The sequence below is a fragment of the Pseudomonas sp. OF001 genome, from assembly GCF_904426495.1.
GTDB lineage: Bacteria > Pseudomonadota > Gammaproteobacteria > Pseudomonadales > Pseudomonadaceae > Geopseudomonas.
Map to the genome: position 1 here is coordinate 1 of NZ_CAJGBM010000002.1, position 111,947 is coordinate 111,947.

Here is a 111,947-nt window from a genome sequence, read left to right on the forward strand (position 1 = left end):
TGGCCGACCTTGCGCGATGGCCAGCTGCTGCGCCTGGACTTCGGCATCGCCGCGCTGCACGCCATCCTGATGGCCAGCTTCGTCGCCCTGCCGCTGGCGCTGGTCGAGCAGGACGGGCTGCCGAAGGAGGAGCACTGGTGGGTCTACCTGGTCGGCCTGCTGGTCGGCTTCTTCGCCATGATTCCGTTCATCATCTACGGCGAGCAGCGTCGGCAGTTGCGCCGCGTGCGCGTCGGCGCCGCGGCGGGGATCGGCGCCACGGCGGGCGCTGCGGCGACGCGCGGACGCCGTGGCGCGCGCGGCTTGGTAACGGCCTGCGCTTCGGCTTCGCCGGCCTCGCGGCGGGCCAGCAGGCTGGCCACGCTCTCCTTGACCTTGCCGATGCCCTGGGCCAGGTGCAGGCTCTGCTCGGCATCGGCCTTCAGGCGCACGATGTAGTCGCGGGTTTCACCCTGGCGCTGGCGGAGGGTGTCGAGCAGCTCCTCCAGCTCGGCGATGCTCTCGCGCGCCTTGGCCTGGGCCTTGGCCTTGCCGGCGGCGGCGGCCTCCTCGAGGCGGGCGGAAGCCTTGTGCAGCTTGTCCTGGGCCTTGCTGCGCTGCTTCTCCAGCTTGGCCAGCAGCTTCTCGGCATCCACCAGCGCCTGGCTGCAGGCCTGCTCCAGATGTTCGAGCAGACTGTGGGACAGCTGCTGCAGCAGATGCAGCGGCGTGGTGACTGGCTTGTTCCTGGTCGCCATGAAATGCCTCCCGGCTATGAGTGTCCCCCCATACTAGTCCGGCGGCGACGGGGCTTCCAGAGGCTCCAGTCCTGCCGCGGCTCAGGCCTGGCCGGCCTGGCTGGTGGCCGCACCGCTGTGCACGTTGTGCAGCACCTCGATCAGGCAGTCTTCCAGCTCGAAGCGCTGCTCCAGCAACTGGCCGAGCTTCTCCAGCTCGTGAGCGACGCAGGCGCTGTCGCGGCAGTCGCCGTTGTCGCAGCGGTCGTTGAAGTCGAGCATGACCGCGGTGCTGGCCTCGAGCTGCGGAAACACCTTGGCCGCCAAGACCAGCGCCGGGCCGTCGCCGAAGGCGCGCGCCTCGCCGAGCAACTGCTCGTAGATCTCGAAATGGCCGGCGGACAGGTAGTCCATCAGCTGCGCGCAGAACTCCTCCAGCAGGGGTCCGCTGGTCTGCGGACGGGCATTGAGGGCCTGGAAGGCGCTGACCAGCTGATGCCGCTCCTGCAGCCAGCGGTCCAACAGCAGGTGGACACCACCCCAGCGTTCCTGGGCGTTGCGACAGTTCTCGAGCATGGTTTTCCTCGCTTCCCGCGTCGGTGGAGTTGTTGTGCGCATGGGAAAACGATGCCGCCCGGCATCGCTGCCGGCCCCGCGAGGACTGCCCGGCGACAGCCTCCAGCAGCGACCGGTGGCGGCCAGACTATGCCGGCCCCGCCGCTGGCAGCAAGCCATCACCGGGAAAACTTTGATACAGCCGTTTGAGGCGATTCTCAGTCGCGACGCAGCAGCTGCAGCACGGCCAGCGCGGCGAAGCCGGCGAAGGCCAGCAGGCTCCACTCGGGGATGCTCAGGCCGAGCAGGGTCCAGGTCACCTCGGCGCAGTCGGCGGTGCCGTGCAGCATCAGGCGCACGATGTCCTGGAACGGCAGCGCCTCCATCATGTACTCGAGGCTCGGCAGGCAGGCCGGCAGCTGGTCCGCTGGCAGCCCCTGCAGCCAGACCTGGCGGCCGGCCGAGGCGAGGCCGGCGGCGGCGAACAGCAGAGTCAGGCCGGCATAGACGCGCCGACCGCGACGCTGCGGGCCGTGGATGGCGGCCGCCAGGCAGGCGAGACCGACGCCGATGAACTCGATGCGCTGGACGACGCACAGCGGGCAGGGCTCGAGCCCCTCGGCATGCTCCAGGTAGAGGCCGAAGGCCAGCAGCGCGGCGCAGGCGAGGAAGGCGAGAAGGTTGAGCAGGCGGGGGTTGGCCAGCGGCATGGCGGCTCCGGTGGGAGGAAACGGAAGGCCGCTACGGTAGAGGAAAGCCGGGCGGGCTTTCAAGGCCGCCCGGCAGACGCTGGACACCACCTGTCAAGTGCGAGGCGACGACCGTCACGGCCGCCATGCGCTCAGCGCGCCGGCTGCGGCAGCGCCGGCAGTTCGCCGCCGAACAGGCCGAACCCCTCCTGCAGCAGGCGGTTGCTGCGCTCGACCTCGCCGAGGCGCGCCAGCAGGCGCGCCAGCTCGGCATAGGTCTCGACGCGCCGCTCGAGCTGCAGGCTGTGCTCGAGGTAATCGCGCGCCTTGCCCCACAGCTGGTTGCGCAGGGCCAGGCGGCCGAGGCTGAGCAGCAGGCCGGCGTCGGCCGGGCGGCCCTTCAGCCAGGACTCGGCGCTGGCCAGCTGGCGCGCCGGATCGCGCCCCTGGACCAGCCCGTAGAGGTAGGCCAGGCGCGCGTCGTAGTCGCGCTTGAGCGCGGCGCGCAGCAGCTCCTCGGCCTCCGCGCCACCGCCCAGGCGCTGCAGCAGCTCGGCATGGCAGCCCACCAGCGCCGGCTTCTGCCGCTGCGCCTGGGGCAGCTGCTGCCACGCCTGGCGCAGCGCATCCAGCGGCGCCTCGCCAGCGGCTGCGGCCTGCTCCAGCAGGGCGCGACGGGCGCGCAGTTCGAGGGCCTCCAGCTCGTCGTCCGCCAGCAGCTTCTGCCGGCGCAGCTCGGGCAGCAGCTCGCACAGCGCCGCCCAGTTGCCCAGCCGCGGCTGCAGCTGCGCCAGCAGGCGCAGGACGTGGGGATGCCGCGGGTGCTTGTCGCGGACCGCCTGCAGCACGCTCGCCGCCTCGGCATCCGCCCCGCGCGCCATCAGCAGCTGGGCCTGCACCAGGTCGACGGCCAGCGCCGCCTTCGGCTCGCGCTGGCGGGCCTCCTCGAGCAACTGGTCGGCGCTGGCGTGCTCGCCCAGCTCGCTGGCCGCGCGGGCGGCGGCCAGGTAGGGCACCAGCGGCTGCGAACTGTGCACGGCGACCCGGCGCAGCAAGCGCAGGGCATGCGACCAGCGCCCGGCGGCCAGCTCCAGCAGGCCGCGCTGGGCCGCCTGCTGCATGCGCCGCGTGCGGTTGCGCCCGGACCAGGGGTTGACCAGCCGCCCCGAGGCGCCCAGCAGGCCGAGCAGCAGGCGCACGCCGGCCAGCAGCGCCCAGAGGACCGCTCCGAGGGCGAGGAACACCCACAGGGTGGACTCGTAGCGGAAGCCCTTCCAGGCGATCAGCACGTAGCCGGCCTCCTCGGCGATCAGCAGGCCGAGCAGCGCGGCGGCGAAGATCGCGAGCAGGAACAGCAGGAAGGTGCGGTTCATTGGCTGGCCTCCTGCGCCGGCGCGCTGCCGGGCGCCGCCGGCGGCGCGGACGAGGCCTCGGGGGTCCTGGGCGCCGCGCCGGCAGCTTCCAGCGCGGCGCGCTCGCGCTGGCCGAGGTAGGCCTGTAGGGCGTTGAGCGCCGGCGTCAGGTCGGGCAGCTCGAGAGCCACCGGCTGGTTGGCCAGCTCGCCGAGACGGGTGTAGAAGGCGTGGTTCTCCGCGCTGTCCAGGCCGAAGTAGCGCTGCACCAAGCCGCGCGCCTGCTCCAGCGCGCCGCGGTAGACCTGCGGTTGGGCGTTGAGCGCCGCCCACTGTGCCTGCTCCAGGGCCAGACGCAGGGCCAGGCGCAGCTGCTCGAGGGTCTGCCCGGCGAGCAGCGGCCTGACCTCGTCGCTGGCGGTGAACTCCAGGCGCACGAAGCCGCTGACGTGCTGCCACCACTGCGCCCAGCGGCTGGCGCCGTCGCCCTCGGCGACCTGTGCCGCGGCCGGCAGCGCGCCGTCCCGCGGCTGGAATTCGGGACGCCGGGTGTTGAGGCCGGCGGCCTGCTCGCCGAGGGCGCCGAGCTGCAGGAACAGGCCGGTGCGGTCGACCGCAGGCAGGGTCTGCAGGGACTCCAGCGCACTCACCAGCCGCTCGCGGGCGGCGAAGGCGGCCGGATCGTCGTGATCGCGAAGGATCTCGTTGGCAGCAGCGAGCAGGAAGCGCGCGCTGTTGACGTCCTGCAGCGCCGCCAGGCGCAGGCTGGCCAGGCGCAGCAGGTGCTCGGCCTCGGCCAGGCGCCACTCCTGGCGGCTGGCGCCGAGCACGCGGTCGACCCGCTCGCCGAGCTGCTGCTGGCCGGCCTGCAGTTCGGCGAGCAGGCGGCGGCGCGTCTCCAGTTCGGCCGGCGCGGGCAGCTGCTCGAGCTGCCGGCTGAGCACCTGCTCGCGCTCGGCCAGCTCCTGGCCCTGGCGGTGCGCCTCGGCCATCGCCTCCTGCTGGCGGGCGTCGGCCTCCTGCAGGCCGGCGACCTGGCGCAGGCTCCAGCCGGCCACCAGCAGGGCGCCGGCGCCCAGCAGCAGGGTCAGCACGGGCAGCGCCCGGCCATTGCGTGCGGCTGCCGGCCGCGGCGGCGCAGCGGGCGTCTCGGCGGCGACTTGTTCGGTTTGCGGGGCGGGATCGGTCACGTCGGCATCCTTCTGGTCGTTTCATCCGCCCGGCAGCTCAGGCTGCCCGGCTCAGCATTTCCCGGCGCGCGGCTCGTCGGCCAGGCACGCCAGCAGCGCCGCGGCGCTCGCCCCGCGGCAGTCTCGTACATCCAGGGCACCGGCCGCGCGCGCCAGCGTGGCGACCCGCGGGCTGGGCACGAACAGCGGCAGGCGCGCCAGCGCCGGCCAGTCGGCGCCGGCCAGCACCTGCAGGTTGGCCAGGCCCTCGCCGCTGCTGACCACCAGTCCATTGAGCGCATGTTCGCGCACCGCGCCGGCCAGCGCGCCGGCCGGATGGGCCGGCAGGCGGCGCCGATACAGGCAAAGATAGTCGACGGCTACCCCCTGCTCGCGCAAGCGTTCGCCGAGCCAGTCGCGGCCGCCCTCGCCGCGCAGGATCAGCAGCCGCGGGTCAGGCACGGCGAGCGCCTCGTGCAGCGCCGGCAGAGCCAGCAGCGCCTCGCTGTCGTCGCCCGCCTCCGGCCAGCAGGCGTCCAGGCCGTAGGCGTCAAGCAGCGCGCCGGTGGCGGCGCCGACGGCGAACCAGCGCTGGCGCATCGGCGGCTGCGGCCAGTAGCGGTCGAGCAGCGCCAGGCCCAGGCGGGCGGCCGGCTTGCTGACCGCCAGCACCGCGCAGTAGCGGTCGAGGTCGAGGAACACCGCGCGCTGCTCCGGGGTTTCCGGGAGCGCCTCGATCTCCAGCAGCGGCAGGCAGTGGCCGAACACGCCGTGCCCGGCCAGGGTCTGCGCCAGCGCGGCGCAGTCCTCGGCCGGACGGGTCAGCAGCAGGCGCCAGTCGCTCACGGCTGGCCGGCCTCGCCGTAGACCGCGGCGAGAATGCGGTCGGCGCCCTGGGCCAGCAGCGCCTCGGCCACCTGCACGCCGAGCGCCTCGGCGGCGGCGCGCGGGGCGCGGGCCTCGGCGCGCAGCAGCGCGCCGCCGTCGGGCTGGCCGACCAGGCCGCGCAGCCACAGCTGGTCGCCCTCGAGCAGCGCGTAGCAGGCGATCGGCACCTGGCAGCCGCCGTTGAGGTGCTTGTTCAGCGCGCGCTCGGCGTTGACCCGGTCGGCGGTGTCGACGTGGTGCAGCGGTGCCAGCAGGGCGTGCACCTCGGCATCGGCGCTGCGGCACTCGATGCCCACCGCGCCCTGGCCACCGGCCGGCAGACTGTCCTCGGCGCTGATGAAGGCGCGGATGCGCTGCTCGAAGCCGAGGCGGATCAGCCCGGCGGCGGCGAGGATGATGGCGTCGTACTCGCCGGCGTCGAGCTTGGCCAGGCGGGTGTTCACGTTGCCGCGCAGGAACTGGATCTTCAGGTCCGGACGGCGCGCCAGCAGCTGGGCCTGGCGGCGCAGGCTGGAGGTGCCGACCACGCTGCCGGCGGGCAGCGCATCGAGGCTGGCGAAGGTGTTGGAGACGAAGGCGTCTCGCGGGTCCTCGCGCTCGCAGATGCAGTACAGGCCGAGCCCCTCGGGGAAGTCCATCGGCACGTCCTTCATCGAGTGCACGGCGATGTCCGCCTCGTTGTCCAGCAGGGCGGTCTCCAGCTCCTTGACGAACAGGCCCTTGCCGCCGATCTTCGCCAGCGGCGCATCGAGCAGCTTGTCGCCGCGGCTGACCATCGGCACCAGGCTGACGAGCAGGCCGGGATGGGCCGACTCGAGACGGGCCTTGACGTATTCGGCCTGCCACAGGGCGAGGGCACTCTTGCGGGTGGCGATGCGGATTTCGCGGGGCATGGGCAATTCCGGATGCAGGTGAATTGCCGCGATCATAGCAGGCTCGGCGCGCCGGCTGGATCGGCCGGGCGCAAGGAAGGGGCGACGCCGGCCCGGCCGGCACCGCGCCGGGGATCAGAGCTCGTGCATCAGCTTGCGCACCCCGGCCACATGGCGGCGACTGACGGTCAGCGCCTCGTCGCCGAGGCCGCGCAGGTACAGCTGGAAGTGGCCGAGGGCGGTGCGCTGCAGGCGCTCGATGCGCTCGCGGGCGACCAGGGCGTTGCGGTGGATGCGCACGAAGCGCGGGCCGAACTCCTCCTCCAGCGCCTTGAGCGGCTCGTCGAGCAGCACCTCGCCGTGCTCGTGGCGCAGGGTCACGTACTTGTGGTCGGCGATGAAGTAGATCACCTGCTCCAGCGGGATCAGATCGATGCCCTTGCGGGTGCGCGCGCCGATGTGGCTGCGCGGTGCGCCCTGATCTTCCGCCGGGCGGCCGAGCGCGGCCAGTTGCACGCGGTTGGGCCGCTCGGCCTTCTTCAGCGCCTCCTCCAGCGCCTCCAGGCGCACCGGCTTGACCAGGTAGCCGACCGCGCTGACCTGGAACGCCTCGAGGGCGAACTCGTCGTGGGCGGTGCAGAAGATCACCGCCGGCGGCGCCTCGCGCTCGCACAGCCGGGCCGCCACCTGCAGGCCGTCGAGGCCGGGCATGCGGATGTCGAGCAGGACGATGTCCGGCTTCAGCGAGTCGATCAGAGCCAGCGCTTCCTCGCCGTTGCCGGCGGCAGGTTCGAGGACGCGATAGCCATCCAGTTGCCCGACCAGCCGGGCCAGGCGCTCACGCGCCAGGGGTTCATCGTCGACGATCAGGACATTCATGATGATCTGGCTTCCTGCGTGGGTCTTCCACAAGCATAGCGTAGACAGGTGAAGTGCCGTCCGTCACGGCGCTCGCAGGTAAGACTCGCCTCTGGCCCGAAAAGTGCCGCCAGCCGCGCCTGGATGTTGTTCAGCGCCAGGCGGGTGCCGCCGGATTCCGCCGCCTCCCCCGCCGCCAGCGGGTTGCTGACGCACAGGTGGAACTGGCCAGCGGCGTACTCGGCCAGCACCTCGACCCGGCCGCCGTCGATGCGCGGCTGGATGCCGTGGATGATGGCGTTCTCCAGCAGCGGCTGCAGGGTCAGCTGCGGGACCGGCAGGTCCGCCGGCACGCCGTCGATCCGCCAGTCCAGCTGCAGGCGCGGCCCCAGGCGGTACTGCTCGATCGACAGGTAGCGGCGCGCCAGGGCCAGCTCGTCGCGCCAGGCCACCAGGCTGCCCGGCTTGGCCAGGCTGGCGCGGAACAGGTCGGAGAGGTCGAGCACCGCCTGCTCGGCCTTGTCGGCATCGACGGCGATCAGGCTGGCGATGCTGTTCAGGCTGTTGAACAGGAAGTGCGGGCGGATGCGTGCCTGCAGCGCCTCCAGCCGCGCGCGCAGCTCGGCCTGCTGCTGGCGGCGCCACTGGCTCTGCAGCCAGAAGTAGCGCAGCACCAGCCCGGACATGATCAGCGCGATCAGGCCGTGGCGCAGGTAGAGGCTGACCTGCCCCTCCTGCGGCCGCGGCGCGGCCAGGCCGAAGTGGCCGGCCGCCCAAGTGCAGGCCAGGGTCAGCGCCACCACCAGCGCGCCGCAGAGGATGCCGGCCAGCGCCTGCGGCAGGCGCATCAGCCAGGGGCGCAGCCGGCACAGCGCCGCCGCCGCGAGCAGCACGTTCCACTGCACGAACAGCGAGGTCAGCGCCAGGCGCACCCAGTCGAACGCCGGCTGCAGCGGCTCGGCCAGCACCAGCACCAGCACCAGCAGCTCGGCGAGCAGCACCAGGCTGAGCAGCGCCTCCGGCGCGCACAGCTCGGGGAGGAAGAAATCGTCGGAGGAGGCCGGCGGGCGGGTGCCGGTGGACCAGGTTCTGCGCATGCCGGCAGTGTCGGCGCCGACCGCTCGTCCGGCAAGCCCGGCCCGCCGCCACGGTGACCGCCGTCACCGAATGCCGCTGCCGGGTTTTGCCGGGCGAGCTGCTATCATGCCCGCCACTCCCTTCACCGACGCATGCACAGCACGAGACACCGATGAGCAGCGAAAAAACCAACCAGTCCTGGGGCGGCCGCTTCAGCGAGCCGGTCGACGCCTTCGTCGCCCGCTTCACCGCCTCCGTCGACTTCGACAAGCGCCTGTACCGCCACGACATCATGGGCTCCATCGCCCACGCCACCATGCTCGAGCAGGCCGGTGTGCTGACCGCCGCCGAGCGCGACGCGATCATCGACGGCCTGACGCAGATCCAGGCCGAGATCGAAGCCGGCCAGTTCGACTGGCGCGTCGATCTGGAAGACGTGCACATGAACATCGAGGCGCGCCTGACCGACCGCATCGGCATCACCGGCAAGAAGCTGCACACCGGCCGTAGCCGCAACGACCAGGTGGCCACCGACATCCGCCTGTGGCTGCGCGACGAGATCGACGTCATCCTCGGCGAGATCAGCCGCCTGCAGGAGGGTCTGCTGGCGCAGGCCGAGCAGCACGCCGAGGTGATCATGCCCGGCTTCACCCACCTGCAGACCGCCCAGCCGGTGAGCTTCGGCCACCACCTCTTGGCCTGGTTCGAGATGCTGTCGCGCGACTACGAGCGCCTGGTCGACTGCCGCAAGCGGGTCAACCGCATGCCGCTCGGCTCCGCCGCGCTGGCCGGCACCACCTACCCGATCCAGCGCGAGATCACCTGCCGGCTGCTCGGTTTCGAGGCCATCGGCGGCAACTCGCTGGACGGCGTGTCGGACCGCGACTTCGCCATCGAATTCTGCGCCGCCGCATCCCTGGCGATGATGCACCTGTCGCGCTTCTCCGAAGAGCTGGTGCTGTGGACTTCCGCCCAGTTCAACTTCATCGAGCTGCCCGACCGTTTCTGCACCGGCTCGTCGATCATGCCGCAGAAGAAGAACCCCGACGTCCCCGAGCTGGTACGCGGCAAGAGCGGCCGGGTGTTCGGCGCGCTGACCGGCCTGCTGACCCTGATGAAGGGCCAGCCGCTGGCCTACAACAAGGACAACCAGGAGGACAAGGAGCCGCTGTTCGACGCCGCCGACACCCTGCACGACTCGCTGCGCGCCTTCGCCGACATGGTCCCGGCGATCAGGCCGCGCGTCGAGGTGATGCGCGAGGCGGCGCGCCGCGGCTTCTCCACCGCCACCGATCTGGCCGACTACCTGGTGCGCAAGGGCCTGCCGTTCCGCGACTGCCACGAGATCGTCGGCCACGCGGTGAAGTATGGTGTGCAGACTGGCAAGGACCTGGCCGAGATGAGCCTCGACGAACTGCGCCAGTTCAGCGACCAGATCGACGCCGACGTGTTCGCCGTGCTGACCCTGGAAGGCTCGGTCAACGCCCGCGACCACATCGGCGGCACCGCCCCGGCCCAGGTGCGCGCCGCCGTGGCCCGCGGCCGCGAGCTGCTGGCCGCGCGCTGACCCCCGCGGCAGGCGCTCCGACCAAGGAGCGCTTGCCGTGCCCGGCAGCGGCGGGTTATGAAGGAGGCCAAGGCCGCCCGGAATGCCCGCCATGCCCACCGACCGCCCGCGCTTTCGCGTCAGCGCCGACCGCCAGTCGGCCAGCCGCCGCCTGCGCTACATCGAGACCAGCCGCCCGGATGATGGCAGCTGCACCCTCTGCCGGCTGGACGAAGAGAATCCGCCGCCTCCCGACGAGTCCCCCGCCATGACCGAACACCACGCCGAGGACGATGCCGTCTTCGCCGAAGAAAAGCTGATCGAAGCCATCGAGAACCAGATCGCCGCCGGCGAGCCGGTCGCGGCCCAGGCCACCCTCAACAAGCTGACCCTGGTCGGCTACCCACGCGAGGATGCCGTGCGCCTGATGGCGCTGATCCTCGCCCACGAGATCGAGAACATGCTGGCCGACAACCGCCCGTTCGACGGCGCCGGCTACGAACGCATGCTGCGCGCCCTGCCCGAGCTGCCCGAGGCCCTGCAGGGCGACGCCGAGGAAGACGAATAACGACAAGCGGCAGCATCCAGCTGCCGCGACCGCACCGGAGGCACCATGCACCTGAATCCCGAGCTGATCGCCGAACTGGAACTGCTCACCCTGTTCAACCCGGACAACACCCAGGAGGGCCTCAAGATCCACCAGGACGCCGCGCCGCAGATGATCGCCGCCGGAGCGCGCCTGCACGCCAAGGGCCTGATCTCCCAGGCCGACGGCGGCTACCTGACCAGCCTCGGCCTCGACGCCACCGAGCAGCTGCGCACCGTGCTGACCATCCTGCAGCCGGCCTGATCGCCTCTGCCGTAGGCTGGAAAACGACCGCGGGCCCTTTCCACCAGCCAGCGACACGCGGCCAAGGCGGAAAACCGCTGCGCGGGTTTTCCACCCTACGCATCGCGTAGCCCAGAAAGCCAACAGCCCGCGCCGGTCTCCCGGTCGCGGGCTGTTTGCGTTCTTGCCGTCAGGCCGCCTTCAGCGCACCTCGCCGGCGGCCTCCGGCTGGTAGTCGACGCCGAGCAGGGTCAGCTTGAGGCGCTTGCCGCCGGGCACTTCCCAGTCGATGGTCTGGCCGACCGACAGGCCGAGCAGCGCACAGCCGACCGGCGCCAGCACCGACACCGTGCCCTCGGCGCCCGCCTCGTGCGGGTAGACCAGGGTCAGATGGTATTCCTTGCCGCTGGCTTCCTCGCGGCAGTGGGCGGTGGAGTTCATGGTCACCACGCCCGGCGGCACCGCGTCGAGACCGACCACCTCGGCGCGCTCGAGTTCGCGCTCCAGTGCCTCGGCGGTGGGGCCGTAGTCCTCCAGGCTGTCCAGCAGCTTCTCCAGACGCTGCAGGTCGAGACGGGTGATGGTGATGGGCGGCGACAGGCTCATGATGTCGGCAGGGCTCCTTGACGTGATCGGGAAAAAGCAAAACCCCACCCGAGCAGGCTGTGTGAAAACGTCGCAAACGTCGGCGAAGCAAAGCCGAAAGGGCGACCACGGGGGTCGACCGCTTCCAACGGCGCATCGCCCGACGCGGTGTCTTTACACAACCGGCGCAGGCGGGGTTTGCAGCGACCATACCACAGCAAGGCGAATAGGCAAGCCGGCCGGATCAATGCCCCCGGCCGCAGGAGCGGCGCGGGCGGTGTGCCCGCGCGGAGTACGGGCACGCTCCGGACGGCGCTCAGAGCGCGGAGAAGTCGACGTCCTCGCCGGCCTGCTCGCGGACCAGACGCGCCAGCATGGCCGGCAGCGGCTCGCCGCCGGCGTCGCACACCCAGCGCGCAGCACTCTCGTCGTAATCGAAGTGGAAGCCGCCGGAGCGCGCCGCCAGCCACAGCTGGCGCAGCGGCTCCTGGCGGCTGAAGATCAGCTGGCTGCCGTTGTCGAAGCGCACGGTCAGCACGCCGCCGCTGTTCTCCAGATCGACGTCCAGGTCGCTGGCGTCGAAGGCGTCTTCGACCGCCAGTTGCAGGGCGTCCACCAGGCTGTGGAAGCGGGCTTCGGTGAGGCTCATCGGCTGTTCTCCGCGGAAACTGGGTTGCATACACAAGGCCCCGCGCAGGCCGCGTCCGCCGCGCGTCCCGGCGCATAGGCAAGCCCTCGGGGGGTCGGTATACTCCGGCGCAATCGATGCTTTTACAAGGATTTCCGCCATGAAGCGCCTGCTGCTTCCGCTCCTTGCGCTGATCGTGCTCAGCGCCGGCCTCACCGGCTGCGGCCAGAAAGGTCCGCTGTACCTGCCGGGCGACAAGAACGCCGGTAGCAGCAAAGACCGCTTCGAACTCTAAGATTCCGTGCGTCCGCCTGTGGGCGGACGCCCCCAGGAGGCTGCATGCAATCCTTCGACTACCGCGACGGCCAGCTGTTCGCGGAAGGCGCGGCGCTGTCCGCGATCGCCGAGCGCTTCGGCACCCCCACCTACGTCTATTCGCGCGCCCACATCGAGGCGCAGTACCGCGCCTACGCCGATGCGCTGGCCGGCATGGAGCACCTGGTGTGCTTCGCGGTCAAGGCCAACTCCAACCTCGGCGTGCTCAACGTGCTCGCGCGCCTCGGCGCCGGCTTCGACATCGTCTCGCGCGGCGAACTGGAGCGCGTGCTGGCCGCCGGCGGCGAGCCGGGCAAGATCGTCTTCTCCGGGGTCGGCAAGAGCCGCGACGACATGCGCCGCGCCCTCGAGGTCGGCGTGCACTGCTTCAACGTCGAATCCGACGTCGAGCTGGAGCGCCTGCAGGAAGTCGCTGCCGAACTGGGCGTCAGGGCGCCGGTGTCGCTGCGCGTCAACCCCGACGTCGACGCGCAGACCCATCCGTACATCTCCACCGGCCTCAAGGAGAACAAGTTCGGCATCGCCATCGACGCCGCCGAGGCGGTCTACGTCCGCGCCGCCGAGCTGCCGAACCTCGAGGTGGTCGGCGTCGACTGCCACATCGGCTCGCAGCTGACCCAGCTCGAGCCGTTCCTCGACGCCCTCGAGCGCCTGCTGGCGCTGGTCGACCGCCTGGCCGAGCGCGGCATCACCATCCGGCACCTGGATCTGGGCGGCGGCCTCGGCGTGCGCTACCGCGACGAGGAGCCGCCGCTGGCCGGCGACTACATCAAGGCGGTGCGCGAACGCCTGGCGGGCCGCGAGCTGGCCCTGGTGTTCGAGCCGGGCCGCTCGATCGTCGCCAACGCCGGCGTGCTGCTGACCCGCGTCGAGTACCTCAAGCACACCGAGCACAAGGACTTCGCGGTGATCGACGCGGCGATGAACGACCTGATCCGCCCGGCGCTGTACCAGGCGTGGATGGACATCGTGGCGGTGCAGCCGCGCAGCGGCGAGGCGCGCCGCTACGACCTGGTCGGGCCGATCTGCGAGACCGGCGACTTCCTCGGCAAGGACCGCGAGCTGGTGCTGGCCGAGGGCGACCTGCTGGCGGTGCGCTCGGCCGGCGCCTACGGCTTCGTGATGAGTTCCAACTACAACACCCGCGGCCGCGCCGCCGAGGTGCTGGTGGACGGCGAGCAGGTGCATCTGGTGCGCCGCCGCGAGACCCTCGAGGAACTCTACGCCGGCGAAAGCCTGCTGCCCAACTGATCCGGAGGCCGGCATGCTGCTGCGTTTCACCAAGATGCACGGGCTGGGCAACGACTTCATGGTCCTCGACCTGGTCACCCAGCACGCCCACATCCAGCCCAAGCACGTGCGCCAGTGGGGCGACCGCCACACCGGCGTCGGCTTCGACCAGCTGTTGATCGTCGAGCCGCCGAGCCGCCCGGACGTCGACTTCCGCTACCGCATCTTCAACGCCGACGGCTCCGAGGTGGAGCAGTGCGGCAACGGCGCGCGCTGCTTCGCCCGCTTCGTGCTGGACAAGCGCCTGACCGCCAAGAAGCGCATCCGCGTCGAGACCAAGAACAGCGTGATCGAGCTGAACGTGCGCAGCGACGGGCAGATCACCGTGGACATGGGCGCGCCGCGCCTGGCGCCCGCGGAGATCCCCTTCGTCGCCCCGGAAGCGGCGATCGCCTACGAGGTCGAGGTGGACGGGCGCACGCTGGAACTGGCCGCGGTGTCGATGGGCAACCCCCACGGCGTGCTGCGCGTCGACAACGTCGACACGGCGCCGGTACACCAGCTCGGCCCGCAGCTGGAAACCCACCCGCGCTTCCCGCAGAAGGCCAACATCGGCTTCCTGCAGGTGGTCGACGCCCACCATGCGCGCCTGCGCGTGTGGGAACGCGGCTGCGGCGAGACCCAGGCCTGCGGCACCGGCGCCTGCGCCGCCGCGGTGGCCGGCATCCGCCAGGGCTGGCTGCAGTCGCCGGTGCAGATCAGCCTGCCCGGCGGCAGCCTGTCCATCGAGTGGGCCGGCCCGGGTGCGCCGGTGCTGATGACCGGCCCGGCGCTGCGCGTGTTCGAAGGCCAGGTGCGCCTGTGAGCGAGCTGCCGGAGCTGGACGCCGAACAGGTCGCCGCCTGGCTGGCGGCGCACCCGCAGTTCTTCGTCGGCCGCGACGCGCTGCTCGAGCAGCTGCTGATCCCCCACGAGGCGGGCCATGCGGTGTCGCTGGTCGAGCGCCAGCTGCGCCTGCTGCGCGAGCGCAACCACGAGCTGCGCGCGCGCCTCACCCAGCTGATGGACATCGCTCGCGACAACGACCGCCTGTTCGAGCGCACCCGCCGGCTGATCGTCGCCCTGCTCGACGCCGAGGGCCTCGAGGAGCTGGTCGCCGCGGTGGAGGACGGCCTGCGCCACGACTTCCAGGTGCCCTTCGTCAGCCTGCTGCTGTTCAGCGACAACCCGCCGGCGGTAGGTCGCTGGGTCGGCGAGCGCGAGGCCCAGCAGCGCATCGGCGCCCTGCTCGGCGGCAACAAGACGGTGTGCGGCGTACTGCGCGCCGAGGAGCTGGCCTTCCTGTTCCCTGCCGAGCAGGTCGGCAGCATCGGCTCGGCGGCAGTCGCGGTGCTCAGCCACCAGGGCCTGCACGGCGTACTGGCCCTCGGCAGTCCCGATCCGCAGCACTACAAGAGCTCGCTGGGCACGGTGTTCCTCGGCCACGTGGCCGAGATAGTCGCGCGCCTGCTGCCGCGCCTGGTGCCGCCGCTGCGCGCGGTGCGCTGAACGCCGCCCGGCAATCCCCCACGGGGCATCCGCAGCCCCAAGGAGCCCGCCATGCGTGCCGCCCCGGACGACTTCCACGCCTGTCGCGACCGGGCCGTTCGCGAGCTGTTCTACGCCGGCCTGCGCCTGAGCGAGCTGAGCCGCCTCGACCTGGCCCAGCTCGACCTCGCCGCCGGCCTGCTGCAGCTGCCGGCCGGACACGGGCAGCGCCGCGAGCTGGCGCTCGGCCGCCAGGTGCGCGCCGCGCTGCAGGAGTGGCTGACGCTGCGCCAGGCGGTGGCCGTCGAGCCGGCGCTGTTCGTCGGCCGCCAGGGCCGGCGCCTGACCCCGCGGGCGCTCCAGCAGCGCGTGCGCGCGGCCGGCCTGCGCGAACTGGCCGCCAGCCCGCTGCCCGCCGTCAGCCGCGAAGCCGCAGCGCCGGCGGAGCCGCCCGACGACGCCGGCAGCGAGCGCGCGCAGGCCTACGCCCGCCTCGACTTCCGCTACCTGGCGCGGGCCTACGAGCGGGCCCACCCGCGCGCCCATCGGCGCACGCCGCACGACGACGAGAGCGGCGCCGACTGAGCCCCGGCGGTATGATGCGGAAATCGACTGGAACACCCCGCCGCCGCGGAGACCGCCCTTGAGCCTGCGCCTGATCATCTTCGACCTCGACGACACCCTGTGGGACGCCCCGCCGGTGCTGGAGTCCGCCGAAACCGCGCTGCATCGCTGGCTCGCCGAGCACGCCCCGCGCCTGGGCGACGAGGCCGGCGCGCAGATCCGCGCCAACCGCCAGTGGCTGCTGGCGCAGGAGCCGACCCTGCAGATCCGCATCAGCGAGCTGCGCCAGCGGGCGCTGCAGCGCAGCCTGCGCCAGGCCGGCTACGCCGAGGCCGAAGCCGATGCACTGGCGCAGGGCGCCTTCGCGCACTTCCTCGCCGCCCGCCAGCAGGTCGCCCTGTTCCCCGAGGTGCGTCCGACCCTCGAGCAGCTGGCCGGGCGCTTCGCCCTCGGCGTGCTGACCAACGGCAACGCCGACGTGCAGCGCATCGGCATCGCCGACTACTTCCGCTTCGCCTTCAGCGCCGAGCAACTGGGCGTGAGCAAGCCCGACCCGCGCGCCTTCCACGCCGCGCTCGCCGAAGCCGGCGTGCCGGCCGAGGCGGCGGTACACGTCGGCGACCATCCGCGCGACGACATCGCCGGCGCCCAGGGCGCCGGCCTGCGCGCCATCTGGATCAACCCGCAGGGCAAGGCCTGGGAAGGCGAACGCGCACCGGACGCACAGGTCGCCAGCCTCGCCGAGCTGCCGGCGCTGCTGGCCCGCTGGCAGGCGGGCTGATGGCGGGCGCTGCCCGCGCCCCGCTCGCTGCCCCGCTGCTGCCGGCTCTGGCGCTGCTGACCGGACTGCTCGCCGGCGGCATCCAGCCGGCCGGCCTGCTGGTCGGTACGCTGTTCGTCCTCTGGGTGCTGCAGCCGCCGCGCGCCCTGCCCGCCGGCCTGTGGCTGGGCGCCAGCCTCTTGGCCGGCACCGCGCTGGCCGCCCATGCACTGCCCGGCTTCGCCCCTCTGCAACTGAGCGCGCCGCGCGCGCTCAGCGCCGACGCCGCGCCCTACGCCGTGCGTCTGCACTGGGACAAGCTGCTGCTCGGCGCCACCCTGCTGGCCTGGTGGTGGCGCCAGCCGCACCCGCGTCCGGCGCGGCCGCATGCGGCCTGGCTGTGCGCCCTGGCCACCCTGCTGGCGGTACCGGCGCTGGCCCTGGCCCTCGGCGTGGTGGCCTGGCAGCCGAAGTGGCCGCCGGAGCTGGCGGTCTGGCTGGCGGTGAATCTCGGGGTGACGGCGCTGGCCGAGGAGCTGCTGTTCCGCGCCCTGCTGCAGGGCGCGCTGGTCGCGCGCCTCGGCGCCGCGCGCGGCATCGCCCTGACCGCCCTGCTGTTCGGCCTGGCCCACGCGCCGTTCAGCATCGGCTTCGCCGTGGTCGCCACCGTGGCCGGCCTCGGCTACGGCTGGCTGCTGCAACTGTCCGGCCGGCTGTGGCCGGCGGTGCTGCTGCACGGCGCGGTCAACCTCGCGCACTTCCTGCTGCTCAGCTACCCGCTGCGCAGCCTCTGAAAACGGAAAAGGGCGATCCCGGACACTCCGGGATCGCCCTTGCGCCAGCCAGCGATCGCGTGGATCAGATGGGGCGGCTGCCGTACTTGCTGTCCGGCTTCTTCGGCGGGTCGGCAACCACGTTGGATTCGATTTCCTGCACCTTGCCACCGCGGGCGAGGAACTCCTCCATCGCCCTGGCCAGCGCGTCGCGTTCCTTCTGCTTGGCCTCGATGGAGGGCAGCTCCTCGGGCTCGGCCTCCTTCTTGGTCTTCTTGGCGACCGGGGCTGCCACCTCGTCGTCGCCGTCGCCATCGTCGTCCGGGGCGGCGCCCAGCTCTTCCTCCGCCTCCTCGGCGCCCTCCAGCTCGTCCTGTTCGAGATCTTCTTCGCTCATGATCAACCCCATGCTGCTGTTCAAAGCAGAGTGTATATAGCCCAGCCACGTCGCCCGTGCGCGCCGCCGGTGCAGATTTGCCGGCCCCACCCCCGCCGTCGCCCCGCTGCGGCGGGGCCGGGAGGGCGGGCCGGCCCGTTTGCGCGCATTCTAGCGTGCCGCGAGAAAAAGCAAAGGGCACCCGCAGGTGCCCCTCGTCGCGTCTGCGGCAGCCCCGCGGATCAGCTCTTGCGAGTGAACTCCGGGTAGGCCTCCATGCCGCATTCGGCGATGTCCACGCCGGTGTACTCGTCCTCGGCGTCGACGCGCAGGCCGATCAGCGCCTTGAGGATGCCCCACATCACCAGGCTGGCGGCGAACACCCAGCCGAAGATGCAGACGATGCCGAGCAGCTGGGCGGCGAAGCTGCCCGCGTCGTTGGTCAGCGGCACCGCCAGCAGGCCCCACAGGCCGCCGAGGCCGTGCACGGAGATGGCGCCCACCGGGTCGTCGATCTTCAGCTTGTCGAGGGTCAGCACGCCGACCACTACCAGCACGCCGCCCACGCCGCCGATCAGCACGGCGGCCAGCGCCGACGGGGTCACCGGCTCGGCGGTGATCGCCACCAGGCCGGCCAGGGCGCCGTTGAGGGCCATGGTCAGGTCGAACTTGCCGAACAGCAGGCGCGCGACGATCAGCGCGGCGAGCATGCCGCCGGCCGCGGCCATGTTGGTGTTGACGAAGGCCGAGGCGACCGCGTTGGCGTTCTCGATGCTGCTGATGGCGAGCTGCGAGCCGCCGTTGAAGCCGAACCAGCCGAACCACAGGATCAGCGCGCCCAGGGTCGCCAGCGGCAGGTTGGCGCCGGGGATGGCGTTGACCTGGCCGTTGGCGCCGTACTTGCCGCGCCGCGCGCCGAGCAGCAGGACGCCGGCCAGGGCCGCGGTGGCGCCGCACAGGTGCACCACGCCGGAACCGGCGAAGTCGAGGAAGCCGGCCTGGTTGAGGAAGCCGGTTCCCCACTTCCAGTAGCCCTGGACCGGGTAGATGAAGCCGGTCATCACCACCGCGAAGGCGAGGAAGGCCAACAGCTTCATGCGCTCGGCCACCGCACCGGAGACGATCGACATGGCGGTGGCGACGAACACCACCTGGAAGAAGAAGTCGGCGCGCTTGGCGTAGGCGGGGGCGTCGTCGCCGCCGGCGGCGACCAGGTCGACGGCGTGCTCGTCGCCGATCAGGAAGCCCAGGCTCGGCAGGAAGCCGCCTTCGGGGCTGGAGTACATGATGTGGTAGCCGACCAGCAGGTACATCACGCAGGCCACGGCGTACAGGGTGACGTTCTTGGTGAGGATCTCGGTGGTGTTCTTGGCGCGCACCAGACCGGCCTCGAGCATCGCGAAGCCGGCGGCCATCCACATGACCAGGGCGCCGCAGAGCAGCAGGTAGAAGGTGTCCAGCGCATACTGGAGCGGAATCAGAGCATTGGTATCCATGACAAAAGCCTTTTGCCGGGGGCGCTGGCGCGCCGCTGGGCGGGCGCCCGGTTTCCCGGGCGCCCGCTACGTCCTCAGAGGTTGTAGCCGCGCTCGTTGTGCTCGGACAGGTCGAGACCGACGGTCTCCTGCTCCTCGCTGACGCGCAGACCGACGACCATGTCGACCACCTTGAGGATCACGAAGGTGACGATGGCGGTGTAGACCACGGTGAACAGCACGCCCTTGAGCTGGATCCACAGCTGCAGGCCGATGTTCTCCACCTCGCCGAAGCCGCCCAGGGCCGGTGCCGCGAAGGCGCCGGTGAGGATGGCGCCGACGATGCCGCCGACGCCGTGCACGCCGAAGGCGTCCAGCGAATCGTCGTAGCCGAGCCTGCGCTTGAGGCTGGTGGCGCAGAAGAAGCACACCACGCCGGACACCAGGCCGATCACCAGGGCGCCCGCCGGGCCGGCGGTGCCGGCGGCCGGAGTGATGGCGACCAGGCCGGCGACCACGCCGGAGGCGATGCCCAGCGCGCTGGGTTTGCCGTGGGTGAGCCACTCGGCGAACATCCAGGCCAGCGCGGCGGCGGCGGTGGCGATCTGGGTCACCAGCATGGCCATGCCGGCGGTGTCGTTGGCGGCGATCGCCGAGCCGGCGTTGAAGCCGAACCAGCCGACCCACAGCATGGCGGCGCCCATCAGGGTGTAGCCGAGGTTGTGCGGCGCCATGTGGGTGGTCGGGTAGCCCTTGCGCTTGCCCAGCACGATGCAGGCCACCAGGCCGGCGATACCGGCGTTGATATGCACCACGGTGCCGCCGGCGAAGTCGAGCACGCCCCAGTCCCACATCAGCGCGCCGTCACCGGCCCACACCATGTGCGCGATCGGCGCGTAGACCAGGGTGAACCACACGGTCATGAAGATCAGCATGGCGGAGAACTTCATGCGCTCGGCGAAGGCGCCGACGATCAGCGCCGGGGTGATGATCGCGAAGGTCATCTGGAAGGTGACGAACACGCTTTCCGGGAAGGCGCCGATCAGGGCCTCCTTGGTCAGCTTGCCGAGGAACAGGTTGGAAAGGCCACCGACGAAGGAGCTGAAGTTGGTCACTCCAGCCTCCATGCCGGTGGTGTCGAAGGCCAGGCTGTAGCCGTAGACGAACCAGAGGATGCTCATCAGGCCGGTGATGGCGAAGCACTGCATCATCACCGAAAGAATGTTTCTGGAGCGGACCATGCCGCCATAGAACAGGGCCAGACCGGGAATGGTCATGAACAGGACCAGAGCCGTGGCGGTCAGCATCCAGGCTGTGTCGCCGCTGTTCAGGGTCGCTCCTTCGGCCGCCAGGGCCAGGCCCGGGCTGACGACAGACAATAGGGCTCCTAGCCCTGCGATCTTGCGCAGAGTCATGTGTTACTCCTGGGGCGTTGGGGTTCGGTGGAGTAGTAGGTAGCGCGGTGCGGTTAGATCGCGTCGGTGCCGGTTTCGCCGGTACGGATGCGGATGGCCTGCTCCAGGTTGACCACGAAGATCTTGCCGTCACCGATCTTGCCGGTGTTGGCCGCCTTGGTGATGGCGTCGATGACCGAGTCCAGCTGGTCGTCGGCGACGGCCACCTCGATCTTCACCTTGGGCAGGAAGTCGACGACGTATTCGGCGCCGCGATACAGCTCGGTGTGGCCCTTCTGACGGCCGAAGCCCTTGACCTCGGTGACGGTAATGCCCTGCACGCCGATTTCCGACAGCGACTCGCGCACGTCGTCGAGCTTGAACGGCTTGATGATGGCGGTGACTAGCTTCATGAAAGTTTCTCCCGTAATGGTGGACTTGCCCCAGGAACAACGAACCCATGACAAGTCTAAGCGCAGAGTCCGACGTTTGTAACAGGTGGCAGACGCCGCGCAGGCTGGATTCAACGTCGGCCGGCGGCTGCTGGCGAAGCACTCCCCTGCCTCGCCCTGCCCGACGCTCTTGCACCCGGGCACCGGCTGTACAGGCATAAGCAGAATCCTTGCCAGCTTTTCGCATTTGCTGTTTTTTCAGGGAGTTATCCCGCCACCCGGGCGCGCCAGGGGGACCGCCGCCGTTTTTTGCACCACAACAGTGCGCAACGCCCACAACGAAGGGCAAAAAACGCCCAGCGCGCCACCATTCCCACAGCGGAACGCACCATGAAAGTGCGCAGCCGGCGCGCCGCCACGCACCCCTCTGGAACGTCGCTGCCCTGCGCGCACGTCGCAGGTGCGACGACGCCTTTGCTAGACTGGCCGCTCCCGTTGATGGAAGACCGCCATGCTGCCGCCCAAAGCCGTTCTCGACCTTCTCGCCAGCCAGACCAGCCGCCTGTTCGGCGCCGACTCGCCGCTGCCGCGCCCCGAACTGGAGGCCCAGTTCAAGGCCCTGCTGCAGGGCGCCTTCGCCAGACTCGACCTGGTCGGCCGCGACGAATTCGACGCGCAGATGGCGGTACTGGCCCGCACCCGCGCGCGCCTGGAGGCCCTCGAGGCCCGGGTCGCCGAACTGGAAGCCCGCCTGGAGCCGCCGCAGCCGTAAGCGCCGCCCCGGGACACCCGATCAAGGAGCGATCATGTCCCTCGCCATCGTCCACAGCCGTGCCCAGCTCGGCATCGACGCCCCCGCCGTCAGCGTCGAGGCCCACCTGGCCAACGGCCTGCCCTCGCTGACCCTGGTCGGCCTGCCGGAAACCGCCGTGCGCGAAAGCAAGGACCGCGTGCGCAGCGCGATCCAGAGCTGCGGCTTCGACTACCCCAGCCGGCGCATCACCCTCAACCTGGCCCCCGCCGACCTGCCCAAGGACGGCGGCCGCTTCGACCTGGCCATCGCCCTCGGCATCCTCGCCGCCAGCGGCCAGTTGCCCGCCGCCAGCCTGGAAAACCTCGAGTGCCTCGGCGAGCTGGCCCTCTCCGGCGCCCTGCGCGCCGTGCGCGGCGTGCTGCCGGCGGCGCTGGCCGCCCGCGCCGCCGGGCGCGCCCTGCTGGTGCCGCGCGCCAACGCCGAGGAGGCCGCGCTGGTCTCGGGACTGACCCTGTACGCCGCCGAGCACCTGCTGGAAGTGGCCGCCCACCTGGCCGGGCACAGCCCGCTGGCGCCCTGGACCGCCCGCGGCCTGCCGCCCCCTGCACCGATACGGGGCGACATCGCCGAGGTGCAGGGCCAGCTGGCCGCCAAGCGCGCCCTGCTGGTGGCCGCCGCCGGCCGGCACAATCTCCTGCTGAGCGGAGCGCCCGGCACCGGCAAGACCCTGCTGGCCAGCCGCCTGCCCGGCCTGCTGCCGCCGCTGACCGAGGCCGAGGCGCTGGAGGTGACCGCCATCCACTCGGTGGCCGGCCTGGCGCCGCAGGGCGGCTGGCCGCAGCGGCCGTTCCGCCAGCCGCACCACAGCGCCTCCGGGCCGGCGCTGGTCGGCGGCGGCACGCGCCCCAAGCCCGGCGAGATCAGCCTGGCCCACCATGGCGTGCTGTTCCTCGACGAGCTGCCGGAGTTTCCCCGCCACGTCCTCGACGTGCTGCGCCAGCCGCTGGAGAGCGGCGAGATCGTCATCGCCCGCGCCCAGGACAAGCTGCGCTTTCCCGCACGCTTCCAGCTGGTGGCGGCGATGAACCCCTGCCCGTGCGGCTACCTCGGCGATCCCGAGCAGCGCTGCCGCTGCACCCCGGAGCAGGTGCAGCGCTACCGCGCCCGGCTGTCCGGCCCGTTGCTCGACCGCATCGACCTGCACCTGGCCGTGCGCCGCGAGCCGACCCGCCTGCACGCCAGCGGCGAGGGACCGGACAGCGCCACGCTGGCCCGGCAGGTGGCCGCCGCTCAGGCGCTCCAGTTCGAGCGCCAGGGCTGCGCCAACGCCCACCTCGACCTGCCCGGCCTGCAGGCCCACTGCGCCCTCGCCGAGGCCGACCGCCTGTGGCTGGAGGGCGCCGGCGAGCGCCTGCGCCTGTCGCTGCGCGCCCTGCACCGCGTGCTCAAGGTGGCGCGCACCCTGGCCGACCTGGAAGGCCTCGCCGACATCCGGCGCGCCCAGCTGGCCGAGGCGCTGCAGTACCGGGCGAGCGGCGAGCCCGGCTGAGGCACCCGGCATGCATATGACAAAGCTATCAGGAGAATCTAATCCTTCATAAAAAGCTATCGAGCTGGTAGGGTGGTCGGCTCCGCGGACCGCGCGGGCGCGCCGCGCCCGGGATTGGCGCTCGGCGCCGGCGCGGTCCAGTCTGTTCCGATACCCGCCCCTGGCGGCCATCCGATCACAAGGAGAGCCTGCTCCATGGAAACTTCCCCGCGCCCCGCGCGCACCCTCAACCCCCCGGTGTTCTTCGGCTCCGCCATCCTCATCTTCGCCCTGGTGCTGTTCGCCGTAACCCTGCCGCAGACCGCCCAGGCCCTGTTCGGCCAGGTGCAGAGCTGGATCGTCGGCAACGCCAGCTGGTTCTACGTGCTGGCCGTGGCGCTGATCCTGATCACCGTGGTGTTCCTCGCCGTCAGCCGCTACGGCGACATCAAGCTCGGCCCCGACCACAGCCGCCCCGACTACAGCAACACCACCTGGTTCGCCATGCTGTTCTCCGCCGGCATGGGCATCGGCCTGATGTTCTTCGGCGTCGCCGAGCCGGTGATGCACTTCGTCGCCCCGCCGGTCGGCGAGCCCAACAGCGTGCAGGCCGCCCGCGAGGCGATGAAGCTGACCTTCTTCCACTGGGGCCTGCACGCCTGGGCGATCTACGCCATAGTCGCGCTGATCCTCGCCTTCTTCTGCTACCGCCACGGCCTGCCGCTGACCCTGCGCTCGGCGCTGTATCCGCTGATCGGCGAACGCATCCACGGCCCCATCGGCCACGCGGTGGACATCTTCGCCATCCTCGGCACGGTGTTCGGCGTGGCCACCTCGCTGGGCTACGGCGTGCTGCAGATCAACAGCGGCCTCAACCACCTGTTCGGCCTGCCGGTCGGCACCGCCGTGCAGATCGGCCTGATCGTCGCGGTCACCGCGCTGGCCACTCTGTCGGTGGTCACCGGCCTGGACAAGGGCATCCGCATCCTCTCCGAGCTCAACCTCGGCCTGGCCGTGTTCCTGCTCTTGCTGGTGCTGCTGCTCGGCCCCACCGTCTACCTGCTGCAGACCTTCGTGCAGAACACCGGCAGCTACCTGTCGGAGATCGTCAGCAAGACCTTCAACCTGTACGCCTACGAGCCGACCGACTGGCTGGGCGGCTGGACCCTGCTGTACTGGGGCTGGTGGATGTCCTGGTCGCCGTTCGTCGGCATGTTCATCGCCCGCGTCTCGCGCGGGCGGACCATCCGCCAGTTCGTCTGCGGCGTGCTGTTCGTCCCCGCCGGCTTCACCCTGCTGTGGATGACCGTGTTCGGCAACGGCGCCATCCACATGATCATGCAGCAGGGCCTGACCAGCCTGGCCGCGACGGTCGACCAGGACAGCTCGCTGGCGCTGTTCGCCTTCCTCGAGCAGTTCCCCTTCGCCTCCGTGCTGTCGACGGTGGCGGTGCTGATGGTGGTGGTGTTCTTCGTCACCTCGGCCGACTCCGGCGCGCTGGTGGTCGACATGCTGGCCTCCGGCGGCAACCCGCACACCCCGCTGTGGCAGCGGATCTTCTGGGCCGGCTCGACCGGCGTGGTGGCCATCGCCCTGCTGCTGGCCGACGGCCTCAGCGCCCTGCAGACCGCCACCATCGCCAGCGCGCTGCCGTTCTCGATCATCCTGCTGGCCTCGATGTGGGGTCTGCTCAAGGCCCTGCACCTGGACTCGACCAAGCGCGTGCTGCGCCAGCAGACTCCCAGCCACGGCCGCCACGCGCAGATCCACGGCGGCTGGCAGCGGCGCCTGCGCAACCTGGTGATGTTCCCGCGCCGCGCCCACGTCAACCGCTTCCTCGACGAGGTGGTGCAGCCGGCCTGCCTGGCGGTGGCCGAGGAGCTGCGCAAGCAGGGCCTGACCGGCGAAGTGCAGAGCGGCGACGACCACCGCGTGCGCCTGGAGGTGCGCCACGGCACCGAGGTCGACTTCGTCTACGAGGTGCATCCGCGCGCCTACGTGCAGCCGAGCTTCGTGATGCTCGAGGGCGACGAGGAGCGCAAGTACTTCCGCGCCGAGGTGCACCTGCAGGAGGGCGGCCAGGACTACGACGTGATGGGCTGGTCGCGCGACGAGGTGATCGACGACATCCTCGACCAGTACGAGCGGCACATGCACTTTTTGCACGTGGTGCGCTGAGGGGCGCGCCAGCCCCCCGGTCGCCGCCCCGTTCGGCGCACCGGGGCGGCCTGCTAGAATGCCGCCTTCCCCCCGCAGCCAGACACCCCTGCCCGCATGTCCCGACTCAATCCCCGCCAGCAGGAAGCCGTCCACTACATCAGCGGCCCGCTCCTGGTGCTGGCCGGCGCCGGCTCCGGCAAGACCAGCGTGATCACCCGCAAGATCGCCTACCTGATCCAGCAGTGCGGCATCGCCGCCCGGCACATCGTCGCGGTGACCTTCACCAACAAGGCGGCGCGGGAGATGAAGGAGCGCGTCGGCCACCTGCTGCGCGGCCGCGAGGGCGCCGGCCTGACGGTGTCGACCTTCCACAACCTCGGCCTCAACATCATCCGCAAGGAGCACGCCCACCTGGGCTACAAGCCGGGCTTCTCGATCTTCGACGAGAGCGACGTCAAGGCGCTGCTCGCCGACATCATGCAGAAGGAGTACCAGGGCGACGACGGCGTCGACGAGATCAAGAACCTGATCGGCGCCTGGAAGAACGACCTGATCCTCCCCGAGGAGGCGCTGGCCAAGGCGCGCAACCCGCGCGAGCAGACCGCCGCGATCGTCTACCTGCACTACCAGCGCACCCTCAAGGCCTATAACGCGGTCGACTTCGACGACCTGATCCTGCTGCCGGTCAAGCTGTTCCAGGAGCACCCCGAGGTGCTGCAGAAGTGGCGCAACCGGGTGCGCTACATGCTGGTCGACGAATACCAGGACACCAACGCCAGCCAGTACCTGCTGGTCAAGCTGCTGGTCGCCGAGCGCGCGCAGTTCACCGTGGTCGGCGACGACGACCAGTCGATCTACGCCTGGCGCGGCGCACGGCCGGAGAACCTGATGCAGCTCAAGGAGGACTTCCCCAGCCTCAAGGTGGTGATGCTCGAGCAGAACTACCGCTCGACCAGCCGCATCCTCAAGTGCGCCAACGTGCTGATCGCCAACAACCCGCACGTGTTCGAGAAGCAGCTGTGGAGCGAGATGGGCCACGGCGACGAAATCCGCGTGATCCGCTGCAGGAACGAGGAGGCCGAGTGCGAGCGCATCGCCATGGAGATCCTCACCGAGCACCTGCGCACCCAGCGCCCGTACAGCGACTTCGCCATCCTCTACCGCGGCAACTACCAGGCCAAGCTGATGGAGCTGAAGCTGCAGCACCACCAGATCCCCTACCGGCTGTCCGGCGGCACCAGCTTCTTCGCCCGCCAGGAGGTGAAGGACCTGATGAGCTACTTCCGCCTGTTGGTCAACCCGGACGACGACAACGCCTTCCTGCGCGTCATCAACGTGCCGCGCCGCGAGATCGGCTCGGCCACCTTGGAGAAGCTCGGCAACTACGCCACCGCGCGCAAGATCAGCATGTACGAGGCCAGCGACGAGATCGGCCTGCGCGAGCACCTCGACGCCCGCTACTGCGAGCGCCTGGCGCGCTTCAAGCACTTCCTCGACCGGGTGCGCCGCCAGTGCGCCCAGGACGACCCGATCGCCGCCCTGCGCGGGATGATCGCCGACATCGACTACGAGAACTGGCTGCGCGAGAACAGCTCCACCGACAAGGCCGCCGAGTACCGGATGAGCAACGTCTGGTTCCTCCTCGAGGCGCTGAAGAACACCCTGGAGAAGGACGAGGACGGCGACATGACCATCGAGCAGGCCATCGCCAAGCTGGTGCTGCGCGACATGCTCGAACGCCAGCAGGAGGAGGAGGACGGCGCCGAGGGCGTGCAGATGATGACCCTGCACGCCTCCAAGGGCCTGGAATTCCCCTCGGTGTTCATCATGGGCATGGAGGAGGAGATCCTCCCGCACCGCTCCAGCATCGAGGCCGATACCGTCGAGGAGGAGCGCCGCCTGGCCTACGTCGGCATCACCCGGGCGAAGAAGAACCTCGCCATCACCTTCGCCGCCAAGCGCAAGCAGTACGGCGAGGTGATCGACTGCCTGCCGAGCCGCTTCCTCGACGAACTGCCGCCGGAAGACCTGGTCTGGGAAGGCCAGGAGGATGCGCCGGTGGAGGTCAAGGCCAAGCGCGGCAACAGTGCGCTGGCGGATATACGGGCGCTGCTCAAGCGCTGAGCATCAGGCGGCCGGGTCACCCTCGGCAGCCTCGACATCCGGGGCAGCGAACCAATCCCGCCGGCCGCACCCCGCTCCTGAGCGGGAGCCGGCCCTCGCCGGCCTGCCGCCGGATGCTTTCCGGCCCGGAGCCGCGCCTCATGCTTGCGCCCACTGGCCGCCGCGCGCCACAAGTGGTACGAAGGCATCAGCAACCACTCCGACAAACCACCCGCGAAAAAGGAAGGCCGCATGTTTCAATGGAGCCCGCGCTTCGCCATCGGCGAAGACACCGTCGACCGGGAGCATGAGCAGCTGTTCGTCATGCTCGACAAGATCGCCCGCGACATCGCTTCCGGCAACGAGAACGATCAGGAGCTGGATGCCGCCCTGGACGCCCTCCTCGACTACGCCAACAAGCATTTCGCCGACGAGGAGGAGATCATGCTGCAGCACAAGGTCGATCCCCGGCACATCAAGATGCAGCAGATGGCGCACAAGTCGTTCTTCTACGATCTCGGCAAGATCCGCAGCCGCCCCGTCGACCTCGGCATCTCCCAGCACTTCGACCGGCTGGTCAGCTTCGTGACCTCCTGGCTGGTGTTCCACACCCTGCGCACCGACCAGGAACTCGGCGTCCAGCTGCGCGAGATCAAGGCGGGGCGCAGTCCCGAAGAGGCCTACGCAATCGCCGAGAACACCAACTTCAACGCCAACATCTACCGCCCGGTGGTCGAGGCGCTGGTCCACCTGTGGACCGACGCCACCGAGCGGGTGGCCTATCTGGAACAGGTCCTGGAGAACAACGGCCTCTCGGCCTGAGCGGCGCCCCGCGCGCGCTCCGCTCGGCCGGTGGACCCGGCCGCGCCAGGCAGGCCGCGCCGCGGCTGTGTAACAGGATGTGTTTCACCGCCCCGACGCCTTGCCGGACGGGGGCGTGCATGCCTGCCGACAACCGTGCAGATCCCCAGGACATCGCTACACTTCAGTGCAGGATCGGCCCATTCGAGACAGAACGCCCGATGCCCGCAGCAGCGCCAGCCGCCCGCCCCGGATGGCTGGCCATTTGCAGGCGGGCTGTGTAGGGTGAAAAACGGGTGTCCGCACTGCAGGTTGCAGGCGGACAGGTTTCTTGTGTTGGTCGGGCCGCCACACAGCCGCAGAGCATGAGCAACCATGACCCCGACCCCTTCCCGCAAGGCGCTGCCGGCTGCGCAGCGTATCGCCGACAAGGCCTTCAACGCCCTCGAGCACTTCCTGCACATCGAAGCCGTCAGCGGCATCGTCCTGCTGCTGGCCGCCGCCATCGCCCTGGCCTGGGCCAACTCGCCGGCCGCCGACAGCTACGCGCACCTCTGGCACCTGCCGCTGGGCTTCAGCCTGGGCGACTTCAGCGTTTCCCACTCGCTGCACTTCTGGATCAACGACGCGCTGATGACCGTGTTCTTCCTGGTGGTCGGCATGGAGATCCGCCGCGAGATCCACGACGGCGCCCTCGCCGACCTGCGCCAGGCCGCGCTGCCGCTGGGCGCGGCGCTCGGCGGCGTGGTCGCGCCGGCGCTCATCTACCTGGCCATCGCCGGCGGCGAGGGCCTGCGCCAGGGCTGGGCGGTGCCCACCGCCACCGACATCGCCTTCGCCGTCGGCGTGCTGGCCCTGCTCGGCAAGTCGATCCCCGGCTGCGTGCGCATCTTCCTGCTCGCCCTGGCGATCATCGACGACGTCATCGCCGTGCTGATCATCGCCCTGTTCTACTCGGGCGGTCTCGACCCGAACGGCTTCCTGATCGCCGGCGCCGGCCTGCTGCTGGTGCTCGGCTTCCAGGCCATCGGCATCGGCTCGGCCTGGGCCTACGTGCTGCCCGGCGCCCTGCTGTGGTTCGGCCTGCTGCACACCGGCGCGCACCCGACCCTGGCCGGCGTGGTGCTCGGCCTGCTGACCCCGGTGCTGCCGACGCGTGGCGAGGCTCCGCTGGACTCCGCCAGCCGCGCCCTGGAGGAATTCGCCGAGCGCGCGCGCAACGGCGAGAGCGATGCCCAGCAACTGATGCAGCCGGTCCGGCGGCTGCGCTACGCCCAGCGCGAGCTGCTGCCGCCGGTGGTGCGCGTGCAGCTGGCCCTGCATCCCTGGGTGGCCTACGGCATCATGCCGCTGTTCGCCCTCGCCAACGCCGGGGTGAACCTGGACGGCATCGACCTGAACGGTGGCGGTGCCACGGCGGTGATGCTCGGCGTCGCCCTCGCCCTGGTGGTCGGCAAGCCGCTCGGCATCCTGCTGAGCAGCTGGCTGCTGGTCCGCCTGGGCTGGTGCCGCCTGCCGGCGGGCATGAACTGGTCGTGGCTGGGGCTGATCGGCGTGCTGGCCGGCATCGGCTTCACCATGTCGATCTTCATCGCCACCCTGGCCTTCGCCGACGCCAGCCTGCTCGGCGCCGCCAAGCTGGGCGTGCTGATCGCCTCGGCGCTGGCCGCCTGTCTGGGCCTGACCCTGGGCGGCCTGCTGGTGCGGCGCGCCCGCGCCGCCAGGGCCGGCGCCAGCCGGGGCGACGACAGCTCCGCGCAGGCGCTGTCGAGCTGACCGCCGCTCAGCCGTGGCGGTTGCGGCTGGCCTGGACGATGCGCGCAGCAGGCACGCGCAGCTGCTGCATCAGGTAGGCGGCGAACTCCGGCGCGTAGCCCTGGCGGGCGACCGCCTGGGCCATGCAGTCCAGCCAGGCCTCGGCGAGCGCCTCGCCGATCGGCCACTGGGCGTGGAAGGCGGGGATCACGATCGGACCGTACTTCTCGGCGAACAGCTTCGGCCCGCCCAGCCAGCCGCTGAGAAAGCAGGTCAGCTTGTCGCGCGAGGCCTCCAGGCTCTCCGGATGCAGGCGGCGCAGCTCGGCCGCGGCCGGCGACTCGTCCATGATCCGGTAGAAGTCGTCGACCAGGCGGCGCAGGCCGTCGATGCCGCCGGCGGCCTGGTAGGAGGCGTCGCCGACGCCGTAGGTGGGAGTGCTGCTCATCGGGCGTCCTCGGCTGCGGGGAAAGAGCGCATTCTAGCCTTTCGTCGCTCCTCGCCGGGCAGGGGGCCGCTGCGGTTAGAATGCGCGCCCCTCACCTGCGACCACCATCCGCCATGCACGCCGACGCCATCGCCACCCTGCAGCAGCAGCTCCTGACCGCCCTGGACACCGTGCCCGCCGAGGCGCGCCGCCTGTTCCACGGCCGCGGCCGGCGCTGGCCGGGACTCGAGCACGTCACCGTCGACTGGCTGCAGGGCGTGCTGCTGGTGTCGCTGTTCCGCGAGCCGGAGACAGACGGACTGCAGGCGCTGACCGCGATGCTGCTGGAGCTGGCCGGCAGCGCCGCCTGGCGGCACAGCGGCGCGCACCACCTGCTGCTGCAGCACCGCTACCTGGCCGACAGCCGCATGGACTGGCTGCTCGGCGCGGAACTGGAGGAATGGCTGATCGACGAGGACGGCCTGCGCTACAAGCTCGACCTCGGCCGCAAGCAGAACAACGGCCTGTTCCTCGACATGCGCTACGGCCGGCGCTGGGTGCGCGAGCAGGCCGCCGGCCAGCGCGTGCTCAACCTGTTCGCCTACACCTGCGGCTTCTCTGTTGCGGCCATCGCCGGCGGCGCCGCCCAGGTGGTCAACCTCGACATGGCCAGGGCCGCGCTCAGCCGCGGGCGCGACAACCACCGCCTCAATGGCCACGACCTGGCGCAGGTCGAGTTCCTCGGCCACGAGCTGTTCAAGTCGTGGGGCAAGGTGCGCAGGTACGGACCCTACGACCTGATCATCATCGATCCGCCGTCGTTCCAGAAGGGCAGCTTCGCCCTGACCAGCGACTACCGCAAGATCCTCCGCCGCCTGCCCGAGCTGCTCAGCGAAGGAGGCACGGTGCTGGCCTGCGTCAACGACCCCGGCATCGGCCCCGACTTCCTGATCGAGGGCATGGCCGCCGAGGCGCCGCAGCTGCACTTCGTCGAGCGCCTCGCCAACCCGCCGGAGTTCGCCGACATCCATCCCGACAGCGGCCTCAAGGCGCTGGTGTTCCGCACGGCCTAGGCCGCCGCCAGCGACGAACCCCGTGACGGGCACGGGGTTCGCCGGCGCCGGCGGCGCCGCGGCTAGACGATGAAGTCCGTGGCGGTGAGCACCTGATGGCCGACCAGGGCCACCTGGAAGTCGCTGCCCGGATTGGCGTTCACGTTGCCGTCGATCACCGTGTACTCCTGCCCGCCGATGGTCTCGTAGTGATAGGTCAACTGCCCCGGGCCGGTGAGCGCGGCGCCGGCCGTGGCATTGAACGCGAACGCCTGGTTGCCCCAACTGCCGGTGTTGGCATCGATGGTCGAGAAGTCCAGCTTGTCGACGCCGCTCTGGAAGTCGGTGATGACGTCCCGCGCGGCCGCTCCCACGCCCGACTCGCCGATGGCGTTGAAGTCGAAGCGGTCGACGCCCGCCCCGCCGCTCAGCACGTCGGCGCCGGCCCCGCCGGTCAACGTGTCGTTGCCGCCGCCGCCGCTCAGCCGGTTGCCGGCGGCACTGCCGGTGATGCTGTCGTTGCCGGAGCCGCCGATGAAGCTCTCGATGCTGCTCAGCGTGTCGCTCAGCGCCGTCGTGCTGCCCGTGCCGCCCACCACCACGCCGAACGCGCCGAGGTTCACGCTCAGGTCGGCGGTGGCCGCCGAATAGTCGACGGTATCGACGCCCACGCCGCCCTGGATGTCGTCGCGGGCATTGTCGCCGTGCAGCACGAAGGTGTCGTTGCCGCCATTGCCGAGCAGCTGGTTGGCGCCGACGGCGTCGCCGATCAGGTTGTCGCCGCTGCTGCCGCGCACGTTCTCGATGCCGGACAGCGTGTCGCTGCCGGTCTCGGCACTGAAGGCCGTGCCGGCGCCGAGGTCGACGCTGGCCGCCGCCGTGGTCGCCGACAGGTCGTAGGTGTCGATGCCGGCGCCGCCCAGGTAGGCATCGTCGCCGTCGCCGACGCTCGCCCGCAGCGTGTCGTTGCCCGTGCCGCCGTCCACGGTGTCGTTGCCGGCGCCGCCGGTGAGGGTGTCGTTGCCGCCCAGCCCCAGCAGGATGTCGTTGCCCGCGCTGCCGGACTTGACGTTGCCAGTGTCGGTCCCGGTGATGAAGGCGGTTTCCGCGGAGACGAAGCTGTAGCTGCCGAAGGGATCGGCATAGCTGGAGGTCACCCGCACGCTGGTATTGCTCTGGTTGCTCAACGTGGCCCCCGTGGCGCCGGCGATGTTCACCCAGTTGCCGTTGACCAGCCGCTGCCACTGGTAGCGGACGAAGCCGCTCATGCCGTCCGGATCGGCCAGGGTATTGCTGGCCGTGAGGCTCGCCGACGCGTTGCCGCTGGTGTAGCTGGCGATGTGCAGCGCCCCGCTGGCGGCCTCGTTGACGTTCTGCACGGTCACCGCCAGAGCCTGGGCATCCACGGCGATGCCGTCGCTGACCTGGACGATCAGCTCGTAGACGTTGTTGCCGTCGGCATCCGCCGGCGCCTCGAAGTCGGGCGCGGCCACGAAGCTCAGCACGCCGGTCGCGGCGTCGATGGCGAAGCGCGCCGCATCGGCCCCGCCGCCGATGGAGTAGGTCAGCACGCTGCCGGCATCGGCGTCGGTCGCCGTGACCGTGGTCAGCGCCGTGGCGTTCTCGGCCACGCTCAGCGCCGCCGTCTCGCCGCCGCCGTCCGAGGTGATCTGCGGCGCGCTGTTGAGCAGCTGGGCCTGGCCCACGGTGGCATCGGCGAAGCGGAAGTTCTCCACGCCGACCACCAGGTCCGTGCCGTCGCGGCCGGCCAGCGTGTCGCTGATCCGGAAGGCCGTGATGGTGGCGGGGCCGGACGCGGCGACCACCGTGCGGGTGGCGAGGTCGAAGAAGATCCGCTCCACGCTGTAGTCGGCGCGGTTGCCGGCGAACACCGCGGTGTCGGCCGCGCCGGCCGTGCCGCCGTCGCCCACCGTGACGCTGTCGGCGAGATCGCTGCCCGCCACGCCGTTGCGCCACAGCCGCGCGACCTGGCTGCCACCCAGCTCGAGGTCCTTGAAGGTGGCCGACTTGAGCATCTCGGTGAAGTGCTTGTCGAAGCCGGGGCCGGCGGCGTCGAGCAGGCCGTTGTTCTGGATGAAGCCGTCGGCCCGGTGGCTGGCGCCATCGACGTAGTGATCGTAGCCGCCGGCGTAGGTACCGATCAGGCTGTCCAGGCGGATGCCATCGCCGATCAGCAGGTCGTTGCCGCTGCCGCCGGTCAGCTGGTCGTCGCCGCTGCCGCCGATCAGCCAGTTGCCGTTGGCGTCGCCGAGGATGCGGTCGTTGCCCTGGCTGGCGATCACCCCCTCGATGCCCACCCAGGCCGGGAAGGGCGTGGTGCCGTCGATGGCGGCGATCGGGTTCTGCTGGGTCGAGAAGTCCACGCTGACGCCCTGCGGCGACCAGGCGTGGTCGCTGAAGTCGATCAGGTCGAAGCCGACGCCCTTGCCGTCGTTGCCGCGGTCGCTCTTGCCGTCGCCGCCCAGCACCTCGTCCGGGCCGCCGCCCATGGCCTGGGAGAAGGGTCCGGGACGCAGGATGTCGTCGCCGTCGAGACCGGCCGAGATGTCCTGGTCGTCGCCGCCGATGATCAGGTCGTCGCCGCCGTCGCCCCACAACAGGTCGCCGCCGATGCCGCCGTCGATGATGTCGTTGCCGTCGCCGCCATGGGTGAAGGCGTCGGTGTCGCCCTCGCCGAAGATGAAGTCGTCGCCCGCCTCGCCGGACAGCTTGTCGATGCCCACCCCGCTGTGCAGGATGTCGTTGCCCTCGCCGCCGATCACCTGGTCGACGCCGGCCGCGGCGACCGCGGTCTGTTCGCCGCTCACATAGTCGTCGCCGGCGCCGCCATCGAGCAGGTCGCCGCCGTCGCCGCCGAGGATGCGGTCGTCGCCGTCGCCGCCGTAGATGCGGTCGATGCCGTTGCCGCCGTAGAGGATGTCGTTGCCGCCTTCGCCGTAGACGGTGTCGTCGCCGCCCCAGGCGTAGATCAGGTCGGCGTTGTCGCTGCCGACTATCACCTCGTGCGCCTCGGCGCCGCTGTTGGGCGTGCCGTCGAGGTTGAGGCCGCCGTTGATGGCGGTGGTGCCCGAGGTGGCCGCACTGTCCTCGACGCGCAGGTCGCGGACGTACTGCACGCCGTTGACGCTGACGATGGCGCCGTTGCCGGTGGTGGCGCTGCCCTTGGTGGAATAGATGCCCAGCGTCGGGTTGGCCGCCAGCACGTCACCGTACTTGTGCTCGGTCCTGGCGTTGGCCGCCGCCGTTTCCGACAGGTCGTAGTACTTGTCGGCGTAGGCGAACACGCTGCCGTTGAGGTGCTCGAGGCCGGTGTTGCGCTCGACGATGTCCTTGAACTGCTCGTTGACGATGCCTTCGCCCATCTGCAGCTGGTCGAGGCGGTACAGGTAGTAGAAGCGGTCGCCGTTCATCAGCCGGCTGATCTGGTCGGCGAACACCGTGTCGAAGGTCTCGCCGAGCAGGCCGCCGGTGACGTGCACCTCGGCCAGGCCGCCCAGCCAGGTGTCGATGTGCCGGAAGCCGTCGACGCCGTAGAGCGAAGCGTCGGTGTTCTGCAGGAAGTCCAGCGCCTGCTGGTAGGTGTAGCCCAGGGCGGCGGCGTCGCCCTCGGCGATGCTGCCGTTCTCCAGGCCGATCAGCGCCGCGGCGCGCTCGAGGTTGCCGTCGAACGAGTAGGCGGCGATGAAGTTCACCAGGTTGTCCGGGTGGATCATGTTGGCGCCGAAGTCGGCCCAGCTGGCGTACTCGCTGAGGCCGATGGCCTTGCGGAACTCGTTGAGGGTGGGGATGCCGAGGTCGCGACCGCGGGCGATGTTGATCGCCGCCAGGTCCAGCGGCATGCCCAGCAGGCCCTGGTTGAGCGCCGGGGTGACGAACTCGTCGATCTCGTTGGCCTGCTGGTGGGTCATGCCCAGGGCGATGGCGGCCGCGCCCTTCTGCGCGAACAGCTCGGGGGTGAGGAAGGCGTGCTCCAGGGCGACGCGCATCACCGCGCCGGTGATGTCGCCGTCGGGATCGATCAGGTCGATCGACTCGCGCAGCGTGCTGTGGCCGAAGCGGTAGGCCACCTGGGCGAAGTCCAGGCTGACGTCGCCTTGCTCGCCGCTGTTGTAGCCGACGAACTCGGCGATGTTGGGGGTGATGGTGCGGGCGAACTGGTCCACCGCGGTGTGCTGGTATTCCATCTCGACGGTGATCTTGGCGGCGTGGAACAGCCTGGCCTCGTCCCAGGCGATGGAGCCGTCGGCGTTGAGGTAGTTGCCGCTGGCGTCCTGGCTGGCGGTGGCCACCTGCCATTCGTGGAGCAGGTCGTGGTCGTAGGTGCCGTGCTGGTCGAGCCGCTCCTGGCGCAGGTCCTCGGCCGTGACGGCCGCCTGGATGTTGCGCACCTGGAAGTTGTGCTCCTCGTGCCAGACGTGGTGGACCGCGGTCAGGCCGATGTTCTCGTTCACCCGGCCGTCGCCGGCGATGTAGTGGTCGCCCACCGCGGCCAGCAGCAGGTCGCCGACCGCGGCACGCACTGCCGGGTCGATGGCGATCACCCCGGGACCGGCCTGCATGCTGGTCTTGATGCTGAAGTCGGCGAAGTTCACCCACAGGGCCAGCGCGCTGGCGCCGGTCAGGGTCATGGCCGGCGAGCCCGGACCCATGGCGCCGGTGGGCAGCTTGAGTTCGAGATAGCCGTCGTTGGCCCCGGCGCCGTCGACGTAGGCGAAGTCGTAGCCGGCGCCCAGCGCCTGGGCCGCGGCCTTGAGGGTGGCGATGCCGGCGGCGAAATCGGCGGCCGCGTCCGGGTTCAGCGGGTTCTCGAAATGCGCTTCGTCGAAGCGCGGGTTCATGTCGAGGATCAGCGCCTGGCCGGAATTGCCCGCCTCCGCGCCGGTCGCCACGTGCCCTGCCGCGTCGCGGTTGCGCAGGTTGGCCACGTCCTCCCAGCTCAGGTCGTCGCGGCCGGTGGCGATCAGGTGCGCGCGCAGTTCGTTCAGCGTGGGCAGGGTGGCATGGGTCGTCTCGCCGAAGGCGTTCTGCCAGGCCGCCGAGGTGTTGCCGTCCAGCATGTGGGCACCGGCGTGGTAGCTCGCGCCGTTGTCGGTGGACACCCACTCGCGCAGCAGGTCGGTCACTTGCTGGCTGGAGCCGTAGGTCTGGCTCTGGTCGATGTAGGGCGAGGTGTGGTTGACCCACTGCGGCGTGCCGTCGGCGGTGAAGCCGCTGACGTCGGCACGGGTGATGACGATCTTGCTGGCCGGCTGGCCGGTGGTGGGATCGATGACGCCGTACAGCGGATCGTCCGGCGCCAGGTTGATGGTGATCCGGGTGCCGTCGCCGCCCTTGCCGACGAAGTCGAGGCCGTGGTCGAAGAACTGGCCGAACAGCACGAACCAGCCGTTGACCGGCGCCATGCCGGGGTTCTGCGCGCCGACGAAGAATTCGTTGCTGGCCGAACCGTCCTCGTTGACCGGGCGCTGGGCGTCCTGCTGGCCGAGCGCCTCGAGCAGGCCGTAGTCGGCGACCTGGGTGAAGCCGTTGGCGTCCTTGACCAGGTGGCTGCCGCCGGGCTCGGTCTGGAAGGTCACGCCAGCCGTGGTGGTCAGCTGGCTGATCATGCGCGGCGTGTAGTCGACGACGTTCTGCACCGGCGAGGCCTCGTCGACGTCCGGGGTGGACAGGTCGTCGCCGCGCTTGGTGTAGTCCGCCGCGGCCGGGTTCGGACTGGTGGCGAACTTCAGCGCGTAGAAGGCATTCGGATCGCCGGCATCCAGCGGCCTGACGTACTGGTCGTACACCACCTGGGTGCGCTGCAGGAAAGGCTGGTCGACCGCGCCCCAGGTGGCGTTCACCAGGTACAGGTTGTTGTTCAGACCGGACGGATCGCGCAGGCCCTGGGCGGCGGTCACCGCGGCATAGGACTGGCCGTAGGCGGCGATGTTGGCCGCCGGGCTGCCCAGATCCTGATAGGCAACCCCCTTGGCGTTGTACACGGTGCCGGTTCCGTCCCAGTTGATGACGGCATTGCCAGCGGCATCGTACAGGGGGCGGAAGTTGATCTGGTCCCGCATGAAGTTCAGATCGGAAATATTGAAGCGGAAAGGTTTGAGAACATAACTGGTGGCCATGATGTTTTCCCCTGGCGATTGAATCCCATAACTTCGGATCCGCCTCCGCGAGTCCGGAGTTATTCCTTGCCGGCGAACTTCACCATGTATATCCACGCCGGACTTTCGCTGCGCAAAGAGCGACTTCCCCTCCCGCCCGGACAATCGCGAAATGCGCCCCGAAGTTACCGATTAGTGCCGCATTCTTTTTTGCCCGACAGTCGTGCGCCCCATCTCCCGTATGGTGATAGTCTTCATCCGTCACCTGTCTGTAGAGTCTAGGGGCGTGCGGAAAATGGCGAAGAACGAAAAGGTCCAATCGAATTCGGCGACTTCAGGCCCGGTCGCTGCTCGGACCTTGGTCGGAGGCGCCCGCCATTCCCGCCAGGAAAATCGCGGCAGGCCGGACCTGCCGCACGGCGCCAGCCACGGCATGAGCCGCTCCACCCAGTTCCTCGTCGCCGCCGCGCTGACCCTCGGCCTGACCATGACCTTCGTCGGCAACCTGGTCAGCGCGCGGGTGCAGAGCGCCGCCCTGCAGAGCGCGGCCGAGGCCGGTGCGCTCTACATGGAGGCCTTCCTGGAACCCTACGTGCAGGAGCTGAGCAGCACCGCCACCCTCTCGCCGCAGAGCACCCGGGCGCTCGACCAGCTGACCCGCAGCCCGTCGCTCAGGCGCCACGTCGCCTCGGTGAAGATCTGGCGCACGGACGGCACCGTGGCCTACAGCACGGACAAGTCGATCACCCACCGCAGCTTTCCCATGGACGAGATCGCCGGGGCGCTGGCCGGCCGGGTGGTCACCGCCCTCGAGGATCTCGAGCAGGAGGAGAACGACTTCGAGCGCAGCCTCGCCATCCCCCTCTACGAGATCTACGCCCCGCTGCGCGCCGCCGACAGCGGCAAGGTCGTCGCCGTCGGCGAGTTCTACGAAAGGGCCGACGGGCTCGAGAAGGAAATCGGCCGGGTGCGCCGGCAGGTCTGGCTGGTGGTCGGCACCGCGACCCTGGCCATGCTGGGGCTGATCTACTTCTTCGTCCGCCGCGGCGACCGGATCATCCAGCACCAGCGCATGGCGCTGAACGCGCGCGTGATCGCCCAGGCCCGCCTGCATCGCAAGAACGCCAAGCTGCAGAAGCGGATCACCAATGCCACCCACGAGTTCTGGAAGATCAACGAGCTCACCCTCAGGCGCCTCGGCGCCGACCTGCACGATGGCCCGGCGCAGCTGCTGACCCTGATCCTCATCCGCCTCGACGACCTCGCCGAGCAGCTCGGCGCGGCCCATGGCACCCCCGGCGAGGAGTACGAGACGATCAGGGGCGCCGCCCAGGATGCCCTGCGGGAAATCCGCGACATCTCCCGCGGCCTGGCCCTCCCGGAGGTCAACGACCTGACGCTGCACGAGGAGCTGCAGCTCGCCGCCCAGCGGCACATGCAGCGGACCTCGACGGCGGTCGAGCTGGCGCTGGCGCCGCTGCCCCCGAGCGCGCCCCTGCCCCTGAAGATCTGCATCTACCGCTTCGTCCAGGAATGCCTGAACAACGCCTTCCGCCATGCCGATGGCGCCGGCCAGATGCTGGCCGCCAGCTATGGCAACGGACTGCTGAGCGTGCAGGTATCGGACCGCGGACCGGGGATGCCGGCGCGGGCGCCGGAGGTGGGGGGCGGCGACAATGCCCGCCTGGGCCTGGCCGGCCTGCGCTATCGGGTGGAATCGCTCGGCGGCTTCTTCACCATCGACTCGCAGCCGGGACAGGGCACCACGGTGAAGGCGCAATTCAGACTGTAGCGCGGCGCAGGATGCCGGAACTTCACGATTCCTTGGAGTCGTGCAGCGACGCCCCGAAGATCATCCGCCCCATGCTTTCGCGCTCCCAGTAACGGCGCAGGGCGGCGACCGCCTCGACGCGGTTGCGGGCATTCAACTTCTGCATGACGCAGGTCATGTAGTGTTTCACCGTCTTCTCGCTGATCGCCAGTCGCCAGGCAACTTCCTTGTTGGTCAGCCCGTTGGATACTTCGCGAATGACCTGCTCCTCACGGTGGGTCAGCCTGACGCCTTTCTTGTCGGCTTCCTGCCTGCCGAAGTTCTGCAGCAACTTCTTCTCCAGCGCCGGACTTATGTAGATGGCCCCCATGGCCACGATGCGGATGGCCTGCACCAGATCCGGCCCGCTGATGCCCTTGAGCAGATATCCCTTCGCCCCGGCCTCGAGCGCGCAGCAGGCATCCTCCTCCGACTCGGAGACGGTGAGCATGATGATCTTGACGGCAGGCAGGCGCGAGGCGATCGCGCGCACCGCGGCGAAGGTGTCGCCGGGCATGTTCACGTCCATCAGCAGGACATCCGGAGCGAGGCGCTCGGCGATCGACTGCGCCTCGTCGGCGCTGCCGCCCTGCTCCACCACCTTGAGATCGGCCCGCTTCCTGAGCGTGTTGACGACGCCCTCGCGCAACAGCGGGTGATCGTCCACGACACCAATCCTGATCTGCATGGAAAGATCCTTCTCTAGCCCCCATCCCGACCCTCTCGGCGCCCCGCGCCCGCGGACCGCGCCGCTCGCCGGTCGCAACCGTTCGCCCCGGGCGGGACGGACGCCCGCCGGGTTGCCGGCCTTTTCTGGCAGCGTAGCAGGCCGCCGGCGCGGCGCCGCTACGCTCGTCGGCTCGCACCGCCGCAGGCGCGCTCCGCGTGCGGGCACCCCGGACTTAGGTCCGACGATTTCGCCCCGCCAAACGGCCGTCGCAGGGACCGCCAGCCCCCGCCAAGCCCTTGTTTTCACTGGACCTTCCCGCCGACCGAAGCGCAGGCAGCGGCTCCGCGCCGGCCCGCCGCGCTCGCCGCACGGCGCCTCCCGCCTAAGCTGACCCTGAAAGCCGTGACAGGGCCGTTGCGCCGCGGGACCCGCCCCGGAAGGGCCGGGCCTGCCGCACGGGATCGCCCATGATCCGCTGCCGTGGATGAGCACGATGGACCGCAAACCGAAGCCACGCTCCGAACTCGCCGAGGCCCTGTTCAGCCTGCGCCATACCTTCTACGCGCTGGCCGGCTTCAGCGGGGTCATCAACCTGCTGATGCTCACCCCAGCGGTCTACATGCTGCAGGTCTACGACCGCGCCCTGGTCAGCGCCAACTCCACCACGCTGCTGATGCTGACCCTGCTGATGGTCGGCCTGTACGTGCTGCTGGCCCTGCTCGAGACGCTGCGCAGCCGGGTGATGATCCGCGTCGGCAACCGCCTCGACATGAGCCTCAGCCGCCGGGTCTTCCGCGCCGCCTTCGAGCGCAACCTGAGCCGCGCCGGCGGCAATCCGGCGCAGGCCCTGCAGGATCTCGCCCAGGTGCGCCAGTTCCTCACCGGCAACGGCCTGTTCGCCTTCTTCGATGCGCCCTGGACGCCGATCTACCTGTCCATCGCCTTCCTCGTCCACCCCCTGCTCGGCTTCCTCACCCTGGCCGGCTCGCTGCTGCTGGTGGCGCTGACCTTCCTCACCGAGCTGGCCACCGCCAAGCCGCTGGCCGAGGCCAACCAGGCGAGCCAGGCCTCGGCCAGCTTCGCCAACAACAACCTGCGCAACGCCGAGGCCATCGCCGCGCTGGGCATGCTGCCGGCCATCGGCCGGCGCTGGTTCGCCAGCTACCTGCGCATCCTCGACAAGCAGACGCTCGCCTCGGACCGCGCCGCCTGGATCGGCGGCCTGGGCCGCTTCGTGCGGCTGACCCTGCAGTCGCTGATCCTCGGCGCCGGGGCGCTGCTGGCCATCGACGGGCAGATCACCCCGGGCATGATGATCGCCTGCTCGATCCTCAGCGGCCGGGCGCTGGCGCCGGTCGAGCAGGTCATCGGCGCCTGGCGGCCGCTGCTCGGCGCCCGCCGCGCCTGGGGCCGCCTGCGCCAGCTGCTGGAGGACTTCCCGACCCCGCCGGCGGCGATGCCGCTGCAGCGTCCGCTCGGCCTGCTGAGCGTCGAGAACCTCCACGCCGGCGCACCGGGCTCGACCCAGCCGATCATCCGCGGGGTGAACCTGCGCCTGGCGCCAGGCGAGTCGCTGGGCATCATCGGCCCCTCGGCGGCCGGCAAGTCGACCCTCGCCCGCCTGCTGGTGGGCATCTGGCCGCCCCTCAGCGGCAAGGTCCGCCTCGACGGCGCGGACGTCTTCGCCTGGAACAAGGAGGAACTCGGGCCGTGGCTCGGCTACCTGCCGCAGGACGTCGAGCTGTTCGAGGGCAGCATCGCGGAGAACATCGCCCGCTTCGGCGAGATCGACGGCGAGGCGGTCGTCCTCGCCGCCAGGCGCGCCGGCGTGCACGAGATGATCCTGCGCTTCCCCAGGGGCTACGACACCCTGCTGGACGCCGACGGCCACCCGCTGTCCGGCGGGCAGAAGCAGCGCATCGGCCTGGCGCGCGCCATCTACGGCGAGCCGAGCCTGGTCGTCCTCGACGAGCCGAACGCCAGCCTCGACGACGCCGGCGAGCGGGCGCTGCTCGAGGTCATCGCCATGCTCCGCCAGCGCCGCTGCACGACCGTCATCGTTTCGCACCGCCCCGGCACGCTCAACGCCGTCGACAAGCTCCTGCTGCTGCGCGAGGGCGTTATGCAGCTGTTCGGCCCCCGCGACGAGGTGCTCGCCGCGCTGGCGCCGGCCAGCGCGCACCCCGCCGCCAATACCCTGACCGCGGTCGGGAGGAGGGAATGATGTCCACGCTGGATTTCGGCCAGGGCAGCCCCTGCCCCGCCCCGACCATCGCGGTCGACGACCGCAAGACCGTGCGCCGCGGCCTGGCGCTGGTGCTGGTCGCCTTCGGCGGCTTCCTGCTGTGGGCCTGGCTGGCGCCGCTGGATGCCGGGGTGGTCGCCTCCGCCACCGTGAAGGTGTCGAGCAACCGCAAGAGCATTGAGCACCTGACCGGCGGCAGCGTGGAGGCCATTCTGGTGCGCGAGGGCGACAGCGTCAGCGAGGGCCAGCCGCTGGTCCGCCTCGACGCCACCGAGGCCCGCGCCGAGCAGGGCGTGATCGGCGCCCAGTACCTCGCCGCCCGCACGATGGAGAACCGCCTGGAGGCCGAGCGCGACGACCGCGAGCAGGTCGCCTTCGATGCCGGGCTGTCGGAACGCTTCGGCGACAGCGCGGAGCTGGCCGCGGCGCTCGACCTGCAGAGGCGCCTGTTCGCCACCCGGCGCACCAGCCGCGCCGGCGAGGTCAGCATCCTGCAGGAGTCGCTCGACTCGGCGGAGAACCAGGCCAAGGGGCTGCAGCAGATCTACGCCGCCCGCGCCGCGCAGTTGCGCTTTCTCCAGCAGGAACTCGACGGCGCGCGCCAGCTGGCGGCCGAAGGCTACATCCCGCGCAACCGCATGCTCGAACTCGAGCGCAGCGCCGCCGAGCTGAACGCCGCCCAGGCGGAGAACCAGAACGAACTCGCACGCATCCGCGGGCAGGCGGCCGAGCTGCGCCTGCGCATCCGCCAGCACGACCACGACTATCGCAAGGAGATCCAGGCGCAGCTGGCCGACGTCCGCAAGGAGCGCAGCGCCCTCGCCGACCGCCTGCAGGCCCTCGACTACCAGGTCCGCCACACCGTCATCCGCGCCCCCATCGACGGCATGGTCCAGGGCCTGAACATCGCCACCATCGGCGGCGTGATCCAGTCGGGCGCCAGGATCATGGAGATAGTCCCGGCCAACGAGCCGCTGCAGATCGACGCCATGCTGCCGGTGCAGGTCATCGACCGGATGGAGCCCGGACTGCCGGTGAGCATCGCCTTCCCCGCCTTCAACCACGCGCAGACCCCCAGCATCCCCGGCCGGGTGCTGACGGTGTCGGCCGACCGGCTGATCGACGAGGAAAGCCGCCAGCCGTTCTACCTTGCCCAGATCGAGGTCACCACGGAGGGCATGGCGATGCTCGGCGCCAACCGCATCCGCGCCGGCATGCCGGCCTCGGTCACCATCCGGACCGGGGAGCGCAACCTGCTGAGCTACCTGCTCAAACCTCTCCTCGACAGGGTCGCCAGTTCGTTCAAGGAGCAGTGAGATGAACCAAGGACCGGCGCTTGCCTGCGCCCTGGGGATCGCCTGCCTCGCCCTGCCGGCCCAGGCGCTGGACCTGCGCCAGGCCTGGGACCTGCTGCAATACCAGGGGCCGATCTACCGCTCCGCCGCCAACGAGAAGGCCGCCGCCGCCGAGAACCGCGCCCTCGGCCGCGCCGGCCTGCTGCCGCAGGTCGGCCTGAGCGCCTCCGGCAGCCGGATCGACGGCAGCCAGCGGCAGCCGGACGTCTTCGGCCGCAGCCGCGACAACAACCTGGACTACACCGCCCGGAGCGCCAGCGTGCAGCTGCGCCAACCGCTCTTCAACGGGCAGAAGCTGGCCGGCTACCGGCAGGGCGGCTACCAGGCCGACGCCGGCGCGGCGGTGTTCGACGCCAAGACCCAGGATGCCGCCGTGCAGCTGGCGGGGCGCTATTTCGACGTGCTGCTCGCCCACCAGACCATCGAGCTGGCCGCGACCAAGCTGCGCGCCTTCGAGGAGCAGGTGGCCTCGACCCGCCGGCGTCTGGAGCTTGGCGATGGCACGGTCACCGACGTCGACGAGGCGGTCGCCCGGCGCGACCTGGCGAGCGCCGAACTGCTCGAGGCCCGGGACAACCTGCAGGTGACCCGGCGACGCCTGCAGGAGTTTCTCGGCGAAGCCCCCGAGCACATCGCCACCCTGCAGGAGCGCTTCGCCACGCCGCCGCTGCAGCCTGCCGAGCTCGCCGACTGGATCGCCAGGGCCGGCAGCGACAACCCCGCGGTCCGCGCCCGGCGCCTCGGCGTCGCGGTCGCCGAGCAGGAAGTGGCCAAGGCCCGCGCCGGCCACTGGCCGACTCTCGACCTGGTGCTCGGCTACACCGCGGCGGACAGCGACTCGCTGTCCACCGTGGACCAGCGCAACCGCTACGGCTCGATCGGCCTGGAAATGAACATGCCGCTGTTCAGCGGCGGCTACACCAGCGCCCGCGTGCGCCAGACCAGCGCCAGCCGGGCACAGGCGGAGGACGACCTGAGCGTCGCCCGCGAGGCCATCGTTTCCGACACCACCCGCGAGTTCCAGAGCGTGCAGAGCGGCGAGGCGCGCATCCGCGCCCTGGAGACCGCCGTCAGGTCCGGCGAGAAGTCGCTGGACTCGGTAAGGAAGGGCTTCCTCGCCGGCACCAGCACCAACGTGGACATCCTCGACGCCGAGGAACTGGTGTACAGCGCGCGGCGCGACCTGTTCGAGGCCAAGCTGCGCTACCTGCTCTCCCGGCTGCGCCTGGCCGCCCTGGCCGGAGCCCTGGGCGTCGACGACATCGACCAGGCGAACGCCTACCTGGGACCGCGGCTGGCATTCTGAGCGGCGGCCCCGGCAAAACCTTGTAAAAACCCTTTTCTTGATCGAAACAGTCGGGTTTTCTAGGCTGGAAGCGTGACACCGGGCCCCTCTGACGGCTGACGCCGCCATGTCGGAGTCACAGTTGATGAAACTTCGACTGCAAGGAGGGGTCCATGACTGCCCTACATTCGTTCCTGTTCGCCGACTTCCTCGGCACCGCCACCTGGCTGTGGCTGGCGTTCTTCGCCGTGGTGATTTCCCTGCTGGTCTTCGACCTCGGCGTGCTGCACCGCGACCAGCACGAGATCGGCGTCAAGGAGAGCCTGCTGCTGTCGGCCGGCTACATCACCGTCGGCCTGCTGTTCGCGGTCTGGGTGTGGTTCCAGAAGGGCGGCGACGCCGGCATGGACTACCTGACCGGCTTCCTGATCGAGAAGTCGCTGTCGATGGACAACGTGTTCCTGATGGCGGTGATCTTCAGCTTCCTCGGCATTCCGCGCCGCTACCAGCACAAGGTGCTGTTCTGGGGCATCCTCGGGGTGATCGTGCTGCGCGCCGTGATGATCGGCCTGGGCGCCGCGCTGATCCACCAGTTCAGCTGGATCCTCTACGTGTTCGGCGTGTTCCTGGTGCTCACCGGCGTGCGCATGCTGTTCGCCCGGGTCGATGAGACCCCGGACCTGGAGAACAACCTGCTGGTGCGCTTCCTGCGCAGCCACCTGCGCATCACCGACCGCCTGCACGAGCAGCGCTTCTTCGTGCGCCAGCCCGACGCCAGCGGCAGGCCGGTGCTGTGGATCACCCCGCTGTTCCTCGCCCTGATCCTCATCGAGTGCGCCGACGTGGTGTTCGCGGTGGACAGCGTGCCGGCGATCTTCGCCATCACCCAGGACCCGTTCATCGTCTACACCTCGAACATCTTCGCCATCCTCGGCCTGCGCGCGCTGTACTTCGCCCTCGCCGCGCTGATCCACCGCTTCGCCTACCTGAAGTACGCCCTGGCGCTGGTGCTGGTGTTCATCGGCGGCAAGATCTTCCTGGTCGGCATCATCGGCAAGATCCCGGCGGCGCTGTCGCTCGGCGTGACCCTGACCCTGCTGATCGGCGGCGTGCTGGTGTCGCTGTGGAAGACCCGCCACGCGGCCGGCGACGCCACCCGCGCTAGCCAGCAGTGACCTCGCTGGAGAAGCGCTGCACTACGTCGACCACCCGTCCGGCGCCGTCGTGGATCTGGCGGATCGCGGTGCCGGCCTCGTTGGCCAGGCGCACGCCGTCCTCCACCTGGCTCAGGCTGGCGGCCATGCCCTGCATCACCTCGCCGGCCTGCTGGTGGATCGCGCCGATCAGTTCGGTGATCGAGCCGGTGGCCTGCGCGGTGCTGCCGGCCAGGCTGCGTACCTCGGCGGCGACCACCGCGAAGCCCTGGCCGCTGGAGCCGGCGCGCGCCGCCTCGATGGCGGCGTTGAGCGACAGCAGGTTGGTCTGCTGGGCGATGTTCTGGATCGAGTCGACGATCGCCGTGATCTGCTGGATGCGCTGCTCCAGGCGCTCGACCTGACTCACCGAGGTGCGTACCCGCTCGGCCAGCGCGTGCATGCGCTCGGTCGCATCGAGGATCACCCGCTGGCCGGACATCGACAGCTGCTCGGTTTCCCGGGCGATCTGGTAGGCGGTCTGCGCGCTGTGCCGCTCGGCCGCGTGGCGGCGGACCTGCTCGCTGATGTCGCTGGCGAACTTGATCACCTGGTAGGGGCGGCCCTGCTCGTCGAGCACCGGGTTGTAGGTGGCCTCCAGCCAGATCGGCTGGCCGCCCCTGGTGACCCGCTCGCACTCGCCGGAGAAGAACTGGCCGCTGCGCAGGCGCTCCCAGAAGGCGCGGTAGTCGGCGGAAGCACGGTAGTCCGGGCGGCAGAACTGCGCATGCGGCTTGCCGAGAATCTCTTCCAGGCGATAGCCCATGGCGGCGAGGAAGTTGGCGTTGGCATCCACCACCCGTCCGTCCATGTCGAACTGCACCACCGCCATCGAGCGGTTCAGCGCGTCGAGCAGGTTGCGCGCGTGGCTGGACTCGCGCACCCGCTCGCTGGTGTCGCTGGCGACCTTGAGCACCCGCTCGATCTGGCCGCGCTCGTCCTGCACCGGCACGTAGGTGGCCTCCAGCCAGATCGGCTGGCCGTCCGCGCGGCGACGTTCGAACACCCCGCCGAAGGATTCGCCCTGGCGCAGGCGCTCCCAGAAGTGCGGGTACTCCTCGCTCTGCGCATAGTCCGGCGGGCAGAAGTCGCGGTGGTGGACGCTACCGATCCGTTCGGCGGAGCAGCCGACCAGCTCGCAGAAGCGCTCGTTGGCGGCCCGGACGGTACCGTCCAGGTTGAACTCGACCATCGCCACGGCGCGGTCGATCGACTTGAACAGCTCCCTGTAGCGCCGCGGCTGACCGGGCAGGGAGCGGAGGAAACGTAGCATCAGACAATCCCCACGGAACGGAAGAGGTGGAAAGCACCGCGGGCTCGGCCGGTCAGCAGCAGGCCGGCCATGGCGGCAGACGGGACGTCTTTGTGCCTTTCGCCAGCGACGACAGGGTGGCGACAGACCTGTACATAACATTTACAAATAACCAAAAGATTGTACAGAAAAATTCGGTAGAACCCGGCGACGAGCGCTGCACTCCGGCGCGCGATCTGCCCGCCAGCGCGGCGCGATGCTAGGATGCGCGCCCTATGCGCATCCACGACCTGACCTCCCGCCTCGCCGCCAGCGGCGCCCAGCCCTGCCACAGCACCCGCATCCTGCGCGCCTGGCTGGCCGGCCGGCCGCTGGACAGCGGCCCGCGCAACCGCCCGGCCGCGGATTTTTTCCCGCTGTCGGTGCGCGCGGCGCTGCCGCAGCTCGACGCCGAGATCGCCGGCCTGGCCCGGCTGCGCTCCGAGCACCCCGGCGCCGACGGCTCGGCGCGCCTGCTGGTCGAACTCAACGACGGGCAGATGGTGGAGAGCGTGCTGCTGCCCCGCGACGGCCTGTGCGTGTCGACCCAGGTCGGCTGCGCGGTTGGCTGCGTGTTCTGCATGACCGGCAAGAGCGGCCTGCTGCGCCAGGTCGGCAGCGCCGAGATCGTCGCCCAGGTGGCTCTGGCGCGGCGCTTCCGCCCGGTGAAGAAGGTGGTGTTCATGGGCATGGGCGAGCCGGCGCACAACCTCGACAACGTGCTGGAGGCCATCCACCTGCTCGGCACCGAGGGCGGCATCGGCCACAAGAACCTGGTGTTCTCCACGGTGGGCGATCCGCGCGTGTTCGAGCGCCTGCCCGGGGAGCGGGTCAAGCCGGCGCTGGCGCTGTCGCTGCACACCACCAACGCCGAACTGCGCCGCGAGCTGCTGCCGCGCGCGCCGCAGATCGATCCCGAGGAGCTGGTCGCGCAGGGCGAGGCCTACGCCCGCGCGGTCGGCTACCCGATCCAGTACCAGTGGACGCTGCTCAGGGGCATCAACGACAGCGTCGAGGAAATGGACGGCATCCTGCGCCTGCTCAGGGGCAAGTACGCGGTGATGAACCTGATCCCCTACAACAGCCTGGAAGGCGACGACTTCCAGCGTCCCGACGGCGAGCGCATCGTGCAGATAGTGCGCTACCTGCACAGCCGGGGCGTGCTGACCAAGGTGCGCAACAGCGCCGGACAGGACGTCGACGGCGGCTGCGGCCAGCTGCGCGCGCGGGCCGAGGTGGTGAGGAGCCGCCGCCAGCCGCGCTGACCCGCGGCGGACGGCGAGCGCCGTCTCAGGTGGCGCTGCCGCTGGCCACCGGCGTGCCGGTCGCCGGGGCCGGGGGCAGCGCACCCGGCACGCCCCAGATGCCGCCCAGGCTCTGCAGCAGCGATCCGGCCAGGCCCTGGTTGCCGAGGAACTGCAGCAGGATGGAAGCAAACTGGCCGACCAGGCTGCTTTCCATGCCCAGCCCCGTGAAGGTTCTGGCGACGCCCGCCAGGCTGTCGACCGGCGCTGCCGGCTGCGGGGCCTGGCTGGCGCCGCCGCCGAGCAGGCCGCTCAGCACGCCCAGCCGACCGAGCATGCCGCTGGCGCCGCTGTCGGCGCCGGCGGGGTTGCCGCCCAGCAGCGCCAGCCCCGGCACCGCACCGGCCAGCTGGGCGTACTGGTCGCCGGCCAGCTGGCTCTGCGCCAGGCCGAGCAGCGCGCCGACCCCGCCCATCGCCTGCTGCGGCGTCACCTGCAGGGCGCCCAGCTGCTCGATCAGCGCCAGGGTCTGCGGATTGGCCAGACGGCCGAGGGCGGCGGCGGCCCCGGGCAGCGCCGAGGAGGCCGCGCCCGCCGGGGCGGAGACCGCCGGGGCGCCCGCTGGCGCCGGAGCGACCGCCTCCTGCGCCGGCGCGTTGCCGACCGGCGGCGTCACCTGCAGGGCAGGGTCCGCCGGGACCGGGGACACCCGGACGGTGTCCCCGCCGGCGGCGGCGAACGCCGGTGCGCTCGCCACGAGCAGCAGGACGGAGAGGCTGAGAGGGCGAAGCAGGGGCATGGAACGGACCTCGAGGAAAGGAAGGCAGACCAGCCTCTGACCACGCCGCCGGCACAAATGCTGAGCAGCCGGCGGAAAATCCGGCGAACGGCCCGCTGGCACGCTGCTGCACGCCGCAGGCCGGCTGTCCTACACTGAGCAGCGCCGACCGTCGCCAGGGGGTGTCATGGAGCTGCTGAAACAGAAGATCCGCGAACAGGGCGTCGTGCTGTCCGCCCAGGTGCTCAAGGTGGATGCCTTCCTCAACCACCAGGTCGACCCCGTGCTGATGCAGCAGGTCGGCGTCGAGTTCGCCCGCCGCTTCGCCGGGCAGGACATCGACAAGGTGCTGACCATCGAGGCCTCGGGCATCGCCCCGGCGCTGATGACCGCGCTGGCCCTCGGCGTGCCCATGCTGTTCGCCCGCAAGCAGCAGTCGCTGACCCTCGGCGGCGAGCTGCTGACCGCGCGGGTGTACTCCTTCACCAAGCAGGTGGAGAGCACCATCGCCGTCGCCGCCAGCCACCTCGCCGCCGGCGAGCGGGTGCTGATCGTCGACGACTTCCTCGCCCACGGCCAGGCGGCGCGGGGCCTGGCGACCATCGTCGAGCAGGCCGGCGCGCGGGTGGCCGGCATCGGCATCGTCATCGAGAAGTCGTTCCAGCCCGGTCGCGGCGAACTGGCGCGGCTCGGCTACCGGGTCGAGTCGCTGGCGCGCATCGCCTCGCTGGAGGGCGGCGCGGTGCGCTTCCTCGACTGAGCCGCCGCGCGGGCACAAAAAAGCCGCCCGCAGGCGGCTCTTTCGCGATACCGGCGAAAATTACATGCCGGCCATCTTGTGGATCGCGCCCAGCAGCTCGTCGTCGGAGCAGTCGGCGCAGGTGCCCTTCGGCGGCATGGCGTTGCGGCCGGCGATGGCCGACTTCAGCAGCGCATCGATACCACCGCGCTCGCTGGCGCGGGCCTTCCAGTCGGCCGCGTCGCCGATCTTCGGCGCGCCCAGCACGCCGGCGCTGTGGCAGGCGCCGCAGTACTTGGCGACCACGTCGTCGGCGCTGCGCGCACCGCCGCCGGCAGCGGCAGCCACGGCACCCACGCCCTTGCACTCCTGGCCGGCGATGCACACTTCGCCTACCGGCTTCAGACGTTCGGCGATGGCGTCATCGCTCGCGGCCTGGGCGCCAACCGCCCACAGGGCCAGCACGGCAGCCTGGGCTGCCAAGACTTTCTTGATCAGGTTCACCCTTACACCCTCTATGGCTAGTCACGCCCGGGGCGGTAGGGCCGCGCGGGCGGCGGCAGTATAACGGCAAAGCGAAGCCTGCCGAAACAACCCCGATGGTCGCAGGGCCTTGCTGCCAAAGGCCCGGCCCATCAGCCTCGGCGGGTCAGAAGTTGGCCGGCGTGGTGGCGCTGATCAGCCGGGCCGGCACGTCGAACGGATTGCGGAAACGGTGCGGCTGGTCGCTGCGGAAGTAGTAGCTGTCGCCGCTCTCGAGGATGTACACCTCCTCGCCGACGGTCAGCTCGAGACGCCCGGCGACCAGCACGCCGGCCTCCTCGCCCTCGTGGTTGAGCATCTCCATGCCGGTGTCGGTGCCCGGGGGATAGGTCTCGTCGAGGAACGACATGATCCGGTTGGGGAACATGCGGCCGACCAGCTTCATGGTCACCGCGCCGCTGCCGATGTCGATCAGCTCGTCGGACTTGTACACCACCTGGGTCTGGTTGCCCTCCTCGAGGTCCATGGAGAAGAACTCCACCAGCGACATGGGGATGCCGCCGAGCACCTTCTTCAGCGAACTGATCGACGGGCTGACGCTGTTCTTCTCGATCATCGAGATGGTGCTGTTGGTCACACCCGCGCGCTTGGCCAACTCGCGCTGGGACAGGCCTTTGAGTTTGCGGATCGCGTGCAGACGGGCGCCGACGTCCAAGGCTGGAGACCTCCACGGTCATTCGGGATCAGGGATGAATATGACAATGATGGCAAGCACGTTCAGTATTTACAACACGAACGCCCCGCGCGGCAGGCCGGGCGGGGTGGCGGGAGGGGGCCGGCAAGCGGGCCGCAGGCCCGCCGTGGCGAGGGCTCAGGCGGGCCCGGAGTAGTGGCGCGGCACCCGCTTGAGGTTGCAGAACAGTTGGTAGGGAATGGTCCCGGCCGCCGCCGCCACCTCGCTGGCCGGCACCTGCGCGCCCCACAGCTCGACCCGGCTGCCGAGGCCGGCCTGCGGCAGGTCGGTCAGATCGACGGTGAGCATGTCCATCGACACCCGGCCGATCAGTGACGTGCGCACGCCGTCCACCGCCACCGGGGTGCCGCTCGGCGCGTGGCGCGGGTAGCCGTCGGCGTAGCCCATGGCCACCACGCCGACGCGGGTCGGCCGGGCGCTGACGAAGCGCGCGCCGTAGCCGACCGGCTCGCCGGCGGGCAGCTCGCGCACGGCGATGATCTGCGACTCCAGGGTCATCACCGGCCGCAGGCGCGCCGCCTGGGCCTGCGCCTGCTCGAAGGGCGTGGCGCCGTAGAGCATGATCCCCGGACGCACCCAGTCGCTGGGAACCTCGGGCCAGCCGAGCAGTGCCGGCGAGTTGCGCAGGCTGACCTCGCCGCCGAGCCCGGCCGTGGCGGCGCGGAACGCGGCCAACTGCTCGGCGGTGCGCGGGCAGTCGAGTTCGTCGGCGCGGGCGAAGTGGCTCATCAGCACGATCCTGTCCACCTTGCCGCTGGCCAGCAGCCGGGCGTGGGCGGCGCGGTACTCCTCGGGATGCAGGCCGACCCGGTGCATGCCCGAATCCAGCTTCAGCCACACGCTCAGCGGCCGCGCCAGCGCGGTGCGCTCGATGGCCTCCAGCTGCCAGGCCGAGTGCACCACGCACCACAGCTGGTGCTCGGCGATCAGCGCCAGCTCGTCGGCCGCGAAGAAGCCTTCGAGCAGCAGGATCGGCGCGCGAATGCCGGCCGCGCGCAGCTCCAGCGCCTCCTCGATGCAGGCCACGGCGAAGCCGTCGGCCTCCTCCGCCAGCGCCTCGGCGCAGCGCACCGCGCCGTGGCCGTAGGCATCGGCCTTGACCACGGCGAGGGCACGGGCGCCGCCGAGTTCGCGGGCCAGGCGGTAGTTGTGACGCAGGGCGTCGAGATCGATCAGGGCACGGGCTGGACGCATGGCAGGTCTTCTTGTGATGAAAAAAAGCCCGGCGCAACCGGCCGGGCAAAGCAAGGGTCAGGGCAGCGCGGCCACCACGGTCATCTCGACACGGGCGCGCGGGTCGTACAGTTTCGCCTCGACGCAGGTGCGTGCCGGTGCGCAGCCGGCCGGCAGCCAGGCGTCCCACACCGCGTTCATCCCGGCGTAATCGGCCAGGTCGGTGAGGTGGATGGTCACCGCCAGCAGGCGCGACTTGTCGCTGCCGGCCTCGGCGAGCAGGCGCTCGATGCTGGCCAGGGTCTCGGTGGTCTGCTGCTGGATGTCGCCGGCGTAGTCGTCGGCCAGTTGGCCCGCCAGGTAGACGGTGCCGTTGTGGACGACGATCTCGCTGTAGCGGGTCTCAGTGTGCAGGCGCTGGATGGGCATTGGGGGTGTTCTCCTTGGAAGAGCCGTAGCGGGAAATGTCCAGGCCCTGCGGGCTGATCTGCGGGCGCTTTTTCGCCATCAGGTCGGCGAGCAGGCGGCCGGAGCCGCAGGCCATGGTCCAGCCAAGGGTACCGTGTCCGGTGTTGAGGAACAGGTTGCGGTAGCGGGTGGCGCCGACGATCGGGGTGCCGTCCGGGGTCGCCGGGCGCAGGCCGGTCCAGAACTCGGCGCGCGCCAGGTCGCCGCCCTGCGGGTACAGGTCGCGGGTGATCATCTCCAGGGTCTCGCGCCGGCGCGGGTTGAGCGACAGGTCGAAACCGGCGATCTCGGCCATGCCGCCGACGCGGATGCGGTCGTCGAAGCGGGTGATCGCCACCTTGTAGGTCTCGTCGAGGATGGTCGAGGTCGGCGCCATGGCCGCATCGGTGATCGGCACGGTCAGCGAGTAGCCCTTCAGCGGGTACACCGGCGCCCTGATCCCCAGCGGCTTGAGCAGCTGCGGCGAGTAGCTGCCGAGGGCCAGCACGTAGTGGTCGGCGGTTTCCAGCTGGCCGTCGATCCACACCCCGTTGATGCGCTCGCCGGCATGGTCGAGGCGCTCGATGGTGCGGCCGAAGCGGAACTCGACGCCGAGGCTGCGGGCCATCTCGGCCAGCCGGCTGGTGAACAGGAAGCAGTCGCCGGTCTGGTCGTTGGGCAGGCGCAGGGCGCCGGCCAGCTTGTCGGAAACCTTGGCCAGCGCCGGCTCGACGCGGGCGATGCCGGCGCGGTCGAGCACCTCGTAGGGCACCCCGGCCTGCTCGAGCACGGCGATGTCCTTGGCCGCGGCGTCGACCTGGGCCTGGGTGCGGAACAGCTGGGTGGTGCCGAGGCGGCGGCCCTCGTAGGCGATGCCGGTCTCGGCACGCAGCTCGTCGAGGCAGTCGCGGCTGTACTCGGCCAGGCGCACCATGCGCTCCTTGTTCACCGCATAGCGCGAGGCGGTGCAGTTGCGCAGCATCTGCGCCATCCACAGGTACTGGTCGAGGCTGGCGGTCGGCCTGATGGCCAGCGGCGCATGGCGCTGCAGCAGCCACTTCATGGCCTTCAGCGGGATGCCCGGGGCAGCCCACGGCGAGGCGTAGCCGGGCGACACCTGGCCGGCGTTGGCATAGCTGGTTTCCAGGGCCACGCCGTCCTGGCGGTCGACGACCACCACCTCGAACCCGGCGCGGGCCAGGTAGTACGCGCTGGCGGTGCCGACCACACCGCTGCCAAGGACCAGAACTCGCATGCTTGCCTCCCGCACCCGCCACCGCGAATGAGCTGTTGTTGTGGGCTTCGATGGGCGCAGTATAGGAACGCCGCTCCAGAAATATTCACTGTTCTTCAGGCGATTTCTGGCGATAATTCTCGGCAAAAACCCATTTCACGGAGTGGCATCCACCATGAACGAGGGCATCAAGAAGGGCCGGCGCGACCTCGACCGCACCGACCGCAGCATCCTGCGCATCCTCCAGCAGGAGGGGCGGATTTCCTTCACCGAGCTGGGCGAGCGGGTCAACCTGTCGACCACCCCGTGCACCGAGCGGGTGCGCCGCCTGGAGCGCGACGGGGTGATCCTCGGCTACCACGCCAGGCTCAATCCGCAGCTGCTGCGCGCGGGCCTCTTGGTGTTCGTCGAGCTGAGCCTGGACTACAAGTCCGGCGACACCTTCGAGGAGTTCCGCCGCGCGGTGCTCAAGCTGCCGCAGGTGCTGGAGTGCCACCTGGTGTCCGGCGAGTTCGACTACCTGATCAAGGCGCGCATCTCGGAGATGGCCTCCTACCGCAAGCTGCTCGGCGACATCCTGCTCAAGCTGCCGCACGTGCGCGAGTCGAAGAGCTACATCGTCATGGAGGAGGTCAAGGAGACCCTGGCGCTGCCGGTGCCGGACTGAGCGCCCCCCGGAAACGACAATGCCCGCATCCGGAGATGCGGGCATTGCGTCACGGCGCGACTCGGAGCGTCAGGGTTTCGCCGCCAGCGACGCAGCGGCCGGCTTGGCGAAGTACTCGCGGGTCAGGCGGATCACCACCGGGCTGAGCAGCACCAGGGCGATCAGGTTGGGGATGGCCATCAGGCCGTTGAGGGTGTCGGACAGCAGCCAGGCGAAGTCCAGCTGGGCGACGGCGCCGAAGGGGATGGCCAGCACCCAGAGGATGCGGAACGGCAGGATCGCCCGGGTGCCGACCAGGTATTCCCAGCAGCGCTCGCCGTAGTAGCTCCAGCCGAGGATGGTGGTGTAGCTGAACACCATCAGGGCCACGGCCAGCAGGTACTGGCCGACGCCGGGCAGGGCGCTCTCGAAGGCCGCGCTGGACAGCGCCGCGCCGCTGGCGCCGCTGGTCCAGGCGCCGGTGGTGAGGATCACCAGGGCGGTCATGCTGCACACCACGATGGTGTCGATGAAGGTGCCGAGCATGCCGATCAGCCCCGAGCGCACCGAGCTGTGGGTGGTGCCGGCGGCCTGGGCGATGCCTGCGGTGCCCAGCCCCGCCTCGTTGGAGAAGATGCCGCGGGCCACGCCGAAGCGGATCGCCGCCATCACCGCCGCGCCGGCGAAGCCGCCGGTGGCCGCCGCCGGGTTGAAGGCGTGCTCGAAGATCAGCGCGAAGGCGCCGGGAATGGCCTCGGCGTTGAGGGCCAGCACGGTCAGCGCGGCGATGATGTAGCCCACGCACATGGCCGGCACCAGGGCCTCGGCGACCTTGCCGATGCGCTTGATGCCGCCGAGGATGACCACGCCGGTGATGACCATGGTCACCACGCCGGTGACCCAGTCCGGCACGCCGAAGGAGCCGCTGAGGGCGTCGGCCATGCTGTTGACCTGCACCATGTTGCCGATGCCGAAGCCGGCCAGGCCGCCGAACAGGGCGAAGGCGCCGCCCAGCCAGGCCCACTTCCTGCCCAGGCCGTTCTTGATCGCGTACATCGGCCCGCCGACGTGCTCGCCGCGCTCGTCCTTCTCGCGGTAGTGCACGGCCAGCACCACCTCGCTGTACTTGGTGGCCATGCCGACCAGCGCGGTGCACCACATCCAGAACACCGCGCCCGGGCCGCCGAGGAAGATCGCGGTGGCCACGCCGGCGATGTTGCCGGTGCCCACGGTGGCGGCCAGGCAGGTCATCAGCGCCTGGAACGGGCTGATCTCGCCGGAGCCGTCGTCGTCCTTCTTGCGCCCCTGCCAGAGCAGGCCGAAGGCGGTGGCGATCCTGGCCAGCGGCATGAACCTGAGACCCAGCATCAGGAACAGGCCGGTGCCGAGGATCAGCACCAGCATGGGCGGCCCCCAGACCAGGCCATTGAGACTATTCACTACAGTGTTCAGGAATTCCATCAGGGGGTTCTCTTTGCTCTTGTCGATGGGGTGAAGGCAGCGGCTGCCTTGCGCGGGGCTCCGTAGCACGGGCTGTGCCAGCGATCGCCGGCGCCTCGCGCCGCGCAGCGGTCGCAGTGATTATTCAGGCCGGGATAGCGAATCCACCAGATCAGCATCGCTGTCGAAGCGAACGACAGGCCTTTCACCTGCCTTTCTGCAGGATAACGGCAGAAAACTCCATGAAAAAATCCGCGTCTCTCCCTGCAGGCCGCAGCCGGCGGGGCGTCCGGCAGCTGTTGGTCGCCGCGCCCTGCCGGCCTATGCTGAGGGCTCAGCCACTGCCTGTTGCCCAAATGCCCAGCCACAGCCCCGAGCATGCCCCATCGTGGTACGCCGCCAGCGTCAACCGTCACCTGGAGTTACCTTCACAGGCGGGGGAAACGCGCGCCGATGTGTGCATCGTCGGCGGCGGCTACACCGGCCTGAACTGCGCCATCGAGCTGGCCCGCCGCGGCTACGCGGTGGTGCTGCTGGAGGCGCGGCTGATCGGCTGGGGCGCCAGCGGGCGCAACGGCGGCCAGCTGATCCGCGGCGTCGGCCACGACGTCGAGCGCTTCCGCCCGCTGCTCGGCGACGCCGGCGTGCGCCGCCTCAAGCTGTACGGCCTGGAGGCGGTCGAGCTGGTGCGCCGGCGTATCGAGGAGTTCGCCATCGACTGCGACCTGCGCTGGGGCTACTGCGACCTGGCCAACCGCCCCGAGCACCTGGAGGGCTTCCGCCAGGCCCGCGACGAACTGCTGGAGCTGGGCTACCGCCACGAGCTGCGCCTGCTGCAGCCGGGCGAGATGCACCAGGTGGTCGGCTCCGACCGCTACTGCGGCGGGCTGATCGACATGGGCTCCGGGCACCTGCACCCGCTCGAGCTGGCCCTCGGCGAGGCAGCGGCGGCGACGGGCCTGGGCGCGCGGCTGTTCGAGCGCTCGGCGGCGACACGCATCGACTACGGCGCGCAGGTGCGCGTGCACACGGCGCACGGCGTGGTGCGCGCCGACCGGCTGATCCTCGCCTGCAACGCCTATCTCGCCGGCCTGCAGTCGCAGCTGGCCGGCAAGGTGCTGCCGGCCGGCAGCTACATCGTCGCCACCGCGCCGCTGGGCGAGGAACGCGCGCGGCAGCTGATCCCCCGCGACATGGCGCTGTGCGACCAGCGCGTGGCGCTGGACTACTACCGGCTGTCGCGCGATCGCCGCCTGCTGTTCGGCGGCGCCTGCCACTACTCCGGGCGCGATCCGGCGGACATCGCCGCCTACATGCGGCCGAAGATGCTCAGGGTGTTTCCACAGCTGGCGGACGTGGCCATCGACTACGCCTGGGGCGGGATGATCGGCATCGGCGCCAACCGCCTGCCGCAGCTCGGCCGCCTGCCCGACCAGCCGAACGTCTGGTACGCCCAGGCCTACTCCGGCCACGGTCTCAACGCCAGCCACCTGGCCGCGCAGTTGCTGGCCCAGGCCATCCACGGCGAGGACAGCGCCGGCTTCGAGCTGTTCGCCCGGGTGCCGCACCCGACCTTCCCCGGCGGCCCGCTGCTGCGCGCGCCGCTGCTGGCCCTCGGCATGCTCTGGGAGCGCCTCAAGGAGCGCCTGTAGATCACTGACTCACGAGGAAGTGGTGCGCATGGCGCACCCTACGGCGGGAGGCTCAACCGCAGGGTGCGCCGCGCGCACCACGCAGGCGCCTGTCAGGCCAGGCTGCGCCATTGCCCGCCCTACCCCGCGTCGCCGCGCAGCTCGAAGGCGCCGCGGCGCAGGGCCAGGACCAGGAACAGCGCCGCGCCGCCGGCCAGCAGCAGCGGCAGGCCGTGGCCGCTCAGCCACTGGCTGGCAGCGCCGGTGGACAGCGGACCGAGCAGGCAGCCGGTCCCCCACAACAGGGCGATGTGGGCGTTGGCGCGCACCAGGGCGTCGTCGCGGTAGCGCGCGCCGACCAGCACCAGCGCCAGGGTGTACAGCCCGCCGGCGCTGGCCCCCAGCAGCGGCAGCAGCAGCCAGACCAGCGGCGAATGCAGCGCCAGCGGCAGGGCCAGGCTGCTGGCCAGCAGCAGCAGGCCGCAGGCGCGCAGCAGCGCAGGGCGCGGCAGGCGGTCGGCGAGCAGGCCGAGCGGCAGCTGCAGCAGGGCGTTACCCAGCACCAGCGCACCGAGCATGTGCAGCGCGCGCCCCTGGGCGATGCCCTCGTGCAGCAGGTACACCGGCAGCAGGGTCAGCGCCAGGGCGTCGAAGGCGGCGAACAGCACCACCGCCCAGGCGATCGCCGGCTGGCCGCGGCAGAACGCCGCCAGGCCGCCGCCGGCCAGCGCCTGGTGGCCGACCTGCGGCGCGCCGCCGCGGCCGAGCAGCAGCAGGCAGCCGGCCACCAGCAGCGCGGCGGCCAGCCACAGCGCCTGGTCGCCGGCGGAGCCGAGAACGCCGAGCAACAGCGGCCCGCACAGCTGGCTGAGGGCGAAACCGGTGCCGTACAGCGCCACCAGGCGGCCGCGCCAGGCGTCGCTGGCCAGCTGGTTGATCCAGCTCTCGCCGAGCACGAACACCACGGTCAGCGAGACACCCAGCAGCAGGCGCAGCAGCAACCACAGCCCGTAGTCCGGCCACAGCGCCAGCGCCGCCACGGACAGGGCGCTGAGCAGCAGGCTCAGCTGCAGGCTGCGCGGCGTGCCGCACAGGGCGGCGAAGGCGTGGGTCAGGCGCGCGCCGAGCAGCACGCCGAGCGCCGGCATGGCCGCCATCACGCCGATGGCGAACTGGCCGTAGCCCCAGGCGTCCAGGCGCAGCGACACCAGCGGCAGGCTGAGGCCCAGGGCCAGGCCGACCAGCACCACCGCTCCGGTCACCGCACAGTAGGTAGCCCAGCGCACGCCTGCCCTCCTCGCCACAACGACGCGGCCGGACCTCCCGTAACGGGAAGCCCGGCCGTCTTCAGGCCCGCCGGCCGGCGGACTTACAGCTTGATCCAGGTCGCCTTGATCTCGGTGTACTTGTCGAAGGCGTGCAGCGACTTGTCGCGGCCGTTGCCCGACTGCTTGAAGCCGCCGAACGGCGCGGTCATGTCGCCGCCGTCGTACTGGTTGATCCACACGCTGCCGGCGCGCAGCGCCTTGGCGGCCAGGTGGGCCTTGGACAGGTTGCCGGTCCACAGCGCGGCGGCCAGCCCGTAGGGGGTGTCGTTGGCGATGCGGATGGCCTCGTCGAGGTCGTCGAAGGCGATCACCGACAGCACCGGGCCGAAGATCTCCTCGCGGGCGATCTTCATGGCGTTGCTCACCCCGTCGAACACCGTCGGCGCGACGAACACCCCGCCGGTCTCGGCCAGCACCCGGCCGCCGCCGCAGCGCAGCTGGGCGCCCTCGGCGTGGCCGGCGGCGATGTAGCCGAGCACGGTATTGAGCTGCTGCTCGTCGACCAGCGCGCCGACGTTGGTCGCCGGATCGAGCGGGTGGCCGGGCTGCCAGCGCTGCACTTCCTCGAGCAGCAGGGTCATGAACTGGTCCTTGATCGAGGCCTCCACCAGCAGGCGCGAGCCGGCGGTGCACACCTCGCCCTGGTTGAAGCAGATCGCGCTGGCCGCGGCACGGGCGGCGGCGCGCAGGTCGGGGGCATCGGCGCAGACGATGTTCGGGCTCTTGCCGCCGGCCTCCAGCCACACACGCTTCAGGTTCGACTCGCCGGCGTAGATCATCAGCTGCTTGGCGGTGCGCGTGGAGCCGGTGAACACCAGGGTGTCGACGTCCATGTGCAGCGCCAGCGCCTTGCCGACCGTGTGGCCGTAACCGGGCAGCACGTTGAGCACGCCAGCGGGGATGCCGGCCTCGACCGCCAGGCGGGCGATGCGGATCGCGGTCAGCGGCGACTTCTCCGAGGGCTTGAGCACCACCGAGTTGCCGGCGGCCAGCGCCGGACCGAGCTTCCAGCAGGCCATAAGCAGCGGGAAGTTCCACGGCACGATGGCGGCGACCACGCCGACCGGCTCGCGGGTGACCAGCCCCAGCTGGTCGTGCGGGGTCGGCGCCACCTCGTCGTAGAGCTTGTCGATGGCCTCGGCGCACCAGCGGATGGCGCGCACCGCGGCCGGCAGGTCGACCTTCAGGGCGTCGCCGATCGGCTTGCCCATGTCGAGGGTCTCGAGCAGCGCCAGCTCCTCGTCGTGGGCCTCGAGCAGGCCGGCGAAGCGCAGCAGCACCGCCTTGCGCCTGGCCGGCGCCATCCGCGACCAGGTTCCCGCCTCGAAGACGGCGCGGGCATCGGCGACCGCCCGCTCGGCGTCGGCGCCGTCGCAGCTGGCCACCCGGGCCAGCAGGCGGCCATCGATCGGACTGATGCAGTCGAAGGTCGCGCCGCACGCCGCCGGCGCGTACTCGCCATGGACGAAGGCCCGCCCCTCGATGTGCAGGATGCTGGCGCGGTGTTCCCATTCGATGCGGCTCGGATTGCTCATGTCCTGTGCTCCGGATGCGGTTGGTCGGAACATCATGGCCGCTGGGGGAAAAGCTGCGCAAGCCGGCGGGGAAAAATCGCCGGCAAGAAAAAACCCGCCACGAGGGGCGGGTTTCTTCTTCAAGGGCCGGATCAATTACTTGATCTTGGCTTCCTTGTAGATCACGTGCTTGCGAACGACCGGATCGTACTTCTTGATCTCGATCTTTTCGGGGGTGGTGCGCTTGTTCTTGTCGGTGGTGTAGAAGTGGCCGGTACCGGCGCTGGACACCAGACGGATCAGGTCACGCATGATGATGCTCCTTAGACTTTTTCGCCGCGGGTGCGGATTTCAGCCAGCACGGCGTCGATGCCGCGCTTGTCGATGACGCGCATGCCCTTGGCCGATACGCGCAGACGCACGAAACGCTTCTCGGACTCGACCCAGAAACGATGGTACTGCAGGTTCGGCAGGAAACGACGACGGGTTTTGTTGTTAGCGTGGGAAATGTTGTTCCCGGTAACCGGACCCTTACCGGTCACTTGACAGACTCTCGACATACCTCAGCCCTCTTGACCACATGCCCAACCCGGCATGGGTTGGCCGCTTGAATCGCTATGAATCTCAGTTTCTTCGGGGGTCTTACCGACCGCGCCAACGGCCTGAAAGGTCGGGCCCCAGAAAAGAGCGCAGTTTTATAGCAGAAAGCCGCCGCACCCGCAAGGCAGATGCAGCGCACCCGACCACCGGACGGGCAAGGAAAACAGGCCGCGCATTCTGTCAGATCCAGCCGTACTCGGCGAGCGAAACCGGCTCGCCGTCGCCGATCACGAAATGATCGAGCACCCGTACCTCGACCAGCGCCAGCGCCTCCTTGAGCTTCTGGGTCAGCTGGCGGTCGGCCTGGCTGGGCTCGGCCACCCCGGAGGGATGATTGTGGGTGAGGATCAGCGCGGCGGCGTTGTGCGCCAGGGCGCGCTTGACCACCTGGCGCGGGTAGACGCTGGCGCCGTCGATCGAGCCATGGAACAGCACCTCGAAGGCCAGCACGCGGTGGCGGGTGTCGAGGAACAGGCAGGCGAACACCTCGTGCGGCTCGTGGCGCAGGCGCGCCTTGAGGTAGTCGCGCACCGCCTGCGGGCTCTCCAGCGCCGAGTCGCGCTGCAGGCGCGCGGCCAGGTGGCGGCGGCCCATCTCCAGCACCGCCTGCAGCTGGGCGTACTTGGCCGGGCCGAGCCCAAGATGGGCGCTGAAGTCGTCCAGCCCGGCCTCCAGCAGCGGACGCAGGCCGCCGAACTCGGCCAGCAGGTGGCGCGCCAGGTCCACCGCGCTGCGCCCGGCCACCCCGGTGCGCAGGAAGATCGCCAGCAGCTCGGCATCGCTCAGTGCTGCGGCGCCCTGCGCCAGCAGCTTCTCCCGCGGCCGCTCGGCGGCCGGCCAGTCCCGGATGCTCATTCCCCACCTCCCTGTGTGCGGCGCGCCCCCATGGCGGCCGGCGCCCGCCCGGCTGCGCTGCCGGCGCGACTGGCGCTGTGCTATCTTAGCCCGCCCGATTTTCAACCCGGCGCCGGCCGTTGTGACCCCGTTCGCGACGCCGCGCAATCCACCTCCATCGCAGAATAAAAAGGCAGGCTCATGCAGCGGTTGCAGCGTAAACGCATCGTCCTGGGAGTCGGCGGCGGCATCGCCGCCTACAAGAGCGCCGAACTGATCCGCCGGCTGCGCGACCAGGGCGCCGAAGTGCGCGTGGTGATGACCCGCGCCGCCCGCGAGTTCATCACCCCGCTGACCCTGCAGGCGCTGTCCGGCCACCCGGTGTTCAACGACCTGCTCGACCCGGCCGCCGAGGCGGCCATGGGCCACATCGAGCTGGCCCGCTGGGCCGACCTGGTGCTGATCGCCCCGGCCACCGCCGACCTGATGGCGCGCCTGGCCCAGGGCATCGCCGACGACCTCTTGACCACCCTGGTGCTGGCCACCGACGCCCCGGTGGCGCTGGCCCCGGCGATGAACCAGGCGATGTGGCGCGACCCGGCGACCCAGGCCAACGCCGAGCTGCTGGTGCAGCGCGGCCTGCGCCTGTTCGGCCCCGACGCCGGCAGCCAGGCCTGCGGCGACGTCGGCCCCGGGCGCATGCTGGAGGCCGACGAGCTGGCGCAACGCGCCGCCGACTGCTTCGAGCGCGGCCTGCTCACCGGCTGCCGGGTGCTGATCACCGCCGGACCGACCCAGGAAGCCATCGACCCGGTGCGCTACATCACCAACCACAGCTCGGGCAAGATGGGCTTCGCCCTCGCCGAGGCCGCCGCCGAGGCCGGCGCCGCGGTGACCCTGGTCAGCGGCCCGGTGCACCTGGCCACCCCGCAGCGGGTCAGCCGGGTCAACGTGGTCAGCGCCCGCGACATGCTGGCCGCCTGCGAGGCGGCGATGCCCTGCGACATCCTGATCGCCGCCGCCGCAGTGGCCGACTACCGCCCCGAGGTGATCGCCGCGCAGAAGATGAAGAAGGACCCGGGCAGCGACGACGGCCTGACCCTGCGCATGGTGCGCAACCCGGACATCCTCGCCACCCTCGCCACCCGCGCCGACCGGCCGTTCAGCGTCGGCTTCGCCGCCGAGACCGAGAACCTGCTCGACTACGCGGCGCGCAAGCTCAGGGACAAGAACCTCGACCTGATCGTCGCCAACGACGTGGCCAACCCGAGCATCGGCTTCAACAGCGAGGAGAACGCGATCACCATCATCGACCGCCAGCTCGCGCAGAATAGTTTTCCGCAGACCAGCAAGGGCAAGATCGCCCGCCAGCTGATCGCCTTCATCGCCGAACGCTACCACCGGAACTGACTCCCGATGCACACACTGCAAGCCCGCATCCTCGATCCGCGCCTGGGCCGCGACTTCCCGCTGCCCGAGTACGCCACGCCCGGCTCCGCCGGCCTCGACCTGCGCGCCATGCTGCAGGAGGCGCTGACCCTCGAGCCCGGACAGACCGTGCTGATCCCCACCGGACTGGCCATCCACGTCGCCGACCCGGGGCTGGCCGCGCTGATCCTGCCGCGCTCGGGCCTGGGCCACAAGCACGGCATCGTCCTCGGCAACCTGGTCGGCCTGATCGACTCCGACTACCAGGGCGAACTGATGGTGTCCTGCTGGAACCGCGGGCAGAGCGCCTTCACCATCGCCGTCGGCGAGCGCCTGGCCCAGCTGGTGCTGGTGCCGGTGGTGCAGGCGCGCTTCGAGCTGGTCGAGCAGTTCGACGACAGCCAGCGCGGCGCCGGCGGCTTCGGCCACAGCGGTCGCCACTGAGCGTTCTTCCACCCCTTCGCGCCGAGTCGCCCATGAAGTCGACCTCCCTCCTGCGCACCCGCCTCCTGCCGGTCGCCGCCGGCAGCCTGCTCGGCCTGCTGGCCGGCAGCGGCCTGCTGCTCCACGCCGGGCAGCAGGCCAGCACGGAAAACCGCCAGCAACTGCTCGCCGCCTGGGCCGCCGGTCCGCTCGGCGCCCTGCAGCAGGGCCTCCACCAGCTCGGCCGGGACACCCGCGACGCCGCCGGCCAGGCCGAGCTGCTCGCCGCCCTGGCCGGCGACCCCGCCAGCCGAGAGACCGCCACCCGGCACCTGCTCGCCCACCGCAGCGACCTGATCGACGCCCAGCTCAACCGGGTCGGCGCCGCCCAGATCGACGAATCGCGGGCGGCACCGCTCAACTTCGCCGCCCTCGACCTGCTGCGCCGCGCCGAACAGGGGCCACCGCCAGCCCCCGAGGCCTACCGGGTCGGCGAGCGCTGGCTGCTGTACAGCGCGGCCGCGGTCGCCGATGCCGGCGGCCGGGTGCAGGGCACCCTGCTGCTGGTACGCGACCTGCAGCAGCTGCTCGAACGCCTGCCGCCGCTGCCGGCCGAGGTCGGCGAACTGCAGCTGCTGCAGCAGTATCCCGACGGCCCGGCGCAGCTGCTGCTGGCGCGCGGCAACGGCGGCGGCGAAGCGCACAGCTGGCCGACCGCCCACCCGCACTGGCAGCTCTCCCTGCGCCCCGGCAGCGCCCTGCAGCCGGCCGCGCCGGCGCCCTGGCAGGGACTGCTGGCCGGCCTGCTGGGGCTGGCCGGTGCCCTCGGTGGCGCGGCCCTGCAGCGCCGCCGCGAACCGCCGCGACCGGCTCCCGCACCGCTCATCCCCGCCGCGCGGACACCGAGCGACGGCCTCGGCGACCTCGATGCCCTGCTGGCCACCCTGCCGACCAGCGAACCGGCCGCCAAGCCGGCCGCACCCGCACCACTGCCCGCCGGCAAACCGCTGGCGGCGGACGTCTTCGACCTGCTCGACAGCGACAGCCTGTCGCCCACTCCGATGGAGCCTCCCGCCCCGATGAACACCTCCAACGTCCCGCAACTGCCGGCCGCGATCTTCCGCGCCTATGACATCCGCGGCGTGGTCGGCGACAGCCTGACCAGCGAAACCGCCTACTGGATCGGCCGCGCCATCGGCTCGGAGAGCCTGGCCTGCGGCGAGCCCGCCGTGGTGGTCGGTCGCGACGGCCGCCTGTCCGGCCCGGAGCTGGCCGAGGCGCTGATCCGCGGCCTGCAGGACTGCGGCTGCCACGTCACCGACGTCGGCATGCTGCCGACTCCGGTGCTGTACTTCTCCACCCACGTGCTCGGCGCCCGCAGCGGGGTGATGGTCACCGGCAGCCACAACCCGCCGGACTACAACGGCTTCAAGATCGTCATCGCCGGCGAGACCCTGGCCAACGAACGCATCCAGGCCCTCTACCGCCGCCTGCAGGACGGCGACCTGGCCAGCGGCAGCGGCACGCGCAGCCAGAGCGCGCCGCTCGAGCAGTACCAGCAGCGCATCGTCGAGGACGTGGTGCTGGCCCGCCCGCTCAAGGTGGTGGTCGACTGCGGCAACGGCGTGGCCGGCGTCAACGCACCGCAACTGCTCGAGGAACTCGGCTGCGAGGTGATCCCGCTGTTCTGCGAGGTGGACGGCACCTTCCCCAACCACCATCCGGACCCGGGCAAGCCGGAGAACCTCCGCGACCTGATCGCCGCGGTCAAGGCCACCGGCGCCGACCTGGGCCTGGCCTTCGACGGCGACGGCGACCGCGTCGGCGTGGTGACCAACGAAGGCGAGATGATCTACCCCGACCGCCTGCTGATGCTGTTCGCCCGCGACGTGCTGAGCCGCAATCCCGGCGCCGACGTGATCTTCGACGTCAAGTGCACCCGCGGCCTGGCCGGCCTTATCCGCGGCTACGGCGGCCGCCCGCTGATGTGGAAGACCGGCCACTCGCTGATCAAGGCCAAGATGAAGGAAACCGGCGCCCTGCTGGCCGGCGAGATGAGCGGGCACATCTTCTTCAAGGAGCGCTGGTACGGCTTCGACGACGGCATCTACAGCGCCGCACGCCTGCTGGAGATTCTCAGCCTGGACAGCCGCAGCGCCGCCGAGGTGTTCACCGACTTCCCGGTCGCCCTGTCCACCCCGGAGATCAACATCAAGGTCGGCGACGAGCGCAAGTTCGCCCTGATCGAGGCCCTGCAGCGCGACACGCAGTGGGGCGAGGCCAGCCTGTTCACTCTCGACGGCGTGCGCGTCGACTACCCCCGCGGCTGGGGCCTGGTGCGCGCCTCCAACACCACCCCGGTGCTGGTGCTGCGCTTCGAGGCCGACGACGCCGCTGAACTTTCGCGGATCCAGCAGGTCTTCCACGCCAAGCTCAAGGCCGTGGCCCCCGACCTGGACCTGCCCTTCTGACATCACTGGAGCCCAGCATGCCCCTCAATCGTGAAGCTGCCGAACAGGTAGCCAAAGTCCTCGCCGAGGCCCTGCCCTACATCCGCCGCTTCAGCGGCAAGACCCTGGTGGTCAAGTACGGCGGCAACGCCATGGAAAGCGACGAGCTGAAGACCAGCTTCGCCCGCGACATCGTGCTGATGAAGGCGGTCGGCATCAACCCGGTGGTGGTGCACGGCGGCGGCCCGCAGATCGGCGACCTGCTCAAGCGCCTGAACATCGAGAGCCACTTCATCGACGGCATGCGCGTCACCGACGCAGCGACCATGGACGTGGTGGAGATGGTCCTCGGCGGCCAGGTCAACAAGGACATCGTCAACCTGATCAACCAGCACGGCGGCAGCGCCATCGGCCTGACCGGCAAGGACGCCGGCCTGATCAAGGCGAAGAAGCTCAAGGTCACCCGCCAGACCCCGGAGATGACCCAGCCGGAGATCATCGACATCGGCCACGTCGGCGAGGTGGTTGGCGTCAACGTCGAGCTGATCAACATGCTGGTGGCCGGCGACTTCATCCCGGTGATCGCGCCGATCGGCGTCGGCGAGGACGGCGAGTCCTACAACATCAACGCCGACCTGGTGGCCGGCAAGGTGGCCGAGGCGCTCAAGTGCGAGAAGCTGATGCTGCTGACCAACACCGCCGGCCTGCTCGACAAGCAGGGCAACGTGCTGACCGGCCTGTCCACCGAGCAGGTCGACGGCCTGATCGCCGACGGCACCATCTACGGCGGCATGCTGCCGAAGATCCGCTGCGCCCTCGAGGCGGTGCAGGGTGGCGTGCACAGCGCGCACATCATCGACGGCCGCGTGCCCAACGCCGTGCTGCTGGAGATCTTCACCGACAGCGGCGTCGGCACCCTGATCAGCAACGCCCGCCAGGGCTGAGGGCCAGCGCCGCTCCTCCGGGAGCGGCGTCACCCGCGGCGTCGTCAGCGACCGGCGCCGAGCAGCTGCTCGAGGCGCGCACGGTCGGCGGCGAACTCCGCCTCCACGCTCTTGCGCACCCCGTCCAGGCGGCGCAGTTCGCTCTCGAGGCGGCCGCGCTCGAGGCGCAGATCCTCCATCTGCTTGAGCAGGCCCGCCGGCACGGCCTGGCCGGCGCGCTGGCGCGCGGCGGCCTGGCGCTCCAGCGAGGCCAGCTGGCCGTCCACGCTCTGCAGGTTGGCATGGTTGACCCCGGCGAAGGAGTCGATGTCACGCAGACGCTGGGCGCGGGTCTGCTCGAGGTCGGCGAGGCTGGCGTAACGCTGGCGCAGCTGGGCATCGGCCTGCGCCTGGCGCGCCTGATCGGCCTGGCGGCGCAGCTCCTCGACGGTCGGCGCGCGCGGCACCACGCGGATCAGCCGCCCCTGGTCGTTGAGCACCTCGTAGCCGTTGGCCACGTATTCGGGGGGCACGCCCTGGCGGTCCAGCACCACCACCCCCTGGCGGTTCACGTAGCGATACAGCTCGGCCTGCACCGTCGTCGCGGCCAGCAGCCCCAGCAGCAGCAATAGCACGTTCCCCATCCGCATCGCTCAGCCTCTCACCTCGTTCTCCCAACCGGACAACCGCTGCCCGGAACATCGCCTGCCGATCTCGCAGGATACCCGCCCCGTCGCCGCGCCACAAAAGCGCGGGACGGGCAGAGCGTGAAGCGGTTCGGCAAAACGACAAAGGGGAGCCCGAGGCTCCCCCTTGTCTGCCGCGGAGCAGCCGATCAGGCCAGGTCGCGGAACGACTCCAGCAGCGCCGGAATGCCCGGGAACATGCCGATCGCCGCCATCACGCCACAGAGGATGAGGAACACCGCGGCCGGGATGATCCAGCGATCGCGATGGCCGAGGCTCTGGCCGCGCTCCTTGTCACCGATCAGGCCGAGATTGTCCAGCAGCATGGTCAGCGACCAGCCGAACACCGGATTCACCAGCGCCGAGGAGAAGATCACGATGGCCGCCGACTGCGAGGTCTTGCCCTCGCGGGTCATCTGCATGCCGGCCTCCAGCAGCGGCAGGTAGACGCCGACCAGCAGGGCCACGCTGAGCACCGGCGGCCAGATCGCCAGGTCCATCGGGTAGCCCCACAGCGCGGCGATCACGCAGAGCAGGCCGGTGAGCATGGCGCCGGCCGGAATCGGCCGCTTGGCGATGGCCGCGGGCACCATGTAGGTGCCCCAGGAAGAAGTCAGGTTGCCGCCGCCCAGGGAAGTGCCGACGATCTGCCGCGCCGCGGCGATGCACATCGTGTCGTCGATGTTCATCAGCACCTTCTTGGCCTTGGGCGGATAGTTCAGTTCCTGGAAGATGCGGTGGCCGAGGAAGTCCGGCGACCACATGGCCACCGCCAGTACCGCGAAGGGCGCCACGGCGATGAAGTGCTGCAACTCCGGCAGGCCCAGTTGCCAGCCGCTGTCCTCGCCCCACCAGTAGGCCGGATTCAGGTTGGGAATGCCCGGCTCGGTCTTGAACTCGAAGGGCGCACCGAGGGCGAAGGCAATTGCCGCGGCCATGATCGCGCCCAGCGGAATGGCCAGCCAGCGCATGCGGATATGTTCGAGATAGGCATACATGACGATGGTGGCGAAGACGATCACGAAGGCCAGATAACCCATGTCGAAACCGCCGGCCCAGGCGAACAGGCTCTTGATCTGCGAGGTGACGCCGATGAAGCCCAGGTACAGCAGCAGGCCGCCGCACACCCCGTCGCTGGTCAGCCGCGCCAGCAGGCTGCCGCCCTTGCTGATGCCGAGGATGAAGCCGAGCACGCCGACCATGATGCCCAGCGCCATCGGGTGGCCACCGGAGGCGACGATCAGCGGAATCAGCGGAATCAGCGGGCCGTGGGTGCCGGCCAGGTTGGCCGCCGGGTTGAGGATGCCGGAGAACAGCACCACGAACAGCAGCGCGGCGATCAGCATCTCGTAACGGGCGTTCTCGATGACGAACTCGTTGGACAGCCCCAGTGGCGCGGCGAAGGCGGCCACCACCGCGGCGACCATGACGATCTTGCCGATGGTGGCGGCCATCGCCGGCACCCAGTCCTCCAGCTCGAAGCGGTAGTCGCGCAGCGGCAGGTTGATGCCCCAGCGCCGCGGCGACATGATCGTCAGTTCGTGCTCGAGATATTCTTCCCGCGATCCGAACTGTGATTTGGGCTTATGCAGTTCGCGGTAACTTTTCTGATTATTGTCGGTCATACGTTCAACTATTCGAAAAGGTTAGAGATGCAGGCCAGCCATGGCGCAGCCTGCGCGACTAATCTTTTTTATTCTTGTGACATGACGGCCATGTCCGTACATGACCGCCTGGCAGGCCTTGAACTGGCATGCCAATCCAAAAATGAGTTTCTAATAGTTGTTGTATGGCCTGAAACTTCGTGTACCGGTCAGATTCCGTATTGCGTGCGGTACGCCTCGACCGCCGGCAGGTGCTGGCGGAGCTGTTCATCCTGCGCCAGATAATCCAGCACCTGAGTCAGCGAGACAATGCTCACTACCGGTATACCAAAGTCGCGCTCGACTTCCTGGATCGCCGACAGTTCGCCCTGGCCGCGCTCCTCGCGATTGAGCGCGATCAGCACGCCGGCCGCCTGTGCGCCCTGCGCCTGGATGATCTGCATCACCTCGCGGATCGCGGTGCCGGCGGTGATCACGTCGTCGACGATCAGCGCCTTTCCGACCAGCGGCGCACCGACCAGGGTGCCGCCCTCGCCGTGATCCTTGGCCTCCTTGCGGTTGAAGCACCAGGGCAGGTCGCGGCCATGCTGCTCGGCCAGGGCGATGGCGGTGGCGCTGGCCAGCGGGATGCCCTTGTAGGCCGGACCGAACAGCACGTCGAAGTCGATGCCGCTGGCCTGCACCGCCTCGGCATAGAAGCGGCCGAGCTGCGCCAGGGCCAGGCCGCTGTTGAACAGCCCGGCGTTGAAGAAGTAGGGACTGGTGCGCCCGGACTTGAGGGTGAACTCGCCGAAGCGCAGCACGCCGCGCTCGATGGCGAAGCGGATGAATTCGCGTTGATATGCTTGCATGAGATGCCCGATTCCGCCAAAAAACAGGAAAGTCGGGTATCATACACACAGGTTTTTTCAGGGGCCATTTATGCGGATTGTCAGTGTCAACGTGAACGGTATGCAGGCGGCGGTGGAGCGCGGCCTGCTCGGCTGGCTGCAGAGCCAGAACGCCGACGTCATCTGCCTGCAGGACACCCGCGCCTCGTGCTATGACATGGAAGACCCCGCCTGGCAGCTCGACGGCTACACCATGTACGCCGTCGATGCCGAAGTGCCGAGCCAGGGCGGCGTCGCCATCTACTCGCGCCTGCAGCCCAAGGCCATCATCTTCGGCCTGGGCTTCGAGCAGGCCGACCGCTACGGGCGCTACCTGCAGGCCGACTTCGACAAGGTCAGCATCGCCAGCCTGCTGATGCCCAGCGGTCAGAAGGGCGACGCCGACCTGAACGCCAAGTTCAAGTTCATGGACGACTTCACCAGCTACCTGAACAAGCAGCGCCGCAAGCGCCGCGAGTACATCTACTGCAGCTCGCTGTACGTGGCGCACCAGAAGCTGGACGTGAAGAACTGGCGCGACTGCCAGCAGGCGCCGGGCTTCCTCGCCCCCGAGCGCGCCTGGCTCGACGAGGTGTTCGGCAACCTCGGCTACGTCGACGCCCTGCGCGAGGTCAGCCGCGAGGGCGAGCAATACAGCTGGTGGCCGGACACCGAGCAGGCGCAGATGCTCAACCTCGGCTTCCGCTTCGACTACCAGCTGCTCACCCCCGGCATGCGCCGCAGCGTGCGCAGCGCCCAGCTGCCGCGCCAGCCGCGCTTCTCGCAGCACGCGCCGCTGGTGGTCGACTACGACTGGACGCTGAGCATCTGAGCGGCCGCAGCGACGAAAAAGCCGACCCGCGGGTCGGCTTTTTCATGTCCGCTACCTGAGGAAGCGGATGCAGAACGGATAGCGCCAGGCGCGGCCCTCGTTGGCCTTGATCCCGCCGATCACGGTGAGCACCAGGGCGCCCACGCTGACCAGCGCGGCCAGCGGGAAGGCCACCCACGACAGGGTCGCGCAGACCAGCAGCGCCAGGCTCGCGGTGATCTGGAAGTTCAGCGCCTCGCGACCCTGGGCGTCGACGTAGGGATCGCTCTCGCGCTTGAGCTGCCAGACCAGCAGCGGGCCGATGACGTTGCCGATCATCGGCGCCAGCAGCCAGGCGAAGGCCGCGTAGTGGCAGAGCATCGCCCACTTGCGCGCCTCGGCGTCCGGGCCGGGCGGCGCCGGCAGTTGCTCGTCGTTCATCGCACACCTCCCGGACCAGGCGCCGGCCCGGCCGCAGCCGGTCTCAGTTGTCGAGCGCGGCGCGCTGCAGCTCGAACAGCTCGTCGATGCCCTTGCGCGCCAGCGCCAGCATGGCGTTGAGTTCCTCGGGCTGGAACGGCGTGCCCTCGGCGGTGCCCTGCACCTCGATGAAGCCGCCGGCGTCGGTCATCACCACGTTGAGGTCGGTGCCGGCCGCCGAGTCCTCCAGGTAGTCCAGATCGAGCACCGGCTGGCCCTGGTAGATGCCCACCGAGACCGCGGCGACCAGCTGCTTGAGCGGGTTCTGCTTCAGCGCGCCACGCTTCTTCAGGGTAGCCAGCGCATCGATCAGTGCCACAGTGGCGCCGGTGATCGACGCGGTGCGGGTGCCGCCGTCGGCCTGGATCACGTCGCAGTCGATGTACAGGGTGGTCTCGCCCAGCTTGGACAGGTCCAGCGCGGCACGCAGCGAGCGGCCGATCAGGCGCTGGATCTCCAGGGTGCGCCCGCCCTGCTTGCCGCGCGCCGCCTCGCGGTGGGTGCGCGAGCCGGTGGCGCGCGGCAGCATGCCGTACTCGGCGGTCAGCCAGCCCTGGCCCTGCCCCTTGAGGAAGCGCGGCACGCCGGCCTCGGCGCTCACCGTGCAGATCACCTTGGTATCGCCGAACTCGACCAGCACCGAACCCTCGGCATGCTTGGTGTAGTGGCGGGTGATACGGATCGGGCGCATCTGGTCGGCGGCGCGACCACTGGGACGGTTCATCGGCAGGTCCTGTCGAAGAGGGGGAAAGTGCGAACCATTATAGAGGGCCGCAGGCGTGGCGAACCACCGCCGCGATTGGGGGGCCGACGCGCCTGGGTTACACTGGCGGATCGAATCCGCGGCGCCACGGGCGCCCGCCCCCTTACCAATGCGAGGATCGCCCATGGTACACAGCATGACCGCCTTCGCGCGGGTGGAGAGCGCCGGCCCCTGGGGCACCCTGAGCTGGGAGCTGCGCTCGGTCAACCACCGCTACCTGGAGCCGCACCTGCGCCTGCCCGAGGCGTTCCGCGACCTCGAGGGCGGCGTGCGCGAGGCGCTGCGCCAGGCGCTGGCGCGCGGCAAGGTCGAGTGCACCCTGCGCCTGGCCGAGGAGAGCGCCGGCAAGGCCCTGCAGGTCGACCGCGAGCGCGCCGCCCAGGTGATCGCCGCCGCCGAGGCGGTGGCCGCGCTGATCAGCCAGCCGGCCCCGCTGAACCCGCTGGAAGTGCTGGCCTGGCCGGGCGTGCTGGTGGCCGACGCCGCCGACCCGCAGGCGCTCAACGCTGCCGCCCTGGCACTGTTCGAGCAGGCCCTGGCCGAACTCAAGGCCGGCCGCGAGCGCGAAGGCGCCGCCCTGGCCGCCCTGCTCGAGGAGCGCCTGGCGGCGATCCTCAAGGAGGTCGACAGCCTGCGCGAGCTGGTGCCGCAGATGCTCGCCGCGCAGCGGCAGAAGATCGAGAACCGCTTCGCCGAGCTGCGGGCCGAGCTGGACCCGCAGCGCCTCGAGCAGGAGCTGGTGCTGCTGGCGCAGAAGAGTGACGTGGCCGAGGAGCTGGATCGTCTGAGCACCCATGTGCGCGAGGTGCGCCGCGTGCTCAAGGCCGGCGGCGCCGCCGGCCGGCGCCTCGACTTCCTGATGCAGGAACTCAACCGCGAGGCCAACACCCTCGGCTCCAAGGCCTTCGACCCGCGCTCCACCCAGGCCGCGGTCAACCTCAAGGTGCTGATCGAGCAGATGCGCGAGCAAGTGCAGAACATCGAGTGATTCCGGTAGTGACAGAAACCCCCATGAACAGCAGCCACGGCACCCTTTACATCGTTTCCGCGCCTTCCGGCGCCGGCAAGACCAGCCTGGTCAAGGCCCTGCTCGACAGCAACGAGCAGATCCGCGTGTCGGTGTCGCACACCACCCGCAGCATGCGCCCGGGCGAGGTGGACGGGGTGAACTACCACTTCGTCGCCCGCGAGGAATTCCTCGGCATGCTCGAGCAGGACGAGTTCCTCGAGCACGCCGAGGTGTTCGGCAACCTCTACGGCACCTCGCAGCGCTGGGTCGAGCGCACCCTCGCCGAGGGCCTCGACCTGATCCTCGAGATCGACTGGCAGGGCGCCCAGCAGGTGCGCCGGCTGATGCCGCAGGCGCAGTCGATCTTCATCCTGCCGCCGTCGCAGGAGGCGCTGCGCCACCGCCTGAACAACCGCGGCCAGGACAGCGAGGAGATCATCGAGCGGCGCATGCGCGAAGCGGTCAGCGAAATGAGCCATTATGTCGAGTACGACTACGTGGTGATCAACGACCAGTTCAGCCATGCCCTGGAGGACCTCAAGGCGATCTTCCGCGCCCGCCAGCTGCACCAGGGTTCGCAGCAGAAGCGCCACGCCGAGCTGCTCGAGCGCCTGCTGCGCTGACGCCCGGACGCATTCGCCACTTCCCTAACCATTGGCGATTTTTTAGACTATCCAATCCGCCCGGCGACTGCCGGGCCCAGCCGTTGAATCACGAGGAACACCATGGCCCGCGTCACTGTTGAAGACTGCCTGGACAACGTCGATAACCGTTTTGAACTGGTCATGCTCGCCAGCAAGCGCGCCCGCCAGCTGGCGACCGGCGGCAAGGAGCCGAAGGTGGCCTGGGAAAACGACAAGCCGACCGTGGTGGCCCTGCGCGAAATCGCCGAAGGCCTGGTCGACCATGAAGTGGTGCAGCAGGAAGACATCGTCGAGGAGACTCCGCTGTTCGCCGCCTTCGAGGAAAACGGCAGCGAGGAGATCTGAATTGCCGGGTCGACGTCGCGCGCCTGAATCACCGGCACTGACCGGTCTGGAGTAATACTTTGGCCAGCATAGACGCCCTCGCCGACCGCCTCAGCAATTACCTCACGCCGGACCAGGTCAATCTGGTCCGCCGCGCCTACTACTACGCCGAGCAGGCCCACGACGGCCAGCGCCGGCGCAGCGGCGAGGCCTACGTCACCCACCCGCTGGCGGTGGCCTGCATCCTCGCCGACATGCACATGGACCATCAGAGCCTGATGGCCGCCATGCTGCACGACGTCATCGAGGACACCGGCATCCCCAAGGATGCCCTCAGCGCGCAGTTCGGCAGCACCGTCGCCGAGCTGGTCGACGGGGTCAGCAAGCTGACCCAGATGGACTTCCAGACCAAGGCCGAGGCGCAGGCCGAGAACTTCCAGAAGATGGCCATGGCCATGGCCCGCGACATCCGCGTGATCCTCGTCAAGCTGGCCGACCGCCTGCACAACATGCGCACGCTGGACGCCATGCCGCATGAGAAGAGCCGGCGCATCGCCAAGGAAACCCTGGAGATCTACGCGCCGATCGCCAACCGCCTCGGCATGCACAACACCTTCGCCGAGTTCGAGGATCTGGGCTTCAGGGCCATGCACCCGATGCGCGCCGAGCGCATCAAGCAGGCGGTGCGCCGCGCCCGCGGCAACCGCCGCGAGATCGTCGGCAAGATCCAGCAGTCGCTGGTCAACTGCCTGGCCCAGGAGGGCCTGGACGGCGAGGTCAAGGGCCGCGAGAAACACCTCTACAGCATCTACCAGAAGATGCGCGGCAAGCGCCGGGCGTTCAACGAGATCATGGACGTCTACGCCTTCCGCATCATCGTCGACAAGGTCGACACCTGCTACCGCGTGCTCGGCGCGGTGCACAGCCTGTACAAACCGTTCCCCGGGCGCTTCAAGGACTACATCGCGATCCCCAAGGCCAACGGCTACCAGTCGCTGCACACCACCCTGTTCGGCATGCACGGCGTGCCCATCGAGATCCAGATCCGCACCCGCGAGATGGAGGAGATGGCCAACTTCGGCATCGCCGCGCACTGGCTGTACAAGTCCAGCGACGAGCAGAGCCCGCGCGGTACCCACGAGCGCGCCCGCCAGTGGGTCAAGGGCATCCTCGAGCTGCAGCAGCGCGCCGGCAACTCGCTGGAGTTCATCGAGAACGTCAAGATCGACCTGTTCCCCGACGAGGTCTACGTGTTCACCCCCAAGGGGCGGATCATGGAGCTGCCCAAGGGCTCGACCGCGGTCGACTTCGCCTACGCGGTGCACACCGACGTCGGCAACAGCTGCATCGCCTGCCGCATCAACCGCCGCCTGGCGCCGCTGTCCGAACAGCTGCAGAGCGGCGCCACGGTGGAGATCGTCACCGCCCCCGGCGCGCGGCCCAACCCGGCCTGGCTCAACTTCGTGGTCACCGGCAAGGCGCGTACCCACATCCGCCACTCGCTCAAGCAGCAGCGCCGCTCGGAGTCGGTCAGCCTCGGCGAGCGCCTGCTGAACAAGGCGCTGGCCGGCTTCGACAGCCGCCTGGAGAGGCTCGCCGCCGAGCGCATCGCCGCGGTGCTCGCCGAGTACCAGCTCGAGCAGCTCGACGACCTGCTCGAGGACATCGGCCTGGGCAACCGCATGGCCTACGTGGTGGCGCGCCGCCTGCTGGCCGAGGAAGGCAGCGAGCAGATGCCCGGCCACGAGGGCCCGCTGGCGATCCGCGGCACCGAGGGCCTGGTGATCAGCTACGCCAAGTGCTGCACGCCGATCCCCGGCGACCCCATCGTCGGCCACCTGTCGGCCGGCAAGGGCATGGTCATCCACCTCGACAACTGCCGCAACATCAGCGAATTCCGCCACAACCCGGACAAGTGCATCCCGCTGTCCTGGGCCAAGGACGTCACCGGCGAGTTCAACGTCGAGCTGCGCGTCGAGCTGGAGCACCAGCGCGGCCTGATCGCCCTGCTGGCCACCGCGGTGGCCAGCGCCGACGGCAACATCGAGAAGATCAGCATGGACGAGCGCGACGGCCGCATCAGCGTGGTCCAGCTGGTGGTCAGCGTGCACAACCGCGTGCACCTGGCGCGGGTGATCAAGCGCCTGCGCACCATCAAGGGCGTCAGCCACATCACCCGTCTGCGCGCCTGAGGCGGCCCGCCGCCGCCCGCTTTCCCAACGCAGGGCGCCGCCCCCGGCGCCTGCCATTCACAGCCCGCAAGGAGCTCCCATGAGCAAGAGCGTCATCAGCAGCGACAAGGCCCCCGCCGCCATCGGCACCTACTCCCAGGCGATCAAGGCCGGCAACACCGTCTACCTGTCCGGGCAGATCCCGCTGGACCCGGCCAGCATGCAGCTGGTCGAGGGCTTCGAGGCCCAGGCCGTGCAGGTGTTCGAGAACCTCAAGGCGGTCTGCGAAGCCGCCGGCGGCTCGCTGGCCGACATCGTCAAGCTGAACATCTTCCTCACCGACCTGGGCAACTTCGCCACCGTCAACGAGGTGATGGGCCGCTACTTCCAGCAGCCGTACCCGGCGCGCGCCGCCATCGGCGTGGCTGCCCTGCCGCGCGGCGCCCAGGTGGAAATGGACGGCATCCTGGTCCTCGGCTGATGCCCCGGCCGCGGCGCCCGCCGCCGCGGCCCCCCGCGCCCCCGCACCCTTCCGGAAAGGACGCCCGCATGCGCCATGCCCTTCCCCTGACCCTGCTGCTGTGCAGCGCCCTGCTCGGCGGCTGCGCCAGCGGCCCGGACGACATCGCCGGGACCTGGATCAACCAGAACGCCATCGACGCCGCCAGCGACAACGGCCGCCTGCGCGAGGCCCTGCTGGCCTACGGCCCCACCCTGGAATGGCGCTTCGCCCCGCAGCGTCACACCGCCTGGTCGAGCAACGGCGTCGACGTCGCCGAGGGCCACCTGGCCGGCAGCGCCGAGCGACGCTGGCAGGTGACCTTCAACCGCGACCTGCAGGAAAGCCTCGTCCTCGACGGCGACGAGCTGGTCCAGCAGCCCAGCGCCAGCGCCCCCGAGCAGCGTTTCGTCGCCACCGCCGCGGCCGACGACGAGCTGCCCGGCCAGACCTTCGAGCAGGCGCTGTACGCCGCCCTGCTCGGCGGCGACTGGGCGATCCGCGAGGGCGACGGCCGCGACGGCCAGGTGCGCTTCCACCCGGACGGCCGCGTCGAGGGCCTGCCCGGCGTCGAGCAGTACGCCCTGTGCCTGTCCGGCGACTGCGCGACGCGCAGCGATGAGCACGAGCTGCTCTGGCTGCAGAACGCCGAGCAGGGCCGCGAATGGCTGTTCCGCCTGGAGGGCGACGAGCTGAGCATCTTCGTCGCCGACAACCAGGCGCTGCACCAGGAGCTGCCGCAGTACCGCCCCGGCCGCCGCGCCTGGCTGCTCGAGCGCGACTGAGGCCGCGCTACTCGCCGGCGTCCAGCAGCGCCGCGTAGCCCTCGCGCCAGCTCGGGTAGCGCGGCACCCAGCCCAGGGCGCGGGCCCGCGCGTTGCTGCAGCGCTTGCTGCCGGCGCGCCGGCTGGCCGACTCCGCCGCCCAGTGGCTCACCCCCAGGCGCTCGCGCAGCCAGGCGACCACCTCGGCCAGCGGCGCCGGCTCGTCGTCCACCCCCAGATACACCGCCTCCAGCGCCACCCCGCGGGCGTCGGCCTGCAGCAGGCAGGCGAGCAGGCCGGCGGCATCGTCGGCATGTATGCGGTTGCCGTACAGCGGCGGCGCGCTGGCCACCCGGTAGCCGGCGCGCACCTGGCTGAGCAGCCAGCGCCGCCCCGGACCGTAGATGCCGGCCAGGCGCACCACGCTGGCGGGCAGGCCGCCGCCCAGCGCCAGCGCCTCGGCCTCCAGCAGCACCCGCCCCGACCAGCTCGCCGGCTGGCAGGGCGAGCTCTCGTCGACCCACTCGCCATCCTGCTGGCCGTACACCCCGGTGCTGGAGACGAACAGCAGGCGCCGCGGGCGCTGGCCGCGCTGTTCCAGCCAGCCCAGCACGTGACGTAGGCCGTCGACGTAGGTGGCGCGGTAGGCGCTCTCCTCGGAGCTGGCCGGGGTGGAGCAGTACACCAGGTAGTCCGGCGCGCTGGCCGGCCACTGCGCCGGGCAGTCGGCCTGCAGCAGGTCGGCGGCCAGCGGCAGCAGGCCCGCCGGCAGCGCCGCGACGTCGCGGCGCAGGCCGTACACCGACCAGCCCGCCGCCTGCAGCTGCAGGCCGAGGCGACTGCCGACATCGCCGCAGCCGGCGATCACCACGCTAGGGGAAACGGACATCGCGATCCTCCGGGGGAAAAGCGCCGAGGATAGCGCGGCAGAGCGCTGTCGCGGCAGGCCGGATTGCCGCAGGCTGCGCCCGCAAAACCACGCATAATGATTTACAAACAAGAAACATTTGCAATAATGTCGCCCTGACTCCTGCGCGCCGGTCCTGGCGGCGCCCGCTCCCCCTATCCATCGACAGGTCCGGCCCGCATGAACGCACCCACCGCCTCCCCCTCGCCCACCCTGCTCTCTTCCCGCGTGCGCCGCCTGCCGGCCATGGCCGCGCTGCTCGCCGGCCTGCTGCTGGCGCCGGTCGCGCTCGCCGAACAGCCGGCCCCAGCGGCGACCGCCAGCGCAGCCGCCGCCGCACCGGCAGCCGCCAGCCCCGCGCCGGTCGCCGCTGCAGCCCCGCAGGCCGGCCCGGTCGAGGCCGCGGTCGAGGCGGCCGCCGCCCCGGTCCACGACCTGTCGCCCTGGGGCATGTACCAGGGCGCCGACGTGGTGGTGAAGGGGGTGATGATCGGCCTGCTGCTGGCCTCGGTGGTGACCTGGACCATCTGGCTGGCCAAGGGCCTCGAGCTGCTCGGCGCGCGCCGCCGCCTGCGCGGCGAGCTGGCCGACCTCAAGGGCCTGCGCAGCCTCGACGAGGCCGCCGAGCAGGCCCACGCCAGACACAGCTTCAGCGCGCTGCTGATCGAGGACGCCCAGGACGAGCTGCGCCTGTCGGCCAACCTCACCGAGAAGGAAGGCATCAAGGAGCGCGTCAGCTTCCGCCTCGAGCGTCTGGTCGCCGCCAGCGGGCGCAAGATGAGCACCGGCACCGGAGTGCTGGCCACCATCGGCTCCACCTCGCCGTTCGTCGGCCTGTTCGGCACCGTGTGGGGCATCATGAACAGCTTCATCGGCATCGCCAAGTCGCAGACCACCAACCTCGCGGTGGTCGCCCCCGGCATCGCCGAGGCCCTGCTGGCCACCGCCCTCGGCCTGGTCGCGGCGATCCCCGCAGTGGTGATCTACAACGTGTTCGCCCGCTCGATCGCCGGCTACAAGGCGCAGGTCGCCGACATCTCCGCCCAGGTGCTGCTGCTGGTCAGCCGCGACCTCGACCGCCAGCCGCCGGCCGCCGCGCCGCGCAGCGCCGCCACCCCGCACGTGGTCAAGGTGGGCTGAGCCATGGGCATGCACCTCAACGAGGGCAGCGACGAGCTGCAGGAATCCCACGAGATCAACGTCACCCCGTTCATCGACGTGATGCTGGTGCTGCTGATCATCTTCATGGTCGCCGCGCCGCTGGCCACCGTCGACGTCAAGGTCGACCTGCCCGCCTCCAGCGCCACGCCGCAGCCGCGCCCCGAGCAGCCGGTGTACCTGAGCATCAAGGAGGACCGCAGCCTGCACCTGGGCAACGACGCGGTGCTCGCCGAGCAGCTCGGCGCCGCCCTGGACCGCCAGACCGGCGGCGACAAGGAGCAGACCATCTTCATCCGCGGTGACCAGGAGGTCGACTACGCCCGCCTGATGGAAGTGATGGACCTGCTGCGCGGCGCCGGCTACCTGAAGATCGGCCTGGTCGGCCTGGAAACGGTCGGCCGCCCATGAGCCGCGCGCGCAGCCTGCCCCGCTGGGGCCTCAGCCTGCTGCTGGTGCTCGGCGCCCACGTCGGCGTGGCCGCCTGGTCGCTGTACTGGCAGCCGCAGGCCGCGCCGGTCGAACTGCCGCCGCCGGCCATGCTCATCGAGCTGCCGCCGGCACCTCCGGCCCCGCCGGCCGCACCGCCACCGCCGCCCGAGCCGGTGCGCGCCCCCGAGCCGCCGCCGCAGCCCAGGGTGATCGAGGCGCCCAAGCCCAGGCTGGCCCTGCCGCCGCCACCGCCCAAACCGCGCCCGCAGCCGCCCAAGCCCAAGCCGGAACCCAGACCCGAGCCCAGGCCGCAGCCGCCGCTGCCGACCCCGCCGAACCCCGCGCCGGTCGAGAGCAGCGTGCCCGCCCCGGACGCCAGGCCGGCCGCCCAGCCGAGTCCGCAGGCCGGCAGCCCGGCGCCGTCCCAGGCCAAGGCCAGCTGGCAGAGCCGCCTGCTCGCCCATCTCAACCGCCACAAGCGCTATCCCGACGATGCGCGCCGGCGCGGCCAGGAGGGCGTGGTCAGGCTGCGCTTCGTGGTCGACGGCCAGGGCAAGGTGCTGAGTTTCGAACTGGCCGGCAAGTCCGGCAGCGCCAGCCTGGACCGCGCCACCCTGCAGATGATCCGCCGCGCCCAGCCGCTGCCGGCGCCGCCGGCCGAGCTGCTGCGCGATGGCCGCCTCGAGGTGGTGGCGCCCTTCGTCTACTCGCTGGAGCGCCGCTGAAAGCGCCAGCCGCCCGCCTTGCCGCGGGCGGTTGGTTCCATTGAAGACAGCCGCTATGCTTGGGGGCATCTCAATGGATATTCGCTATGACACTCACGGAACTGCGCTATATCGTCACCCTTGCCCAGGAACAGCACTTCGGCCGCGCCGCCGAGCGTTGCCACGTCAGCCAGCCGACCCTGTCGGTCGGCGTGAAGAAGCTCGAGGACGAGCTGGGTGTACTGATCTTCGAGCGCAGCAAGAGCGCGGTGCGCCTGACCCCGGTCGGCGAGGGCATCGTCGCCCAGGCGCAGAAGGTCCTCGAGCAGGCCCAGGGCATCCGCGAACTGGCCCAGGCCGGCAAGAACCAGCTGGCCGCCCCGCTCAAGGTCGGCGCCATCTACACCGTCGGCCCCTACCTGTTCCCCCACCTGATCCCGCAGCTGCACAAGATCGCCCCCGACATGCCGCTGTACATCGAGGAAAACTTCACCCACGTGCTGCGCGACAAGCTGCGCACCGGCGAGCTGGACGCGATCATCATCGCCCTGCCGTTCCAGGAAGCTGACGTGCTGACCAAGCCGCTGTACGACGAGCCGTTCTACGTGGTGATGCCCGCCGAGCACCCGTGGACCGCGCGGGCCAGCATCGATGCCGAGATGCTCAACGACAAGAGCCTGCTGCTGCTCGGCGAGGGCCACTGCTTCCGCGACCAGGTGCTGGAAGCCTGCCCGACCACCCGCAAGGGCAGCGAGGCGCACCCGCACACCACCGTCGAGTCCAGCTCGCTGGAAACCATCCGCCACATGGTCGCCTCGGGCCTCGGCGTGTCGGTGCTGCCGTTCACCGCGGTGGACAGCCACCACTACGCGCCGGGGGTGATCGCCATCCGCCCGCTCAGCCCGCCGGTGCCCTACCGCAGCGTGGCCATCGCCTGGCGCGCCAGCTTCCCGCGGCCCAAGGCCATCGACGTGCTGGTCGACGCCGTGCGCCTGTGCTCGCTGAGCCACCCGCCGCAAGGGGCGCAGGCGGCCCAGCCGGCATGACCGAACTGGCGCGCGTCGCCGTCACCACGCTCAAGGGCGTCGGTCCGGCGCTGGCCGAGAAGCTCGCCAGGGTCGGTCTGGAGACCCTGCAGGACGTGCTGTTCCACCTGCCGCTGCGCTACCAGGACCGCACCCGGGTCACCCCGATCGCCGCCCTGCGCCCGGGCGGCGACGCCGTGGTGGAAGGCGTGGTCAGCGGCGCCGAGGTGACCATGGGCCGCCGGCGCAGCCTGCTGGTGCGCCTGCAGGACGCCACCGGCACCCTCAGCCTGCGCTTCTTCCACTTCAGCCAGGCGCAGAAGGACGGTCTCAAGCGCGGCACCCACCTGCGCTGCTACGGCGAGGTGCGCCCCGGCGCCACCGGCCTGGAGATCTACCACCCCGAATACCGCGCCCTCGGCGCCGACGAGCCATCCGGGCGGGTCGAGCAGAGCCTCACGCCGATCTATCCGAGCACCGAGGGCCTCACCCAGCAGCGCCTGCGCGCCCTCAGCCAGCAGGCGCTGCACGCCCTCGACGGGCGCAGCCTGCCCGACTGGCTGCCGACCGAGCTGGCCCGCCAGTACCAATTGGCGCCGCTGGCCGACGCCATCCGCTACCTGCACCGCCCGCCGCCGGACGCCGATCTGGAGGAGCTCGCCGAGGGCCGCCACTGGGCGCAGCACCGCCTGGCCTTCGAGGAGCTCTTGACCCACCAGCTGTCGCTGCAGCGCCTGCGCGAGAGCATCCGCGCCCAGCAGGCGCCGCCGCTGCCCAAGGCCGTGCGCCTGCCGGCGCAGTTCCTCGCCGGGCTCGGCTTCGCCCCCACCGGCGCGCAGCAGCGGGTCGCCGCCGAGATCGCCTGGGACCTGGCGCAGGCCGCGCCGATGCTGCGCCTGGTGCAGGGCGATGTCGGCGCCGGCAAGACCGTGGTCGCCGCGCTGGCCGCCCTGCAGGCCATCGAGGCCGGCTACCAGGTGGCGCTGATGGCGCCCACCGAGATCCTCGCCGAGCAGCACTTCCTCAACTTCGGCAAGTGGCTGGCGCCGCTGGGCATCGAGGTCGCCTGGCTGGCAGGCAAGCTCAAGGGCAAGGCGCGCGCTGCGGCGCTTGCGCGCATCGCCGCCGGCGCGCCAATGGTGGTCGGCACCCACGCGCTGTTCCAGGACGAGGTGCAGTTCAGGAACCTGGCCCTGGCGATCATCGACGAGCAGCACCGCTTCGGCGTGCAGCAGCGCCTGGCGCTGCGCCAGAAGGGCGTCGACGGCCGCCTCTGTCCGCACCAGCTGATCATGACCGCCACGCCCATCCCGCGCACCCTGGCGATGAGCGCCTACGCCGACCTCGACACCTCGATCCTCGACGAGCTGCCGCCCGGGCGCACCCCGGTGACCACCCTGGTGATCGCCGACAGCCGGCGCCTGGAAGTGGTCGAGCGGGTGCGCGCCGCCTGCCTGGAGGGCCGCCAGGCCTACTGGGTGTGCACGCTGATCGAGGAATCCGAGGAGCTGACCTGTCAGGCGGCGCAGAGCACCTTCGAGGAACTGTCCGCCGCCCTCGGCGAGCTGCGCGTCGGCCTGATCCACGGCCGCATGAAACCGGCCGAGAAGGCCGCGGTGATGGAGCAGTTCAAGGCCGGCGAACTGCAGCTGCTGGTCGCCACCACGGTGATCGAGGTCGGCGTCGACGTGCCCAACGCCAGCCTGATGATCATCGAGAACCCCGAGCGCCTCGGCCTGTCGCAGCTGCACCAGCTGCGCGGCCGGGTCGGCCGCGGCAGCGCGGTCAGCCACTGCGTGCTGCTCTACCATGCGCCGCTGTCGCACCTGGGCCGCGAGCGCCTGGCGATCATGCGCGAGACCAGCGACGGCTTCGTCATCGCCGAGAAGGACCTGGAGCTGCGCGGCCCCGGCGAGATGCTCGGCACCCGCCAGACCGGCCTGCTGCAGTTCAAGGTCGCCGACCTGCTGCGCGATTCCGACCTCTTGCCCGAGGTGCGCGAAGCCGCGCAGACCCTGCTGGCGCGCTGGCCGCAGCACGTCAGCCCGCTGCTCGAGCGCTGGCTCAGGCACGGGCAGCAGTACGGGCAGGTGTGAGGCCGGCCGGGGCGGAAAACACGATAGCGGCCGCTATCGCGGCCCGTTCGCGGGGAAATGAAGCGTTTTCAGGGGCTGCCGTCGCCGCTCATGCCGAACTCGATCGGCGTCTTCACGTAGAACACGTCGATCTTCTCTTCGCGCAGACGCTGGAACAGCTGCTCGGCCTCGCTTGCGGTGAGCGCCATCGTCACCTCGATGGGCTGGTCGGCCAGTTCGAAGAAGCGCGCCGAGTGCAGCCGGCCCGCATGGCCGAAGCCTTCGGCGGCGGCGACCAGGGTGGCGCCGCGGACACCGAGCCTGCGCGCCTCCTGCATCAGCCACTCGCCCAGCGGCAAGCCGCCGTGCCGGCGATCCTGCTGCGTGAAGAAGGTCAGTTGATAGCCCTGCATGCGATCGTCCTCCCGGTCAGGCGGTCTTGAACAGCGCCACGGTCGCCAGACCGAGCAGCGTCATGAGCAGCGAGCCGACGACGTGCGCCGAGATGGCGGCCCCGGCCCACAGCAGCCGGCCCTGCTGGATCAGTGTGGCGACCTCGGCGGAAAAGGTCGAGAAGGTGGTCAGCCCGCCGAGGAAGCCGGTGATCACCAGCAGGCGCCACTCGGGAGCCCAGCCGGGGTGCTGGCCGAACAGGGCCAGCGCCACGCCGATCAGGTAGCCGCCCAGCATGTTGGCCAGCCAGGTGCCGGGCGGGATGGTCGGAAACAGCGCGTTGAAGGCGGTGCCAAGCCCCCAGCGCAGGATCGCGCCCAGCGATGCGCCCACGGCGATGGCCAGCAGGGATCGGATCATGCTTGCAGCTCTCCATGGTCGGCTGGTCGGCTCGCCACGCAACGGCACCGACGGACGAGGCGCGCGCGTGCAGGAACAGCAGCGCTCACGCCGCCTGCTTCTTCTGCGGCCCGAGCAGTTGGGTCAGCCCCTGGAACCACAGCACCAGCGCCGGATTGCCGCTGATCTGGATGTCCTTGTTCTGGATGCCCTGCATGAAGGCCAGCTGGCGATTGTCGGCGGTCAGGGCGGCGAAGCCGTAGGCGGCGTTGCGGAAGGCGATGCTGAAGGCGGGCTGGGACACCGTGCCGGCTGCGCTGCGGATGCGCTGGTCCCTGACGACGAAGTGGCGGGCGATGCGGCCGTCCTGGGTCTGCAGCTGGAACACCAGGTCGCGGTCGACCAGTTGCTGGCGGAATTCGGGGTTGCGGCGGCTGGCGCCGGCCAGCAGACGACCGAGCAGCCAGAGGAGCAGGCGGAATTTCACAGCGACACCTCGCGAGTCACGCAGGGGAGCCGGAATTCTAGCGCGATGGCAGCGCCCCGGGAGCATGCCCCGGGGCGCAGGGCTCAGTTGATCGCTTCCCGCAGCGCCTTGCCCGGCTTGAAGGACACGGTGTTGCAGGCGCGGATCTTCACGGGTTCGCCGGTCTGCGGGTTCTTGCCCATGCGGGCGCCGCGGTGGCGCTGCAGGAAGGTACCGAAGCCGACCAGGGTGACGCTGTCCTGGCGGTTCAGCGCGTCGGTGATCTGCTCGAGCACGGCGTTGAGGACGCGGTTGGCCTCTTCCTTGCTGAGGTCGGTCTTTTCCGCGACGGCGGCAGCGAGTTCCGGTTTGCGCATAGATGCCTCGTGTGAATTGTTCTTGTTGTGGCAAGGCCGCGCGCTGCATGACGCCGGCCGGACAGGCCCCGGCGCGCGGCGGACGGTCGAAGGATGGCATGCCCGCCGGAGCGGCGCCAGACCCCGAAGGCACGCCGGCACCGGCCATTGGTCGTAGATCGCGACGCCGGAGGTCCGCGGCGGAGCCGCGTGCTAGACTCGCCGCTGGTTTTCCGCTGCCGTGCCCTGCCGTGTCCCAGACTGCCTGCGCCAGCCCGCGATGGCTGGCCCCCGACCTGCTGCATCCCGCCCCCGCCGCCCGCGAGCTCGACTGGCTCAACGAGCCGGGCTCGCTGACCCGCCGCCTCACCGAACTCGGCGCCGGCCGCTTCGCCGTCGAGCCGCTGGTCGAGGGCTGGCAGATCCTGCGCGACGACGAATGCGCCGCCCTCGGCGTGGCGCCCGGCAGCGAGGGCTGGGTGCGCGAGGTCTACCTGCACGGCGCCGGGCAGGCCTGGGTGTTCGCCCGCAGCGTGGCGGCGCGCAGCGCCCTGGAGGCGCAGCCCTTCGCCCTCGACAGCCTCGGCAGCACCTCGCTGGGCCACCTGCTGTTCCGCGACCCGGCCTTCACCCGCCAGCCGATCGAGGTCTGCCGCTACCCGGCGGTGCTGCTGCCGCCGGCGGTGCGCGCGGACGGCCTGTGGGGGCGCCGCTCGCTGTTCTGCCAGGGCGCGCTGGGCGTGCTGGTCGCCGAGGTGTTCCTGCCGGCGCTGTGGCAGGCCGACGCCACGACGCGCAACTGAGGCGCCCCGGGGGAGCGCCACGCCGTATACTGCCCCGCTTTGCACCGGCCGAATGCGCGGCAGCGGCGGCCGGCGGTTTTGACTCCGGAGGCCCGCGATGTCCCTCTCCCTGCTCAAGCCCCTGGCGCGCCTGCACCCGCGCGCCCAGGACTTCATCGACCTGACCCGGCTGAACCGGCCGATCGGCATCTACCTGCTGCTGTGGCCGACCCTCACCGCGCTGTGGATCGCCGCCGAGGGCGTGCCGTCGCTGGCCAACCTGCTGATCTTCTCCCTCGGCGTGGTGCTGACCCGCTCGGCCGGCTGCGCGATCAACGACTTCGCCGACCGCCGCTTCGACGGCCACGTCGAGCGCACCCGCGCGCGCCCGCTGGCCAGCGGGCGGATGACTCCGCGCGAGGCGCTGGCGACCTTCGCCGTGCTGATGGCGGTGGCCTTCGCCCTGGTGCTGCTGACCAACGCGACCACCGTGTGGCTGTCGTTCGGCGCGGTGGCGCTGGCCGCGCTCTACCCGTTCATGAAGCGCCACACCTACTACCCGCAGGTGGTGCTCGGCGCGGCCTACTCGTGGGGCATCCTGATGACCTTCACCGCCGAGGCCGGCAGCCTGCCGGCGGCGGCGGCCCTGCTGTACCTGGCCAACCTGCTGTGGACGGTGGCCTACGACACCTACTACGCGATCACCGATCGCGACGACGACCTGAAGATCGGCGTGAAGTCGACCGCCATCCTGTTCGGCGAGGCCGACCGCCCGATCATCGCCATCCTCCAGGGCCTCAGCCTGCTGTGCCTGCTGCTCGCCGCGGCGCGCTTCGGGCTGGGCGGCTGGTTCCACCTCGGCCTGGCGGTGGCCGCCGGCTGCTTCGCCTGGGAGTACTGGAGCACCCGCACGGGAGATGGCCAGGCCTGCTTCCGCGCCTTCCTGCACAACCACTGGGCCGGTCTGGCGATCCTCGCCGGCACCATCGCCGACTACGCCCTGCGCTGACCCCCGCCGGCACGCCGGCGGGGTACCGCCGCCCGGCTACTGGCCGGCGGCCGGGCGGGCGACGTGCCAGACGCCCATCTTGCCCTCGCCGAGCATGTCGCCCGGCTTCTGGTCCTGGATGAAGGTGTACAGCGGCTTGCCGTAGTAGGCCCACTGCCAGCTGCCGTCGGCGCGCTGCAGCGTGCTCCAGTCGTCGTCGCCCTGGGCATCGGCGGTGGCCACCAGCGGCGGCCAGTTGGTCGCGCAGGTATCGTTGCACATCGACTGGCCGGGGCTGTCCTTGTCGTAGGTGTACAGGGTCATGCTCCGGGCGTCGACCAGCATGCCGTCCTTGACCATCGCCGGTTCGGCCGCCTGGGCCTGGCCGAGCAGCGCAAGCAGGGCGCCGCCGGCCAGCGCCAGCAGGGGTGGAGGGATTCTGAGCATCGCGGCTCTCCTCGGTGGGATGGGAGGACCCGGCGACCGCGAGGACAGGCGGACGGCACGCCAGGCACCGGCTGCCGGCAGGCGCCGGCGAGCCCTTGCAGCATAGCCGAAGCTGCCCGCCGGCCCCTTCGCCGCCGCCATGTAACATCGCTGCAATAATTCCGTTATGTAATGCCGGCATCGCCACGGAATCACAGAGACAGTCCCATGGTTGGCAAATCCATCCTCATCGTTGACGACGAAGCACCGATTCGCGAGATGATCGCCGTCGCCCTGGAAATGGCCGGCTACGAGTGCCTCGAAGCGGAGAACAGCCAGCAGGCCCACGCGCTGATCGTCGACCGCAAGCCCGACCTGATCCTCCTCGACTGGATGCTGCCCGGCACCTCCGGCATCGAGCTGGCCCGCCGCCTCAAGCGCGACGAGCTGACCGCCGGCACGCCGATCATCATGCTCACCGCCAAGGGCGAGGAGGACAACAAGATCCAGGGCCTCGAGGTCGGCGCCGACGACTACATCACCAAGCCGTTCTCGCCGCGCGAGCTGGTCGCCCGGCTCAAGGCGGTGCTGCGCCGCGCCGGCGCCAGCGACGGCGAGACGCCGATCGAGGTCGGCCCGCTGGTGCTCGACCCGCTCAGCCACCGCGTCACCATCGACGGCAAGCCGGCGGAGATGGGACCCACCGAGTACCGCCTGCTGCAGTTCTTCATGACCCACCAGGAGCGCGCCTACACGCGCAGCCAGCTGCTCGACCAGGTGTGGGGCGGCAACGTCTACGTCGAGGAGCGCACCGTCGACGTGCATATCCGCCGCCTGCGCAAGGCGCTCGGCGAGAGCTGCGAAAACCTGGTGCAGACCGTGCGCGGCACCGGCTATCGTTTCTCCACCAAGGGCTGACCCACGCGTCACGCCCTGGCCTTCGCCGCCCCGCCGGGGCGGCCGCTTTACAAGGATCGCAAGGTGAACCAAGACTGGCGCGGCATCCTCCTCCGCCGCCTGCTGTTGCTGCTGGGGGCCTGCCTGCTGCTCGGCCTGGTCACGGGCCAGTACGCCTGGGCGCTGGTGCTCGGCCTCGCCGGCTACCTGTACTGGAATCTGCGCCAGCTGCTGCGCCTGCACCACTGGCTGAAGAACGCCGACGAACTGCCGCCGGAAGGTTCCGGCGTGTGGGGCGAGGTGTTCGACCAGATCTACCACCTGCAGAAGCGCAACCAGCGCGCCCGCGGCCGCCTGCAGGCGGTGATCGACCGCGTGCAGGAGTCCACCGCCGCGCTCAAGGACGGCGTGGTCATGCTCGACCGCCAGGGCAACCTGGAGTGGTGGAACCGCGCCGCCGGCCAGCTGCTCGGCCTCAAGCGCAAGCAGGACGGCGGCCAGCCGATCACCAACCTGGTGCGCCATCCGCGCTTCAAGGAATACTTCGAGCAGGACAACCACCGCGAGCCGCTGGAGCTGCCCTCGCCGGTCGACGACCACCTGCGCCTGCAGCTGCAGCTGACCCTGTACGGCAACGGCGAGCACCTGATGCTGGTGCGCGACGTCACCCGCCTCCACCAGCTCGAACAGATGCGCAAGGACTTCGTCGCCAACGTCTCCCACGAGCTGCGCACGCCGCTGACCGTGCTCACCGGCTACCTGGAGACCCTGCAGGACAACGTCGACGACATCCAGCCACGCTGGCGCCGCGCCCTGCAGCAGATGCAGCAGCAGGGCGCGCGCATGCAGAACCTGCTCAACGACCTGCTGCTGCTGGCCCGCCTGGAGGCCACCGACTACCCGGCCGACAGCAAGCCGGTGGCGGTCGACCTGCTGCTGCTGTCGATCCGCGGCGACGCCCAGGCGCTGTCCGCCGACCGCCACCGCATCAGCCTGGAGGCCGACGCCGCGGTCAGGCTCAAGGGCAGCGAGAGCGAGCTGCGCAGCGCCTTCTCCAACCTGGTGTTCAACGCGGTCAAGTACAGCCCGGAGGGCGGCGAGATCCGCATCCGCTGGTGGGCCGACGCCGCGGGTGCGCACCTCGCCGTGCAGGACAGCGGCCTGGGCATCGAGGCCAGGCACATCCCGCGCCTCACCGAGCGCTTCTACCGGGTCGACGCCAGCCGCTCGGCCAACACCGGCGGCACCGGCCTGGGCCTGGCCATCGTCAAGCACGTGCTGATCCACCACCGCGGCCAGCTGCAGATCGACAGCACGCCGGGCAAGGGCAGCACCTTCACCTGCCACTTCCCGCCCGCGCAGGTGGTGCGGCGCTGAAGCGGCGGCGGCGGGCTTGAAAGCCGCGCCGCCACCTCCCATGCTATGGGCTTTCCACTGCGACAAGCCCCCATGGACCCTTCCCCTGCCTATACCGCCGCCCGCTACTTCGCCGACTTCGGCCTCGTCCTGTTCGCCCTGCTGCTGGTCCTGCTCAACGGCTTCTTCGTCGCCGCCGAGTTCGCCATGGTCAAGCTGCGCGCCACCCGCGTCGAGAGCATCGCCGCCGAGCACGGCTGGCGCGGCCACATCCTGCGCACCGTGCACGGCCAGCTGGACGCCTACCTGTCGGCCTGCCAGCTGGGCATCACCCTCGCCTCCCTCGGCCTCGGCTGGGTCGGCGAGCCGGCCTTCGCCCACCTGCTCGAGCCGCTGCTCGGCTACTTCGGCGTCGACTCGCCGGCGCTGGTGCACGGCATCGCCTTCTTCACCGCGTTCTTCATCATCTCCTACCTGCACATCGTGGTCGGCGAGCTGGCGCCCAAGTCCTGGGCGATCCGCCAGCCCGAGCGCCTGTCGCTGTGGACCGCCGCGCCGCTGTACGCCTTCTACTGGGCCATGTACCCGGCGATCTGGCTGCTCAACGCCAGCGCCAACGCCATCCTGCGCATCGCCGGACAGGGTGAACCGGGGCCGCACCACGAGCATCACTACAGCCGCGAGGAACTCAAGCTGATCCTCCACTCCAGCCGCGGCCGCGACGCCGGCGACCAGGACCTGCGCGTGCTGGCCTCGGCCATGGAGCTGGGCGAGCTGGAGGTGGTCGACTGGGCCAACTCGCGCGAGGACCTGGTGTGCCTGGACGCCGACGCCAGCCTCGACGAGATCCTCGCCGAGATCCGCCGCCACAAGTTCAGCCGCTACCCGGTGCAGGACGCCGCGCAGCAGTTCGTCGGCGTGCTGCACATCAAGGACCTGCTGCTGGCCCTGCCCGAGCCCGGCGAGGCCGCCGCCTTCGACCTGCGCAGCCTGCTGCACCCCATCGAGCGGGTGTCGCGGCACCTGCCGCTGGGCCGCCTGCTCGAGCAGTTCCGCCAGGGCGGCGCGCACTTCGCCCTGGTCGAGGAGGCCGACGGCAAGGTGGTCGGCTTCCTGACCATGGAGGACGTGCTCGAGGTGCTGGTCGGCGACATCCAGGACGAGCACCGCAAGACCGAGCGCGGCCTGCTCGCCTACCAGCCGGGCAAGCTGCTGGTGCGCGGCGACACGCCGCTGTTCAAGATCGAGCGCCTGCTCGAGGTGAATCTCGACGACGTCGAGGCCGACACCCTGGCCGGGCTGGTCTACGACAGCCTCAAGCGCCTGCCCAGCGAGGACGAGACGCTGGAGACCCACGGCCTGCGCATCATCGTCAAGAAGATGAAGGGGCCGAAGATCGTCATGGCCAAGGTGCTCAGGCTGGACTGAACCGGCGCCCTATTCGCCCAACGCCAAAGGGCCACCCCGCGGGGTGGCCCTTGTCGTTGGCGAGCCCTGCAGTGCGGTCAGTCCTCGCCGCCGATGGCGAAGTTGGGCAGGCTGTCCACCGGCTGGGCGAACTGGAAGGGGATCGACTCCACCGCCAGGCCGACGTTGCGCTGCACCACGAAGTGCAGGTGCGGGCCGGTGCTGCGCCCGGTGTTGCCGGAGCGGGCGATGGGCGCGCCGGCGCGCACGCGCTGGCCGGGGGCGACCTGCACCGAGCCCTGCTGCAGGTGCAGGTAGACGCCCATGGTGCCGTCGTCGTGGAGGATGCGCACGTAGTTGCCGCCGGGGTACGGCGCCGCGCCGGCCTGGCTGTTCAGGGTGCCGACCACCACCCCCTCGCGGGCGGCGAGGATCGGCGTGCCCTCGGGCATGGCGATGTCCACCGCGTGGCGGCCCTTGGGCGTGAAGTGGCTGTACAGGCCGTTGGCGCCCTGGCTCTGGCGGAACGGCCCGCCCTGCCAGGGCAGCGGGTAGCGGTAGGGGCGCGGCAGCAGGCGCGGGTCGCCGAGGGCGTGGCTGAGTCTGGGCGTGTAGCGCAGCGGCTGCGCCGGGTCGCGCGGCGCCAGGGTCAGCAGGCGGATCTGGCTGCGCGGCGGCAGGATCCAGCGCAGCGGCCGGTCCGGCGCGCCGCTGGCGTTGGCGACGTCCTCCACGCGCAGCTCGACCTCCACCGGGGCGAACAGCTCGTTGTGCACCCGCAGGGTGTGGCCGCCGGCGTGCCTGACGGTGTCCAGGCGCACCCGCGCATCCGGCGCCTCGGCGCGCGGCGCCGCGCCGGGCGCGCGCAAGCCGCCGGGCTGCAGCTGGAACACCTGCGCGCCCGGGCGGGCCTGGTCGCTGTAGGTGACCACGCCGTTGGCGTCGACATGCTTGTAGATGGTCAGCGCGCCGGCCGGGGCGGCCAGGCCGGCGAGCAGGAAACCGAGCAGGAGGGAGCGGACGGTCATGATGGCACGCTGTCAGCAGGGCGGAAGACCGGGCAAGCCTACCAGCCCGGCCGGCGTCCGGGTGAGACGCGTTCGGCGCTGCCGCGAACGGATTCGCGCCGGCCTGATCTGGATCAGGCCGGCGGCGCTCAGGCCTGGTCGGCCGGACCCTGCTTGGCCAGCCCGGTGTGGCGCACGTCGGTGCCGCGCACCAGGTAGATCACCAGCTCGGCGATGTTGCGCGCGTGGTCGCCGATGCGCTCCAGCGAGCGCAGCGCCCAGATCACGCTGAGCACGCGGGAGATCGAGCGCGGGTCTTCCATCATGTAGGTGGCCAGCTCGCGCAGCGCGCTCTTGTACTCGCGGTCGACGATCTTGTCGTACTGCGCCACCGACAGGGCGAGGTCGGCGTCGAAGCGGGCGAAGGCGTCCAGCGCCTCCTGGACCATCTTGCGCACCTGCTCGCCGATGTGGCGGATCTCCACGTAGCCCTTGGGCGCCATGCCGTCCTCGCACAGCTCGATGGCGCGCTTGGCGATCTTGGTGGCCTCGTCGCCGATGCGCTCGAGGTCGATCACCGACTTGGAGATGCTGATGATCAGGCGCAGGTCGGAGGCCGCCGGCTGGCGGCGGGCGAGGATGCGCACGCACTCCTCGTCGATGTCGCGCTCCATCTGGTTGATCTGGTTGTCGACGTCGCGTACCTGCTGGGCGAGGCCGGAGTCGGCGTCGACCAGCGCGCTGACCGCGTCGCTGACCTGCTTCTCCACCAGGCCGCCCATGGCCAGCAGGTGGCTGCGGATGTCCTCCAGCTCGGCGTTGAACTGGGCGGAGATGTGATGGGTGAGACCGTCTTTGTTGATCATGTGCGAACCCTCGCTGAAACCGGATACCTGAACAGGATGGAGTGGCCCTTGGAAAATCGTGTCGGACAAGGAGGCGACGCGCAGACAGTACACGACCCGTACGGCAAGCGTCGCCGACGCAGTCCGGCGCGATTTGCCATGGCCACTAGCCGTAGCGGCCGGTGATGTAGTCCTCGGTCTGCTTCTTCGCCGGGTTGGTGAACAGGGTATCGGTATCACCGAACTCGATCAGCTTGCCCATGTACATGAACGCGGTGTAGTCGGAGACGCGCGCCGCCTGCTGCATGTTGTGGGTGACGATGACGATGGTGTACTGGCCCTTCAGCTCGTTGATCAGCTCCTCGACCTTGAGGGTGGAGATCGGGTCGAGCGCCGAGCAGGGTTCGTCGAGCAGCAGCACTTCCGGCTGCACCGCCACGGTGCGGGCGATCACCAGGCGCTGCTGCTGGCCGCCGGAGAGGCCCAGCGCCGAGTCGTGCAGGCGGTCCTTGACCTCGTCCCACAGCGCCGCGCTCTTCAGCGCCCACTCCACGGTCTCGTCGAGCACGCGCTTCTGGTTGATGCCCTGCAGGCGCAGGCCGTAGACCACGTTCTCGTAGATGCTCTTGGGGAACGGGTTGGGCTTCTGGAACACCATGCCGACGCGGCGGCGCAGCTCGGCGACGTCGACGCCCTTGGCGTAGATGTCCTTGCCGTCGAGGCGGATCTCGCCTTCCACACGGCAGCCGTCGACCAGGTCGTTCATGCGGTTGAAGGTGCGCAGCAGGGTCGACTTGCCGCAGCCCGACGGGCCGATGAAGGCGGTGACGCGGTTGCGCGGGATGTTCATCTGCACGTCGTACAGCGCCTGCTTGTCGCCGTAGAACAGGTTGAGACCGGGCACCTCGAGGGCCACCGGCTCGCTGGCCAGGTCGAGGGTCTGCTTCTTGCGGCCCAGGCTGTCGAGGTTGATGCCGTGGGTGTGTTGTTGCGACATGGGGATCTCCCTACGCTCACAGTTCGGTTGCGCAGCGCGGGCCGCCGTGCGGCCCGCCGGCTGCGGCGGAAATCGGTCAGTGGTCCAGCGCCTTGTACTTCTCGCGCAGGTGGTTGCGGATGTACACCGCGCTCAGGTTGAGCAGGGCGATCACCAGCACCAGCAGCAGCGCGGTGGCGTACACCAGCGGGCGGGCGGCCTCGACGTTGGGGCTCTGGAAGCCGACGTCGTAGATGTGGAAGCCCAGGTGCATGATCTTCTGGTCGAGGTGCAGGTACGGGTAGTTGCCGTCCAGCGGCAGGCTCGGCGCCAGCTTGACCACGCCGACCAGCATCAGCGGCGCCACCTCGCCGGCGGCGCGCGCCACGGCGAGGATCATGCCGGTCATCATCGCCGGGCTGGCCATCGGCAGCACCACCTTCCACAGCGTCTCGGCCTTGGTCGCGCCGAGCGCCAGCGAGCCCTCGCGCAGGGCGCGCGGGATGCGCGCCAGGCCTTCCTCGGTGGCGACGATCACCACCGGCACGGCGAGGATCGCCAGGGTCAGCGACGCCCACAGCAGGCCCGGGGTGCCGAAGGTCGGCGCCGGCAGCGCCTCGGCGAAGAACAGCTGGTCGATCGAGCCGCCCAGCACGTAGACGAAGAAGCCCAGGCCGAACACCCCGTAGACGATCGCCGGCACGCCGGCCAGGTTGTTCACCGCGATGCGGATGATGCGGGTCAGCAGGCCCTGCCTGGCGTACTCGCGCAGGTAGATGGCCGCCAGCACGCCGAACGGGGTGACGATCACCGCCATGATCAGGGTCATCATCACGGTGCCGAAGATCGCCGGGAAGATGCCGCCCTCGGTGTTGGCCTCGCGCGGCTCGTCGCTGACGAACTCCCACAGCTTGGCGAAGTAGAAGCCCAGCTTGTCCAGGGTGCCCATGGCGTTGGGCTGGAAGGCGCGCACCACCTTGCCCAGGCTCAGCTCCACCTCGCGGCCGTCGACGGTCTTGAGCACCACGCTGTCGCGGTTGAACTGCTGCTGCAGGGCGACCAGCTGCTCCTCGAGCACCTTGTACTCGGCGTCCCACTGGGCGCGCTCGGCGTCCAGGTCGGCCTGCGCGGCGGCGTCCAGCCTGCCTTCCAGCTCCAGCTCGCGGGTCTGCAGCCGCAGGCGCTCGAGGCCGGCGTTGATGCGGCCGATGTCCTTCTTCTCCAGGCGGGCGATCTGCGCGTGCAGCTCGTCGACGCGCTCGATGCGCGCCTGCAGCTCGGCCCAGGCGGCGTCGCCCTGGGCGACCAGCTGGCCGCCCTCCTTGACCGCCTGCAGGTAGCCGTAGAAGTTGCCCCACTCGCGGCGCTCCAGCACCGCCAGCTGCGCGGGGGTGCCCGGCTCGTGCAGCCACTCGCCGACCACCCAGCTGAAGTCGGCGCCGTACACTTCGCGGTTGCCGACCTTGAGCAGCTCGCGGGTCATGAACTCGCCGCCCTTGACGTCCACCGGCAGGCCGCTGGCGGCCAGGCGCGCGCGCGGCACTTCCTCGGCCTGCACCACCTCGCCGGCGATCAGCTTGGCCGGCTGGCCGGGGATGCGGTACTCGGCCTGCACCACGTCGGCCGGCCAGAAGTGGCCGAGGCCGCGGGTGGCGATCACCGCCAAGAGGCCGAGGGTCATGATCACGGCGATCGACACCGCGCCGCCGGTCATCCACACCCAGGGCGTGCCGCTCTTGAACCAGGTTTTCAGGTTTTGCTGTTTCACGTTCACGGACGTCTACCTTTCCAGAGCCTCAGAGCGACGCGTACTTCTTGCGCAGGCGGGTGCGGATCAGCTCCGCCAGGGTGTTCATCACGAAGGTGAAGGCCAGCAGTACCAGCGCGGCGAGGAACAGCACGCGGTAGTGGGTGCTGCCCACCTCGGACTCCGGCATTTCCACCGCCACGTTGGCGGCCAGGGTGCGCAGGCCCTCGAAGATGTTCATCTCCATGATCGGCGTGTTGCCGGTGGCCATCAGCACGATCATGGTCTCGCCCACCGCGCGGCCCATGCCGATCATCAGCGCCGAGAAGATGCCCGGGCTGGCGGTGAGGATCACCACGCGGGTCAGGGTCTGCCACGGCGTGGCGCCCAGGGCCAGGGAGCCGAAGGTCAGGCTCTTCGGCACGCTGAACACGGCGTCCTCGGCGATCGAGAAGATGTTGGGGATCACCGCGAAGCCCATCGCCAGGCCGACCACCAGGGCGTTGCGCTGGTCGAAGGGGATGCCCAGGTCGTTGGACAGCCACAGGCGCATGTCGCCGCCGAAGAACCAGTTCTCCAGGTGGCCGCTCATGCTCAGGGCGAAGGCGCCGACGCCGAGCACCACCGGGATCAGCAGCGCGGCTTCCCAGCCGTCCGGCACGCGCAGGCGGATGCCCTCCGGCAGGCGGCTCCAGATCCAGGCGGCGAGGACGATGCCGAGCGGGGTCAGCAGCAGCAGGCTGAAGATGCCCGGCAGGTGGCCCTCGACGTAGGGGGCGAGGAACAGGCCGGCGAAGAAGCCGAGGATCACCGTCGGCAGCGCCTCCATCAGCTCGATCACCGGCTTGACCTTGCGGCGCATCGCCGGGGCCATGAAGTAGGCGGTGTAGATGGCCGCGCAGATCGCCAGCGGGGCGGCCAGCAGCATGGCGTAGAAGGCCGCCTTGAGGGTGCCGAAGGCCAGCGGCGCCAGGCTCAGCTTGGGCTCGAAGTCGGTGTTGGCCGAGGTCGACTGCCAGACGTGCCTGGGCTCGTCATAGCTCTCGTACCAGACCTTGCCCCACAGCGCGCTCCACGACACTTCCGGGTGCGGGTTGTCGACCACGAAGCGCTTGAGCTGGCCGTTGCTCTCCACCAGCACGCGGCTGGCGCGCGGCGACAGGGCGGCGACCGCGGCGCCGTCGGCGACCGGCTCGGTGAGCAGGGTGCGGTGCGCGGTGCTGTGGAAGATGCCCAGGGTGCCCTTGGCGTCCAGGGCCATGAAGCCCTTGCGGCGCTCCTCGGCGAGGATCTGGGTCACCGGGCTGTCGCCCAGCTGGAAGTCGCGGATGCGGGTCAGGCTGGCCTTGCCGTCCTGGCCGCGGACCATGAACCACTGGGCGATGCCGCCTTTCGAGTCGCCGACCATCAGCGACAGGCCGCCGAGCAGCGGGCTGGCGGTGGTGATCTCGGTGCCGGCGTCGCGGGCCAGGTCGTAGCGGCCGTTCAGGCTGTTGTTGCGCAGGTCGAACACGTCGGCGGTGGCGCGGCCGTTGAACACGTACAGCCACAGGTGGCGCGGATCGATGTCCAGGGCGCGGATCGGGTCGGCGATCTGCGGCAGGTCGATGCGCCGCTCGCTGAGGCTGGTCTCGCCGGTGAACAGGTTCTCCTCGCGCTCGAGGCTCAGCACGTGCAGCTCGGCGCCGGTGGAGGCGGCCAGCAGCAGGGTCGAGTCGTTGAGGCTGACGCCGACGGTGTCCAGCGCGCGGCCCTGCGGGTCGAGGGCGATCGGCGCCTCGCCGAACGGGTACTCGACCACCGGGACGATGGTCTTGACGTTGTTCGGGTAGGACACCTTGTAGTTGTGCTGCAGCACCAGCACCTGGCCGTTGGACAGGCCCAGCGCCACGCGGCGGCTGCCCGGCTGGTCCTGGCCGACCGAGCGGATGGTCGTCCCGGCCGGCAACGGCAGGCCGACCCTGTCCAGCGCCGCGCCGTTCTGCAGGTCGAAGAACTGCACGCTGCCGGCGCGATCCAGACGCATGGCCACCTGGTTCTGCTCCTCGATGGCCAGCAGCAGCGGCTGCTCCTGCTGGGCCAGCCAGGCCGGCTGCTGGGCGTCGCGCGCCTCCAGCGAGGCGCCGCCGAAGATCGGCAGCACCACATAGGCCAGGTAGAAGAAGATCAGGGTGATGGCGGCCAGCACGGCCAGGCCGCCGATGGACACGTACCAGCGCGCCAGGCGGTCCTTGAGTGCACGCATGCGACGCTTGCGCTGCAGCGCCGGGGTATCGAAATCCAGCCGCTGCGATTTTGTGAGAGAGGTCATGGTTTCACGGGCCAAGTCATTCATGCGCACACCCTAGCGGGGCTTTATGACACAAAGATTACAGAGCGGTGACGCGGCGACGCCCGCCACTCTCGCGAGGGTGGCGGGCGTCGCTGGGGTCGGGCTGGCGCCCGGGGCGTCCGTGCCGCCTGCAAGTCGACGACTTACAGGCCCAGCTCCTTGAGGGTCTTCTCGGCGATCTTGCTCGGCAGCGGGATGTAGCCGTCCTTGACCACCACTTCCTGGCCCTGCTTGGACAGCACCAGCTTGATGAACTCGGCGTCCAGCGGGCTCAGCGGCTTGTTCGGCGCCTTGTTCACGTAGACGTAGAAGTAGCGCGCCAGCGGGAACTTGCCGGCCAGGGCGTTGGCTTCGTTGGCCTCGAAGGCTTCGCCGCCCTTCTTGGACAGCGGCACGGCCTTGACGCTGGAGGTCTTGTAGCCGATGCCCGAGTAGCCGATGGCGTTCAGGGTGCTGGAGATCGACTGCACCACCGAGGCGGAACCCGGCTGCTCGTTGACGTTGGCCTTGAAGTCACCCTTGCACAGGGCTTCTTCCTTGAAGTAGCCGTAGGTGCCGGACACCGAGTTGCGGCCGAACAGCTGGATCGGCTTGGCGGCCCACTCGCCGGTCAGGCCCAGGTCGCCCCAGGTCTTGATGTCCTTGTCGCCACCGCACAGGCGGGTGCTGGAGAAGATCGCGTCGACCTGGGCGATGTCCAGCGACTTGATCGGGTTGTCCTTGTGCACGAACACAGCCAGGGCGTCGATGGCGACCGGCACGGCGGTCGGCTTGTAGCCGTACTTCTCTTCGAAGGCCTGGATCTCGTTGTCCTTCATCGGACGGCTCATCGGACCCATGTTGGCGGTGCCTTCGGTCAGCGCCGGCGGCGCGGTGGAGGAACCGGCGGCCTGGATCTGGATGTTCACGTTCGGGTAGTTCTTCTTGTATTCCTCGGCCCACAGGGTCATCAGGTTGGCCAGGGAATCGGAACCGACGCTGGACAGGTTGCCCGACACGCCGGTGGTCTTCTCGTAGGTCGGCAGAGCCGGGTCGATGGCGGCAACCGCACTGGCGGTGGCGACGCCGGCGGCGACGAAGGTCATGGCCGCCATCAAACGCTTCAATTTCATGCCTTGCTCCTAACGGGGGAGGGGATGGTTCGGATCGGGGGCCAGTATCGGCAGGCCGCATGAACACTCTATGAAGCGTTTGTGACAATTGCATGACGACACCGGGCGTGCGGCGGGTTGCCGCGGCCGGGCCCGCCGGCGCTGTCGCTTTGCCCCGGGGCTTGGCACAATTGCCGCTGTGCACAACAACAATTCCCCGAGCCCCGCTGAAAGCATGAACGAATTCGAACAGGAAGATCCCATCCCGCAGGGCGACCTGGCCCTGCAGATCACCGCGCTGCCGCGCGAAACCAACGGCTTCGGCGACATCTACGGCGGCTGGCTGGTGGCGCAGATGGACCTGGCCGGCACCGCCATGGCCAGCCGCATCGCCGGCGGCCGGGTGGCCACGGTGGCGATCGACCGCATGGCCTTCCTGGTGCCGGTGGCGGTGGGCGCGCAGCTGTCCTTCTATACCCAGACGGTGGCCGTCGGCCGCAGCTCGGTACGCCTCTTGGTCGAGGTGTGGAGCGACGACCCGCTGACCAGCGAATGGCGCAAGGTCACCGAGGCGGTGTTCGTGTTCGTCGCCATCGACGCCAGCGGCCGCACCCGCCCGCTGGCGACGCGCGCCTGACGGCGGCCCCGGACGGCACAACGCCAGCCCGAGGGCTGGCGTTGTCGTTTCAGCAGCGCGCGCCGCGATTCAGCTGCGGATGTTGTAGATCAGCTTCTCGTTGTCCTCGGCATAGTCGCGCAGGCGCTTGAGATAGGCCTTCTGCTGCGCCCACACCTTGCCGGCGGCCGGGTCGGCGGCGGCCGCCGCCTCGACCACCTCGGCGGCCACCTCGCGCAGGCGGGCGATCACCGCATCGGGCAGGCGGCGCACCTCGACACCCTCGGCCCTGAGCTTCTCCATCGCCTCCATGTTGCGCGCGTTGTAGTCGTCGAGCATGTCGCCGTTGACGTCGCGGGCGGCGGCGCTGACGATGGCCTTGAGGTCGGCCGGCAGCTTGTCCCAGGCGGCCTGGTTGACGGTCAGCTCGAAGGTCACGTTGGGCTCCTGCCAGCCCGGGGTGTAGTAGTACTTGGCCGCCTTGTGCAGGCCGAGGGCCAGGTCGTTGTACGGGCCGATCCACTCGGTGGCGTCGATGGCGCCGGTCTGCAGGGCGGTGAAGATCTCGCCGGCCGGCAGGTTGACCACGGTGCCGCCCATGCGGGTCAGCACCTCGCCGCCCAGGCCCGGGGTGCGCATCTTCAGGCCCTTGAAGTCGTCGACCGAGTTGATCTCCTTGTTGAACCAGCCGGCGGTCTGCACGCCGGTGGCGCCGCAGGCGAAGGGCACCACGTTGAACGGCTTGTACACCTCCTCCCACAGCTGCATGCCGCCGCCGTAGTGCAGCCAGGTGTTCATCTCCTGGGCGTTGGGGCCGAACGGCAGGGCGCAGAAGAACTGCGCCGCCGGCACCTTGCCCTTCCAGTAGTAGGGCGCGCCGTGGCCCATCTCGGCGGTGCCGCGCGACACCGCGTCGAACACCTCCAGCGCCGGCACCAGCTCGCCGGCCGCGTAGACCTTGACCTGCAGGCGGCCGCTGCTCATCTCGTTGACCAGCCGGGCGAAGCGCTCGGCGCCGACGCCGACGCCGGGGAAGTTCTTCGGCCAGGAGGTGACCATCTTCCAGGTGAAGGTCTGCGCCGGAGCGGCGGCGCCACCCGGGGCACTCTCGTTCTGCTTCTGGCAGCCGGCCAGCGCGGTGGCGGCCAGGCCGACACCGGCGGCGGCGAGTATCTCGCGACGTTTCATGCAGGACTCCTTGTTGTTGTGCGGCGCTGCCATCTGCGGCGGCAGGCGTGCCTCTTGATAACACGGGCGCGGGTTGTCTCTCCAGCATAGTCGCAGCGGCTAGACTGACAGACGGTTATTCCAAATCATCCAGCAATTGCCGTCCGATCATCGCTATTGCGAGAATCGCCGGACTGACCAATTGACAACTACAAGGACCCTCCCATGTCCGACTCACCTCCTGCCCTGCTCAGGCTGGCACGCGGCATCGAGGCGCTCAACGCGCGCTTCGGCAAAGCCTGCGCCTGGCTGACCCTGTTCCTCGTCCTCGGCACCGCCGTGGTGGTGGTGCTGCGCTACGGCTTCGGCATCGGCGCCATCGCCCTGCAGGAAGCGGTGATGTACGCCCACGCCCTGGTGTTCATGGGCGCCGCCGCCTGGACCCTGCAGCGCGGCGGCCACGTGCGCGTCGACATCTTCTACCAGAAGTTCCCGCAGCCCCGGCAGGCGCTGGTCGACCTGCTCGGCCACCTGTTCCTGCTGCTGCCGGTGTGCCTGTTCCTGGCCTGGAACAGCTGGGACTACGTGGCCTCGTCCTGGGCCACCCGCGAGGTGTCCGGCGAGAGCGGCGGCCTGGCCTTCGTCTACCTGCAGAAGAGCATCATCCTGGTCCTGCTGGTCAGCCTGATGCTGCAGGCGCTGGCCGACATCATCATCTACGGCTACCGCCTGGCCGGCCGCGAGCCCTACCCGGAGGTGCACCATGGCTGAGCTGATGGCGATCCTGCTGTTCGTCAGCATCTGCGTGTTCCTCATGTCCGGCTACCCGGTGGCCTTCACCCTGGGCGGCGTGTCGCTGCTGTTCGCCGGCATCGGCATCGTCACCGGCACCTTCGACGGCAGCTACCTGCACGCCCTGCCCAACCGCCTGTTCGGCATCATGAACAACCAGACCATGCTGGCGGTGCCGCTGTTCGTGTTCATGGGCGTGATGCTGGAGAAGTCGCGGGTCGCCGAGGACCTGCTGGAATCCATGTCGCGGCTGTTCGGCACCCTGCGCGGCGGCCTGGCGATCTCGGTGTGCGTGGTCGGCGCGCTGCTCGCCGCCTCCACCGGCATCGTCGGCGCCACCGTGGTGACCATGGGCCTGCTGGCCCTGCCGACCATGCTGCGCCGCGGCTACGACCCGGCCATCGCCACCGGCACCCTGGCCGCCACCGGCACCCTCGGCCAGATCATCCCGCCGTCGATCATCCTGGTGCTGCTCGGCGACGTGATGTCCAGCGCCTACCAGCAGGCGCAGCTGAAGATGGGCATCTTCTCGCCGAAGACCGTCTCGGTGGGCGACCTGTTCGTCGGCGCGCTGATCCCCGGCCTGGTGCTGGTCGGCCTGTACATCCTCTACCTGGTGTTCGTCGCCATCACCCAGCCCAAGCGCCTGCCGGCGCTGCCGCAGGAGGAACTCGGCCCGATCGAGTGGGGCAAGCTGTTCAACGCGCTGATCCCGCCGCTGGTGCTGATCGCCGCGGTGCTCGGCTCGATCCTCGCCGGCTACGCCACCCCCACCGAGGCGGCGGCCCTCGGCGCGGTGGGCGCCATGCTGCTGGCGCTGGTCAAGGGCAAGCTGAACTTCTCCCAGATGCGCGAGGTGGCCTACGGCACCACCGAGATCAGCGCCATGGTGTTCCTGATCCTGATCGGCGCCTCGCTGTTCTCCCTGGTGTTCCGCGGCTTCGGCGGCGAGGTGCTGATCGAGGACGTGTTCAAGCAGCTGCCCGGCGGCGTGCTCGGCGCCTTCTTCCTGGTCATGCTGGTGATCTTCCTGCTCGGCTTCATCCTCGACTTCATCGAGATCATCTTCGTGGTGGTGCCGATCGTCGGCCCGGTGCTGCTGGCCATGGGCCTCGACCCGGTGTGGCTGGGAGTGATGATCGCCCTCAACCTGCAGACCTCGTTCCTCACCCCGCCGTTCGGCTTCTCGCTGTTCTACCTGCGCGGCGTCACCCCGCGCTCGATCCCGACCAGCGTGATGTACAAGGGCATCGTGCCGTTCATCATCATCCAGATCCTGATGCTGGTGGTGGCCTACCTGTGGCCGGGGCTGATCACCTGGCTGCCCGAGGTGGTCTACGGCAAGTGACGCTGCGCTGACGACAAGGGCCGGTCAAAGACCGGCCCTTGTCGTTTGGCCTGCAGAATGCTCGCCTCCTCAGGCCGCCGCTCCGGCGAGTCAGCGCCGTAGGGTGGAAAACGACCGCAGGTCTTTTCCACCGTCAGCCCTGCTGCGTGACTCGACGCAGGGTCGCGGTAGAAAACCGCTGCGCGGGTTTTCTACCCTGCATTTGCTCCGTTACCCCCTGCGCTGCGGCGCCGGCTGCTGCTGGGTGATGCAGTGGATGTTGCCGCCGCCGAGGAGGATCTCGCGGCCCGGCAGCATCACCACCTCGCGCTCGGGGAACAGGCGCTGCAGGGTGGCGGCCGCCTCGGCGTCATGCGGGTCGTCGAAGCAGGGCGCGATGATGCCGCCGTTGACGATCAGGAAGTTGATGTAGGAAGCGGCCAGGCGGATCGCCGGGTCGCGCGGCTGGCTGCCGGCGACCAGGTCGACCCCCGCGCACTCCTCGGCGGTGGCGTGCAGCGGGCCGGGGATCGGCATGCGGTGCACGACCAGCACGCGGCCGCGGGCATCGCGCACCTGCTCGAGCACCGCCAGCGCGGCGCGGCAGCGCGACCAGTTGGGATCGCGCTCGTCGTCGGTCCAGGCCAGCAGCACCTCGCCGGGGCGCACGAAGCAGCAGAAGTTGTCGACGTGGCCGTCGGTCTCGTCGTTGTACAGGCCGTGCGGCAGCCAGATCACCCGCTCCACCGCCAGGTGGGCATGCAGCACCGCCTCGATCTCGCCGCGGGTCAGCTGCGGATTGCGGTTGGGGTTGAGCAGGCACTCCTCGGTGGTCAGCAGGGTACCCTCGCCGTCGACATGGATGGCGCCACCCTCCAGCACGAAGCCTTCGGCGCGGTAGCGCGCGCAGCGCTCGATCTCGAGGATCTTGCCGGCCACCTGGTCGTCGCGGTTCCACGGCGCGTACAGGCCGCCGGCGAAGCCGCCCCAGGCGTTGAAGGTCCAGTCCACGCCGCGCACCTCGCCGCGGCCGTCGACCACGAAGGTCGGCCCGGTATCGCGCACCCAGGCGTCGTCGCAGCTCAGCTCGACCACGCGGATGTCGCCGTGGGCCAGGCGCGCGCGGGCGTTCTCGTACTGCGCCGCACTGACCCCGACGGTCACCGGCTCGAAGCGGACGATGGCCTTCGCCACCGCGGCGAAGGCCGCCTGCGCCGGCTTGGCGCCGAGGCGCCAGTTGTCCGGCCGCTCCGGCCAGAGCAGCCAGGTCTGCGCATGCGGCTCCCATTCCGCCGGCATGCGGAAACCGTCGGCGCGCGGGGTGGTGTTCAGGGTGGTCATCGCGGCTACCTGTCGAGCTTGATCGTTCCCGCGCTCCCGCGTGGGAGCGCAACCGGGGACGCTCCGCGTCCCCTCTGATTCCCTGCCTATTGCTTGATCGTTCCCACGCTCCTGCGTGGGAACGTCGCTGGAGACGCTCCGCGTCTCTGCGGATGGCCGCGCTACTCGGAGCGCTGCACGCCATCGAGGGTGGCCAGCGCGCCGTACAGGTTCGGCCGGCGGTCGCGGAACACGCCCCAGGCGCTGCGGGTGTGCTCCAGCTGGTCGAGGTCGAAGCTGTGCACCAGGACGCCCTCCTCGTGCTCGCCCAGCTCGGCGACCTTGGCGCCGAACGGGTCGGCGATGAACGAGGAACCGTAGAAGGTGATGTGGTAGTCGTCCTGGTCCTCGCGGCCGATGCGGTTGCTGGCGATCAGCGGCATCAGGTTGGCGCCGGCGTGGCCCTGCTGCACGCGCTGCCAGTGGTCGCGGGAGACGATGGTCGGGTCGTGCGGCTCGCTGCCGATGGCGGTCGGGTAGAACAGCAGCTCGGCGCCCTGCAGGGCCATGGCCCGCGCGCACTCGGGGAACCACTGGTCCCAGCAGATGCCCACGCCGATCTTCGCATAGCAGGTGTTCCACACCCGGAAGCCGCTGTCGCCGGGGTTGAAGTAGTACTTCTCGTGGTAGCCGGGGCCGTCGGGGATGTGGCTCTTGCGGTAGCTGCCGAGCAGGCTGCCGTCGGCGTCGATGACGGCGACGCTGTTGAAGCGCGCCCGCCCGGCGCGCTCGAAGAAGCTGATCGGCAGCACCACCTTGAGCTCGCGGGCGACCTTGCGGAAGTGGGCGATGGCCTCGTTGCCTTCCAGCGGAGTGGCCAGCTGCAGGTAGTCGGGGTTGGGCTTCTGGCAGAAGTACGGGGTCTCGAACAGCTCCTGCAGGAGGATGATCTGCGCCCCCTGCGCCGCCGCTTGGCGCACCAGCTTCTCGGCGTTGGCGATGTTGGCGGCGCGTTCCCAGGAGCAGGCCATCTGGGTGGCGGCGACGGTGACGATGCGGGACATGGCGACCTCGTGGCGACGCGGAAGGAAGTGCCTTCAAGCTGGCAGAGGATGGCGACGGGGTCAAATGGCCAAGGCCCTGGGTCGAGAGCCGAGGACGGCAGGGTGGCTGGCCACCCCGCCGCTGGCCGATGATTCAGACCGTATGCAGGTACCAGTTGTACTCGAGGTCGGAGATCGAGTGCTCGAACTCCTCCAGCTCGTGCTCCTTGCAGGCGACGAAGATGTCGATGTAGTCGGGGTTGATGTAGCGACCGAGGATCTCGCTGTCGTCCAGCGCGCGCAGGGCGTCGCGCAGGTTGTTGGGCAGGCTCTGCTCGAGCTGCTCGTAGGAGTTGCCCTCGATCGGCTCACCCGGCTCGATGCGATGGCTCAGGCCGTGGTGCACGCCGGCCAGCAGGGAGGCCATCAGCAGGTAGGGGTTGGCGTCGGCGCCCGCCACGCGCTGCTCGATGCGCAGCGCGTCGGGGTTGCCGGTGGGCACGCGCAGGGCCACGGTGCGGTTGTCCATGCCCCAGGACGGCGCATTGGGCACGTAGAACTGCGAGCCGAAACGGCGGTAGGAGTTGACGTTGGGGCAGAGGAAGGCCATCGACGCCGGCAGCGTCTCCAGCACGCCGCCGATGGCGTGGCGCAGGGCGTCGTTGTCCTGCGCGTTGTCGGCGGCGAAGATGTTGCGTCCGTCGCGATCCAGCAGCGAGATGTGCACGTGCAGACCGTTGCCGGCCTGGCCCGGGTAGGGCTTGGCCATGAAGGTGGTGTCCATCTCGTGGTCGTAGGCGGTGTTCTTGATCAGCCGCTTGAGCAGCACCGCGTAGTCGCAGGCCGCGAGCGGGTCGGCGACGTGGTTGAGGTTGACCTCGAACTGCGCCGGCGCGCTCTCCTTGACGATGGCGTCGGCCGGGATGCCCTGGATGTGGGCGCCGTCGAGGATGTCGCGCAGGCAGTCGGCGTATTCGTCGAGGTCGTCGATCGAGTAGACCTGCACCGCCTGCGGACGCTTGCCGGAGATCGGCGAACGCGGCGGCTGCGGGCGGCCGTTCACGTTCTCCTGGTCGATCAGGTAGAACTCCAGCTCGAAGGCCGCGCACACGGTCAGGCCCATGTCGGTGAAGCGCTGCACCACCTGGCGCAGCACCTCGCGCGGATCGGCGAAGAACGGCCGGCCTTCCATTTCGTGCATGGTCATCAGCAGCTGGGCGGTAGGCCGGCGCTGCCAGGGCTCCATGCGCAGGGTGCCGGGAATCGGGAAGCACACCCGGTCGGCATCACCGATGTCGAGCCCGAGGCCCGAGCTTTCCACGGTCGAGCCGGTGATATCCAGGGCGAACAGCGAAGCGGGAAGGTTGATGCCCTTTTCGTAGACCTTGAGCAGATTGCTGCGGTCGATGCGCTTGCCGCGCACCACGCCGTTCATATCCGCGATCAGAAGGTCAACGAACTGCACCTCGGGATGTTCCGCAAGGAACTCGTTCGCTTCCTTGAGCAGAACAGCACTCGTAGCGGCCGACATGATGGAACACCTTATATCTTGTTAAAAATATCAATCACGTATGTGCTCAGTTTTGAGTCAATCCCAAAGCCAATGGCTTGTCAATAGGCCCAAATGTTGCACGATGTCAGGGCGGCACGACCTCTTTCAGGGCGACGCCCGTGCCGCGAACGGCGGGCAACTGGCGCCGTTCGTCGCACCTGTTCAGGCAATCCTGCAGGTGTTGTCGAATAAATCGAACAAGTCTAAGCTCGGGCCAGATCACCCACTGCGACCTACCGGTGCCCCATGTCCCGCCAGCCCCTGATCGGCGTCACCGCCTGCAGCAAGCAGATCGGCCTGCACCCCTTCCACATCGTCGGCGACAAGTACCTGCGCGCCGTGGCCGTCGGTGCCGGCGGCCTGCCGCTGGTGATCCCGGCCCTGCCCGGGCTGATCGACATCGAGGCCCTGCTCGGGCATCTCGACGGCCTGCTGTTCACCGGCTCGCCGTCCAACGTCGAGCCGCAGCACTACCAGGGGCCGGCCAGCGAGCCGGGCACCCACCACGATCCGGCGCGCGACGGCATCACCCTGCCGCTGATCCGCGCCGCGGTGGACGCCGGCGTGCCGCTGCTCGGCATCTGCCGCGGCTTCCAGGAAATGAACGTGGCCCTCGGCGGCAGCCTGCACCAGCGCGTGCACGAGGCCGGCCCGTTCATGGACCACCGCTCCGACGACGAGGCCCCCGTGGAGGTGCAGTACGGCCTCAGCCACCCGCTGCACGTGCAGCCGGGCGGCCTGCTCGAGCGCCTGGGCCTCGGCCCGCAGTTCGAGGTCAACTCGGTGCACGGCCAGGGCGTCGAGCGCCTGGCTCCCGGCCTGCGCGTCGAGGGCCTGGCGCCGGACGGGCTGGTCGAGGCATTCTCGGTGGAGCGGGCGCAGACCTTCGCCCTCGGCGTGCAGTGGCACCCGGAGTGGAAGGTGGCCGAGCACCCGGCCTACCTGGCGATCTTCCGCGCCTTCGGCGACGCCTGCCGCGAGCGCGCCAGCCGACGCTGAGCCATGCTGTAAGGGATTACCGACGGGCAACGAACCGAGGTCGTTATGGCTACCAAGCTGGACCGGCTGAGCAACTGGCTGAAGGAACGCAAGATCATCGAAGTGGAGTGCCTGGTCACCGATCTCAACGGTATCGCCCGCGGCAAGATCGCGCCGACCAGCAAGTTCCTCGCCGAGCGCGGCATGCGTCTGCCGGAGAGCGTGCTGCTGCAGAGCGTGACCGGCGACTACGTCGAGGACGAGATCTACTACGAGCTGCTCGATCCCGCCGACATCGACATGTTCTGCCGTCCGGACGAGCACGCGGTATTCCTCGTCCCCTGGGCCGCCGAGCCGACCGCCATGGTGATCCACGACAGCTACGACAAGGTCGGCAACCCCACCGACCTGTCGCCGCGCAACGTGCTCAAGCACGTGCTCAAGCTCTACGCCGAACGGGACTGGCAGCCGATAGTCGCGCCGGAGATGGAGTTCTACCTGACCCAGCGCTGCGACGATCCCGACTACCCGCTGCAGCCGCCGGTGGGCCGCTCCGGGCGCCAGGAGACCGGCCGCCAGTCGTTCTCCATCGACGCCGCCAACGAGTTCGACCCGCTGTTCGAGGACATGTATGCCTGGTGCGAGGCCCAGGGCCTGGATCTGGACACCCTGATCCACGAGGAAGGCACCGCGCAGATGGAGATCAACTTCCGCCACGGCGACGCCCTGCAGCTGGCCGACCAGATCTTCGTGTTCAAGCGCACCCTGCGCGAGGCGGCGTTCAAGCACGGCGTCACCGCCACCTTCATGGCCAAGCCGATGACCGGCGAGCCGGGCAGCGCCATGCACCTGCACCAGAGCGTGGTCGACCGCAAGAGCGGGCGCAACGTGTTCTCCAGCGAGGACGGCAGCATGAGCGAGCTGTTCCTCAACCACATCGCCGGCCTGCAGAAGCTGATCCCCGAGGCGCTGCCGCTGTTCGCCCCCAACGTCAACTCGTTCCGCCGCTTCCTGCCCGACACCTCGGCGCCGGTCAACGTCGAGTGGGGCGAGGAGAACCGCACCGTCGGCCTGCGCGTGCCGGACGCCAACCCACAGAACCGCCGGGTGGAGAACCGCCTGCCGGGCGCCGACGCCAACCCCTACCTGGCCATCGCCGCCAGCCTGCTGTGCGGCTACGTCGGCATGGTCGAGGGCCTGCACCCGTCGCCGCAGGTCAAGGGCCGCGCCTACCAGCGGCGCAACCTGCGCCTGCCGCTCAACATCGAGGCGGCGCTGGAGGCCATGGAGCAGTCGAAGACCCTCGAGCGCTACCTGGGGCGGCGCTTCTGCCGCGGCTACGTGGCGGTCAAGCGGGTCGAGAACGAGAACTTCAAACGGGTGATCAGCTCCTGGGAACGAGAGTTCCTGCTGCTCTCGGTGTGAGCGCAGACACCCGGTCACCACTTGCATCAGGGGGAATCGCAATGACCCAGCACCGCAGTACCGCCGAGTGGCAGGCCCTCGGCCGCGAGCACCTGCTCGCCCCGTTCACCGACTACAAGCAGCTCGGCGCCAAGGGCGCGCGCATCGTCACCCGGGCCGATGGCGTCTACCTGTGGGACAGCGAGGGGCACAGGATCCTCGACGGCATGGCCGGCCTGTGGTGCGTCAACGTCGGCTACGGCCGCCGCGAACTGGCCGACGCCGCGCACCGGCAGATGCTCGAACTGCCCTACTACAACCTGTTCTTCCAGACCGCCCACCCGCCGGCCATCGAGCTGGCCGCGGCGATCGCCGAGATCGCCCCGCCGGGCATGCAGCATGTGTTCTTCACCGGCTCGGGCTCGGAGGCCAACGACACCGTGCTGCGCCTGGTGCGCCACTACTGGGCGATCAAGGGACAACCGTCGAAGAAGGTGATCATCGGCCGCATCAACGGCTACCACGGCTCCACCGTGGCCGGCGCCAGCCTCGGCGGCATGAAGGCGATGCACGAGCAGGGCGACCTGCCGATCCCCGGCATCACCCATATCGCCCAGCCCTACTGGTACGGCGAAAGCGGTGCGATGGGGCCGGAGGAGTTCGGCGAATGGGCCGCCAACGAGCTGGAGAAGAAGATCCTCGAGGTCGGCGAGGACAACGTCGCTGCCTTCATCGCCGAGCCGATCCAGGGCGCCGGCGGGGTGATCATCCCGCCGGAGAGCTACTGGCCGAAGGTGCGCGCGATCCTCGCCAGGCACGACATCCTGTTCGTCGCCGACGAGGTGATCTGCGGCTTCGGCCGCACCGGCGAGTGGTTCGGCAGCCAGTACTACGGCCTCGAGCCGGACCTGATGCCGATCGCCAAGGGCCTGACCAGCGGCTACCTGCCGATGGGCGGGGTGATCGTCCGCGATCACGTGGCGCAGACCCTGGCCGAGGGCGGCGAGTTCTACCACGGCTACACCTACTCCGGGCACCCGGTGGCGGCCGCCGTGGCGCTGGAGAACATCCGCATCCTGCGCGAGGAGAGGATCGTCGAACGGGTCAAGGCCGAGACGGCACCCTATTTGCAGAAACGCTGGCAGGAGCTGGCCGACCACCCGCTGGTGGGCGAGGCCCGCGGCCTGGGCATGCTCGGCGCACTGGAGCTGGTCAGGGACAAGAAGAGCCGTGCTCGTTTCGAGGGCGGCATCGGCATGCGCTGCCGCGAGCACTGCTTCCGCAACGGCCTGATCATGCGCGCGGTGGGCGACACCATGATCGTCTCGCCGCCGCTGGTGATCACGCCCGAGCAGATCGACGAGCTGGTCGCCCTGGCGCGCAAGTGCCTGGATGCCACCGCTGCCGAGGTGCGCGGCTGAACGCCGGGCGCCGCCGGCGTTGCCGCTACAGTTTCGCTGGCGGCGGTTGAGTGGCACGGCACTCCTTGCCAGACTCTGCAGCCGTGCGCTGGCCAGATGCAGCGGGGCGCGGACAGCAACGGCGCACCAGCGGACGGACCGGCCCAGCCGCCGATACAGACGGCAGCCGGCCCCGACCGGGGAAACCATTAGGAACCTTAAGGAAGCACAACCCGATGAAAGCATTCGCCAAGACCCTCCTCGCGGCCGCCCTGGCCGCCACCGTGGCCGGCGCGGCCCAGGCCGACGACAAGGTGCTGCACGTCTACAACTGGTCCGACTACATCGCGCCGGACACCCTGGCCAAGTTCGAGAAGGAATCCGGCATCAAGGTGGTCTACGACGTCTACGACAGCAACGAGACCCTGGAAGCCAAGCTGCTGGCCGGCCAGTCGGGCTACGACATCGTGGTGCCGTCGAACAACTTCCTCGCCAAGCAGATCAAGGCCAAGGTCTACCAGCCGCTGGACAAGTCCAAGCTGCCGAACTGGCAGAACCTCAACAAGGATCTGCTCAAGACCCTGGAGGTCAGCGACCCGGGCAACCAATACGCCTTCCCCTACATGTGGGGCTCGATCGGCATCGGCTACAACCCGGAGAAGGTCAAGGCCGCCCTCGGCGACAACGCCCCGGTCAACTCCTGGGACCTGCTGTTCAAGCCGGAGAACATCGAGAAGCTCAAGGGCTGCG

General features: G+C 70.0%; 105 protein-coding genes and 3 pseudogenes (1 of these 108 running past the window's edge). 55 read left to right on the top strand and 53 right to left on the bottom strand.

Annotated elements, in window-relative coordinates; all coding sequences use genetic code 11:
• Positions 1–252 (top strand): annotated as a pseudogene (locus tag RA210_RS21675) (MFS transporter); the annotation flags it as partial.
• Positions 253–361: 109 nt separating this feature from the next.
• On the opposite strand, the pseudogene RA210_RS02335 reads toward RA210_RS21675, so the two are convergent.
• From RA210_RS02335 to RA210_RS02375, 9 genes and pseudogenes are all read right to left on the bottom strand, one after another.
• A pseudogene (locus tag RA210_RS02335) lies at positions 362–737 on the bottom strand (AlgP family protein); the annotation flags it as partial.
• 81 nt (positions 738–818) lie between these two features.
• Positions 819–1,292, bottom strand: coding sequence for a sigma D regulator (gene rsd, locus RA210_RS02340; protein WP_136491803.1), 474 nt, complete (start codon positions 1,290–1,292; stop codon positions 819–821).
• Positions 1,293–1,489: 197 nt separating this feature from the next.
• Complete coding sequence (locus RA210_RS02345; protein WP_136491802.1) at positions 1,490–1,981, bottom strand: disulfide bond formation protein B; 492 nt, start codon at positions 1,979–1,981, stop codon at positions 1,490–1,492.
• Positions 1,982–2,112: 131 nt separating this feature from the next.
• Positions 2,113–3,333, bottom strand: a complete 1,221-nt coding sequence (locus RA210_RS02350; RefSeq protein ID WP_136491801.1) for a heme biosynthesis HemY N-terminal domain-containing protein — start codon at positions 3,331–3,333, stop codon at positions 2,113–2,115.
• Positions 3,330–4,502, bottom strand: a complete 1,173-nt coding sequence (locus RA210_RS02355; protein WP_201485273.1) for a uroporphyrinogen-III C-methyltransferase — start codon at positions 4,500–4,502, stop codon at positions 3,330–3,332. Before RA210_RS02355 ends, RA210_RS02350 begins: the two co-directional genes overlap by 4 nt.
• 51 nt (positions 4,503–4,553) lie before the next feature.
• Positions 4,554–5,327 carry a uroporphyrinogen-III synthase gene (locus tag RA210_RS02360; protein ID WP_201485274.1) on the bottom strand — a complete coding sequence of 258 codons (774 nt, stop codon included), beginning with the start codon at positions 5,325–5,327 and terminating at the stop codon, positions 4,554–4,556.
• Positions 5,324–6,262 (bottom strand): hydroxymethylbilane synthase, encoded by a 939-nt coding sequence (hemC, locus tag RA210_RS02365; RefSeq protein ID WP_201485275.1) that lies wholly within the window; start codon positions 6,260–6,262, stop codon positions 5,324–5,326. Before hemC ends, RA210_RS02360 begins: the two co-directional genes overlap by 4 nt.
• A gap of 114 nt (positions 6,263–6,376) precedes the next feature.
• The gene (locus tag RA210_RS02370) at positions 6,377–7,120 is read right to left on the bottom strand and encodes a LytR/AlgR family response regulator transcription factor (protein WP_201485276.1); all 744 of its coding nucleotides are present in this window, start codon (positions 7,118–7,120) and stop codon (positions 6,377–6,379) included.
• Positions 7,117–8,196, bottom strand: coding sequence for a sensor histidine kinase (locus RA210_RS02375; RefSeq protein ID WP_201485277.1), 1,080 nt, complete (start codon positions 8,194–8,196; stop codon positions 7,117–7,119). Before RA210_RS02375 ends, RA210_RS02370 begins: the two co-directional genes overlap by 4 nt.
• A gap of 152 nt (positions 8,197–8,348) precedes the next feature.
• Between RA210_RS02375 and argH the strand changes: the two genes are divergently transcribed.
• The 3 genes from argH to RA210_RS02390 all read left to right on the top strand — a co-directional run bounded on the left by argH (position 8,349) and on the right by RA210_RS02390 (position 10,572).
• Positions 8,349–9,743, top strand: coding sequence for an argininosuccinate lyase (argH, locus tag RA210_RS02380; RefSeq protein ID WP_201485278.1), 1,395 nt, complete (start codon positions 8,349–8,351; stop codon positions 9,741–9,743).
• Between the two features lie 91 nt (positions 9,744–9,834).
• Complete coding sequence (locus tag RA210_RS02385) at positions 9,835–10,290, top strand: hypothetical protein (protein ID WP_201485279.1); 456 nt, start codon at positions 9,835–9,837, stop codon at positions 10,288–10,290.
• 45 nt (positions 10,291–10,335) lie between these two features.
• Positions 10,336–10,572 (top strand): TIGR02647 family protein, encoded by a 237-nt coding sequence (locus RA210_RS02390; RefSeq protein WP_201485280.1) that lies wholly within the window; start codon positions 10,336–10,338, stop codon positions 10,570–10,572.
• A 180-nt stretch (positions 10,573–10,752) separates the two neighbouring features.
• Here RA210_RS02390 and rnk read toward each other — a convergent pair whose 3' ends face one another.
• Entirely contained in the window at positions 10,753–11,157 is a 405-nt protein-coding gene (gene rnk, locus RA210_RS02395; RefSeq protein ID WP_136491445.1) for a nucleoside diphosphate kinase regulator, read from the bottom strand.
• 295 nt (positions 11,158–11,452) lie between these two features.
• On the bottom strand, positions 11,453–11,785 hold the full coding sequence (gene cyaY, locus RA210_RS02400) for an iron donor protein CyaY (RefSeq protein ID WP_201485281.1): 333 nt from the start codon (positions 11,783–11,785) through the stop codon (positions 11,453–11,455).
• A 139-nt stretch (positions 11,786–11,924) separates the two neighbouring features.
• Here cyaY and lptM point away from each other — a divergent pair, with 139 nt between their 5' ends.
• The 7 genes from lptM to RA210_RS02435 are packed head-to-tail and all read left to right on the top strand — an operon-like array spanning position 11,925 to position 16,975.
• A complete protein-coding gene (gene lptM, locus RA210_RS02405; protein WP_136491447.1) occupies positions 11,925–12,059 on the top strand; it encodes an LPS translocon maturation chaperone LptM in 135 nt (44 codons plus the stop codon).
• 44 nt (positions 12,060–12,103) lie between these two features.
• On the top strand, positions 12,104–13,351 hold the full coding sequence (gene lysA, locus RA210_RS02410) for a diaminopimelate decarboxylase (RefSeq protein WP_201485282.1): 1,248 nt from the start codon (positions 12,104–12,106) through the stop codon (positions 13,349–13,351).
• Between the two features lie 13 nt (positions 13,352–13,364).
• A complete protein-coding gene (dapF, locus tag RA210_RS02415) occupies positions 13,365–14,195 on the top strand; it encodes a diaminopimelate epimerase (RefSeq protein ID WP_201485283.1) in 831 nt (276 codons plus the stop codon).
• Positions 14,192–14,878: a DUF484 family protein gene (locus RA210_RS02420; protein ID WP_201485284.1), complete on the top strand. Its 687-nt coding sequence runs from the start codon at positions 14,192–14,194 to the stop codon at positions 14,876–14,878. Before dapF ends, RA210_RS02420 begins: the two co-directional genes overlap by 4 nt.
• A gap of 51 nt (positions 14,879–14,929) precedes the next feature.
• Complete coding sequence (locus tag RA210_RS02425) at positions 14,930–15,442, top strand: tyrosine-type recombinase/integrase (RefSeq protein WP_201485285.1); 513 nt, start codon at positions 14,930–14,932, stop codon at positions 15,440–15,442.
• Between the two features lie 58 nt (positions 15,443–15,500).
• Positions 15,501–16,202, top strand: a complete 702-nt coding sequence (locus RA210_RS02430) for an HAD family hydrolase (protein WP_136491861.1) — start codon at positions 15,501–15,503, stop codon at positions 16,200–16,202.
• Positions 16,202–16,975 (top strand): CPBP family intramembrane glutamic endopeptidase, encoded by a 774-nt coding sequence (locus tag RA210_RS02435; RefSeq protein WP_201485286.1) that lies wholly within the window; start codon positions 16,202–16,204, stop codon positions 16,973–16,975. The genes RA210_RS02430 and RA210_RS02435 overlap by 1 nt, the downstream gene beginning before the upstream one ends.
• Positions 16,976–17,039: 64 nt before the next feature.
• On the opposite strand, the gene sutA is transcribed toward RA210_RS02435, so the two are convergent.
• The 4 genes from sutA to glnK form a co-directional block, all read right to left on the bottom strand.
• Entirely contained in the window at positions 17,040–17,351 is a 312-nt protein-coding gene (gene sutA, locus RA210_RS02440) for a transcriptional regulator SutA (protein ID WP_136491713.1), read from the bottom strand.
• A 221-nt stretch (positions 17,352–17,572) separates the two neighbouring features.
• A complete protein-coding gene (locus RA210_RS02445; protein ID WP_136491712.1) occupies positions 17,573–18,826 on the bottom strand; it encodes an ammonium transporter in 1,254 nt (417 codons plus the stop codon).
• A gap of 74 nt (positions 18,827–18,900) precedes the next feature.
• Positions 18,901–20,220 carry an ammonium transporter gene (locus RA210_RS02450; protein WP_201485287.1) on the bottom strand — a complete coding sequence of 440 codons (1,320 nt, stop codon included), beginning with the start codon at positions 20,218–20,220 and terminating at the stop codon, positions 18,901–18,903.
• Positions 20,221–20,273: 53 nt separating this feature from the next.
• Positions 20,274–20,612: a P-II family nitrogen regulator gene (gene glnK / locus RA210_RS02455; protein ID WP_136491710.1), complete on the bottom strand. Its 339-nt coding sequence runs from the start codon at positions 20,610–20,612 to the stop codon at positions 20,274–20,276.
• Between the two features lie 490 nt (positions 20,613–21,102).
• Between glnK and RA210_RS02460 the strand changes: the two genes are divergently transcribed.
• The 6 genes from RA210_RS02460 (at position 21,103) to nhaA (ending at position 29,713) form a co-directional block, all read left to right on the top strand.
• Positions 21,103–21,363: an accessory factor UbiK family protein gene (locus tag RA210_RS02460; protein WP_136491709.1), complete on the top strand. Its 261-nt coding sequence runs from the start codon at positions 21,103–21,105 to the stop codon at positions 21,361–21,363.
• 34 nt (positions 21,364–21,397) lie between these two features.
• Positions 21,398–22,894 carry a YifB family Mg chelatase-like AAA ATPase gene (locus tag RA210_RS02465; protein ID WP_201485288.1) on the top strand — a complete coding sequence of 499 codons (1,497 nt, stop codon included), beginning with the start codon at positions 21,398–21,400 and terminating at the stop codon, positions 22,892–22,894.
• 195 nt (positions 22,895–23,089) lie between these two features.
• Positions 23,090–25,051, top strand: a complete 1,962-nt coding sequence (locus tag RA210_RS02470; protein WP_136491557.1) for a BCCT family transporter — start codon at positions 23,090–23,092, stop codon at positions 25,049–25,051.
• 96 nt (positions 25,052–25,147) lie between these two features.
• Positions 25,148–27,157, top strand: coding sequence for a DNA helicase Rep (rep, locus tag RA210_RS02475; protein ID WP_201485289.1), 2,010 nt, complete (start codon positions 25,148–25,150; stop codon positions 27,155–27,157).
• A gap of 231 nt (positions 27,158–27,388) precedes the next feature.
• Positions 27,389–27,958 carry a bacteriohemerythrin gene (locus RA210_RS02480; protein WP_201485290.1) on the top strand — a complete coding sequence of 190 codons (570 nt, stop codon included), beginning with the start codon at positions 27,389–27,391 and terminating at the stop codon, positions 27,956–27,958.
• Between the two features lie 354 nt (positions 27,959–28,312).
• Complete coding sequence (gene nhaA / locus RA210_RS02485) at positions 28,313–29,713, top strand: Na+/H+ antiporter NhaA (RefSeq protein ID WP_201485291.1); 1,401 nt, start codon at positions 28,313–28,315, stop codon at positions 29,711–29,713.
• A 7-nt stretch (positions 29,714–29,720) separates the two neighbouring features.
• Here the strand turns inward: nhaA and RA210_RS02490 are convergent, their stop codons facing one another.
• Positions 29,721–30,140, bottom strand: a complete 420-nt coding sequence (locus RA210_RS02490) for a group II truncated hemoglobin (RefSeq protein WP_201485292.1) — start codon at positions 30,138–30,140, stop codon at positions 29,721–29,723.
• Between the two features lie 113 nt (positions 30,141–30,253).
• Between RA210_RS02490 and RA210_RS02495 the strand changes: the two genes are divergently transcribed.
• A complete protein-coding gene (locus tag RA210_RS02495) occupies positions 30,254–31,192 on the top strand; it encodes a class I SAM-dependent methyltransferase (RefSeq protein WP_201485339.1) in 939 nt (312 codons plus the stop codon).
• A gap of 62 nt (positions 31,193–31,254) precedes the next feature.
• Here RA210_RS02495 and RA210_RS22050 read toward each other — a convergent pair whose 3' ends face one another.
• Positions 31,255–37,308: a peroxidase family protein gene (locus RA210_RS22050; RefSeq protein ID WP_201485293.1), complete on the bottom strand. Its 6,054-nt coding sequence runs from the start codon at positions 37,306–37,308 to the stop codon at positions 31,255–31,257.
• A 274-nt stretch (positions 37,309–37,582) separates the two neighbouring features.
• Between RA210_RS22050 and RA210_RS02505 the strand changes: the two genes are divergently transcribed.
• Positions 37,583–39,079, top strand: coding sequence for a sensor histidine kinase (locus RA210_RS02505; RefSeq protein ID WP_201485294.1), 1,497 nt, complete (start codon positions 37,583–37,585; stop codon positions 39,077–39,079).
• Positions 39,080–39,101: 22 nt separating this feature from the next.
• On the opposite strand, the gene RA210_RS02510 is transcribed toward RA210_RS02505, so the two are convergent.
• Positions 39,102–39,785, bottom strand: a complete 684-nt coding sequence (locus RA210_RS02510) for a response regulator (RefSeq protein ID WP_136490662.1) — start codon at positions 39,783–39,785, stop codon at positions 39,102–39,104.
• A 475-nt stretch (positions 39,786–40,260) separates the two neighbouring features.
• Between RA210_RS02510 and RA210_RS02515 the strand changes: the two genes are divergently transcribed.
• The 4 genes from RA210_RS02515 to RA210_RS02530 all read left to right on the top strand — a co-directional run bounded on the left by RA210_RS02515 (position 40,261) and on the right by RA210_RS02530 (position 45,827).
• Positions 40,261–41,991: a type I secretion system permease/ATPase gene (locus RA210_RS02515; protein ID WP_201485295.1), complete on the top strand. Its 1,731-nt coding sequence runs from the start codon at positions 40,261–40,263 to the stop codon at positions 41,989–41,991.
• Positions 41,991–43,328 carry an HlyD family type I secretion periplasmic adaptor subunit gene (locus tag RA210_RS02520; RefSeq protein ID WP_236574600.1) on the top strand — a complete coding sequence of 446 codons (1,338 nt, stop codon included), beginning with the start codon at positions 41,991–41,993 and terminating at the stop codon, positions 43,326–43,328. The genes RA210_RS02515 and RA210_RS02520 overlap by 1 nt, the downstream gene beginning before the upstream one ends.
• Position 43,329: 1 nt before the next feature.
• Positions 43,330–44,673: a TolC family outer membrane protein gene (locus RA210_RS02525; protein ID WP_201485297.1), complete on the top strand. Its 1,344-nt coding sequence runs from the start codon at positions 43,330–43,332 to the stop codon at positions 44,671–44,673.
• 152 nt (positions 44,674–44,825) lie between these two features.
• Positions 44,826–45,827, top strand: a complete 1,002-nt coding sequence (locus RA210_RS02530; RefSeq protein WP_201485298.1) for a TerC family protein — start codon at positions 44,826–44,828, stop codon at positions 45,825–45,827.
• On the opposite strand, the gene RA210_RS22135 is transcribed toward RA210_RS02530, so the two are convergent.
• Both RA210_RS22135 and RA210_RS22140 read right to left on the bottom strand, forming a co-directional pair.
• On the bottom strand, positions 45,814–46,287 hold the full coding sequence (locus RA210_RS22135) for a methyl-accepting chemotaxis protein (protein ID WP_442963364.1): 474 nt from the start codon (positions 46,285–46,287) through the stop codon (positions 45,814–45,816). The two genes, RA210_RS02530 and RA210_RS22135, sit on opposite strands and share 14 nt — an antisense overlap.
• Before the next feature lie 78 nt (positions 46,288–46,365).
• Positions 46,366–47,259 (bottom strand): annotated as a pseudogene (locus RA210_RS22140) (PAS domain-containing protein); the annotation flags it as partial.
• Between the two features lie 113 nt (positions 47,260–47,372).
• Between RA210_RS22140 and RA210_RS02540 the strand changes: the two are divergent.
• The gene (locus tag RA210_RS02540; RefSeq protein WP_201485300.1) at positions 47,373–48,401 is read left to right on the top strand and encodes an RNA methyltransferase; all 1,029 of its coding nucleotides are present in this window, start codon (positions 47,373–47,375) and stop codon (positions 48,399–48,401) included.
• A gap of 25 nt (positions 48,402–48,426) precedes the next feature.
• Here the strand turns inward: RA210_RS02540 and RA210_RS02545 are convergent, their stop codons facing one another.
• Entirely contained in the window at positions 48,427–49,179 is a 753-nt protein-coding gene (locus RA210_RS02545; protein ID WP_201485301.1) for a DUF2780 domain-containing protein, read from the bottom strand.
• Positions 49,180–49,345: 166 nt separating this feature from the next.
• Here RA210_RS02545 and RA210_RS02550 point away from each other — a divergent pair, with 166 nt between their 5' ends.
• Positions 49,346–49,918 carry a xanthine phosphoribosyltransferase gene (locus tag RA210_RS02550; protein ID WP_201485302.1) on the top strand — a complete coding sequence of 191 codons (573 nt, stop codon included), beginning with the start codon at positions 49,346–49,348 and terminating at the stop codon, positions 49,916–49,918.
• Between the two features lie 60 nt (positions 49,919–49,978).
• Here RA210_RS02550 and RA210_RS02555 read toward each other — a convergent pair whose 3' ends face one another.
• The 5 genes from RA210_RS02555 to dadA all read right to left on the bottom strand — a co-directional run bounded on the left by RA210_RS02555 (position 49,979) and on the right by dadA (position 54,009).
• Positions 49,979–50,401 carry a c-type cytochrome gene (locus tag RA210_RS02555; RefSeq protein ID WP_201485303.1) on the bottom strand — a complete coding sequence of 141 codons (423 nt, stop codon included), beginning with the start codon at positions 50,399–50,401 and terminating at the stop codon, positions 49,979–49,981.
• Between the two features lie 145 nt (positions 50,402–50,546).
• Complete coding sequence (locus RA210_RS02560; RefSeq protein WP_136491455.1) at positions 50,547–51,095, bottom strand: cupin domain-containing protein; 549 nt, start codon at positions 51,093–51,095, stop codon at positions 50,547–50,549.
• A gap of 156 nt (positions 51,096–51,251) precedes the next feature.
• Positions 51,252–52,328, bottom strand: a complete 1,077-nt coding sequence (gene alr / locus RA210_RS02565) for an alanine racemase (RefSeq protein ID WP_201485304.1) — start codon at positions 52,326–52,328, stop codon at positions 51,252–51,254.
• A gap of 57 nt (positions 52,329–52,385) precedes the next feature.
• Positions 52,386–52,736, bottom strand: coding sequence for a RidA family protein (locus RA210_RS02570; protein ID WP_201485305.1), 351 nt, complete (start codon positions 52,734–52,736; stop codon positions 52,386–52,388).
• Complete coding sequence (gene dadA / locus RA210_RS02575) at positions 52,711–54,009, bottom strand: D-amino acid dehydrogenase (RefSeq protein ID WP_136491458.1); 1,299 nt, start codon at positions 54,007–54,009, stop codon at positions 52,711–52,713. Before dadA ends, RA210_RS02570 begins: the two co-directional genes overlap by 26 nt.
• A gap of 154 nt (positions 54,010–54,163) precedes the next feature.
• Here dadA and RA210_RS02580 point away from each other — a divergent pair, with 154 nt between their 5' ends.
• Positions 54,164–54,655 carry an Lrp/AsnC ligand binding domain-containing protein gene (locus RA210_RS02580; RefSeq protein WP_136491459.1) on the top strand — a complete coding sequence of 164 codons (492 nt, stop codon included), beginning with the start codon at positions 54,164–54,166 and terminating at the stop codon, positions 54,653–54,655.
• Positions 54,656–54,724: 69 nt separating this feature from the next.
• On the opposite strand, the gene RA210_RS02585 is transcribed toward RA210_RS02580, so the two are convergent.
• The gene (locus RA210_RS02585) at positions 54,725–56,095 is read right to left on the bottom strand and encodes an alanine/glycine:cation symporter family protein (protein ID WP_136491460.1); all 1,371 of its coding nucleotides are present in this window, start codon (positions 56,093–56,095) and stop codon (positions 54,725–54,727) included.
• Between the two features lie 335 nt (positions 56,096–56,430).
• Between RA210_RS02585 and RA210_RS02590 the strand changes: the two genes are divergently transcribed.
• Complete coding sequence (locus RA210_RS02590) at positions 56,431–57,726, top strand: NAD(P)/FAD-dependent oxidoreductase (protein WP_236574601.1); 1,296 nt, start codon at positions 56,431–56,433, stop codon at positions 57,724–57,726.
• A gap of 119 nt (positions 57,727–57,845) precedes the next feature.
• On the opposite strand, the gene RA210_RS02595 is transcribed toward RA210_RS02590, so the two are convergent.
• The 5 genes from RA210_RS02595 to radC form a co-directional block, all read right to left on the bottom strand.
• Complete coding sequence (locus RA210_RS02595) at positions 57,846–58,991, bottom strand: MFS transporter (RefSeq protein ID WP_201485307.1); 1,146 nt, start codon at positions 58,989–58,991, stop codon at positions 57,846–57,848.
• Between the two features lie 83 nt (positions 58,992–59,074).
• Complete coding sequence (locus RA210_RS02600) at positions 59,075–60,568, bottom strand: aldehyde dehydrogenase (RefSeq protein WP_136491664.1); 1,494 nt, start codon at positions 60,566–60,568, stop codon at positions 59,075–59,077.
• Positions 60,569–60,703: 135 nt separating this feature from the next.
• Positions 60,704–60,859, bottom strand: a complete 156-nt coding sequence (rpmG, locus tag RA210_RS02605; RefSeq protein ID WP_090350581.1) for a 50S ribosomal protein L33 — start codon at positions 60,857–60,859, stop codon at positions 60,704–60,706.
• 11 nt (positions 60,860–60,870) lie between these two features.
• Positions 60,871–61,107 (bottom strand): 50S ribosomal protein L28, encoded by a 237-nt coding sequence (gene rpmB / locus RA210_RS02610; RefSeq protein ID WP_090350585.1) that lies wholly within the window; start codon positions 61,105–61,107, stop codon positions 60,871–60,873.
• 220 nt (positions 61,108–61,327) lie between these two features.
• Positions 61,328–62,002: a RadC family protein gene (gene radC / locus RA210_RS02615; RefSeq protein WP_136491663.1), complete on the bottom strand. Its 675-nt coding sequence runs from the start codon at positions 62,000–62,002 to the stop codon at positions 61,328–61,330.
• 180 nt (positions 62,003–62,182) lie between these two features.
• Between radC and coaBC the strand changes: the two genes are divergently transcribed.
• The 4 genes from coaBC (at position 62,183) to argB (ending at position 67,226) form a co-directional block, all read left to right on the top strand.
• Complete coding sequence (gene coaBC, locus RA210_RS02620; RefSeq protein ID WP_136491662.1) at positions 62,183–63,391, top strand: bifunctional phosphopantothenoylcysteine decarboxylase/phosphopantothenate--cysteine ligase CoaBC; 1,209 nt, start codon at positions 62,183–62,185, stop codon at positions 63,389–63,391.
• Between the two features lie 6 nt (positions 63,392–63,397).
• A complete protein-coding gene (gene dut / locus RA210_RS02625) occupies positions 63,398–63,853 on the top strand; it encodes a dUTP diphosphatase (protein WP_136491661.1) in 456 nt (151 codons plus the stop codon).
• A gap of 1,058 nt (positions 63,854–64,911) precedes the next feature.
• Entirely contained in the window at positions 64,912–66,303 is a 1,392-nt protein-coding gene (locus RA210_RS02630) for a phosphomannomutase/phosphoglucomutase (protein ID WP_136491287.1), read from the top strand.
• A 17-nt stretch (positions 66,304–66,320) separates the two neighbouring features.
• Positions 66,321–67,226 (top strand): acetylglutamate kinase, encoded by a 906-nt coding sequence (gene argB / locus RA210_RS02635; RefSeq protein WP_136491273.1) that lies wholly within the window; start codon positions 66,321–66,323, stop codon positions 67,224–67,226.
• A 44-nt stretch (positions 67,227–67,270) separates the two neighbouring features.
• Here argB and RA210_RS02640 read toward each other — a convergent pair whose 3' ends face one another.
• The 3 genes from RA210_RS02640 to pyrE all read right to left on the bottom strand — a co-directional run bounded on the left by RA210_RS02640 (position 67,271) and on the right by pyrE (position 70,346).
• Positions 67,271–67,849 carry a DUF4124 domain-containing protein gene (locus tag RA210_RS02640; protein ID WP_372239893.1) on the bottom strand — a complete coding sequence of 193 codons (579 nt, stop codon included), beginning with the start codon at positions 67,847–67,849 and terminating at the stop codon, positions 67,271–67,273.
• 191 nt (positions 67,850–68,040) lie between these two features.
• Complete coding sequence (locus tag RA210_RS02645; RefSeq protein ID WP_136491275.1) at positions 68,041–69,516, bottom strand: DUF3360 family protein; 1,476 nt, start codon at positions 69,514–69,516, stop codon at positions 68,041–68,043.
• A 188-nt stretch (positions 69,517–69,704) separates the two neighbouring features.
• A complete protein-coding gene (pyrE, locus tag RA210_RS02650; protein ID WP_136491276.1) occupies positions 69,705–70,346 on the bottom strand; it encodes an orotate phosphoribosyltransferase in 642 nt (213 codons plus the stop codon).
• Positions 70,347–70,416: 70 nt separating this feature from the next.
• On the opposite strand from pyrE, the gene RA210_RS02655 reads away from it, so the two are divergent.
• On the top strand, positions 70,417–71,196 hold the full coding sequence (locus RA210_RS02655) for an exodeoxyribonuclease III (RefSeq protein WP_136491277.1): 780 nt from the start codon (positions 70,417–70,419) through the stop codon (positions 71,194–71,196).
• A 51-nt stretch (positions 71,197–71,247) separates the two neighbouring features.
• Here RA210_RS02655 and RA210_RS02660 read toward each other — a convergent pair whose 3' ends face one another.
• Complete coding sequence (locus tag RA210_RS02660; protein ID WP_136491278.1) at positions 71,248–71,616, bottom strand: DUF4870 domain-containing protein; 369 nt, start codon at positions 71,614–71,616, stop codon at positions 71,248–71,250.
• 43 nt (positions 71,617–71,659) lie between these two features.
• Positions 71,660–72,379 (bottom strand): ribonuclease PH, encoded by a 720-nt coding sequence (rph, locus tag RA210_RS02665; protein WP_136491279.1) that lies wholly within the window; start codon positions 72,377–72,379, stop codon positions 71,660–71,662.
• 163 nt (positions 72,380–72,542) lie between these two features.
• Here rph and RA210_RS02670 point away from each other — a divergent pair, with 163 nt between their 5' ends.
• From RA210_RS02670 to RA210_RS02695, 6 genes are all read left to right on the top strand, one after another.
• A complete protein-coding gene (locus RA210_RS02670; protein ID WP_136491280.1) occupies positions 72,543–73,406 on the top strand; it encodes a YicC/YloC family endoribonuclease in 864 nt (287 codons plus the stop codon).
• A 23-nt stretch (positions 73,407–73,429) separates the two neighbouring features.
• On the top strand, positions 73,430–74,050 hold the full coding sequence (gene gmk, locus RA210_RS02675; protein ID WP_136491281.1) for a guanylate kinase: 621 nt from the start codon (positions 73,430–73,432) through the stop codon (positions 74,048–74,050).
• A gap of 102 nt (positions 74,051–74,152) precedes the next feature.
• Complete coding sequence (gene rpoZ, locus RA210_RS02680) at positions 74,153–74,416, top strand: DNA-directed RNA polymerase subunit omega (protein ID WP_136491282.1); 264 nt, start codon at positions 74,153–74,155, stop codon at positions 74,414–74,416.
• Positions 74,417–74,475: 59 nt separating this feature from the next.
• Positions 74,476–76,587 (top strand): bifunctional GTP diphosphokinase/guanosine-3',5'-bis pyrophosphate 3'-pyrophosphohydrolase, encoded by a 2,112-nt coding sequence (gene spoT / locus RA210_RS02685; RefSeq protein WP_136491283.1) that lies wholly within the window; start codon positions 74,476–74,478, stop codon positions 76,585–76,587.
• Positions 76,588–76,666: 79 nt separating this feature from the next.
• Positions 76,667–77,047 carry a RidA family protein gene (locus RA210_RS02690; RefSeq protein WP_136491284.1) on the top strand — a complete coding sequence of 127 codons (381 nt, stop codon included), beginning with the start codon at positions 76,667–76,669 and terminating at the stop codon, positions 77,045–77,047.
• A gap of 68 nt (positions 77,048–77,115) precedes the next feature.
• The gene (locus RA210_RS02695) at positions 77,116–77,850 is read left to right on the top strand and encodes a hypothetical protein (RefSeq protein ID WP_201485308.1); all 735 of its coding nucleotides are present in this window, start codon (positions 77,116–77,118) and stop codon (positions 77,848–77,850) included.
• A gap of 7 nt (positions 77,851–77,857) precedes the next feature.
• Here the strand turns inward: RA210_RS02695 and RA210_RS02700 are convergent, their stop codons facing one another.
• Positions 77,858–78,718 carry an SDR family oxidoreductase gene (locus tag RA210_RS02700; RefSeq protein WP_201485309.1) on the bottom strand — a complete coding sequence of 287 codons (861 nt, stop codon included), beginning with the start codon at positions 78,716–78,718 and terminating at the stop codon, positions 77,858–77,860.
• Positions 78,719–78,916: 198 nt separating this feature from the next.
• Between RA210_RS02700 and exbB the strand changes: the two genes are divergently transcribed.
• The 5 genes from exbB (at position 78,917) to recG (ending at position 84,151) form a co-directional block, all read left to right on the top strand.
• Positions 78,917–79,876, top strand: a complete 960-nt coding sequence (gene exbB / locus RA210_RS02705) for a tonB-system energizer ExbB (RefSeq protein ID WP_201485310.1) — start codon at positions 78,917–78,919, stop codon at positions 79,874–79,876.
• Positions 79,877–79,879: 3 nt separating this feature from the next.
• Entirely contained in the window at positions 79,880–80,305 is a 426-nt protein-coding gene (gene exbD / locus RA210_RS02710; RefSeq protein ID WP_136491860.1) for a TonB system transport protein ExbD, read from the top strand.
• Entirely contained in the window at positions 80,302–81,051 is a 750-nt protein-coding gene (locus RA210_RS02715) for an energy transducer TonB (RefSeq protein WP_201485311.1), read from the top strand. The genes exbD and RA210_RS02715 overlap by 4 nt, the downstream gene beginning before the upstream one ends.
• Before the next feature lie 86 nt (positions 81,052–81,137).
• Positions 81,138–82,076, top strand: coding sequence for a hydrogen peroxide-inducible genes activator (locus tag RA210_RS02720; protein ID WP_136491345.1), 939 nt, complete (start codon positions 81,138–81,140; stop codon positions 82,074–82,076).
• Positions 82,073–84,151 carry an ATP-dependent DNA helicase RecG gene (gene recG / locus RA210_RS02725; RefSeq protein ID WP_201485312.1) on the top strand — a complete coding sequence of 693 codons (2,079 nt, stop codon included), beginning with the start codon at positions 82,073–82,075 and terminating at the stop codon, positions 84,149–84,151. Before RA210_RS02720 ends, recG begins: the two co-directional genes overlap by 4 nt.
• Positions 84,152–84,219: 68 nt before the next feature.
• Here the strand turns inward: recG and RA210_RS02730 are convergent, their stop codons facing one another.
• The 4 genes from RA210_RS02730 to RA210_RS02745 form a co-directional block, all read right to left on the bottom strand.
• Positions 84,220–84,543, bottom strand: coding sequence for a DUF190 domain-containing protein (locus RA210_RS02730; protein WP_201485313.1), 324 nt, complete (start codon positions 84,541–84,543; stop codon positions 84,220–84,222).
• A 16-nt stretch (positions 84,544–84,559) separates the two neighbouring features.
• On the bottom strand, positions 84,560–84,943 hold the full coding sequence (gene crcB, locus RA210_RS02735) for a fluoride efflux transporter CrcB (RefSeq protein WP_136491348.1): 384 nt from the start codon (positions 84,941–84,943) through the stop codon (positions 84,560–84,562).
• 85 nt (positions 84,944–85,028) lie between these two features.
• Positions 85,029–85,409: a helicase gene (locus RA210_RS02740; protein WP_201485314.1), complete on the bottom strand. Its 381-nt coding sequence runs from the start codon at positions 85,407–85,409 to the stop codon at positions 85,029–85,031.
• 83 nt (positions 85,410–85,492) lie between these two features.
• On the bottom strand, positions 85,493–85,765 hold the full coding sequence (locus RA210_RS02745; protein ID WP_136491350.1) for an HU family DNA-binding protein: 273 nt from the start codon (positions 85,763–85,765) through the stop codon (positions 85,493–85,495).
• Positions 85,766–85,995: 230 nt separating this feature from the next.
• Between RA210_RS02745 and RA210_RS02750 the strand changes: the two genes are divergently transcribed.
• Positions 85,996–86,547, top strand: a complete 552-nt coding sequence (locus tag RA210_RS02750; protein WP_442963360.1) for a chorismate--pyruvate lyase family protein — start codon at positions 85,996–85,998, stop codon at positions 86,545–86,547.
• A gap of 97 nt (positions 86,548–86,644) precedes the next feature.
• On the top strand, positions 86,645–87,535 hold the full coding sequence (gene ubiA / locus RA210_RS02755; RefSeq protein WP_201485316.1) for a 4-hydroxybenzoate octaprenyltransferase: 891 nt from the start codon (positions 86,645–86,647) through the stop codon (positions 87,533–87,535).
• Positions 87,536–87,571: 36 nt separating this feature from the next.
• Here ubiA and RA210_RS02760 read toward each other — a convergent pair whose 3' ends face one another.
• Positions 87,572–87,961 carry a COG4315 family predicted lipoprotein gene (locus RA210_RS02760; protein ID WP_136491353.1) on the bottom strand — a complete coding sequence of 130 codons (390 nt, stop codon included), beginning with the start codon at positions 87,959–87,961 and terminating at the stop codon, positions 87,572–87,574.
• Positions 87,962–88,168: 207 nt separating this feature from the next.
• On the opposite strand from RA210_RS02760, the gene phoB reads away from it, so the two are divergent.
• The 3 genes from phoB to RA210_RS02775 all read left to right on the top strand — a co-directional run bounded on the left by phoB (position 88,169) and on the right by RA210_RS02775 (position 91,621).
• Positions 88,169–88,858 (top strand): phosphate regulon transcriptional regulator PhoB, encoded by a 690-nt coding sequence (gene phoB / locus RA210_RS02765; RefSeq protein WP_136491354.1) that lies wholly within the window; start codon positions 88,169–88,171, stop codon positions 88,856–88,858.
• Between the two features lie 63 nt (positions 88,859–88,921).
• Positions 88,922–90,214, top strand: coding sequence for a phosphate regulon sensor histidine kinase PhoR (gene phoR, locus RA210_RS02770; protein ID WP_136491355.1), 1,293 nt, complete (start codon positions 88,922–88,924; stop codon positions 90,212–90,214).
• A 72-nt stretch (positions 90,215–90,286) separates the two neighbouring features.
• On the top strand, positions 90,287–91,621 hold the full coding sequence (locus RA210_RS02775) for a hemolysin family protein (RefSeq protein ID WP_136491356.1): 1,335 nt from the start codon (positions 90,287–90,289) through the stop codon (positions 91,619–91,621).
• Between the two features lie 77 nt (positions 91,622–91,698).
• Here RA210_RS02775 and RA210_RS02780 read toward each other — a convergent pair whose 3' ends face one another.
• The 6 genes from RA210_RS02780 to RA210_RS02805 form a co-directional block, all read right to left on the bottom strand.
• Positions 91,699–92,628 (bottom strand): peptidoglycan DD-metalloendopeptidase family protein, encoded by a 930-nt coding sequence (locus RA210_RS02780; RefSeq protein WP_201485317.1) that lies wholly within the window; start codon positions 92,626–92,628, stop codon positions 91,699–91,701.
• Between the two features lie 128 nt (positions 92,629–92,756).
• On the bottom strand, positions 92,757–93,473 hold the full coding sequence (gene phoU / locus RA210_RS02785) for a phosphate signaling complex protein PhoU (protein ID WP_136490157.1): 717 nt from the start codon (positions 93,471–93,473) through the stop codon (positions 92,757–92,759).
• 145 nt (positions 93,474–93,618) lie between these two features.
• Complete coding sequence (gene pstB / locus RA210_RS02790; protein WP_136490156.1) at positions 93,619–94,449, bottom strand: phosphate ABC transporter ATP-binding protein PstB; 831 nt, start codon at positions 94,447–94,449, stop codon at positions 93,619–93,621.
• A 76-nt stretch (positions 94,450–94,525) separates the two neighbouring features.
• Positions 94,526–96,142 carry a phosphate ABC transporter permease PstA gene (gene pstA / locus RA210_RS02795; RefSeq protein ID WP_442963365.1) on the bottom strand — a complete coding sequence of 539 codons (1,617 nt, stop codon included), beginning with the start codon at positions 96,140–96,142 and terminating at the stop codon, positions 94,526–94,528.
• Positions 96,143–96,224: 82 nt separating this feature from the next.
• Complete coding sequence (locus RA210_RS02800; protein ID WP_201485319.1) at positions 96,225–98,510, bottom strand: ABC transporter permease subunit; 2,286 nt, start codon at positions 98,508–98,510, stop codon at positions 96,225–96,227.
• 140 nt (positions 98,511–98,650) lie between these two features.
• Positions 98,651–99,619 (bottom strand): phosphate ABC transporter substrate-binding protein PstS family protein, encoded by a 969-nt coding sequence (locus tag RA210_RS02805; protein WP_136490153.1) that lies wholly within the window; start codon positions 99,617–99,619, stop codon positions 98,651–98,653.
• Between the two features lie 214 nt (positions 99,620–99,833).
• On the opposite strand from RA210_RS02805, the gene RA210_RS02810 reads away from it, so the two are divergent.
• Positions 99,834–100,235: an acyl-CoA thioesterase gene (locus tag RA210_RS02810; RefSeq protein WP_136490152.1), complete on the top strand. Its 402-nt coding sequence runs from the start codon at positions 99,834–99,836 to the stop codon at positions 100,233–100,235.
• Positions 100,236–100,304: 69 nt separating this feature from the next.
• Here the strand turns inward: RA210_RS02810 and RA210_RS02815 are convergent, their stop codons facing one another.
• Positions 100,305–101,402 carry a TRAP transporter substrate-binding protein gene (locus tag RA210_RS02815; RefSeq protein WP_201485320.1) on the bottom strand — a complete coding sequence of 366 codons (1,098 nt, stop codon included), beginning with the start codon at positions 101,400–101,402 and terminating at the stop codon, positions 100,305–100,307.
• A gap of 204 nt (positions 101,403–101,606) precedes the next feature.
• Here RA210_RS02815 and RA210_RS02820 point away from each other — a divergent pair, with 204 nt between their 5' ends.
• Positions 101,607–102,152: a TRAP transporter small permease subunit gene (locus RA210_RS02820; RefSeq protein ID WP_201485321.1), complete on the top strand. Its 546-nt coding sequence runs from the start codon at positions 101,607–101,609 to the stop codon at positions 102,150–102,152.
• A complete protein-coding gene (locus tag RA210_RS02825) occupies positions 102,145–103,521 on the top strand; it encodes a TRAP transporter large permease (RefSeq protein WP_201485322.1) in 1,377 nt (458 codons plus the stop codon). The genes RA210_RS02820 and RA210_RS02825 overlap by 8 nt, the downstream gene beginning before the upstream one ends.
• Positions 103,522–103,731: 210 nt before the next feature.
• Here RA210_RS02825 and aguA read toward each other — a convergent pair whose 3' ends face one another.
• From aguA to RA210_RS02840, 3 genes are all read right to left on the bottom strand, one after another.
• Positions 103,732–104,841 (bottom strand): agmatine deiminase, encoded by a 1,110-nt coding sequence (aguA, locus tag RA210_RS02830; RefSeq protein WP_201485323.1) that lies wholly within the window; start codon positions 104,839–104,841, stop codon positions 103,732–103,734.
• 161 nt (positions 104,842–105,002) lie between these two features.
• Entirely contained in the window at positions 105,003–105,884 is an 882-nt protein-coding gene (gene aguB, locus RA210_RS02835) for an N-carbamoylputrescine amidase (protein ID WP_136490146.1), read from the bottom strand.
• A 133-nt stretch (positions 105,885–106,017) separates the two neighbouring features.
• Positions 106,018–107,394 (bottom strand): glutamine synthetase family protein, encoded by a 1,377-nt coding sequence (locus RA210_RS02840; RefSeq protein WP_136490145.1) that lies wholly within the window; start codon positions 107,392–107,394, stop codon positions 106,018–106,020.
• Between the two features lie 267 nt (positions 107,395–107,661).
• On the opposite strand from RA210_RS02840, the gene RA210_RS02845 reads away from it, so the two are divergent.
• The 4 genes from RA210_RS02845 to RA210_RS02860 form a co-directional block, all read left to right on the top strand.
• Positions 107,662–108,414 (top strand): gamma-glutamyl-gamma-aminobutyrate hydrolase family protein, encoded by a 753-nt coding sequence (locus RA210_RS02845; RefSeq protein WP_201485324.1) that lies wholly within the window; start codon positions 107,662–107,664, stop codon positions 108,412–108,414.
• 45 nt (positions 108,415–108,459) lie between these two features.
• Complete coding sequence (locus RA210_RS02850; RefSeq protein WP_201485325.1) at positions 108,460–109,818, top strand: glutamine synthetase family protein; 1,359 nt, start codon at positions 108,460–108,462, stop codon at positions 109,816–109,818.
• 41 nt (positions 109,819–109,859) lie between these two features.
• The gene (locus tag RA210_RS02855; RefSeq protein ID WP_201485326.1) at positions 109,860–111,218 is read left to right on the top strand and encodes an aspartate aminotransferase family protein; all 1,359 of its coding nucleotides are present in this window, start codon (positions 109,860–109,862) and stop codon (positions 111,216–111,218) included.
• A gap of 215 nt (positions 111,219–111,433) precedes the next feature.
• Positions 111,434–111,947, top strand: the 5' end (the start) of a protein-coding gene (locus RA210_RS02860; protein ID WP_201485327.1) for a polyamine ABC transporter substrate-binding protein. The gene runs 584 nt beyond the window's last position; only the first 514 of its 1,098 coding nucleotides appear in the window; the start codon lies at positions 111,434–111,436; its stop codon lies beyond the right edge, outside the window.

Bases quoted from the DNA above. Each gene is read 5' to 3' on its own strand.
- rsd (WP_136491803.1), bottom strand. From the start codon at position 1,292: ATGCTCGAGAACTGTCGCAACGCCCAGGAACGCTGGGGTGGTGTCCAC.
- RA210_RS02345 (WP_136491802.1), bottom strand. From the start codon at position 1,981: ATGCCGCTGGCCAACCCCCGCCTGCTCAACCTTCTCGCCTTCCTCGCC.
- RA210_RS02350 (WP_136491801.1), bottom strand. From the start codon at position 3,333: ATGAACCGCACCTTCCTGCTGTTCCTGCTCGCGATCTTCGCCGCCGCG.
- hemC (WP_201485275.1), bottom strand. From the start codon at position 6,262: ATGCCCCGCGAAATCCGCATCGCCACCCGCAAGAGTGCCCTCGCCCTG.
- RA210_RS02370 (WP_201485276.1), bottom strand. From the start codon at position 7,120: ATGAATGTCCTGATCGTCGACGATGAACCCCTGGCGCGTGAGCGCCTG.
- RA210_RS02375 (WP_201485277.1), bottom strand. From the start codon at position 8,196: ATGCGCAGAACCTGGTCCACCGGCACCCGCCCGCCGGCCTCCTCCGAC.
- argH (WP_201485278.1), top strand. From the start codon at position 8,349: ATGAGCAGCGAAAAAACCAACCAGTCCTGGGGCGGCCGCTTCAGCGAG.
- RA210_RS02385 (WP_201485279.1), top strand. From the start codon at position 9,835: ATGCCCACCGACCGCCCGCGCTTTCGCGTCAGCGCCGACCGCCAGTCG.
- RA210_RS02390 (WP_201485280.1), top strand. From the start codon at position 10,336: ATGCACCTGAATCCCGAGCTGATCGCCGAACTGGAACTGCTCACCCTG.
- rnk (WP_136491445.1), bottom strand. From the start codon at position 11,157: ATGAGCCTGTCGCCGCCCATCACCATCACCCGTCTCGACCTGCAGCGT.
- cyaY (WP_201485281.1), bottom strand. From the start codon at position 11,785: ATGAGCCTCACCGAAGCCCGCTTCCACAGCCTGGTGGACGCCCTGCAA.
- lptM (WP_136491447.1), top strand. From the start codon at position 11,925: ATGAAGCGCCTGCTGCTTCCGCTCCTTGCGCTGATCGTGCTCAGCGCC.
- lysA (WP_201485282.1), top strand. From the start codon at position 12,104: ATGCAATCCTTCGACTACCGCGACGGCCAGCTGTTCGCGGAAGGCGCG.
- dapF (WP_201485283.1), top strand. From the start codon at position 13,365: ATGCTGCTGCGTTTCACCAAGATGCACGGGCTGGGCAACGACTTCATG.
- RA210_RS02425 (WP_201485285.1), top strand. From the start codon at position 14,930: ATGCGTGCCGCCCCGGACGACTTCCACGCCTGTCGCGACCGGGCCGTT.
- RA210_RS02435 (WP_201485286.1), top strand. From the start codon at position 16,202: ATGGCGGGCGCTGCCCGCGCCCCGCTCGCTGCCCCGCTGCTGCCGGCT.
- sutA (WP_136491713.1), bottom strand. From the start codon at position 17,351: ATGAGCGAAGAAGATCTCGAACAGGACGAGCTGGAGGGCGCCGAGGAG.
- RA210_RS02445 (WP_136491712.1), bottom strand. From the start codon at position 18,826: ATGGATACCAATGCTCTGATTCCGCTCCAGTATGCGCTGGACACCTTC.
- RA210_RS02450 (WP_201485287.1), bottom strand. From the start codon at position 20,220: ATGACTCTGCGCAAGATCGCAGGGCTAGGAGCCCTATTGTCTGTCGTC.
- glnK (WP_136491710.1), bottom strand. From the start codon at position 20,612: ATGAAGCTAGTCACCGCCATCATCAAGCCGTTCAAGCTCGACGACGTG.
- RA210_RS02460 (WP_136491709.1), top strand. From the start codon at position 21,103: ATGCTGCCGCCCAAAGCCGTTCTCGACCTTCTCGCCAGCCAGACCAGC.
- RA210_RS02465 (WP_201485288.1), top strand. From the start codon at position 21,398: ATGTCCCTCGCCATCGTCCACAGCCGTGCCCAGCTCGGCATCGACGCC.
- RA210_RS02470 (WP_136491557.1), top strand. From the start codon at position 23,090: ATGGAAACTTCCCCGCGCCCCGCGCGCACCCTCAACCCCCCGGTGTTC.
- rep (WP_201485289.1), top strand. From the start codon at position 25,148: ATGTCCCGACTCAATCCCCGCCAGCAGGAAGCCGTCCACTACATCAGC.
- RA210_RS02480 (WP_201485290.1), top strand. From the start codon at position 27,389: ATGTTTCAATGGAGCCCGCGCTTCGCCATCGGCGAAGACACCGTCGAC.
- nhaA (WP_201485291.1), top strand. From the start codon at position 28,313: ATGACCCCGACCCCTTCCCGCAAGGCGCTGCCGGCTGCGCAGCGTATC.
- RA210_RS02490 (WP_201485292.1), bottom strand. From the start codon at position 30,140: ATGAGCAGCACTCCCACCTACGGCGTCGGCGACGCCTCCTACCAGGCC.
- RA210_RS02495 (WP_201485339.1), top strand. From the start codon at position 30,254: ATGCACGCCGACGCCATCGCCACCCTGCAGCAGCAGCTCCTGACCGCC.
- RA210_RS22050 (WP_201485293.1), bottom strand. From the start codon at position 37,308: ATGGCCACCAGTTATGTTCTCAAACCTTTCCGCTTCAATATTTCCGAT.
- RA210_RS02505 (WP_201485294.1), top strand. From the start codon at position 37,583: ATGGCGAAGAACGAAAAGGTCCAATCGAATTCGGCGACTTCAGGCCCG.
- RA210_RS02510 (WP_136490662.1), bottom strand. From the start codon at position 39,785: ATGCAGATCAGGATTGGTGTCGTGGACGATCACCCGCTGTTGCGCGAG.
- RA210_RS02515 (WP_201485295.1), top strand. From the start codon at position 40,261: ATGGACCGCAAACCGAAGCCACGCTCCGAACTCGCCGAGGCCCTGTTC.
- RA210_RS02520 (WP_236574600.1), top strand. From the start codon at position 41,991: ATGTCCACGCTGGATTTCGGCCAGGGCAGCCCCTGCCCCGCCCCGACC.
- RA210_RS02525 (WP_201485297.1), top strand. From the start codon at position 43,330: ATGAACCAAGGACCGGCGCTTGCCTGCGCCCTGGGGATCGCCTGCCTC.
- RA210_RS02530 (WP_201485298.1), top strand. From the start codon at position 44,826: ATGACTGCCCTACATTCGTTCCTGTTCGCCGACTTCCTCGGCACCGCC.
- RA210_RS22135 (WP_442963364.1), bottom strand. From the start codon at position 46,287: ATGTCCGGCCAGCGGGTGATCCTCGATGCGACCGAGCGCATGCACGCG.
- RA210_RS02540 (WP_201485300.1), top strand. From the start codon at position 47,373: ATGCGCATCCACGACCTGACCTCCCGCCTCGCCGCCAGCGGCGCCCAG.
- RA210_RS02545 (WP_201485301.1), bottom strand. From the start codon at position 49,179: ATGCCCCTGCTTCGCCCTCTCAGCCTCTCCGTCCTGCTGCTCGTGGCG.
- RA210_RS02550 (WP_201485302.1), top strand. From the start codon at position 49,346: ATGGAGCTGCTGAAACAGAAGATCCGCGAACAGGGCGTCGTGCTGTCC.
- alr (WP_201485304.1), bottom strand. From the start codon at position 52,328: ATGCGTCCAGCCCGTGCCCTGATCGATCTCGACGCCCTGCGTCACAAC.
- RA210_RS02570 (WP_201485305.1), bottom strand. From the start codon at position 52,736: ATGCCCATCCAGCGCCTGCACACTGAGACCCGCTACAGCGAGATCGTC.
- dadA (WP_136491458.1), bottom strand. From the start codon at position 54,009: ATGCGAGTTCTGGTCCTTGGCAGCGGTGTGGTCGGCACCGCCAGCGCG.
- RA210_RS02580 (WP_136491459.1), top strand. From the start codon at position 54,164: ATGAACGAGGGCATCAAGAAGGGCCGGCGCGACCTCGACCGCACCGAC.
- RA210_RS02585 (WP_136491460.1), bottom strand. From the start codon at position 56,095: ATGGAATTCCTGAACACTGTAGTGAATAGTCTCAATGGCCTGGTCTGG.
- RA210_RS02590 (WP_236574601.1), top strand. From the start codon at position 56,431: ATGCCCAGCCACAGCCCCGAGCATGCCCCATCGTGGTACGCCGCCAGC.
- RA210_RS02600 (WP_136491664.1), bottom strand. From the start codon at position 60,568: ATGAGCAATCCGAGCCGCATCGAATGGGAACACCGCGCCAGCATCCTG.
- rpmG (WP_090350581.1), bottom strand. From the start codon at position 60,859: ATGCGTGACCTGATCCGTCTGGTGTCCAGCGCCGGTACCGGCCACTTC.
- rpmB (WP_090350585.1), bottom strand. From the start codon at position 61,107: ATGTCGAGAGTCTGTCAAGTGACCGGTAAGGGTCCGGTTACCGGGAAC.
- radC (WP_136491663.1), bottom strand. From the start codon at position 62,002: ATGAGCATCCGGGACTGGCCGGCCGCCGAGCGGCCGCGGGAGAAGCTG.
- coaBC (WP_136491662.1), top strand. From the start codon at position 62,183: ATGCAGCGGTTGCAGCGTAAACGCATCGTCCTGGGAGTCGGCGGCGGC.
- dut (WP_136491661.1), top strand. From the start codon at position 63,398: ATGCACACACTGCAAGCCCGCATCCTCGATCCGCGCCTGGGCCGCGAC.
- RA210_RS02630 (WP_136491287.1), top strand. From the start codon at position 64,912: ATGAACACCTCCAACGTCCCGCAACTGCCGGCCGCGATCTTCCGCGCC.
- argB (WP_136491273.1), top strand. From the start codon at position 66,321: ATGCCCCTCAATCGTGAAGCTGCCGAACAGGTAGCCAAAGTCCTCGCC.
- RA210_RS02640 (WP_372239893.1), bottom strand. From the start codon at position 67,849: ATGGGGAACGTGCTATTGCTGCTGCTGGGGCTGCTGGCCGCGACGACG.
- RA210_RS02645 (WP_136491275.1), bottom strand. From the start codon at position 69,516: ATGACCGACAATAATCAGAAAAGTTACCGCGAACTGCATAAGCCCAAA.
- pyrE (WP_136491276.1), bottom strand. From the start codon at position 70,346: ATGCAAGCATATCAACGCGAATTCATCCGCTTCGCCATCGAGCGCGGC.
- RA210_RS02655 (WP_136491277.1), top strand. From the start codon at position 70,417: ATGCGGATTGTCAGTGTCAACGTGAACGGTATGCAGGCGGCGGTGGAG.
- RA210_RS02660 (WP_136491278.1), bottom strand. From the start codon at position 71,616: ATGAACGACGAGCAACTGCCGGCGCCGCCCGGCCCGGACGCCGAGGCG.
- rph (WP_136491279.1), bottom strand. From the start codon at position 72,379: ATGAACCGTCCCAGTGGTCGCGCCGCCGACCAGATGCGCCCGATCCGT.
- RA210_RS02670 (WP_136491280.1), top strand. From the start codon at position 72,543: ATGGTACACAGCATGACCGCCTTCGCGCGGGTGGAGAGCGCCGGCCCC.
- gmk (WP_136491281.1), top strand. From the start codon at position 73,430: ATGAACAGCAGCCACGGCACCCTTTACATCGTTTCCGCGCCTTCCGGC.
- rpoZ (WP_136491282.1), top strand. From the start codon at position 74,153: ATGGCCCGCGTCACTGTTGAAGACTGCCTGGACAACGTCGATAACCGT.
- RA210_RS02690 (WP_136491284.1), top strand. From the start codon at position 76,667: ATGAGCAAGAGCGTCATCAGCAGCGACAAGGCCCCCGCCGCCATCGGC.
- RA210_RS02695 (WP_201485308.1), top strand. From the start codon at position 77,116: ATGCGCCATGCCCTTCCCCTGACCCTGCTGCTGTGCAGCGCCCTGCTC.
- RA210_RS02700 (WP_201485309.1), bottom strand. From the start codon at position 78,718: ATGTCCGTTTCCCCTAGCGTGGTGATCGCCGGCTGCGGCGATGTCGGC.
- exbB (WP_201485310.1), top strand. From the start codon at position 78,917: ATGAACGCACCCACCGCCTCCCCCTCGCCCACCCTGCTCTCTTCCCGC.
- exbD (WP_136491860.1), top strand. From the start codon at position 79,880: ATGGGCATGCACCTCAACGAGGGCAGCGACGAGCTGCAGGAATCCCAC.
- RA210_RS02715 (WP_201485311.1), top strand. From the start codon at position 80,302: ATGAGCCGCGCGCGCAGCCTGCCCCGCTGGGGCCTCAGCCTGCTGCTG.
- RA210_RS02720 (WP_136491345.1), top strand. From the start codon at position 81,138: ATGACACTCACGGAACTGCGCTATATCGTCACCCTTGCCCAGGAACAG.
- recG (WP_201485312.1), top strand. From the start codon at position 82,073: ATGACCGAACTGGCGCGCGTCGCCGTCACCACGCTCAAGGGCGTCGGT.
- RA210_RS02730 (WP_201485313.1), bottom strand. From the start codon at position 84,543: ATGCAGGGCTATCAACTGACCTTCTTCACGCAGCAGGATCGCCGGCAC.
- crcB (WP_136491348.1), bottom strand. From the start codon at position 84,943: ATGATCCGATCCCTGCTGGCCATCGCCGTGGGCGCATCGCTGGGCGCG.
- RA210_RS02745 (WP_136491350.1), bottom strand. From the start codon at position 85,765: ATGCGCAAACCGGAACTCGCTGCCGCCGTCGCGGAAAAGACCGACCTC.
- ubiA (WP_201485316.1), top strand. From the start codon at position 86,645: ATGTCCCTCTCCCTGCTCAAGCCCCTGGCGCGCCTGCACCCGCGCGCC.
- RA210_RS02760 (WP_136491353.1), bottom strand. From the start codon at position 87,961: ATGCTCAGAATCCCTCCACCCCTGCTGGCGCTGGCCGGCGGCGCCCTG.
- phoB (WP_136491354.1), top strand. From the start codon at position 88,169: ATGGTTGGCAAATCCATCCTCATCGTTGACGACGAAGCACCGATTCGC.
- RA210_RS02775 (WP_136491356.1), top strand. From the start codon at position 90,287: ATGGACCCTTCCCCTGCCTATACCGCCGCCCGCTACTTCGCCGACTTC.
- RA210_RS02780 (WP_201485317.1), bottom strand. From the start codon at position 92,628: ATGACCGTCCGCTCCCTCCTGCTCGGTTTCCTGCTCGCCGGCCTGGCC.
- phoU (WP_136490157.1), bottom strand. From the start codon at position 93,473: ATGATCAACAAAGACGGTCTCACCCATCACATCTCCGCCCAGTTCAAC.
- pstB (WP_136490156.1), bottom strand. From the start codon at position 94,449: ATGTCGCAACAACACACCCACGGCATCAACCTCGACAGCCTGGGCCGC.
- pstA (WP_442963365.1), bottom strand. From the start codon at position 96,142: ATGACCGGCGGCGCGGTGTCGATCGCCGTGATCATGACCCTCGGCCTC.
- RA210_RS02800 (WP_201485319.1), bottom strand. From the start codon at position 98,510: ATGAATGACTTGGCCCGTGAAACCATGACCTCTCTCACAAAATCGCAG.
- RA210_RS02805 (WP_136490153.1), bottom strand. From the start codon at position 99,619: ATGAAATTGAAGCGTTTGATGGCGGCCATGACCTTCGTCGCCGCCGGC.
- RA210_RS02810 (WP_136490152.1), top strand. From the start codon at position 99,834: ATGAACGAATTCGAACAGGAAGATCCCATCCCGCAGGGCGACCTGGCC.
- RA210_RS02815 (WP_201485320.1), bottom strand. From the start codon at position 101,402: ATGAAACGTCGCGAGATACTCGCCGCCGCCGGTGTCGGCCTGGCCGCC.
- RA210_RS02820 (WP_201485321.1), top strand. From the start codon at position 101,607: ATGTCCGACTCACCTCCTGCCCTGCTCAGGCTGGCACGCGGCATCGAG.
- RA210_RS02825 (WP_201485322.1), top strand. From the start codon at position 102,145: ATGGCTGAGCTGATGGCGATCCTGCTGTTCGTCAGCATCTGCGTGTTC.
- aguA (WP_201485323.1), bottom strand. From the start codon at position 104,841: ATGACCACCCTGAACACCACCCCGCGCGCCGACGGTTTCCGCATGCCG.
- aguB (WP_136490146.1), bottom strand. From the start codon at position 105,884: ATGTCCCGCATCGTCACCGTCGCCGCCACCCAGATGGCCTGCTCCTGG.
- RA210_RS02840 (WP_136490145.1), bottom strand. From the start codon at position 107,394: ATGTCGGCCGCTACGAGTGCTGTTCTGCTCAAGGAAGCGAACGAGTTC.
- RA210_RS02845 (WP_201485324.1), top strand. From the start codon at position 107,662: ATGTCCCGCCAGCCCCTGATCGGCGTCACCGCCTGCAGCAAGCAGATC.
- RA210_RS02850 (WP_201485325.1), top strand. From the start codon at position 108,460: ATGGCTACCAAGCTGGACCGGCTGAGCAACTGGCTGAAGGAACGCAAG.
- RA210_RS02855 (WP_201485326.1), top strand. From the start codon at position 109,860: ATGACCCAGCACCGCAGTACCGCCGAGTGGCAGGCCCTCGGCCGCGAG.